Raw genomic sequence first — 89,433 nt, 5'->3', positions numbered from 1 at the left:
GTTTACGGAATGCTTACTTTATAACAATTAGGTTTACACTCGTTTATTTTGACGGTGCAAAGTTACTCATGCTATCTGGCTCCCACAACGGGCAATAGTGCACATTTTCAAGAAAATGACGTTTTCAAGAAAAAAAATATCCCTACAAACTTAGACTATGCCAAGTTTCGTAGGGATTTTGGAGGGTATAAACATTAGATTACTTCGTCCAGTGGTAGTGACTGTCGAGCATCAGGAAGATAGCCAAGCCGAAAATAACGAGTCCAAGGACAAAGAAGAACCAGAAGAAATACTGCACATAGTGTCCGAGGTAGGTTCCATCGTACTCCTTGTACCTTTCCTGAACCCTTCTACGTTCTTCATAAAACATTTGATTGACCTCACGGATATGCTTCTGCATCTGAGTGGTCATCCATTCATGTTGTTTGTCGAACATGTCCTGAATCTTCTTCCAGTCAACATCATCGACTCTGACTGAAACCTTCAACTTGGTTGGGGCATCCTTCAGAACATTGTCAATGTGGGTATTGATGGTGTCAACCTTACCACTGATAGTGTCAACGGCATTGCCAAGAGCAGTCTGAGCTGAATTGTACTTACGGATGGCAGACTCCAGTTGAAGAGTTGCATTGATCCAAGTGTTGGTCGCTTTGTCAATGTTCTCACTCAACTGCCTGAGTTCAGGCGCACGACTGACAACAGCATCCTCGGCATCATGCTCTTCAATCTCTTCCTGGACTTCGTTCATCATGTCATCGAAGTCAGGCTTCTGCTCGTCATCTTCGATGAGTTCTTCTACATGTTTTGTTCTTCTCATTGATATGTAGGATTTGTCTAACGGTGGAATGAACGTCTTTTCTGCGGTGGCTTGCACATGGCATGAGCCATCTGGAGGCAACGGCGAGCCCGCTCACGCTCGTCTTCGTCATCATCCTTACCCCAACCAGAGGAAGGAGCAAAACCCCCACCGCCACAAGATTCGGACACGGTTGTTGCTGCATCAATCATATCAAGGAAGAGAAGCATACCTACATGAGAAATGTCCTCTCTTGATGCAGTCATATCAGAATCAGGAACCTGAACCTCATTGAGGAAGATGTCCTTGACCGTGTTCGGAATATAGATTCTCTTCATTTCACCGCTAACATTGACATTGAAGGCAGTCTTGGTAGCAACTGGCAATGGCTTAGAATTGGACTGGGTAGGTTTCGTTGTCTGAGCAACATGGCGAGCAGGGCGAGCCGGTGAAACGGAAGGTGAAGCAGGTCGCATCTTGACCTGAGTAGGCTTAGGATGCATCTTCTTCCATGTGGCTTCAAGCTGTGATACCATGAACTTTCGACCGATGGCAGAAGCCTTGAACACTGAGGCATTCTTGCCGATGGTGTAGCCCACAAGTTTGCAGTTAGTAGTGTCATACCTTGGATTGACCTCATAGCCTCTCATGCGAAGCATATCAAAGTAACGGTCAATGTCGAAACTATCCATCTTCTGAAGGGTATATTCGCAAAACTCCGCTATATCTTGTTGGCGCATTTCACGAACCTCCTGAGGTTGCTCCCAACCATGCCTTGCGTTGATAATTTCCGCAGCCCTTATTGCTCTGATGTGAACATCGTGAACATCGTTGGTCTTGCCGTCATTATCCACACGGCAACAGTCAAGATGCAGGTGAAGGGTTCCAGACTTGGAATCCCGATGCAAGGCAGCAACACTCATAGAATTGCGGAAATTGGTCTTGACCTTCTCCTTAAAGCCTTTGGGTAAAAGTCCGACTGAATCCAAAGCTTCCAATCCTTCATCAGCGAGGTTTGCCCAGTCATCCAAGGTATAGTTCTCTGACTCTTCCTTGGATGGGGAGAGTACAAACGTGGTCATGAAGCGTTCCAACTTTCGCCCAACAGTCCTGTCCTGTTGATGCAACTGGCAGTGATGCTTCATCCGATACCAGATTTCGGTGGCATCGAGATAGTCAGGCATGTGGTTCACCTTGACCACGGTTGCATCCTCCTTCTCCATTGCGTACCTTGCGGCATTGCCGCCATAGGCTACTGGTCTTGCGAGTATAATCATTCGTCTTCTTGAACTTTGGTCAGTACAGGAGAAGTAAGGTTGTCTTCAATGCTATACCAGTGTTTGATGAGTCGTTCAACGGCTTCAATCCACCACTTCATGAACTTTGGAGATCTGAACATCTTCTGCTTTTCCTCGGGTGAAGCATCGTGCAACTTACTGCGGACTTTTATCAAGTCGGTACGTGCCTCAGTCAGAGAGTTCAGGGCTTTGCTTTCCTCTGGAGTGAGTCGCTGACGTGGGTGATGCTTCTTGCCAGTCTCAACGAGATACTTGCCTATGCTCATACCACATTCCTTAGCGAGTTTTTTCAGTTCCTTCCAGTCCTTATCGGTACAGCGGAAGGAATGCACCCTTGTGGGTGTCTTCTTGATAATCTTCTTTTTCTTAGCCATATCTTTGAATATGATTAAAGGGATGAATATAAATCAGTAAAAAAGAAGGACATAGGTCTGCGAGCCTGCGAGTAGCCCGAGAAACTTTTAGGACTGCATAAATTTGGTCACAAATAATGTAGTACAAAAGGATTTCTCGAAAAGTACCTCTTAAAAATCGGTCCTTTTACCTGCTAAGTTCCCGTCAGGGCTTAGAAAGTCGTTTCGGCTTGCCGTGTTGTCCTGTATCGGTAAACGTCCTTTGGGATGGTTTGGCGGTGCAGGTCGCATTCCTGAGTCCTCAGACGGCTATTTGTTGCCGTTCTGGTTGTAGTAGCCGTTAGGCTTCTGATAGCCGTTGAAAGGCGGTCTTTGATTGCCGTTAGGCTGTTGTGGCTGCTGTCCTCCTTGCTGAGAAGGTATCTGCTCATGCTGCTTCCCTTCATTCTGCTTGCCATCGGCTTCACCTTGGGGAGAAGGGCTGTCAGCAGACTGCGGGGAATTGTTTTCAGGAGGTGATGGTGACTTGTTGCCATCTGCTCCAGACTTACCCACATTGCCACTATCATTAGATTGTGGTGATTGGTGCGACACATTGCCAGTTGTCTGAGGATTGTTGCCCTCGGCAGAGTCATTGGATTTGTCATCGGCAGAAGCAGAACCTTCCTTGTCCTTCTTCTTGTCATCAGGATCCTCAGTGATGATGACCTTGGAGGCAGGAACTTCCGCATGGATGATTGCCGTACTGTCGTTATTGCGCTTTAAGGCAAAGGCATTCGACACGAACTTGGCATCAACATACCAGCCTGAGAGACAATGAAGGGTGTAGATGCGGTTATCTTCCACTTCCTGAGAAGAGAAAATGCCCACAGCCTCCATAGCATCCAACAGCTTTGGAACCGTCTTGCGGTCTTTGTCCCAGAGTTTGGCAAGTTGGGTATTGTCAACCATAACTTGACCTGCCAAGATTTCTACTTGCTTGGTCTTGCTGATTTGCACAAGTTTTGGAACTGGCTCGGCAAGATCCACAAGCGACATGAAGCATTCCATACGGTCAATCTTGTACTTCTTGCTTCGAAGATGCTTCAACTGCTCTTCAGAGAAAGTGAAGCAACGATGTAATTTTTTATCGTCCATAGTCTATGATATTATTGAAATGTAACCGAATAAAGGGAAAAGGAATATGCCATCAAAAAGAAGAGAATCACTGGATAAGTTCAACCAGGGATTTCTTCATGTCATCATCAATGACTCGGTATCGGGCAAAAGCAACGCTGCCTTTGGCATGACCAGACATAGAAGCAACCAAATCAGGGTCTTTGACCATGCGGTAAAGATTACCGATAAAAGTCCTTCGTGCAAGATGAGAGGTAGCCACATCTGAGATTGGCTTCTTCTCTTCAAGCCGTGTCTTAGGGTTAATCACAGTGACAACACGATTTACCTTGGCACGCTTCAAGATTCTACGGATAGCATCGTTGAACTTGAAGTTATAATGCTTGGGGAAGATTGGTTCATCATCACCATGGTCATGGCCATCAAGGATAGCCATAGCCTTGGGGATAAGAGGAACCCTTACAACGTCACCTAACTTGCCCTTGGTCTTGATGGGGATATATTCCAGAACACCGTCAATAATGTTCTTGGGGGTGAAGGTCACAAGATCACTATGACGGCATCCGACCATACACTGAAACACGAACATATCACGATACTCAGCAAGTTCTGCATCATCCGTTAGGTCTGCATCCAGAACTTGGTCACGCTCCTGAATGGTCAGGAAATATGGAGTGCCATAGAGTGCCTTGGGCATGTCATAGCCAAAGAAGGGGTCATTGTTTGTGACTCCCTGCTTTCGTACCCAGTTGCAGACGGTACGCATCAAGGTCATGTTAGTGACGATGGTATTCATAGATATGTCATAGTCAGAAGACAGGAAATCCGCAAACACAGATGTCACAGTGACAGGTCATTGACATCATGACTTTCAATCCTTACAGCTTACAGTATTACAGTTTTCGGAATGGAAAAATAGGTTTCGCGAGGACTGTTCCTGTTTCTTGGACAACGCCAATGTCAATTTCAAGCGTTACAGTTGACAGTTGACAGTTTCCATAAACGAATTTTTTGCGTTACAAATAACAAATAACAGATAACAGTTTCCATAAACCATATTTTGCGTTTCAAGCGTTACAGTTACAGTATTACAGTTTATGAAAGCAAACGTCAGGGGGCACGGATTTTTTATTGCCACGTAAATCTGTTAAAATCGTGATTCTTTCCACGAATTATCGAGATATTTTCGTAACTTTGCCATGATCTATTTGAACAATAACACATATTCTAAAAAACGTGACACCATGATAACGGAAGAACGACTAAAGGGTGCGTATAGTGAAGGAGAGGCATTGGCCATATATAATGAGGTGAAACAATCGGGAGACCTCATAGGCTTTTGTCGCACCTATATGAATCACGAAGACTATCAAGTGGCTCGCAATGCACTTTGGGGACTAACCAAGGCCAGCAAAGCGGAGCACACACAGCTGCAACCACTACTCCACCCGCTCATAGATTTAGCAATGCAGACCGACAACGCTTCTGTCCGTCGCCTGTCGCTCCATCATATTGAGCGCTTGAAACTGGAAGAAGATGATCTTCGCACCGACTTCCTTGACTTCTGCTTAGCCCACATGGTCAATCCTGATGAGTTTCCCGGTATTCAATCTCTCTGCATGAAAATTGCCTATCGGATGTGTAAGTTCTATCCAGAACTGATGGGAGAGTTTATGCGCACCATAAAGAGCATGGACATGACTTTCTACAAGCCAGCGGTGAAATGTGTCAGAAGCAGGCTTTTAGGCAGTAAGCGTTAGACTACGAATAGCGCTGTCATCAATCCAAAGCGTGACAATATAACAGTATAACAGTTTTTGAAAAGCATAACAACGAAAGTTGGGGAAATGCGTTCCAAACAGGAAACGGATAAGTAAAACGAGAAAACAATGCTCAAGATTGTAATGATTATGCTATGCGGAATAGGTACGGGTTACCTGCTCCGCAACCAGAAAATGAGTTTTATCGGCCGTATCATCACGGCACTTATTTGGGTACTCCTATTCCTCCTCGGCATCGAGGTAGGATCGAATCCAAGTATCGTCAATGGTCTCCAGACGCTGGGTCTCGAAGCCATCGTATTAACGCTGGGCGGCAGTATCGGCAGTGCAATCTTTGCTTGGGCATTATGGAGATATGTAACAGCCAAACAGAAAGGCAAGACATCGGTTGAACAGGAAGGAGGCAAGGCATGAAAGGCAGTCTGATTATCGTAGGCTTCTTTGTCCTCGGCATCATCGTGGGATTGTGTGACGTGATTCCCGACAGCTTTGTAAATAGCGACGTCAGCTATTATGCCCTTTGCTGCCTGATGTTCTGCGTAGGCATCAGCATCGGTTGCGACACTTCTGTACTGAAGAGTTTCAAAGAGGTCAATCCTCGTTTGATGATGCTTCCCATCATGACCATTCTGGGCACGTTGGCAGGATGCGCTGCAGTATCTATCCTATTGGGGCATCGTCAACTTACCGACTGTCTGGCGATAGGTTCTGGATTCGGCTACTACTCTCTGTCGAGCATCTTCATCACCCAATACCGTGGTGCAGAACTTGGTACCATCGCTTTGCTTGCCAACATCAGCAGAGAGATTCTCACCCTGTTGTGTGCCCCACTGTTGGCGAAGTATTTTGGAAGATTGGCACCTATCAGCGTAGGTGGTGCCACCACGATGGACACTACCCTCCCCATCATTACCCGTTATTCGGGTGAGAGTTTCATCATCGTGTCCATCTTCCATGGCTTCTGTGTAGATTTCTCCGTGCCATTCTTGGTAACATTCTTCTGTTCGTTCTAACTTCATAGAAATTGACAGTATGTCTGAGCTTGGGCAGTTTGTTCTCGGCCTACCAGTTCAGCACCCACCTTGCATCAGCGTATTTTCCTATCAGCTCAGCATCCTTGATGGCATCAAGCTGGCGAACATACTGGTGTCTCCGGCTGACATCTATAGCCTTACCATCCTTGTCATGGCTGTTGAATTCCAACAGGGTGACCGTAGGTTCAGCCACAGGTTCAAAGCCTATGGCAGGCACACCGTCCAACGTGCAGTTGAGCAACACACATTCAGAATGAGGATAGGGCTTTCCCTGGTTGTGTGGCAGACGAGCGATCACAGCATTCTCACCCAATCCCTTAAAGGTACAGTCGTTGAAGATGTTACCATGGTTTTCGGCCGTATTTCTTATCCACATGAAGGGGCCATGAGTGGAAATGGTACAATGATTGAAGTATGACGGACCTCTGCCTAAGACCGTATCTCCTCCTCCATCTATGATGCAGTTGAGCCAGTAGGCCGATCCGTTCGCTTGAAGAGCATCTCCGTCGCCAATAATATGTACGTTCTCAGAAAAGTTTCTCTCACCATTGAGCAGGAACCCCTCAGCCTGTCCCTTACAATCGGTCTTGAAGGTGATGTTCTTGAAAATCATATCAGCGCAATTGTCAGCAGCTACCGCAGCACGACGTGAGGGGAATGTTCCCTTCACCTCGTTGGTCTTGATGTCAACAGGATGAGGATTGAAAACCTCGTTATTGGGATAATGCACCACAACCCCATCCATAGATTCACCTTGAATGGTCACAAACCGCTTATTACGGAAATACACCAGTTCTTCATAGTCGCCATTCTTCACAAAAACAGTTTTCCTACTCGCTTCCGAGGGCAACGAGTCTGGCATCCAATCCATGGCACCCTGCAGAGTGGAGAAATCTCCGCTTCCATCAGCAGCCACCACCACTTGAGATTTATCTGTTGAAGGAGCCTTTGCCTTGGTAGTAAACTTCCATGATTTCTTGCCATTCCATCCCTCGATGACTTCCTTGCCTATCTTAATTTCATACTCATGTCCGTAATCCAACATATTGTTGTGTAGATAAACAGTAGCCTTATTACCATGACAGATAACAGGATAGAAGTGGAAGGCATCAGAGAATCCTCCGATAATCGTCTTCTGATACTTGCGCTTATCTTCTTTGGCAGCACCCGATGGAGTGCCCGGACGTGTGTTACGATTGGTAATATGCTCCGACTTATAAATATAAGGTACAGGAGTATATGTTGCATGAGGATTAACAGGCTGTCCTTCTGTTGGCCCTGCCGGAAGGGACATGTCGATTTTATCGACCACCTTGTTAGTGGTTTTGTCAAACACCGTGACAATCCCCTTTGTGCCCGCCTTTACCGGTTGGTCAAACTCAATAATGAGATGTGTGTCGATGTTGATGTTGTGAGCATTCTCCTTAGGATAAAAACCTACTGGAGACTGTGCCAGCAGTTTCATACATACGATGAAAGCTGCCATTGTAATAAAGATTCGTTTCGTAGTCATTGTTTTTAAGTTGTTTGGAGTTGCAATATTACAAAAAAATATTGAGAAATCCTATATTTTTAAAGGAATTATTATTGGATAGCAATAAAACACATTTTTCGCATGTGGGGAAGTTAGGGAAGTTAGAGAGAAGTTAGAGAGAAGTTAGAGAGAAGTTAGAGAGAAGTTAAGGGACAAATGTCCTACGTCTTACGGCAAAAGGCTATTGTCTCTTAACTTCCCGAACGACCGTAGGATATCATTCCCGTATTTCTTATGCTTTGATGTTGCACAATTCATAATAATTACTTATCTTTGCAAAGCAGAAAACAAGTTTCGGTCTGACGGAACATGCAAACGAACTTGATATACTTAATAGACAACAGACCCAAGATATGATGAAACCTAAGCACCTACTCTCCTGGATAGCCTTGCTGACCGCAATGGATATGAGCGGATCCCCCATGGATCAGGATGAACCTGCGTATAAAATCGTGAATCAGGATTCTATTTGCCAAATCTTTGTTTATTCTCCTGCAGCAAATCAAGGCTTACACCTGGCTTATCTCACCGATGATGACCGGTGGATAGACGTCGGGCAGCTGTGCACCAGCGATTTCGGTCCATGGGGTAGCGAGAAGAAGATGTATCGCCCGTTTGTGACAAAAGCAAACGATGGTACATGGCGTGCGCTATGGAGCGTAAACAACAGTTCGCCTCAGTTTGCCGTGGCTTATTCTGAAGATCTGGTAACATGGCGTCCTCAGGACTACCCCATCGTGAAAGAGAAGGGTATCAAGGATGTGGTTGCCTATCAGATGGACGATGATTCTTTCAACATCTATCTACAGACAGCCGAGGGCAAGCGATATGTACATGCAGACAAGGATTTCCGCACCTTTTCAGAGGATTCCATAGAAGCCGTTGCCGACAATATACTATGGCAACGCGACACAGTTACCATCAATGGCAAGGTGTTGGAAGGCAACGCCTTCAACATCCCCGCCATCCATCTCGATTATATTCGGGCATGGCATAAGGCACTTGCTGACGACAACAAGGAGAATGGCAGACCCTTGCCGCACACCGAGGCAGAACTTCAGGCCTACCTGAAGGAAAAGCATGTGAAGTTGGCAGCCGGTAATGAGATTACAGCCCAACTGCAAATCCAAACCCACAAGTCGCATCGCATCTCAGACAAACTCATCGGCATCTTCTTTGAGGATATCAGCCGTGCTGCCGATGGTGGTCTTTGTGCCGAGTTGTTGCAGAACGGCGACTTTGAGTATCATGGCGAGAGAAAAGGATGGAAGGCAACTACAGCATGGCAGGGACTGGAGACCGTATCTGCCATTTCAGTAGAAAATGGAGTCAGCAAGAACAATCCTCATTATGCTATTCTGACAGATAATCCTATTTATAATATCGGTTGGGAGGGCATCCACATCAAGCATGCCACCTATGATGTGAGTTTGTTTGCCCGTTGTATGGACGGGAAGAAGAAGCAACTCACCATAGCCTTGGTGGATGCAGAGAATAACATCGTGGCCAAGACCAAAGTGAAGATACAAGGTGACCAATGGAATGAATACAAGAGTCAACTGGTGGTTTCCGATAAATATAAGGACGAACCGGGCAAAGCCATCCGTTTCGCTGTCATCCCTAAAGGCAAAGAAAGAATGGCAGTGGATATGCTGAGTCTCATGCCTCGCGACACTTACAAGGGACATGGCCTGCGTAAGGATTTGGCCGAGGTGATTGCCGATTTGCACCCTCGCTTCGTCAGATTCCCCGGTGGTTGCATGCTGCATGGTCAAGGACTGGAGAACATCTACCATTGGAAAGAAAGCGTAGGACCGCAGAAGGACCGCAAGCCGGCATTCAACATTTGGAACTACCACCAGACCCGCAAACTGGGATTCTTTGAGTATTTCCAATGGTGCGAAGACATGGGTGCAGAGCCTCTGCCGGTGTTGGCAGCCGGAGTGCCTTGCCAAAATTCACAACCTAATGCCAAGGGCATCTGCGGTCAGCAAGGAGGCATCCCTATGGCCGACATGCCTCAGTATGTCCAAGATGTGCTCGACTTGGTAGAATGGGCAAATGGCGACCCTGCCACGTCAGCATGGGCGAAGATGCGGGCAGAGGCAGGCCATCCAGCTCCTTTCAACCTGAAGATGGTGGGCATTGGCAACGAAGACCTGATTTCTACCGATTTCAAACAGCGCTATCTGATGATTTGCAAAGCCTTGAAGGAGAAACATCCAGAGATAGAAGTAATAGGAACCGTAGGCCCGTTCCACTATCCATCTTCGGATTATATAGAGGGATGGAAAATTGCCAAGGAGCACAGGCAATGGATTGATGCCGTGGATGAACACTACTACGAACAACCGGGATGGTTTATCAATCATCAAGACTATTACGACAACTACGACCGCAAGGCACCGAAGGTTTTCTTGGGTGAATATGCTGCCAACGGAAATAACGAGCTCGACCGTGCCCTTGCAGAAGGAATTCATCTCTGCAACATAGAGCGTAATGGCGATGTGGTTGAAATGACATCCTATGCTCCCCTACTCTGCAAAGACGGTTATCACAACTGGAATCCTGATATGATCTACTTCGACAATAGCGAGAACATCCGCCTTACCGAGAGTTACAAGATTCAGAAGATGTTCGGACAGCATGCCGGCGATACGTATATCGCTTCGGAACTGGATCTGCCAGCAGCCTTGAAACGCTACGTCGGTACAAGCGTGGTGAAGGATTCAAAGACGGGCAAGACATGGCTCAAGGTGGTGAATGCATTACCTCGTGTGCTCAAACTCAATCTGAATGGTCTTGGCAACAAAACTGTAGAAATACAACCTCGCTCTTCGCAGGTCATCGAACTATAGGCGCCATTCTGCTGCAACAGGAATAGTCTGATCAAGCAAGTCATGACATGAGAAAGTGGTTATTTTCCCCACTTATTGAAATGCTGCCAAGTGAATTCAAACTTTTGATGTCAAGATGACGAAAGGAAAATCCCGAACACATCCCGACACGATCGGAAATAAAAACAAACGAAGATGATGACAGAAATGACAATAACAATAATCATAGGACTGCTGATTCCGCTATTAGGAACAATGGTCGGTTCGGCATTCGTATTCTTTATGAAAGACGAAATGTCTGAACAACTGCAAAAGTCGCTGTTGGGCTTTGCCTCTGGCGTAATGGTAGCTGCTTCCGTATGGTCTTTGCTCATCCCAGCTATGGATATGGAGGCAGGCTGTGGCAAATGGTCGGTAGTGCCTGCTGCCGTGGGATTTCTAATGGGTATCGGTTTCTTGCTACTTATCGACGAACTGACGCCACACCAACACCTCGGTACCGACAAGCCTGAGGGTATCAAGTCACACTTGTCAAAGACAATCATGCTTGCCCTTGCCGTAACCATCCATAACCTGCCTGAAGGAATGGCTGTGGGTGTGGTGTTTGCAGGTGCAGAAAACAGTTCCGCCCATATTTCCTTAGCTGGCGCTGTTTCCGTGGCAATAGGTATTGCCATTCAAAACATCCCTGAAGGCGCCATCATCTCTATGCCTATGCGAGCGGCAGGCAACAGCCGATGGAAGTCGTTTATGTTAGGTTCGCTTAGTGGAGTGGTCGAGCCGGTTGGAGCCGTTGCCGTTCTGTTGCTTGCCTCACTCATCATGCCTGCCCTACCCTATATGCTTGCTTTTGCAGCAGGAGCCATGGTCTATGTGGTAGTGGAAGAACTGATTCCAGAGGCGTCCCACGGCGAACACAGCAACCGCAGCACCATTGGCTTCGCCATCGGTTTCGTACTGATGATGGTGCTTGATGTTGTGATGGGATAGCAAAGAGTATATAAATCTCACAGCATTTTAGTTAAATATTCGCAATATTTGGCCACAGAAGCAATGTAATTATTGCAAAATACATAACTTTGTGTCGTAAATGACGCAGAGACTATTCATATATTACATGGCATTTCGTTTATAGTAAGTTGTCAAACCACTTTGTGACAGACAATTTATCAGAAACGAAACATACATTTAATGGGCTTAATCATTTTATATTTTTCAGGTGCTTTGGCACTATCCTTTTTATGTTCCGTCCTTGAGGCGGTACTCCTATCCACTCCCATGTCGTTCATCTCGATGAAGGAGAATCAAGGCAACCAGACAGCGTCCTTGATGAAACAATATAAGAACAATGTTGACCGTCCTGTGGGCGCTATTCTTTCGCTCAACACGATAGCACACACCATCGGATCTGCAGGCGTGGGAGCAGAATCTATCAAACTCTTTGGAGAAGAATACTTTGGAGTCATATCCGCCATTCTGACACTATTGATACTGGTACTCTCAGAAATCATTCCGAAGACCATCGGTGCGTCGTATTGGCGTTCACTCGCCATGCTTTCCACCAAGATTATCCGAGTACTCATCTTCATCACCTACCCACTGGTTCTGCTGTCAGAACTCATCACAAAGGTATTTACTCCAAAGGATCATCAGACTTCAATAAGTCGCGAAGAGGTGTCGGCTATGGTAGATGTCGGTACCACAGAGGGCATTTTTCGCGAGTCAGAAAGCAAGATCATAAAAAGCTGCATCCGACTGGCTGGTGTCAAGGCAAAAGAGGTAATGACTCCTTCCATCGTGGTGGAAACTGCCAACGCAAACTGGACCGTCAAGGAGTTTTACGAGCAACAAACATGGAATTTCTCGCGCATACCGGTATATGACAAAACCAAGGAGTATATGATTGGCTACGTACTTAAAGACATGGTGCTGAAATCGCTGTCGGAAGACAAATTCGACACCAAGCTTTCTGATATGGTGCGCCCTATTCTTTCATTCAACGAGGATGATTCCGTATATCAGATATGGGAAAAAATGTTGGAGAAGCGAGAACATATCTCCACCATCCTCGACGAATACGGCTGTTTGCGAGGCGTGGTCTCCATGGAAGACGTCATAGAGACGATGACGGGCGTGGAAATCGTCGATGAAGACGATGTAGCTGTAGATATGCAGGCTTTCGCCAAAGAAAAGTCGCGCAGGATGTTGCAAAAAGTAAAATAGCAGGACCGCATGCCGCTGATCAGCATCCAGTATTACAACTCGCCATGCGGTAAACTCGTCTTGGCATCCATGGCAGGCGAACTGTGCCTTTGCGACTGGAACGCGAATCCTTGTGCCGAGCGCAACCTGCATCGGCTAACAGAGAGCATGGGTGCCTCTTTCAAGACAGAAGCCACCTCGGTCTTGGAAGAGACCAAAAAGCAACTCGATGAATATTTTGCAGGCCGTCGCCAGACCTTCGACATCCCGTTGCGTCCCATAGGCACAGACTTTCAACATCGCGTATGGAGCGCATTACTCCGCATCCCCTACGGAGAAACAAGGAGTTACAAGGATATTGCGCAAACCGTCGGGCGTCCCCAAGCCGTCAGAGCCGTGGCAGGGGCTATTGGGGCAAACGGCATCAGCATCCTCATCCCCTGCCATCGCGTCATAGGCAGCAACCACAGCCTGACAGGATTTGCAGGAGGCCTGGAAGCAAAGCGCATGTTGTTGGAGATGGAGCACAGACGCCTGTCGTTTGATACCCCGTGATGCACGGTGCGCATGCTGTCCATACCATTTTTGGGTCACCATGCCGCAATCATGGTAATTTGCAACAATAAGACAACTAAATCATTAATTAATTGATACTATGTTACAAATTAACAACTTACACACGACGTTTTGTTACAGATTAAAAGAATTATCAACCTTTTTGTTTGTTATACAAACTTTTGGCATTAAAAAAGTAAAGCACAGCAAGCAAAAAGCCAAAACAATCCGTTCTACGCGCATAAACACGTAATATTTAATAATAATGTACGCGTGACGGACGCACCTTCCCAAGATTTACCGAGATTCAGGCTTAGCGCTCAGAAAACTAACCATAGAAGGCTAAAAAAAGCATGCGCCTGTGTCGAACTTGAAAAAAATACATTATCTTTGCAGAAAGTTTGCACAGTTCTCTGTTGCGACAGAAGAAACAAACGAAAATATGGAAACAGAAAACAAATCATTTCAAGAAGTTAACGAGGGCTACACCATGCTTGAGGCTATCAACGAGGCTAAACGCTGCCTGCATTGCAAAGTGCCTCAATGCAAGAAAGGATGTCCTATAAGTCATGATATTCCTGACTGGATTCACGAGTTGTCGATGGGTAACCTCGGCAATGCCATGAACATCATCAACAACAAGAGTAATCTGCCTTCCGTTTGCGGTCGGGTGTGTCCTCACGAAAAGCAATGTGAAGGACACTGTGTGCTCAACAAGAGGGGCGAAGGCATTCGCGTGGGCAAACTGGAGAGGTTTATTGCCGACTTCGACGGCAATATGAGTCTTATCCGCGAGAACCTATTGCCAAAGACGAGAGGTAAGATAGCCGTTATCGGTTCTGGCCCTGCCGGACTGACCATTGCCGGCGACATGGCCCGACAGGGCTTCAATGTTGAAATTTTTGAGATGGAACCAGAACCGGGAGGGGTACTGATGTTTGGCATTCCTGAATATCGCCTGCCCAAGGAAATCGTACGCCGTGAGATTAAGAAGATAGAAGAGCTGGGTGTGGTGTTCCATTGCAACACCACCGTAGGCAAGGGTGATCTGACCATCGAGAAACTCTTTGAAATGGGCTATGATGCCATTTTCATGGGCACAGGAACGGGCGTGCCTAAGAAACTCCACATCCCAGGCAGCAATCTTAAGGGCGTGCGCCAGGCTATATGGTTTTTGCGGCGCGTCAGCCTCTACAACGAGGGCAACCTTAGCCGAGATGAAGTGGTGGTGCATGAAGGCAACCGCGTATTTGTGATAGGTTGTGGAAATACTGCCATGGATGCTGCCAGAACGGCAGTACGCATAGGAGCGAGCCACGTGGAAGTGGTTTATCACCGTACCGTCAACGAGATGAGTGCACTCCGCTCGGAGTATGAGGATGCCGTGGCAGAAGGTGTAAAATTCAGTTGGCAATCGAGCATCGTGGAGATTCACGATGATAATGGAACGCTCAACGAGGTGGTTATCGAATCCAATGGCGAGCGCCGCACTGAGAAGGCCGATTTCGTCATCATGGCGGTTGGCTCTGCCCCTGCAAGTAGAATTGTATCTACCACGACGGGTATCGACGTAGATGAACGCGGCTACGTCCTGACTCGTGAAAAACCGTATGGCATGACTACCCGCAAAGGGGTGTTTGCCGGTGGCGACGTGGTAAACCGCCCTTCAACTGTTGTTCTCGCCATGCGCGATGCAAAACGTGTGGCTGAGGGCATGGCACAATATGTTGATGCTGTGAAACTCATAGAGGCTGTAAACGAAAAGGGCGAGATGAAGAAACCTGAAGTTTAGGATGCTTTTTCATCGTCAGCATAACGGTCATACTCCAAGAATCGCTGCTGTGGATTCTTGGAGTATTTTTTTTAGATCAGACTTTTTAATCACAGTCTTATACCATACTTCGCTAGTTTGATGAATTGGGGCAGGATATACGGGGCTATGGTAGGGCCTACAGCAAGAGCAAATCTTCCCCCTATCGTCCCCTTGTCTTCGTTGATGATTTCTCCTATGCGTTCAACTTCCATAAGTGCTTTTTCTGCCTGTTGGATAATCTTTGCACCGGCAGTTGTCGGAGCTACAGACTTGTTGGAACGTTGAAAGATGCGGATATCCAGTTCCTCTTCAAGTTTCTGAAGCATAGCACTTAGCGTAGGCTGCGACACATGACACGACTCAGCCGCCTTCGCAAAATTGCGAAAGCGGTTGAAGGCTATGATATATCTAAGCTGTTGTATGTTCATCGTTCTGTCATATAAAGAGGTTTACATTGGCTTGGTCGGCTCGTTCCATATAACTGGCAACGCCTCCTATGGTGACATTGTCGAGCAATTCCTCACGGTTCACCCCCATGACGTCCATCGACATCTGACAGGCAATAAACTCCACACCGTTGTCGATGGCTTGCTGCCGAAGCGACTCCAGCGAATCGACACCTTTCTTTTCCATCAGATAGCGCATCATCTTGGCACCTATGCCCATCATGTTCATTTTCGACAGCGCCAACTTGGAGGAGTCGTTAGGCAGCATCCAACCAAACATCCGTCCGAAGATGTCCTTCTTCACCCGAGGCTTATGGGCTTTTTTGATGGCGTTAAGTCCCCAAAAGGTAAAAAAGATACTCACCTTCTTTCCTGTAGCTGCTGCGCCATTGGCAAGTACAAACGTGGCGAGCGTTTTATCTAAGTCATCGCTAAACAGGATCAAGGTCTTGCCCATATCATGGGGATGCGGTCTGCTGGCTTCTATTGCACAGGGAGTGGTCTTTTCTATTATGGCTATATAGACACCGGATTCAGACCTCTTACCCAAAAATTTATTGCCTGTTGTACGACACCATGCCTCGGCATCACGTGGAAAGGCGGCGTCCGTGGCACGTACCTCCAACTGTTGACCGGCATTCAGCCCGTCCATCGCCTGCTTCATCTTCATGATGGGTCCCGGACATTGAATACCGCACGCGTCAACCTTGACGACGGAAGAACCGGCAGCGCACGATGAGTTCTCTGTTTGCCCTTCTGCTATTTCAGAGCTCATCTTGTCTGTTTCATCAAAGCCATCTGGCGTTTCGATTGTTGCTGTTGCTGCCTTATAGGTTTTCAGACCGCCTATCAGATTGCGAACAACCTTATAACCATTAGCCTTAAGGATATTGGAAGCCAGATAACCGCGTAATCCTACCCCACAGAACAACCATACAGGTCGGTCGTTAGGAATTTCAGAGAGTCTTTCTCTCATATCGTCCAAAGGAATATTGACGGCTCCGGAGATTGTTCCCAGCGCATACTCGTCTGGAGTACGCACGTCAACTAATGTCACCTTGGTGATGTCTGCCTCTTTCAACTCGCGCCAATAGAGCGGCGTCATTTTATCGGTCAGAATATTACCAGCTACATAGCCAGAAATGGCAACAGGATCTTTTGCCGACGAGAATGGCGGAGCGTAAGCATGCTCTAAGCGGGTGAGGTCTCTCACGGTCGCCCCATTCTTGATAGCCATTGCATATTCGTCGATGCGCTTATCCACGCCATCATACCCAACAATCTGAGCACCATAGAGTTTTCCATTTTCAGGAGAGAAGGTAATTTTGATATCCATCTGCAGACTGCCTGGATAATAACCGGCATGTGCACCATTATGAATGGTGGCAGAGAGATAGGGAATATCCATCTGTTTGAGTCGTTTGGCAGGAAGGCCGGTTAATGCGACGGTAAGATCGAATACTTTGGCGATGGCAGTTCCTATAGCCCCTTCATATTTCTCTTTATTACCCAAAACCATATTGTCTGCAACAATACGCGCCTGACGGTTGGCAGGTCCTGCAAGGAAGTTAAGCCATGGCTTACCGGTAATAGGATGTGGAAACTCTATGGCGTCACCCACGGCATAGATATTCTCGTCAGAAGTCTGAAGGTATTCATCTACCCAGATACCCCGCATTTCACCCAACCTCAATCCAGCAGCTTGAGCCAGACGTGTTTCTGCACGCACGCCGATGCTCAAGAGCACCATATCAGCCTTGAGGCGAATGCCAGACTTGAAATGGACCGTCAGTTCTTCACCCTCACGCGAGAATCCTTCAACGGCCTGTTTCAGATATAGTTTCACATTCTGTTGTTGTAAGTGATCATGTACCAGCGACGCCATGGAATAGTCAATAGGTGACATCACCTGATCAGCCATTTCCACTACCGCCACTTGGGCACCTGCATGGTTCAGGTTTTCCGCCATCTCCAGTCCGATAAATCCACCTCCTACAATAACAGCACGCTTCACTTGATGACTGTTCATATACGCCTTGATACGGTCGGTATCGTTGACATTTCTCAAAGTGAAGATGCCTTCACTGTCTATACCTTGCAAAGGTGGTACAACGGGCGACGCTCCAGGAGAGAGCAATAGTTTGTCGTATGTTTCGGTATAGTCTTTTCCATCCGCTGTATGTATGGTAACCTGCTTTGCAGCAGTATCAATAGCCGTTACCTCGCTCAGCGTACGTACGTCGATATTGAAACGTTTGCCGAACGCTTCGGGAGTCTGTACAAACAAACGGTCGCGCTCATCAATCACGCCTCCTATATAATAGGGCAGTCCACAGTTGGCATAGGAGATGTATGCCCCTTTGTCGAAAAGGATGATTTCTGCATCTTCCGTCATACGTCGGATGCGTGCTGCAGCAGTCGCGCCTCCTGCCACTCCTCCTACTATAATATATTTTTTCTTGTTTGCTGTCATCGTCAATAGTATTTTTTTATTGAAATTGTGCAATCACTCGTTTAAGTTCGCTTGATGACATGGCTCCACTCTGTCGCCATTTCATCTCTCCTTCTTTGAAGATCATAAGCGTAGGAACCGACTGTATGCGCATCTGCATGGCAACGGCTTCATTCTTATCCACATCTACTTTGACGATGCGAATGCTGTCGCCTAATTCTTTCTTGAGCTGTTCCAATACGGGGTGCATCATTCTGCAAGGACCGCACCATGTTGCGTAAAAATCCACCAGAGTCAACTGACTACTTTGGATGATGTCTGAAAGTTTTTCCATATCGTTATTGTTTTTATTTGTTTTCGATTTGATGTTGCAAAGATAGGCAATCTTTTATAGACAAACAAACTTATATATCTATATTACGATAGATAATAACTATCAATAATCAAAAAAATCCATAAATATGATTGGTCGTTATGAATAATATATTTATCTTTGCAGGCGAATGGCATTTGTATTACCATTGCCAAGAAATAACAATCTAAAAAAACATACCATTATGACTATCGGAGACAAAATACCAGAGGTGCTTGGTATAGACCAAGACGGACGTGAGATTAAGGCAAGTGACTATCGTGGCCGCAAAATTGTGCTTTACAGTTACCCCAAAGCCAATACCAGCGGATGTACCGCGGAAGCCTGTTCCTTGCAGTCGCACAAGGCGGAGCTGGCGGCAGCCGGTTACGAGATTATCGGCGTGAGCAAAGACAAACAAGCCTTGCAGAAAAAGTTTGCTGACACCCAAGGGTTACAGTTTCCACTTATTGCCGATACAGAGACCACCTTATTGCAGGAACTCGGTTGTTGGGGCGAGAAGGTTGCTTGTGGCAGAAAGACCATCGGCATTCTCCGCACCACTTACCTCGTAAATGAAGAAGGCGTTATCGAGAAAATCTTCACTCCAAAGGAAATCAAAACCAAAATCCATGCTGAGCAGATCTTGGACTACATCAACAAATAACAATTTGTATTCAAGTCCAACATAGTTAGGAAGAATAAAACCGAACACTCTCCATGGCTCGCATATTCATAGCAATACGTTTCGACGATGAGTTAAAAAAGACTCTTGTCGCCTTACAACAGACATTAAAGGCGAAAGGAGTTGCAGGAAACTATTGTTCGTATGGTAATCTCCACATGACGCTTGCATTCATAGGTGAAAGCGTTTTCGTTAAGCCAAAGGAGCAGAATAAAGCTTGCTTTGATTCTGCCAAAGAGAAATGCCAAAAGACAAAGTCCATGGATGTACTGCCTGAAATTCACAAAGCCGTGAGCGAAGTGGAGTTTGAACCTTTCACCATGACCTTAGGCAAACTTGGAACATTTTCTACAAAAAACGGGGTTATCTGGTGTGGGATAAAGGAGAGCGAACCAATCACAACTATTGCCAATAAGCTGCGCGAACGTCTCTCTGCAAATGGCATATCTTATAGTTCCCTGGCTTTTTCCCCACATATTTCCTTGGTTCAACATCCCACACAAATCATAACTGACATAGAGGTTCCCGAAGTCTCTATAAAGGTAGAAAGAATCTTCGTCATGAAATCCGAGCGTATCAATGGTGAACTCATATACTCGGAACTATGAGACGTCGAATCGTAAGTATTGCATAAGAAACTGTATCGGCTGCATGCGTTGTGTTTCCGTTTGTCCTGCCCATGCAAGAGGGATTGGCGAGCGTCTAAACCAATTGACTGCATTTCTTGCCCCGCTTTGTTGCGAAAGGAAGAAAAACGAATTGTTCATTTAATGACATTCAGCTTTCGTAAGATTTATATAAGGATTTTGTCGTCTTTTACCTTCGGGATGCGTTAATTCTACATCATCGATTTCTGTTTACAACCATTTTTTCGTAACTTTGCAACTTTGTTGATAACAAACTGTATCAGCACACGACCGCAAACAGACCCGATATTCTGTTTTTGCAGCGTTTTTCACTATAACCACAAGAAAGAAATATGATTACTGTTGATGGATTGACCGTCGAATTTGGCGGAAGCACCCTATTCAAAGACATCTCCTTCCAAATCAACGAGAAGGACCGTATTGCCCTGATGGGAAAAAATGGCGCAGGAAAGAGTACTCTGCTCAAAATTATTGCCGGGGTACGCACAGCAACAAGAGGTACCGTTTCGGCACCAAAAGACTGCGTCATTGCCTATCTACCACAGCATCTGATGACTGAAGACGGACGAACCGTGTTTGACGAAACCTGCCAGGCATTTGCTCATCTTCATGAGATTCAGGCGGAAATAGACCGCATCAATAACGAACTCACTACACGTACTGACTACGAGAGTGACGAATACATGCAACTCATCGAGAAGGTTTCGACACTATCAGAAAAGTTCTACGCCATAGATATGAGCCACTTTGAAGAGGATGTGGAGAAAACACTCCTCGGTCTTGGATTCGAGCGTTCTGACTTCAACCGCCCTACCAGCGAGTTCTCCGGAGGCTGGCGTATGCGCATCGAACTGGCAAAACTGTTGCTCAAATCACCAGACGTTCTTCTCCTTGACGAGCCTACCAACCACCTCGACATAGAATCTATCGGCTGGCTTGAGGACTTTATTTGCAATAGTTCTAAAGCAGTGATTGTCATCAGCCACGACCGCAAATTCGTGGACAACATCACCACCCGAACCATTGAGGTGACCATGGGACGCATCTATGACTACAAAGCTACTTACAGCCACTATCTGGAACTGCGTAAAGAGCGCCGCGAACAGCAAATGAAGAAATATGAGGAACAGCAGAAAATGATTGCCGAGACCAAAGACTTCATCGAACGTTTCAAAGGTACCTATTCCAAAACCTTCCAAGTGCAGAGTCGGGTAAAGATGCTTGAAAAACTGGAACTCATCGAAGTGGATGAAGAAGACACCAGCCATCTGCGCCTGAAATTCCCACCAAGTCCTCGAAGCGGCGCCTACCCTGTACAAATGAGCGATGTAGCCATGGCGTTCGACGACAAAAAGGTTTTCAGCGGAGTGAACCTTACCGTGGAACGTGGCGACAAGATTGCTTTCGTGGGGCGAAACGGAGAGGGTAAATCAACATTGGTGAAGTGCATCATGGGGCAACTGAAAAATGAAGGGAAACTTCAGCTCGGCCACAACGTACAGATTGGCTATTTCGCCCAAAACCAAGCATCGCTACTCGATGGTGAACTTACCGTTTTCCAGACTATTGACGATGTGGCTAAAGGTGAAATACGCAACAAGATACGAGACCTCCTCGGCGCCTTTATGTTTGGCGGAGAAGATTCTACCAAGAAAGTAAAAGTGCTCTCAGGTGGAGAACGCACACGTCTTGCCATCCTCAAACTCTTGTTGGAACCCGTCAACCTGCTAATCCTCGACGAGCCCACCAACCACCTTGACCTCAAGACCAAAGATGTGCTCAAGCAAGCACTTCAAGACTTTGATGGCACACTCATCGTTGTCAGCCACGACCGCGACTTCCTTGATGGCCTTGTCAGCAAAGTCTATGAATTCGGTCATGGTCGCGTACGCGAACACTTATGTGGCATCTACGAGTTCCTTGAGTCCAAAAAGATGGAAAGTTTGCAGGAATTGGAAAAGAAACAATAGTGCATTATGCGAAAATAGTTTGCCAACGCAGCACATCACAATCAATATTGTCACTTTTTCTTTACATATCAATATGATTTCATATTACACCGTTCCTCATACATCTTAATATATATAAGTCCGTGGCATTTCCCAAGTAAGTCTGATGCAACTCCCACGTAAGTCCCGATAAACATACGGACGACATGGGGGACAGAGAGGAAACAGATAAGAGAAACAAAAAAACTCCCTGTCGATTTCCGACAAGGAGAATATCATATTGCAAAGCAATAATCATTTATCGGGCAACGTCTTTACAAACCTCATTTCACGCAAAATGCGCCCCTGACGTTTTCGTAGATAAGGACCAGGATCAGCAGAATTGTATTTGCGCGGATTGGGTAACGAACCGGCAATAAGAGCACACTCCGACTTTGTCAAATCGGCAGCTGACTTATGGAAATGCCACTCTGCCACAGCACTCGCACCATAAATTCCATCACCCATTTCTATAGAGTTTAGATAGACCTCCATAATGCGCTCTTTAGACCATACCAACTCAATAAGCGCGGTAAAATAGACCTCAAAACCCTTACGTATCCACGAACGGCCAGGCCAAAGAAAAACATTCTTAGCGGTCTGTTGTGAGATAGTAGAGGCACCAAGTTTGCGCTTTTCGGGATGACTGATATTACGCATGGCAGCATACTCTATGGCTCGATAGTCAAAACCATGATGGTCAAGAAAACGAGCATCCTCACCTGCCATAACTGCCTTGGGAAGTGAAGGGGAAATATCCTCAAGAGGCACCCAACGATGGCGCAACACCAATTCATGCCCCTGTCCTGCCTGTTGGAAAAGACGGATAAACATGAGCGGAGTAAACCAAACAGGCACCCAACGCAATACGACAACAGAAAGAATAGTGGAAACGAAAAACGTTGCCACTATCCATAATAACACTTTTCTTATCTTCTGCAAAACAAGAGTTTTAGTCTGCGATACTGTAAGTTTGCCCATTTAGTTTGCCTGTTGTGCCTGCTGAATAGTCTTCTGACTGGCGTACATATATACCTCTACTCGACGATTGAGCTTACGACCTTCAGCAGTACTATTATCTGCTACAGGATTAGTAGAACCCTGGCCTTCAATACGCTTAATCTGAGCGGATTTTACACCACAAGACAGGAGATAACTATTAACACTCTGAGCACGACTGACAGACAACGGCTGGTTAATACCATCGTTACCCGTATTATCGGTATGACCAATGATGGCAATATCGAGGTCAGCATTATTATTAAGCACCTTAGAGAACTGTGCCAGCGAGTTTTTGGCACTCTGACTGAGTTCGGCCTTGTTGGTGGCAAAAAGAATAGCTGAGTCAAACGACACCTTGACAGCATCGAGTCCATTGGTATCTTTCACAGTTTCAACCTGAGCATTTTTTACCTGGGCAGCCTCAGCCTTCACCTTATCCATACGTTTGCCGATAATCGCTCCTGTTCCTGCACCTACTGCGGCTCCGATAGCTGCGCCAACAGCAGTATTTCCTGCAATTTTTCCGATTATACCTCCAAGCACAGCACCACCTCCAGCGCCAATACCTGCTCCTTTCTGCATGTTATTGCACCCTGTAAAGAGCATGCCAAAGCAGAGTGCAAGCGAAATAGCCTTGATTTTCATTCTTTTGTGTTTTTTGTTACGTGAATACTTATTAAATTGATGCAAAGGTAGAAAAAAATATCATTAATGAATTATGAATTATGAATTATTTAGTAACTTTGCACCAAATTTTAGATTTCTACAAGTATTTTTATGGCAAAAGAACTTAAAGAGCTGACAAAAAGAGCAGACAACTACAGCCAGTGGTACAACGACCTTGTGGTCAAGGCCGACCTGGCCGAGCAATCAGCCGTGCGTGGATGCATGGTGATCAAACCTTACGGCTATGCTATCTGGGAAAAGATGCAACAGCAACTGGACAAGATGTTTAAGGAAACTGGCGCACAGAACGCCTATTTCCCTCTGTTGATACCAAAATCATTCCTTAGCCGCGAAGCCGAACACGTAGAAGGCTTTGCCAAGGAATGCGCCGTGGTGACCCACTATCGCTTGCGCGCCAAAGAAGACAAAAGTGGCGTAGAAGTAGATCCAGCTGCAAAACTGGAGGAAGAACTCATCGTACGTCCTACCTCAGAAACCATCATTTGGAACACATACAAAAACTGGATTCACTCATGGCGCGACCTGCCTTTGATGTGCAACCAGTGGTGTAACGTAATGAGATGGGAAATGCGCACACGCCCATTCCTCCGTACCTCAGAATTTCTGTGGCAAGAAGGTCACACCGCCCATGCCACCAAAGAAGAAGCAGAACAAGAAGCACAGAAAATGCTGGCTGTTTATGCAAAATTTGCAGAAGAATGGATGGCTGTACCCGTATTGCAGGGTGTAAAGAGCGAAACAGAGCGCTTTGCAGGTGCACTCGACACCTATACCATCGAGGCCATGATGCAAGACGGAAAGGCACTGCAAAGCGGTACTTCACACTTCCTCGGGCAGAACTTCGCCAAGGCCTTCGACGTCACCTATCTTAATAAAGAGAACAAACCGGAATATGTCTGGGCCACCTCATGGGGCGTTTCTACCCGACTCATCGGTGCTCTCATCATGACTCACTCAGATGACAACGGTTTGGTATTACCTCCAAAACTGGCCCCTATCCAGGTGGTCATCGTACCCATCTCAAAGGGAGACGATTTGAAACACATCAGCGAACGTCTGCAACCCGTCATCGACGAACTGCGTTCAAAAGGCATCAGCGTGAAATATGATGACTCGGACAACAAGCGTCCCGGCTTCAAGTTTGCCGACTACGAACTTAAAGGTGTACCTGTACGCCTCGTAATGGGTGCTCGCGACTTAGAGAACGGCACCATCGAAGTGATGCGCCGCGATACTTTGGAGAAAGAAACACACTCCATCGACGGCATCGCTCAGCATGTAGAGCAGTTGTTGGAAGACATCCAGAAGAACATCTTCGAGAAAGCACGCTCATGGCGCGACTCACGCGTTTATGAATGCGACAACTACGAGGAGTTTAAGGAACGCGTGAAAGACGGAGGTTTCTTCCTCTGCCACTGGGACGGCACCGCCGAGACCGAGGCAAAGATCAAAGAAGAAACTCAGGCCACCATTCGCTGCGTACCTTTTGCCTACGAGCAGACTCCGGGCATAGATATGGTCAGCGGTAAGCCTTCAAAAGCACGCGTCATCATCGCCAGAAGCTACTAAGCAAAAAAAAACGAGAAAACCGCAATAAAAACCGCGCAGACTCACAAAGGAACCACGTAAATACGTGACAAAAAACATGAGCCAAGTCAGACTTAGTTTGACTTGGCTCATAACATAAATATAAAACAAAGAAAAATCATCGTTTTCGTTAAGCCAAATGAGCAGAACCGAACTCCTTCGAGTTATGCCATGGAGAAAAAACGAAGAACGAAGTTCAGGGTTTACGTTAAGCCCAATAAGCAGAATAAAGCTCGTTTTTATTATATCCCGGCGAGAAAACGAAGGATATTATACAACTTTCGGCAAAAAACTTTGGTAGGAAACTATTTTTTTTGTAATTTTGCAGCCGATTTGTGGGTATAGGCCTACAATCACAGTTCACATAAAGTCCAACTTTATTAAATTAACAAACAATTTTTTAAATTATGTCAGAATTAACAAAGAACGTACAGCCGCTGGCCGATTTCGACTGGAACCAGTTTGAAAACGGTACGACTGTCAATGTCAGCAAGGAAGACCTCGACAAGGCCTACGATGAGACTCTCAACAAAGTGAGCGAGCATCAGGTAGTAGAGGGAACCGTAATCAGTGCAGACAAGAAAGAAGTAGTCGTAAACATCGGCTACAAGAGCGACGGTATCATCCCCGCATCAGAATTTCGCTACAACCCCGACCTCAAAGTAGGTGACGTTGTAGAGGTTTACGTAGAAAATGCAGAGGACAAGAAAGGTCAGCTCATACTTTCTCACAAGAAAGCACGCCTCTCTAAGAGCTGGGAGCGTGTTAACGCAGCCCTCGAGAACGAGGAAATCATCCAGGGCTACATCAAGTGCCGCACTAAGGGCGGTATGATTGTTGACGTATTCGGCATCGAGGCTTTCTTGCCCGGTAGCCAGATCGACGTTCACCCCATACGCGACTACGACCAGTTCGTAGGCAAAACCATGGAATTCAAGGTTGTCAAGATCAATCAGGAGTTCCGCAACGTAGTAGTTTCACACAAGGCTCTCATCGAGGCCGAACTGGAAGCTCAGAAGAAAGAAATCATCAGCAAGCTCGAAAAGGGTCAGATTCTCGAAGGTACTGTCAAGAACATCACTTCTTACGGTGTATTCGTTGACCTCGGCGGTGTTGACGGACTCATCCACATTACAGACCTCTCTTGGGGTCGCGTAGACGATCCTCATAAGGTAGTAGAGCTCGATCAGAAAATCAATGTCGTTATCCTCGACTTCGATGACGAGAAGAAGCGCATTGCTCTCGGTCTGAAACAGCTCACTCCACATCCATGGGACGCTCTCGATGCAAACCTGAAGGTAGGCGATCACGTGAAGGGCAAGGTAGTCGTTATTGCCGACTACGGTGCATTCGTAGAGATCCAGCCTGGTGTAGAGGGTCTGATCCACGTATCAGAGATGTCATGGAGCCAACACCTGCGTTCAGCTCAGGAATTCCTGAAGGTTGGCGACGAGGTAGAGGCCGTAATCCTCACTCTCGACCGCGACGAGCGCAAGATGTCACTCGGTATCAAGCAGCTCAAGGAAGATCCATGGGAGGCTATCGAAGTGAAATATCCCGTTGGCAGCAAACACAGCGCCAAGGTTCGCAACTTCACCAACTTCGGTGTATTTGTTGAACTTGAAGAAGGTGTTGACGGCCTGATCCACATCAGCGACCTCTCATGGACTAAAAAGGTTAAACATCCTTCTGAATTCACACAGGTTGGTGCACAGATTGACGTTGTCGTTCTCGACATCGACAAGGAAAACCGCCGTCTCTCTCTCGGCCACAAGCAGCTTGAAGACAATCCTTGGGATGTATTCGAGGAGAAATACACCGTTGGTTCTATCCACGAGGGTAAGATCGTTGAACTCCTCGAGAAGGGTGCTGTTATCCAGCTCGACGAGAACGTAGAGGGCTTCGCTACTCCTAAGCACCTCGTTAAGGAAGATGGCTCACAGGCTACTCAGGGTGAGGTTCTGTCCTTCAAAGTTATTGAGTTCAACAAGGACTCTAAGCGCATCATCCTCTCTCACAGCCGCACTTTCGAGGATCCTCAGCGTGAGGAGAAGAAGGCTGCAGCCAAGAAGGCTCGTGCCGCTAAGAAGGAAGACGCTCCAAAGATTGAGAACATCGCAGCAAGCACCACTCTCGGTGACCTCGACGTTCTGGCCAATCTGAAGGCTCAGATGGAGAAGGGTGAATAATCCCTCCCACTCCACAATATAAGCAGAGGCTGCAATCGATAAGGTTGCAGCCTCTCTTTGTATTCATAAGTTATTCATAAGTTACTTGCTTTGTTTTCTTCTCTATCCTCTATGTCTTTTTAGTATTACATAGAAGACAACAGTTCACAATCTGCGAATTCAAATAAAAAAATCCATAGGCCCATGATTTCTGGATTTTATTATTCAGAGAATCTGTAGTTCCATGAGCCGATAGCTTTCCAAGAATCCCCATAACATACACGAAGGATACAAATGGAAAGACTGAAATCTTAACTCTAAACCACATACCCATAATGCCCTACTCTATTAACTCAAACTCATATATAAAAAAAGCAACCGACCCCAAAGTCAATTGCTCGAATATCTGTTTGAATGAACGACAGACTATTAGAAAGGCAGATCATCGCTACTTCCCTCAGCAGGTTCCTGAGTAGGAGGGAATGGAGATGTAGCAGTCTGAGGAGCAGCACCAGCCATAGGAGCACCCACAGGAGCAGCGGCAACACCACGGTTCACATTGTAAGCACGGATTTCATTGAACCAACGACCATTGTACTCGTGTGCATCAATGTCAAAACTAACAGTAAGATCCTCGCCCTGCTGGATATTGAACTGTTTTATACGATCCTCACCGAAAATGCGGAATACACACTTTTTGGGATATTGACCCGGTACCTCAATGACATATTCCTGAGACATCCAAGGGTTTCCTGTACGTGCAGACACGCCACTGTTTGCCGGCAATACGGCAATGATTTTTCCTGTTAATTCCATAATGTAATATTAGTCTTATTTATTGAATTTATGTTTCAGATTGCGAAATTACGAAAAATAGTTCTAAAAAGAACACTTTTCTCCAAATATTTTTGCAAGTCAACAACTATTTTTGTATTTTTGTACTCGGTAAAAATGCTAAAAACATATAAACAACAATATTCATGAGATTTACAGTATCAAGCACTGCGCTCAGCAGCAAACTCAATGCTCTCGCAAAAGTCATCAACAGCAAGAACTCACTGCCTATCTTGGCCGACTTCCTGTTCGACATCCAAGACAATGTGCTCTATCTGACAGCCTCTGACAGCGAGAATGTCATCAACACACAGATGGAACTGACCGAAAGCGATGCAAACGGTCGTTTCGCCATCAACAACCATGACTTGCTCGAAGCCATCAAGGGATTCTCAGAGCAGCCGATCACATTCGATGTCAACCTTCAGGATAACATCGCAAAGATCAGTTACCAAAACGGCCTTTTCTCGCTGCCTGTGGAGAATGCAGACGAATACCCACAGAGCCAACCTATCACAGAAGGAATAAACACCATCGTGATGCCAAGCAACGTGCTTGCCGACAACATCAACCGTTCTCTCTTCGCAACAGCTCAAGACGAACTCAGACCGGTAATGAACGGAATATACTTTGATCTCACTCCTGAACATCTCGCTGTGGTGGCTTCAGACGGTCACAAACTCGTTCGCAACAAAGTATTCACCGTACAAAGCGAACAGCCTGCATCATTTATTCTCCCCAAAAAACCTGCTGGCCTGCTGAAAAACCTGTTGCAGAAGGATGGAGGTGACGTAGAAATCAAATTCAACGAACGCAATGCGGAAATCAACTACGGTGATGGAAGACTCTCATGCCGACTGATTGAAGGACGTTATCCAAACTACAATTCTGTAATTCCACAGAACAACACCAACACGCTAACCGTTGACAGGCTGGCTCTACTCGCAGCTCTTCGCCGCGTACAACCTTTTGCCAACGACTCAAGCAACCTTATCCGATTCCATGTAGAAGGAAGCACCCTACAGCTCGACGCAGAAGATTTCGACTTCTCAAAGACAGCTACCGAACGCATGATTTGCGACTACAACGGACAGCCCATGAGCATTGGATTCAAAGGATCAGCATTCATCGAAATACTTACCAACTTCGATTGCGAAGAGGTTATCATACAATTGGCTGACCCAAGCCGTGCAGGACTCGTCATTCCATCAGAACAGCCAGAAGGGCAAGACGTGCTCATGCTGATGATGCCTATGCTCCTCAACGACTGATAAGACACAACGGACGATTGGTAATCGTAGCGCAATAGTATAGCACGCTCGGAATTACGAGTAGCAAGCGCGCGGTTATCAATCGCCTTTTTTATATCTATTAAAAACAACCATCATGAAACTCAACTTACAGAAACCACTTGTCATCTTTGATCTTGAAACAACAGGATTAGACATCGTCAAAGACCGAATCATACAGATATCCTACATCAAGGTATTCCCTGACGGACGAGAAGAAAGAGGAAACTATCTCGTCAACCCAGAGAAACCCATTCCTGACGTCGTCGTACAACTCACAGGCATCAGCAACGAAGATGTACAAGGACAACCCACTTTCAAGGAAATAGCCCAGACCATCAATAAAATTTTCGCTGACAGCGACATCGCTGGTTACAACTCCAATCACTTCGACGTACCTCTTCTTGCAGAAGAATTTCTGCGCGCCAATATCGACTTCGACTTTTCAAAACGAAACATGATTGACGTACAAACCATTTACCACAAAATGGAGCGTAGAAACTTGGCTGCAGCCTATAAATTCTATTGCGGAAGAAAAATGGAAGAAGACTTCACCGCACACCGCGCCGACGAAGACACAGAGGCAACATACAGAGTGTTACAAGGCGAACTCGACATGTACACCGCAGAGCGACAGGAAGAGCCAGAGCGCATACTACAGAACGACATGAAGTTTCTCGCAGAATTCTCACGTATGAACAACAACGTGGATTTTGCCGGACGAATTGTTTGGGGAGAACTGAAAGACCGAGCAGGAAAAAACATACTCGATAAAGACGGTAACCCCATTATGACTGAAATGTTCAACTTCGGTAAATACAAAGGAACCCCCGTAACTACCGTACTCAATATCGATCCGGGCTACTATAGCTGGATTATGCAAGGAGACTTCACCAACAATACCAAACAAGTGCTGACACGCATCAGATTGCGCGAAGCTTCCAATTTAACACGATAATAAATGCTTAAAGGGAAAAAAATAGTATTAGGCATCACAGGATCTATCGCAGCCTACAAAGCATGTCTCATCATAAGAGGACTGATTAAAAGAGGCGCTGAAGTACAAGTGGTCATTACCACTGCTGGAAAAGAATTTATCACTCCCATCACACTATCGGCACTCACTCAAAAACCAGTCATCAGCGAATTCTTCTCGCAACGTGACGGAACATGGAACTCGCACGTTACACTCGGACTCTGGGCTGATGCTATGCTCATAGCTCCCTGTACCGCTTCAACCCTGGGGAAAATGGCAAATGGAGTGGCAGACAATATGCTCATTACCACCTATCTGTCAATGAAAGCCCCTGTGTTTATTGCTCCTGCCATGGATCTCGACATGTACAAACATCCTACCACACAGGACAATATGAAACGCCTACAATCCTTCGGCAATACCATTATCGAACCCAAAAGCGGATTTTTGGCATCAGGCTTGGAAGGAAAAGGACGCATGGAAGAGCCTGAACGCATCGTGGATTTCCTCGACAGCGCACTTAACACACAGAGCTCCATGCAAAACAAAAACATTCTCATCACCGCAGGTCCCACATTCGAAAAGATAGACCCCGTGAGGTTTATCGGCAACTATTCAAGCGGAAAAATGGGATTTGCACTCGCTAGAGAATGTGCATTAAGAGGAGCGAATGTCACACTCGTTGCCGGCCCTGTTTCACTGGAAACACCACATTCCGCAATCAATCGTATTGACGTGGAAAGCTGCGAAGAAATGTATGAAGCTACTGTCGAACATTTTAAACAGGCAAATGCTGCAATTCTATGTGCAGCAGTGGCAGACTTCAAGCCAGAAAACATGGCCCAAGAGAAAATAAAGCGAGAAAAAGATGACCTCGTCATTAGGCTCAAGCCTACCCATGATATCGCTGCCCAACTCGGAAAAATGAAAAAAGAAGGGCAAAGACTTGTGGGCTTTGCACTTGAGACAAACAACGAAATGGCTCATGCACAAGATAAGCTCGTGCGCAAGAACCTCGATTTCATCGTGCTCAACTCATTGAGAAATGAAGGTACTTGTTTCAAATCTGACCAGAACAAAATCTGCATCGTCACAAGAGAGGAACAAAAGGAGTTCGGGAAGAAAAACAAACAAGAAGTTGCCATCGATATCGTCAACGAACTGGAGGAGATTATATGAAACACTGGCGCATAATGGTCATACTGATTGTCGCTGCTTGCTGGGGAGAAATCAAAGCCCAAGAACTACAAGCACGCGTCAGTATAAACCATGCGCAGGTGCAAGGAACTGATGAACGTGTATTCAAACAACTGGAACAATCACTCCAGCAATTTGTCAACGACAGGCAATGGACTGACCTCCAGTTTGATAAGAAAGAGCGCATCAACTGTGTATTTAACATCACCGTCGGCAAATACGACAAAAGCACAGGAAGGATGGAAGCAACAGCCAATATACAGGCAATAAGACCGGTTTATGGATCAACATACACCACAACCATCTACAGCAATCAAGATACTGACTTCAACTTTGATTATGCAGAATACGATCAACTCAATTTTCACCCCGAAACAATAGACCATCAACTCACAGCGCTCATGGCCTATTACGCCTACCTCATCATAGGAATAGATCTCGACACCTTCTCACCAATGGGGGGAACAGATGTGTTGCAACAATGTTACCTGTTGGTCAACAACGCTCAGTCATTGGGATTTGCAGGATGGAAAGCATTCGACAACGACAGAAACAGATACAGCATCATTAGCGACTATCTCGATGAACCTATGCGCCCCATTCGCCAACTGCAATACGAATACTATCGAAAAGGACTCGATCAGATGGTTACCAATACTGAAAGGGCAAGAAAAACCATCAGCAGCGCACTACAACTCCTCAAACAAGCACACCAAAACAAAATGATGAGCAGAATGCCACAAATATGGACCGACTACAAGCGCGACGAACTGACCAACATCTTCCAAGGAAAAGGTACGGCAAAAGAGCGCGAAGAGATATACAATCTGCTCACAGATATCAATGCTTCGCAAAACAATGCATGGGAGAAAATAAAAGAGTAAAAATGAAAATGTAATGCATCATGCTTAAACGATTATACATCAAAAACTTTACACTCATTGACCTGCTTGACATGGAGTTCGAAACAGGTTTTTCTGTCATCACAGGAGAAACTGGCGCGGGAAAAAGCATTATACTCGGAGCCATAGGATTACTCTTGGGACAAAGGGCGGACACAAAATCCATCAAGCAAGGTACAGACAGATGCGTCATAGAGGCTCATTTCAACTTGGAAAAATACAAGATGAAAGAGTTTTTCGAACGAAATGATATTGACTACGATGCTCAAGATTGCATCGTCAGAAGGGAACTGACTGCTGCCGGAAAAAGCAGAGCATTCATCAACGACACACCTGTTTCACTCTCGCTACTCAAAGAACTCGGAGAACAATTAGTAGATGTGCACTCACAACATCAGAATCTGCTGCTCGGAAAACAGGACTTCCAAATCGAGGTGGTAGATATTCTTGCAGAAAACCAAACTCTGCTCGGAGACTATGCTGCCCAATATGAACGCTTGCAGAAAAAACAGCACGAACTCCACGAATTGGAAGAACAAATCAGACAGAACAGACAAAATCAAGACTTCATACAATTCCAATATAACGAACTGCAAGATGCTCAACTACAGGAAGGTGAACTTGAAGAACTTGAGCAGCAACGCGATATGATGGCACACAGCGAAGACATCAAGACATCACTCTTCACCGCCAACAATTGTCTAACCGCAGAAGAATATGGTACAGAGCCACAGTTGAGAAAAGCTCTAAGCGCACTCAACTCCATCTGCAACATCCTGCCCGAAGCCACAGCATGGACAGAACGCATACAAGCATGTTATATTGAAGTCAAAGACTTGGCACAGGACATGGAATACCAATTGTCAAATGTGGAATTCGACCCTGCAGAACAAGAACAGATAGAAAAAAGACTCGATACACTCTACTCGTTGCAAAACAAACATCATGTAGATACTGTAGCAGAACTCATAGAGTTGCGAAACAAATATGCCGCACAACTGCAAGATATGGAGAACGGAGACGAAGCACTCGACACGTTGAGAAATGAAATCAAGCAACTTCATGACAACTGCGAGAAACTAGCATCAAAGCTCTCACAGAAACGACAAAAGGCTTCAACAATTATAGAGAAGCAAATGCACGAACGACTCACAGCACTTGGAATGCCAAAACTCCAATTCAAAATCAGCATCAATACCACTACACTCAGACGTGACGGACACGATGAAGTAGCTTTTCTATTCAGCGCCAACACATCAAGTCCGCTCCAACCCATTGCTCACGTAGCATCGGGAGGAGAAATAGCACGCATCATGCTCTCGCTGAAAGCCATGATTAGCGGAGCTGTCAAACTACCAACCATCATCTTCGATGAAATAGATACTGGAGTAAGTGGAAAAATTGCAGAACGCATGGCTGAAATCATGCAGGAAATGGGAGACAAGGACCGACAAGTCATATCCATCACACACCTACCGCAGATTGCAGCACTCGGAACTGTACACTATAAAGTATCGAAACAGGAAAGTACCCAAGGAACCATCAGCAAAATGCAACGACTCAACGAAGAAGAAAGAGTTAATGAAATTGCACAGATGCTAAGCGGTAGCGACGTTTCTGAAGCCGCCATCGCTAATGCAAGACAACTGTTGAAACACTCATAACCAAAGCATAAAAAAACAAGAATATGAAGAAAATACTGATATCATACAAAAGGAAAACTATAGCTTTCATCCTTGCCTTCATGGCATTGACTACAACAAATGCACAAACACCATCATGGGCGGCAAAAGCAACAAAAAGTGTATTCACGCTCAAAACCTTCGCAACAGACGGTAGTCTTCTTGCAAGCACTACAGGTGTGTTTATTACAGAAGATGGAGAGGCAATCAGCAGTTACACACCATTCAGAGGTGCACAAAAAGCTGTGGTTATCGACGCCACAGGAAAGGAATGGACCGTTGAGAATCTCATGGGTGCAAACGAAATGTACGATGTGGCAAAATTCAGAGTACAGACCAAAAAAGCCAACGCCATAAACATTGCAGAATCTCAAGCCACAGACGGATCAGAAGTATGGATTCTACCCTACTCTGCCAACAAAAAACCAGGAACTATCAAAGCCTCTGTTAAAAGTGGGGAAACATTCATGGAATCGTACCGTTACTACAATATCCAGACAACAGCATCTAATATTGAAAACGGTTCACCAGTAATGAACGATAAAGGAGAACTCATAGGACTCATCCAACCATCTTCAAATACCAAACAGGCCGATGTCTATGCTGTTTCTGCACCATTTGCGGCAAACCTGAAACTTAACGGATTAAGTTTCAATGATCCTGCAATACAAGCTACAAACATCGATATTGCCATTCCCTCAGACATCAACGATGCACTACTGACACTATTCGTTGCACGCAACGCTTTCAAGACGCAAAAATACACAGATTACGTCAGACGTTTCGTGAAACAGTTTCCTGAATCAGCCGACGGCTACGTCAATCTAGCAAGAATTGCCATCAGCAACGAAAGCTATGAAGAGGCCGACAAATACCTTCAACAAGCTGTGAAGATGGGAAGCAACAAAGCTGATGCACACTATCAGTATGCACAAACGGTATTACAATACTGCCTCCAGAGCAACGATAAAAAAACTTTTGCCCCATGGACTCTCGACAAGGCACTTGCAGAAGCACGCGAAGCCTACAAGACAGAACCACAAAGCGTTTATATGCAACAGGAAGCTCAAATTCTATATACACAAGGGAAATACGACGAAGCCGGTGACCTCTATATGAAGTTGACAAACAGCGACCTCAGAAGTGCAGACATCTTCTATGCCGCCTCACTATGCAAAGCTCAGAAGAAAGATACCGTACAGCAACTTGCACTCCTCGATAGTGCAGTAGCTCTATACAACAAACCGTATTTGAAAGAAGCTGCACCATTTCTTCTAGCACGCGCACAAGCCAGACATGACGCAGGAAAATACCGTTTGGCTGTTGCCGACTATAACGAATATGGCACTCTAATGGTTGCCCAACTCGACGCACCATTCTATTATATGAGAGAACAGTCGGAAGTGGCAGGACGCCTTTACCAACAAGCTCTCAGCGACATAGACAAGGCAGTAGAACTAGCTCCTCAAGCCACACTATACCTAGCAGAAAAAGCAGCACTTCTGGTAAGAGTTGCCATGTACAAAGAAGCTATTGAAGCCTCACAACAACTCATCACATTGGCACCAGACGAAAGCGACGGCTATTATTTCCTTGGCGCAGCACAATGGCTGTCAGATAATAAAAAAGATGGAATGGCCAATCTACAGAAGGCCAAACAAATGGGCAATACTGCCGTACAAATCTTCATGGATCGACACACTAAATAACAATAAATAATAACTTTCAAAAACGAGGCATACTGTAATCAAGTATGCCTCGTTTTTCTATCCTATTACAGTCCGTATTATATCATCAAAGGATTACTCCAATACACAAAAGAAGTCATTTTATTTACATTTTCAAAATTTACAGTTATTACAGTATTACAGTTTTCAAGGAGCAAATACGATGAGTTAATAGTAAATTTGCCATCTTAAAGATATCAAAATCGCATTCAAACTGGTAAAAATTCCGTTTTCAAAAACTGTAATACTGTAATACTATAATGCGTAAGAGAATTTTTTATTCTCGACGCTACGAGTTTAATCGAATATTTCTTTGACAATTACCTTATCGTCCATCATCACACAACATATTCCTTTCACATACAAAGACAGTAATTCCTAACAAAATCCCAAGTGAGTCCCAATTAAGTCCCATAACCATACAGAAACAAAGGGAACTTGATAGGAGAAGTAAAAGACTACTAAGGTAAATATCGACAAGGCGTCAAATCACTTTTATTATTTCAGTTTCAGAATTGACTTCTCAACGAAGCCCCTTCACCCTATTATATGTTTCTACTAATACATTATCATTAATCTACACTTCGCCCATTAACCAATTCCCATGCCGCGTATACCTACCAAAGACGAGGCATGCTATGGTTAGCAAGCCTCGTCTTTCCATAAATGTTTTCAAACTATAAGGATTACTATTATCCCAATCTTTGAAGTTCTGATCAACTACTAATACCTAAAAGATCTGATCTGGTTATCAATCATGCATCAAGTGGTCAATTTCCTCAAACTGCTTCCCCATATTGAGGTTGAGATAAATACGGTAAAGTGCAGGAGCCCATTTCTTTTTCTCATTAGGTGCAAGTTTGCGATAAGCCTCCATATAAGGCCGCGCTTTGATATAAAATTCACGAATCTTCGTTTTGTTGTCGCGTGCCTTCACTCCCGTTTCCATTGTCAAAGCCTGATTTAGATAAGCAGACCCTATCGTATAGTATGGTTCCGGCATCGTATCACAATCGGCAATAAGCCGCTCGCTGATCCGCACACTCTCATCATAACGTTCAAGATTAAGCAGAGACGTGGCTTTGGCCAATTGGAAGATAGTGTTCTGTGGATTTACCTCAAGAGCACGTTCTGCATATTTCAGCGCCATCTCAAAATTACCATTCCCCGTATAATAGTCTTCCAAATGTGGAAAAAAATAAGGATGTTCTGGGAAACGCACGAACCCCTCGTCAAGAGTTGCGAGATAAGCCGAATCATTCCGTTGCCATTCGTAAGCCTCAGCCACATGCAACAGCGTATAGGCGGTCTTTGCAGTGTCAGCCATCGCCATAGGAGCATAGCGCAACACCTTGTCGGCATCATTCAATTTGTAAGCCGAATAGACAGCCCAATAGGCCGCCTGTGGCATTCTGGAATCTTTTGAAGAATAATTATATCCTTGGAAAAGTGGTTGGTTGTCGGCTTCCAAATAGGTTTCAAAGAAGCGTATTGCCTCTTTATAATTACCCTTACCTACATGATAGGTTCCGCCGAAATAGAGGTTGGGACGAAGCTGGTTGAGCAAACGCGCATGACCCTCCCGATACTTCAAACGCGGTTTCTTTCCACCATGTTCTGCCACATCTATTGAATCGAGCGACTCAGCAATGGCATATAGACGGTGAGTCAATCCGAAGAAGGCCGCTGTATCGTATTTCTGTTTAAGATACAATTTTTCGTTGGCCGCTTCGTATTGTTTCAAAACAGAAGTAAACCACATCAGATAGACTTTTTCATTCGTATGACACGTAGAGTCTTTCTGAAGCAGGTCTGTCATGAGTTTTTCCGCCTTGTCATAATCTTTGCCACTCTTGATATAAGACCGTGCCTGACCAAGCTCTTTCTTCTGAGCCTGCAGGCACGGTATAAAGGAGAGCAGCAAGAGAAACAAGGCAAGCAAGCGTTGCTTCTTCATCTGCTATAGTATTGTCTAATTATTTTGCTTCTGCTTCTGCAGCCTTTGTTTTGGGATCGTCTGCACCATAAAGGCCGTAATATGCTTGGTAACGGTTGTAGCCCCAACGTACCTGCGCCTTGTCTGGATCAATTTCCTTGGCAGCATCAAGTGCCTTTACAGCCTCCTGGAAGAGTGCCTTGCGAGCATTCGTATCTTCAGTATTTCCAGCTTGAACAATCAAACAAGTTCCAAGATAGTACTGTACCACAGCATTTTTGTCGTTTACAGCAATTGCCTTACGCAGCCATTCTGCACCAGCTTTAGGATCGTTGTCGTCAATAGCGAGAAGCATACCTTTGTCTGCAAGAGCTGTGAAATCGTTAGGATATTTAGCCAAGTGATTGTCGAGCAAAGCATCCTGAGCTTTTCTGTCTTTCATCTCACCATACATGATATAAAGACCATCAAGTACGACAGCATTTTCCGGGTTCTTCACATAAAGATCCTTCAAGGTTTCAATATACTGAAGAGAGTCCTGCTTGGTCTTCAGTTCGCTACGACCAAGATACAGTTTCAGATTCAGAGCTTCAGTCTTCTGTTCGGGATCTTCCATAGCCATATCGAGGTATTTATTTGCACGAGTCATATCCTTTGCCTGGGCAGCATAGCGACCGGCGAAGAATGCAACCTGTCCGAAATAAGCCTTCTGTGACTCATGTTCCTGTGAAGCGAAAAGGGGATCAGCTGATGAATCGAGGAATGCGCCCCAATATTTCAGCACAGCAGCATCGTTTCCTGAACGTGAAACATCCTGACCGATATTTACAAGATGAGTACGTACAGACCATATACGCTGAGCATTCTTCTCTGCAAACTTAGGAGCTACTTTGCCTTTGGCGTTGGGCTCTTGATCGTATTTGTTACACTCGATAGCGTCGTTGATTGCATTGCAGATAGCATCAGCAAGTCCGAGTGTATCGTATTGCTCCACTTTACCGGTCTTCATCTGCTCTGCCAACTGGTTCTCTGCAATAGTACCAGTTTCCTTGGTAACCTTCGACATGGCCAAATCTACCAATTTGTTGTAAGCCTTAGCTTTCTCTTCTGCATTAGGCAGATTAGCAGCTTTGACAAGACTTGCAGCCTCATCGTAAGTCTTAGCCTTCAGGATAGCCTTCAATTCGGGGCTGTCCCCAGCAAATGCAGCACCGCTTGCGATGCACATCATTGCCATTACAAATAATTTTTTCATAAGCTTTAATTATTAATTAAACTGTTATTTTATACTTTTTCCTTTTTTCAAGCTATTATGCCTCATCGTCATTCACATCCACCTCTTCGGTTTCGATATCTTCATCGGCATTGCTATCAACCTTACATACGGAAGCGATTGTATCGTTTTTCTTGGTAAGGTTGATAAGACGTACACCTTGGGTAGCACGTCCCATGATTCGTACATCGGCAACTTTAAGACGAATAAGAATACCGCTTTTATTGATAATCATCAGATCATTCTCGTCGGTTACCACCTTGATGGCTACAAGGCGACCAGTTTTTTCGGTCACGGCAAGAGTCTTCACACCCTTAGCTCCACGTGAAGTCTTTCTATAGTCTTCTACATCGGAACGTTTTCCATAACCGTTTTCTGACACAACCATGATAGACTCTGTCTGTGGATCGTTGACGCATACCATTCCTACGAGTTCGTCATCTCCTTCGTCAAGTCGCATACCGATAACACCGGTAGAGACACGTCCCATTGTGCGTACCTGATCTTCATTGAAACGTACAGCACGTCCGTTTCGGTTAGCCAGCAGCAACTCGTTATGACCATTGGTCAGACGTACTGCAACCACTTCATCATCATCGTTGATATTGATAGCCTTCACACCGATAGCACGCTGATGGCGATATGCTTCAAGACAAGTCTTCTTGATGATACCCTTCTTGGTGGCAAACACCACAAAGTGTGTTTTGAGGAATTCCTCATCGTTGAAGTTTTTCACGCGGAGTACAGCATTAATAGCGTCGTCAGACTCGATGTTGAGCATGTTCTGGATGGCACGTCCCTTCGAGTTCTTGTCGCCCTCGGGCACTTCATAGCATTTCTGCCAATAGCAACGTCCCTTACGAGTAAAGAAGAGAAGCGTGTTGTGCATAGTGGCAGGATAAATATACTCTGTGAAATCGTTGTCACGATGTCGGGCAGCCTTGGCTCCCACTCCACCACGTCCTTGCTCGTGGAATTCGTCAAGTTTCGTGCGCTTGATGTACCCCATGTGCGAAATGGTAATCACCACAGGATCGTCTGGATAGAAGTCTTCTGCATTAAACTCATGATCAAATGGAATGATTACGGTACGACGCTCGTCTCCATATTTTTCCTTCACTTCCTGGAGTTCCTCTTTCATCACTTCCTTACAACGCTCAGGATTGTTCAGGATTTCCTCCAAGTCGGCAATGAGTTTCATAATATCATCATACTCCTGATGGAGCTGATCCACGCGCAATCCTGTGAGTTGTGCCAAACGCATGTCAACGATTGCTTTCGACTGCATTTCATCAAGTTCAAAACGCTGTTCCAAAGCGCGTTGCGCATCGCTTGGCGTTTTGCTCTGACGAATCAGATGAATGACCTCATCGATATTGTTGACTGCAATAATCAATCCTTCAAGAATATGTGCGCGCTCCTGTGCTTTCTTCAAATCGTATTTGGTGCGACGTATGGTCACATCGTGACGATGTTCTACGAAGTACTTCACGCAATCCTTGAGTGTCAGCAGGCGAGGACGACCATTGACAAGCGCGATGGTATTGACAGAGAAACTGCTCTGCAGAGCAGTCATCTTGAACAGTTTGTTGAGCAGTACATTGGCATTAGCGTCACGCTTGCAATCTACCACGATACGCATACCCTGTCGGCCAGACTCGTCGTTAACATTGGCAACACCTTCTATCTTGTGTTCATTGGCCAAGTCGGCAATATATTTAACAAGGTCAGCCTTATTGACACCATAAGGAATTTCTGTTACCACAATTTTATCATGGGTTTCACCGGTCTCAATTTCAGCCTTTGCACGCATTACAATACGTCCGCGACCAGTTGCATATGCATCTTTCACGCCCTGCAGACCATAGATGTATGCTCCTGTTGGGAAATCGGGTCCAGGGATGTATTCCATAAGTCCATCCACATCAATGTCTGGATTATCAATATATGCACAGCATCCGTCAATCACCTCATTCAGGTTATGGGTAGGCATATTGGTGGCCATACCCACGGCAATACCGTTACCGCCATTAACCAACAGATTAGGAATCTTGGTAGGCATTACGGTAGGCTCTTGGAGGGAGTCGTCGAAGTTGTTGGTCATATCTACGGTGTCCTTATCAAGGTCATCCATGATGTGCTCACCCATTTTCGAAAGTCGGCACTCTGTGTAACGCATGGCAGCAGGTGAGTCTCCATCCACCGAACCAAAGTTACCCTGACCGTCAACCAACGTATAACGAAGGTTCCAATCTTGCGCCATGCGCACAAGTGCGCCATAGATAGAAGAGTCTCCGTGGGGGTGGTATTTACCAAGCACCTCACCAACGATACGTGCACATTTCTTATAAGGTTGAGTTGATACGTTGTTTACATTCATCATACCATAAAGGATACGGCGATGAACAGGTTTGAATCCGTCTCTAACATCTGGAAGGGCTCGTGCTACAATAACCGACATGGAGTAGTCAATGTATGACGACTTCATCTCTTCTTCGATGTTAATTTTAAGGATTCTGTCGTTGTCGATAGTTTGATCCATTATTTAATTGTTTTTTGTTTTCGTCATTTTTGTGCAAAATCGCGTTTAAGGCCGTTTTCGTGGCCTCTGACGCATTTCGCCACTTCAATTTCAATGTACAAAGGTATAAAAAAGTGAGCAGAACACAAAATATTTTAATGATTATTGGGAACAAAATACTGTTCTTTTTGGCTAATTCGCAGTTCACGATGCCATTTACAAGCGGATTACATGACGTCGACGGTGTTTGCGTGAAAGTCTACGGTGCTTGTTGTGTTCATATTTGCGTATGACCACAACAACTGTAAGTATGGCAACAGCAGTCAGAAGGAATACCGCAAGTCCCCCTCCAAGATTATCTCCTTTTACTTTTGACCACATGTCGAGCACCTCTGCCGTATGTTCGCCTGCATCATGAATCATAGCGCATCGGGATACCACCTGACTGTCTGGATACATAATAGGATTGAGGTGCGCCTTATGTGCGTCTTTTCCAAAGAAATAACCTAAATTGACTGTTTCCGGATATTCCACACTATCACTCATTTGCGCCAGAATTTCTGGAGTTGCCACACTACTGACATACCCCGTTGTCTCCATATTTGCAAGAGCCACCTTGGGTTGACATAGGTAGTTGATAAAATAAGCTGCGGCTTTCGGATTACGTGCATATTTGGGAATAACCCATCCGTCAAACCAAACATTACTTCCTTCGCGAGGAACTTCGTACCCCAGAGCGACTCCCACTTTACCCGCCTCTTCAATAGCCCAGACAGCATCTCCGCTCCACGTCATATTCAGCCATGCCTTTCCTTTGGTCATCGTTTCCTTGCCAAAATCAGACTCCCATCCTTCAATATTAGGTTTTATAGCCTTCAATTCCCGTTCCGCAGTTTTGATGGCTTCTGGAGAATAATCATTCATCAGTTGGGTTACGCTCAATTTTCCTGAAGCAATTTCCTTGTGATGTGCCCAAATGAGTGCTGTTCCGTAGGAATCACGATAGGAGTCTTTCATAAGTAAACGGTTGCGATAATTGCTATTCCACAACGTCCCCCACGTTTGGGCGTCTTTTCTATCTACATACGCTTTATTATACAAGATGCCACAAGTTCCCCACATATAAGGCACGGCATAATGGTGAGCCACACGCCCGTTATTACTTGTTGCATCAATCTGCCGAATGATATAGGGGGAAATATTCCGTATATAATTGGGAGTTTTTCCAAAACAAGTATCTATCGGCAAGAGCAGATTCTTGCGCAACATACGTTCAATAATATATTCTGACGGACACACCACATCATAGTCTTCATGCCCCCGCTCGATTTTGGTAAGCATGACCTCGTTGATATCAAATGTCTGAAAGATGATTCGCACCTTTCTTCCCGTTTGCTCTTCATACCATTTTGGGAAATCAGTCAAAACGTTCTCATCGATATAATCTGCCCAATTATAGACCTTGAGTATTTCCTCTCTGTTTTCGCTATTATAGCAAGATGTCAGCAACAGCAACGAGAGCATCAACGAACATATTATCGAGTTTATTTTCTTCATTGTCAACAGTACAGTCTCTTATATTCAGGTATTTGATTCACTCTTCACTTTTCTTCGATTAAGCGCTACAAGCATGAGCAGCACAACAACAAAGATAATAGTACTAAGCGGACGCAACTCTGGAGTCAGGCCTCCTTTTCTTGCATCGGCATAAATGTAGGTGGAAAGAGTTTCAAGACCTTCATTACCAATGGTAAAGATAGTAACGGCAAAATCATCAATACTCATCGTAACGGCAAGCATGAAGCCCGACACCATTCCTGGTAAGACTTCAGGGATAATGATTTTGCGGAGTGCCTGCATGGGCGATGCTCCCAAATCGAGTGCTGCCTCATAAAGATTCGGATTCATCTGCTTCAAACGTGGCAAGACACACAGGATGACATAAGGCAGACAAAAGGTGATATGCGACAGAACAACAGTAGTATAGCCTTGCGGGATGCCCAACGTAATAAAGAGTAAAAAGAGCGAAATACCAATAATCACATCACCATTAAGGATGGGGATGGTGTTGACAAAAGAAATAGCTCGCCGAATGCGCCTATTGCGCAGATTATGGATACCTATGGCTGTGATGGTACCGAAAACTGTTGATACGGTTGCGGTGATGAGTGCGATGCTTACCGTGTTAATAAATGCAGCCGTTAAGGAGTGATGTACATTATCCGAAAAAAGATTCCGGTACAGCTGAGTGGAAAATCCCGTCCAGTTTCCCATAACCTTAGCCTCGGTAAACGAGAATACTACTATGATGATAATTGGGGCATAGAGGAGCAAGAGCAACAGCCACAGGTAGCCCTGGCAAAGTATGCGTTTAATCATCTGATGCCTCCTTCCTGGCTGGCATCGTCACCAGCAATAAATGTAGATGCTCCTATGAGGAAGAGCATGATAAGCGAAAGCGCGGCACCATAATTCCACATAGAGTTGTTGATATTCTCTTGAATTGTTGTTCCAAACAATTTTATATTGTTCATGGTCAACAGTTCGGAGATGGCAAAGGTGGAGATCGTTGGCATGAAAACCATCAGTATTCCACTTGCCACACCAGGCATGGAAAGTGGCAAAACCACTTTGTAGAAACGTTGGAAGGGCGAGGCGCCCAAATCTTCCGCAGCCTCAAGATAGCTACGGTCCATCTTTTGCAACGTATTATAAATGGGATAAATCATGAACGGTATGAAATTATAGACCATACCAAAAAGTAATGCTGTTTCACCCAGGGGAATATCAACAAAGTCGAATAAAGCAACCGTTGCCAACGTACGTACCAGCACATTCACCCACATGGGAAGAATAAAGAGCATCACTATCGTAGAAGAATATTTCATCTTGGTCTGCGCCAAAATATAGGCTGCCGGATATCCAAGCGCTATACAGATCAGCGTATTGACAAAGGCTATTCCGATAGAATAGACAAAGGTATTAATGGCTTCCGGATGGGCCAAGAACTTCTGAAAATTATAAAGTGTGAAACACCCTTCTTCATCGGTAAAAGCAAAGGCTACAATAAGCAGCAAAGGCAGTACGACAAAAATGGCTGCAAAAATAGCATAGGGCATCGTCCAACTCTGCCTGGAAACCATTAGCTTTATCCTTCTTTTCTCCATTGTCTTTCTGGTATTGTTGTCAGGGAACTGCTTCATACTTCATCTCGCCACATTCCACTTTCTGTATGGTAATGCCAACATGATCGCCCAAATCCCACACGTCTTGTGTGTCAACATAGAGTTTTTCGCCCCAATCGGTATCTATGGTAAGATGGTAGTGATTTCCTTTATAGAGTATAAAACAAATATCGCCCGTAAATGTGCCGTCTTGCTCGTTATCAAACAATTCAACGGCATCAAACGCAACTTTCACATCAATTGCGTATGCGTTCTGCAGCCGTTCTGGAAGTGACAACCGGAATTCCTGTCCGAGAAATTCCACCACGTCCGGAGCATTCACCTTCGCCCGATAAATATTGGCGGTACAATCCTTCCGCATAATATGAATATTGTCTGGAGTGATATTCATACCCACAGTCTGCCCCACTTCGAAGTGTTTGTAATTCTGAACCAGCAGTTCGTATCCGTTGTCGGTTACCACCAACATCTCATAATGTACGCCTTTGAATATGGACGAGGTAACCTGTCCAACGAACTGGGCTTCAGCCGTATTGGTTGTCATCTCAACATCTTCAGGTCGTATCACCACATCCACTTGTTCATCAATCAAGAATCCCTTATCCACACAAGCGATGTCTTTTTCTGCCACAGTAACAAGACAATCATGGCGCATCGTTCCGTCAAGAATATTACTCTCTCCTATAAAATCTGCCACGAAGGCATTGGCCGGTTCGTTATAAATATCTGTAGGAGTTCCTATCTGCTGAACCTCTCCTTCACTCATCACCACGATACGGTCGCTCAGCGTAAGGGCTTCTTCTTGGTCGTGGGTAACGTAAACGAAAGTAATCCCTAACCGTTCATGCATCTCTTTCAGTTCGAGTTGCATATCCTTCCGCATTTTCAGATCAAGAGCCGCCAACGGTTCATCCAACAGAAGCACCTCTGGTTCGTTGACAATAGCTCTGGCGATAGCAATACGTTGTTGCTGTCCTCCCGACAAGGAGTTGACATCACGATATTCATAATCGCTCATGTTTACCATCTTCAACGCAGCTTTTATTTTCGGCATGATTTCGGCTTTAGGCGTATTTTTCAACTTCAATCCGAAAGCTATATTATCATAGACGTTAAGATGTGGAAATAATGCATATTTCTGAAATACCGTATTGACATTGCGTTTATAAGGTGGTGTGTTGGTAATGTCAGTACCGTCAAAAGAGATAACTCCCTCTGTAGCTGTATCGAATCCTGCCAACAGGCGAAGCAAGGTGGTTTTACCACATCCTGACGGTCCCAAAATGGTCATAAACTCACCTTTACGGACGTAGAGATTGATGTCGGCAAGTGCCACCTTCTCGCCAAACCTTTTGGTGACGTGTTGTATATTTATAATATTCTGAGTTGTTTCTTTCATTAGTATGTTATTAAAATTGCCAACAAAAGTACATCTTATTTTTCTGTTTGCACTCCTTTCGCGACATGATTCACCTTCACTTTTATCATGTTTAGCCCTTGTTTGCCCATGATCAGCCCATTTGTTAGTTTGAAATCACTTCTCTGCCATCAACGTCAGCAACTTTCAATCACAAGCCAACAGTTCTATCTCAAATATCAGAGTAGAACCGGCAGGAATCCCTGGTTGGGAAAATTTCCCATATCCCATTTCTGCAGGGATATACACTTCCCATTTGTCCCCAACATGCATCTGTTGCATAGCAACAATCCATCCCTGGATAAGATCGCATAGCCGACAAGCCAACGGCACACCACCACGACTAGTGTCAAAGACCCGATTGTCTATGGTCCGTCCTGTATAATGGGCCGTAACAATACTTCTCACAGTAGGCATAAGACCAGATGGACTCCCCGTTTCCAAAACTTTATAATATATGCCATTGGATAGAGGCAAAACATCTTTCTCCTTCGCTTTATTATTCAACCAATCCTTGTTGGCCTGAATATATGCACGCTTTGATGCCATTTTTAAACGAATTTTATTGAACATGAACATCTGTAAGGCGACCTGCAGCAATAGTGGCTGTAAAACGTAAAGTCTGACTATGGGACGCATCACGTTGCACAGCCTGCATAGTTACGCTTACGTGATAATCCATTTCGCCCGTAGACTCATTTTCTACCTTTTTCACTTCCCAGTCGTCCGCAAAAGTAATATCTGCATTCGTCAGGTCAACACCACGAGAGGCAAGCAGTTCGCAGTTGGCGCTATTGGCACAATAGGCTCGTACAAGCCCGCTAACCATTTCGATGTCGGCAGAAGACACTTGCATGCTGGAGCATTTTTCAAAATTCGTCTTCGCATCATCAATATATTCGCCATCGGCATGCTTTTCAATATATTTCTTATACGATTCCAAAGTATTCTGAGTAACAGCAGAAACCCAATCAAGTGAATCGATCTTAATACGTGCCTCTGTTGCATGAACGCTCTCTGGATGTTCTTGAATGTATCGTTCAAGGGCATAGGCAGACTGACTGGCAAGAGCATTATACCAATCGTTGTCTATCTGTTTCAGAATATCTATGTGGGCCATGATGGAGTCGCGACGTTCCTGTGGTGCTTCGGGATACATATCAAGATAATTCTGAAGCACAGCAAGTTCATTACTCTCCATGGCATTTTCATAAGCGGCTGTCTCGTTATCCTGTTGCGTCTTATTATAAAAATACCAACCAACAAAGATTATTGAAAGGGCAATAAGGAAAGAGGCCAAAAACAACTTCCAGGATTTAGAATGATTGGGCTGCTCTTCTGCGGCATTATCTGATGCAGGAGCTCCAGTCTGATTTCCTTGCTTGCCTACTGTTGATTGTACGGAAGGTTGCCCGACCGAAACCCGATGACTGCCCGAAGGATTCTTTGCAGCAATAGGATCTTGCTGACTTTTGAGCGCAATATTCGTATGACAGTTCGGACATACATTCTGATTCGCTAATACTATTTCTCCACAATGGGGACACTTTACAATATTACCAGCAATAGCTACCCCACAACTGGGACAAGTGGCGGCCAAACTGCTAACCTGACGGCCACACTCAGGACATTTGATAATTGGCATATCTGATTCTTATTTCTTTATTACTTGGTTTTTCTACAAAAAGACTATTTCCGATGATGAAAGCGTATCTCACGCAACTTATGATGTCCCATAAATCTGCTTTTATCAACATAACCGCTAATACCCACGATACGCCCCTTACCGGTATATTGCCATAAATGAATGTCTCGCTCGTCAGCTAAAACAGGTTCTTCATCGGTGTACATGGCTATCATGAGTTTATACCCGTCGAGTTTTCCTAAAAGATGCTTATTGTAGAAGTTGCGATAAGTATAAACCAAAGGCTTCTGCCCATATTCTTCTTCCACCAAGTCGAGAAACCGGAACAGAGAGTCGCAAAACTCATCGGTCGGCAACCCACTTGTGGTCTCCACATCAATCATAGGGATAAGATCCTGCTGGTCAGGCAGACATTGAGAACGGAAATTCTGCAACTGCAACTTTTGCTCCACCTTTGGGCGATAGAAATGATAGCTACCCACTTTCAATCCATAACGCTGGGCCATTTCTATATTGCGCTCAAACATCTCATCGATACGGGTTCCCCCTTCCGTCGCCTTGAGATAGACATAAGCCATCTTGGTATTGTCGCCAATAGTCTCCCAAAAGACATTACCCTGATAATGACTCAAATCTATTCCATGAATATGACTACAGGTGTCCTCACATTGCAAAAAAGGGTCTTGTGCCATGACGTCTAAAGTGGTGACAACAAGGAATATAAGTGTAGATATAAACGTTTTTCCCATTATCTTTCCAAATTTTAGATGCAAAGTTACTAATTTATTCACAAATATACTTATCTTTGCATTCGAAATAGCACAAATTTAAACTTATGAAATATCTATTAACGACAATTCTTGCTGTATTAGCGTTCACAGCATGCTCACATGATAACTCATCAGAATCAAATGGACAGGGACGAACGGTCATCGTTTATATGGCTGCTGAGAATAATCTCTCATCCATCGCACAAGTCAATATCAACGATATGATCATCGGAGCAAAAAAGCTGGGAAGCAAAGACAGACTTCTCGTGTTTGTTGACAGACAGAACCCACAGGAGAAACCTTTTATCATCAGACTGACCGGCAACGCCAAACAACCTGTTGATACCGTTTATCAATTCAACAACGATTTCTACAGTTCTGATTCAGAAGAAATGAAACAAATATTGGGATGGTGCATGAAAGAATACCCCAACGATTCGTATGGCCTCGTTCTATGGGGACATGCAGACGGATGGCTGTTTCACAACACAACAACACCCAAAGCCTCAACGCCAAGTATCAAAAAAGCCTTTGGACAAGATTCAGGTAAAGACCTCAACAAAGAAGAAATGAAATGGATGGAGATAACAGAAATGCGTGACGCGCTTGCAGCCTTGCCACACACCTTCAAATTCATCTTCGCAGACTGTTGTGCTTTCCAGAACGTAGAAGTGGCTTACGAGCTCCGTAACACTACAGATTACATCATCGCATCACCAGCAGAAATACCAGGAGCAGGAGCCCCCTATGCCAACATAATACCGGCGATGTTCAACAAGACAGACGCCACTATGTATCAACAAATATGCGATCGCTACAATGAAGCTGGAGGAACAGGAAACAGGGTTCCCATATCAACGGTAAATACCGCAAAATTATCAGATCTTGCCAGCGCCACACACGATATCATCAGCAACGAACTCAACGGTAAGACCTTCAATATGGATGGACTGGTGTATTATTACAACAACGTCAACTATGTTTACCGGGCAGAGCGCATCATGTACGACATAATGGATTTCCTGCGCCAAAACACGGGCAACGAAGCTTACCTGAAATGGAGACAAACCTACGATGCCGCCGTTGTTTACAAAAAGAAAAGCAGCAAATGGGATACCAACGGATTGGTTGACTTCGATGACTTCACCGTAACAGATGACAACTTCGGCGGAATGAGTATGTTCGTACCATTGAACCGTTACAACAGCACACAGAAAAACTATAACGAACTTATCAAACAAATGGAATGGTATAATGCAGCAGGATGGTCATCTATAGGATGGTGACCATCCTTGTTGCATTACCGTTATTGCTTGTCCACAGACGGTTCTACTGTTGACTGATGAACCACAACCTTTACTTTTGAAATACGGCGCTCTTCAAGTTCCAATATCTCAAAGGTAAAATGACGATAGTCTATCCGCTCATGTAACTGTGGGAAATCTCCTTTGATTTCAAGCAGCAAACCTGCAACAGTATCTGCATCTCCCTCAACATCAACGAAGAAATCATCATCAATCTTGAGAATACGGTAAAAGTCACTCAACAGCGTCTTTCCTTCAAAGACAAAGGTATTGCTGTTGATACGCACATAATTATGTTCATCCTCATCGTATTCGTCATTAATCTCACCCACAATTTCCTCCAATACATCTTCCAATGTGACAATACCGCTCGTACCACCAAATTCATCAACAACAATGGCGATATGAACGCGATTCGACTGGAACTCACGCAGCAAATCGTCTATTTTCTTAGTCTCTGGAACGAAATATGGAGGACGGATAAGAGATTGCCAACGGAATGTGGCAGGTTTACCCAGATGTGGCAACAAATCCTTGATATAGAGAATGCCTCGTATGTTATCACTATTATCTTGATAGACAGGTATGCGAGAATAGTTATTATCTACTATACATTTCAGCACCTCACTAAATGAAGAACGAAAATCCAAATCTACAACATCCTGACGACTCGTCATAATCTCTTTAGCTGTCTCATCACCAAACCGAACGATACCTTCAAGCATATGCTGTTCTTCCTTGATATCATTCTTATCTGTCAGTTCAAGAGCCTGTTCCAAGTCATCAACGCTCAACACATGATTATCCTTCTGTACCACCTTTCCTGCCAACACACCAGACTTGATGAGAATGGTTGCAAAAGGATAGAACAGTTTACGGCAAAACATAATGCCAGACACCACACGACGACAAAAGCGAAGTGGTTGTTGACGGGTGTAAATCTTCGGAATAATTTCTCCAAAGAGCAACAACAAAAATGTCAAAAGAACCGTAATACACAAGAACTGCAACCATACCGCATTACCAAAATCAACTACACGTGCAAAGAAATAGTTCAGCAGCATGATAATGGTTACATTCACCAAATTGTTGGTAATCAGAATGGTTGCCAACGTACGTTCAGAATCGTTACGAAGCGCTATGATCTTGCCGTCTGATGCCAACTTTTCCTCTTCCAATTCATTCTCGTCATTTGGTGTCAAAGAGAAAAAAGCAATCTCGCTTCCAGAAGCGAAACCAGAGACAAAGAGTAAGGCAAATGCCAAAACCAATGCAACAACGGCCCCATAATCTGGAGTCATCAACTGCACTTCCGATAAAATATGTTGGATATCCATTGTCGCTTAGAAAGGAAGAGCTTCTGCATCATTATTATCCACAGAAGTCATTGATGCATTCTGCCCATTGACAGAACTTTGAGTATTATCATTGGAATTTACCATGGTCGGGTTCTCTGAAACAGAAGAAGAACTTGATGCATACTGAGAAGTTTCTGTTGCAGGATTGTTTTGCATCTTAGGAGAAAGCAACTCTATGTTATCAGCCCATATCTCTGTTTTGAAACGACGCTGACCCTGACGATCATCATACGAAGAATAGCGAATGCGTCCTTCTACATACAGTTTATCACCTTTATGCACATATTGTTCCACAATTTCTGCCAAACGTCTCCACAGAATTACGTTGTGCCAATCGGTATGATCAGGAACCTGCGTACCGTTCTGTAAGGTATATCCACGTTCGGTTGTTGCAAGCCGTACCCGTGCAACTGCCACACCTTGGTCAACATATCTAACCTCTGGGTCGGCACCAACATTTCCTATCAGCATCACTTTGTTCATAATATCTCTATAATGATAAAATTCAAACCGCCATGTTTGGCAACATGTTATTTACACAGTCCCAAGAACTGGAAATGGAAATTCTTTCCTTTTGCAGATGGGAACTGACTTCTTTCGTCAACCCGTTCACGCAAGTGGTCAATAATACGATTATAACAATCCATTCCTGATACCGCCTTACATTGTGCTACAAAATGGGTATCTCGGTATTGGAATTTACCCGTACCAGGAACTATTTGCACACGCTTAAAATCAAGCGAGCCTTCATACCAGCCAAACTTTTCTTCGTTCAGTCTTGCCAATGCCGATACATTTTTTTTCTCATGAACCTCTTGCACAGGATGCAACGCACGCTTCTCCTTAAAGTCAAGCATCGTCTTGGCTTCAGTCTTGATGATGATAAAATAGATTCGTGGGCGAACTTTATAACGCTTAGGATAATACATATCGCTGTTATAGTAGTTGCGAATGTCTTTCTCAAGAATAGGATTCATTCCAATCTCGTCGATATCTGCAAGAAACTGAATAGCATCATCAACGTTATCAACAAGAACCTCTTTATCAAAATAGCGTATATATAAATTCATCGGTAAATATTTATCTTTTTAAAATAAAAAAATAGATTTCGGTTTTCCTTAGGATAAATAAAAAAAAGAGCGGAAAACGGGACTCGGACCCGCGACCCCAACCTTGGCAAGGTTGTGCTCTACCAACTGAGCTATTTCCGCAACAAAAAAAATAAAAATCTTTATGGTGAAGAGGAGGAGACTCGAACTCCCACGTCGCAATTGACACTACCCCCTCAAAGTAGCGCGTCTACCAATTCCGCCACCTCTCCAACATAAAATATTTAGTGAATAAAAAAGAGTGCCCAGAACAGGACTCGAACCTGCACGCCTCGCGGCACACGCACCTGAAACGTGCGCGTCTACCAATTCCGCCACCTGGGCTTTTAATCGCTAAGACCTATCCTAACGCTCTTTTCTGTTCAATAAATGAGCGGAAAACGGGACTCGGACCCGCGACCCCAACCTTGGCAAGGTTGTGCTCTACCAACTGAGCTATTTCCGCTTATTTCCTCTCTCAAGGAGCATCTCTCTCGATTGCGGATGCAAAGGTACGCTATTTTTCTGAATTACCAAAATTTTCTCGCATTTTTTTCTAAAAAAAGTATCAATCCATGCGATTTCGATAGTCTTCATAGCCAAAATGGCGCAATATTTCCAATTTCCCGTCCATATGGAGCATTCCAATGGACGGGTGAGAAATACCATTAAACATGTTTGTCTTGACCGTTGTATAATGAATCATATCCTCAAAAATAATCTCCTGACCGATCACCAATGGATTTTTAAAGCGCCAAGACCCCATAAAATCTCCAGACAGGCAACTATTACCACCCAATCTATAGGTATTTTCTTTCGTTGCCTCCTCCAAATCGACCAATTCTGCCCCACGCACCTCTGGATGATATGGCATTTCAAGACAATCAGGCATGTGGCATGTGAAGCTGACATCAAGGATGGCAGTCTTGATTCCTCGATCATTCACAATATCCACAACATGGGCCACAAGCGGTCCAGTCTGCCAGGCAAAGGCGCTTCCTGGTTCAAATATCACCTTCAGATGGGGATAACGCTGGTGGAAACCTTTCATTATACGTTCCAACAACTCTATATCGTAACCTTTGCGAGTCACCAAATGGCCTCCTCCGAAATTGATCCATTTTATCTGCGAGAACCAAGGAGAGAATTTTTCTTCTATATGCCGTAGTGTCCGTTCAAACACATCTGCCCCACTCTCACAATGGCAATGGCAATGGAATCCGTCAATATCCGACGGCAGTTCTTTCGGCAACTTATCTGCCGTAATACCAAAGCGTGTACCTGGAGCGCAGGGATTATAGAGCATAGTACCCACTTCCGAATATTCAGGATTGACACGCAATCCTATCGAACATGATGATGCACGATGGTGAAAGCGCTCGTATTGCGACAACGAATTAAACGTGATATGCGATGAGCAAGCTACAATATCATCAAACTCTCCATCTGTATAAGCTGGCGAAAAGGTATGGGCTTTCTTTCCAAACTCATGATAAGCGAGCATAGCCTCAGACAGCGAACTAGCGGTAGTAGATTGAATATACTCCCGAAAAATAGGAAATGTTTTCCATAATGCGAATGCCTTGAAGGCAAGAATAAACTCCGAACCGGTTCGTTCAGCCACGTCTTTTATCAAAGCGAGATTACGTCGCAATTTCGCCTCCTCTATAATATATATAGGTGTACTATTTTCCATTTTTTTGATATAAATCTTGATTTCGACTGCAAAGTTAGCTTTTTATTGTCATTAAATTGCATTATTCCATATAAAATGATTACTTTTGCATTTGATTCTAGATTATTGCAATGAAACTCATAGTAATGACCAAGCCCACGTATTTCGTGGAAGAAGACAAAATATTGGCAACACTTTTCGACGAGGGACTCGACTGCCTGCATTTATGCAAGCCTGGTTCTTCGCCAATGTATGCAGAGCGCCTGCTGACTCTACTGCCTGAAGACTACTGTTCAAAGATTGTAGTACATGACCACTTCTACCTCAAGGAGGAATACAATCTGAGAGGCATCCATATTGACGAGGCAGGACAACCAGCCCCGCAAGGCTATCGTGGACGCCTGAGTCGCACCTGTCAGAAGCTCGACGAGCTCAAAGTGACTAAACGCAACGCAGACTACGTGTTTCTCAAACACATCTTCGACAGTCAGACGGGTAATGAGAAAGCCTCATTTACTCCCAACGAACTGGAACAGGCTTCTAAGTTGGGACTTATCGACCGGCACGTGTATGCATTAGGAGGCATGAACATAGACAATATTCGCATGGCCAAAGAACTCGGCTTTGGCGGAGTTGTCATTTGTGGTGACCTGTGGAACCGCTTCAACATCCATCAGGGATTAGACTACAAAGAACTTATTGCCCACTTCGAAAAGCTCAGAAAGGCCATTGGATAGAAAAAGAAACAACTAACAACAATATTTACTACAAAATGAGAGAATCGAACTCTTACATGGTATTTTCAGGCACTGCCACAAAGTATCTGGCAGAGAAAATCTGCCTTAGTTTAGGATGTCCGCTCGGTGAACTGCAAATCACAAAGTTCTCCGACGGCGAGTTTGCTGTCTCTTTCGAGGAGTCTATTCGCGGTCGCGATATCTTCCTCGTACAGAGCACATTCCCCAATAGTGACAACCTGATGGAGCTGTTGCTGATGATCGATGCTGCCAAGCGCGCCTCTGCACGCACCATCAATGCCGTTATCCCCTATTTCGGATGGGCACGTCAGGATCGCAAAGACAAGCCCCGTGTCAGCATTGGTGCCAAACTGGTAGCCGACTTGCTTTCCGTAGCCGGTGTTGATCGTGTCATCACCATGGACTTGCATGCCGACCAGATACAAGGTTTCTTTGATGTTCCCGTTGACCACCTCTATGCTTCCGGCGTCATCCTCCCCTATCTTCAGAGTCTCAATTTAGACGACCTCGTTATTGCATCACCTGATGTCGGCGGTTCTAAGCGCGCCAACACCTATGCTAAATATCTGGGGTGCCCGCTGGTTCTCTGCAACAAGACCCGCGCTCGCGCCAACGTTGTAGCCACCATGCAGATTATCGGTGACGTCAAAGACAAGAATGTGGTGATTATCGACGACATGGTAGATACTGCTGGAACCATCACCAAGGCTGCCGACATCATGAAAGAAGCAGGTGCTAAGACTGTTCGCGCATGTGCATCCCATTGTGTGATGAGTGGTCCTGCAAGCGAACGCGTACAAGAATCGGCCCTTGAGGAAATTGTCTTCACAGACTCTATCCCCTACACACAACGCTGTGCTAAGGTGAAGCAGCTCTCTGTGGCAGATATGTTTGCAGAAACCATCCGCCGCGTGCTCAACAACGAGAGTATCTCAAGTCAATACCTTGTATAACATCCATCCTTCAGATGAACATCAAGACATTATTTATAGTGACAGCAGCAGGCATTACGCTTGCTGCTTGTCATTCAAACACGTACCATATCAAAGGTTCTGCCGAAAACATGCAAGACGGAGACACACTCTTTCTCACGACCGACATGGTAACCGGCATTCCCTGCGACACCTTAGTAGTAAAAAACGGAAAGTTCAGTCTTTCGGGAAGTGCAGATTCTACATGCTTCTGCATGCTTTATAGTGCGAAAGCCCACCAGATCAACGCCACATTCTTCAGGGAGAATGGCAATATCGACATCCGGCTTTCCGCAGAACCTTCCGCATCAAGGGTTGGCGGTACGCCTTGCAACAACGAGTGGCAACGTCTCAACGACTCGTTGATGGTTGTAGGCAAAGCCATCAATCTTATTGCAGAACGCATCTATGCCCATCCCGTCAGTCCGGCAGAACGAGAAAAGGGTATGAAGGAAATAGAAGAACTCAACAAACAGTTCAGCAACAAGGTAGAAGTTGCCGCCGAACGCAATATCGACAACGAATTCGGCTATTTTCTCATCCTCAACTTTTCCAAGGATATATTCTCTGCCACAACGACCAAGCATCTCATCAGTCAGATGCCGAAGGAATTGCGTCAGCGTACCGCCATCCAGCAAATGGAACAGGAATTGGCCAAGCAAGCCAATACAGCGGAAGGAACCGTCATGCCCGACTTCACGCTTCCTGATGCAGAGGGTAATCCTGTGAGCGCTTTGGCAGAGATAAAGAAGCACAAATTGACCGTTATAGATTTCTGGGCATCTTGGTGTGGCCCATGCCGTAGAGAAATGCCTTCCGTGATTTCCCTCTACGAGAGTTACAAGGATAAGGGTCTGGGCATTCTCGGTGTTTCTCTTGACAACAACAAAGACGCTTGGACAAATGCCATCAAGCAATGGGGAACGAGTTGGACACAGGTTAGCGACCTGAAAGGCTGGGAATCGTCTGCTGCTACATTATTTAATGTAAAAAGCATCCCTTGTACCGTTATTGTAGATCAAGAAGGCAAAATCCTGCGTCGCGATCTCCGCGATGAACAACTCAGAAACTTTGTTGCTGATTACCTGAAATAACAATCGCAACATCCACCTTTAACCCCCAATCGGTCATCAGACGGATTGGGGGTTTATCATCAAGGCGGTTGTATAGAAAAGAAAGAGAGTGGCTGTTCTTCCACACGAGGAAGACAAGCCACTCTCCTTATCTCATCTGAATGTCCAACAGATTACTGGTTGTTGGGCAGTTCAAGCCATTTCACGTAGCAGAAGTCCTGACGGTGAGGCAGGTTCTTGTTCTTCGGATACATGCGGACAGCTGATTTATAGGTACCGGCCTGCTGAGGAGTCAGCTCAACTTCGAAGGTATAGTTGTTACCCTCATGACCAACCATCTTCAGAGGCTCTACATTGAAGATACGCTCCTGTCCTTCCTTGTTAACATAGAGATTCACCTTCTCCAATCCTACTGCATCTTCAAGACCTTGCTCGTTGATGACGTAAGTCAGCTTGTACTTACCACCGGTTTCAGCACCACTTGCAGGGAAGTCCCATGATGCAGAAACGACGTTGATGGCATCCCAACGCTCAGCAACAACTTCCTTCCACTGTGCAATTTCCTTAGCCAGACGGCAGTTGTCCTTGCTGATTTCCTTGAAGCGTTTAGCCTCTTTGGTGTAGAACTTGTCATAGTAGTCGTCGAGCTGACGCTTCATGGTATAGTGAGGAGCAATCTGAGCGATAGAGTTCTTGATAACCTTGATCCATCCCTCGCTGAAGCCCTTCTTGTTCTTCTTATAGTAAAGAGGAATAATCTCGTTTTCGAGTAGCGAGTAGATTGTAGCCGCATCGAGCTGGTCCTGATGACCCTGGTTCTGATAGGTACGCTTTTCGGTAAGTGCCCATCCTGCACCTTCACGATAGCCTTCAAGCCACCATCCATCAAGTACAGAGAGGTTGACAACGCCATTCATCTCAGCCTTTTCACCAGATGTACCAGAAGCCTCAAGCGGACGAGTTGGAGTATTCATCCAAATATCAACACCGCTGACAAGGCGACGAGCCAAGAGGAAGTCGTAGTCCTCAAGGAAGATGATCTTACCGAGGAACTCAGGACGCTGGCTAATCTCATAAATCTTCTTGATGAGTCCCTGTCCTGCGCCATCTGCGGGGTGAGCCTTACCGGCGAAGAGGAACTGTACGGGATGCTCTGGGTCGTTGACGATCTTGGCCAGACGGTCGAGGTCGGTAAACAACAGGTGAGCGCGTTTATAGGTAGCGAAGCGACGGCAGAAACCGATAATCAACGCATTAGGATTGATGCGCTCAAGCAGGTTGAGCACGCGTGAGGGATCACCCTGATTGCGCAACCATGTGTCACGGAACTGTTCGCGGATATATGACACCAATTTGTTTTTCAGCGCCATACGAGTTTCCCAGATTTCTTCATCGGGCACATTATAGATAGCCTCCCAGATGCTCTGGTTCGACTGATCGTACATGTGGTTCTCGTTGAAATACTTGCCATAAACTTTACGCCATTCTGTAGCACACCATGTTGGGAAGTGTACACCGTTGGTAACATATCCCACGTGGTTTTCCTCTGGATAGTATCCGTTCCAGATAGGAGCAAACATCTGCTGGCTAACCCATCCGTGGAGTTTAGATACACCGTTTACTTCCTGACAAGTGTTGCAAGCGAAGGTTGACATGCAGAAGCGCTCGTTATGGTCTTCTGGGTTGATACGTCCCATACCGATGAACTCATCCCAAGAGATACCGAGTCTTGCAGGATAGCCTCCCATATACTTACCGAAGAGTCCTTCGTCGAAGTAGTCGTGACCAGCAGGTACTGGAGTATGAACGGTATAGAGTGAAGAAGCGCGAACGAGTTCGAGTGCTTCGTTGAAGGTCATTCCACCATCGATATAGTCGCAGAGGCGCTGCAGGTTGCAAAGTGCTGCATGGCCTTCGTTGCAATGGTAAACATCCTTCTTAATGCCGAGTTTCTTCAGCAGCAGCATACCACCGATACCGAGCAGAATTTCCTGCTTCAGGCGGTTTTCCCAGTCGCCACCATAGAGTGAGTGAGTGATTGGTCTGTCGAATTCTGAGTTCAGTTCGTTGTCTGTGTCGAGCAGATAGAGCTTTACACGACCCACATTCACACGCCAAACATAAGCATGAACCTGATAGTTGGTGTAAGGAACATCTATTACGAGAGGATTGCCGTTCTCGTCGAGTTCGCGCTCGATGGGGAGTGAACCGAAGTTCTGAGACTCATAGTTGGCAATCTGCTGTCCGTCCATAGAAAGACTCTGTGTGAAATAGCCGAAACGATAGAGGAAACCCACGGCACACATATCAACATTAGAGTCAGAAGCCTCTTTCACATAGTCACCAGCCAACATACCGAGACCGCCTGAGTAGATTTTCAGGGCAGAATGGATACCATACTCCATGCAGAAATAAGCTACAGAAGGACGGGTTTGGTCGGGCTTAACATCCATATATTCACGGAAGAGTGCATAAACACTCTGGATGCGCTTCATCAGAGCCTTGTCCTTGAGGATTTCCTCTTTACGGGTAAAGCTCAGACGCTCAAGAAGCATTACGGGATTGTGCTTGGCATCATGATAAAGCTCAGGGTCAAGGTCACGGAACAAGTCGCGTGCCTCATAGTTCCACACCCACCACATGTTGTGGGCAATCTCATTCAAACATTTCAACTGCTCAGGAAGGGTCGATTTTACAGTCAATTCCTTCCACTGAGGAGCATTTGCGTAATCTGCTTTGATTTTCATACTTTTCTATATATATACGTTGATACTCTATTTATTATTTGTTCATACGGTTCTGAGCCTTACGCAAAGCGATGTCGTAAGCCTCATAATAGTATTCGATAAACTCGCTCCAAAGTGCTTTTTTCGAAAGTGCATCGGCTTTGCGTCGGCAACTTTCAACATCATTTTTCGGCATAGCCGAATATTTCGCCACCGTATCCTTGATGGCATCTGCTACTTCAGAATAATTATAATCTGTGCGATGAATGACCTTCACGCCATCCTCTATCTCACCTGCATGACCGAACACGCCGTTAGCCCAAAGTCCGAAGCCTGCCAGATCTGTTGTGATACAAGGCACTTTGAAGGCAACGGCCTCCAGCGGAGTATATCCCCACGGTTCGTAATACGATGGATAAATGCACAGGTCATTACCCAATACCACATCATAATATGACATATTGACTATTCCGTCACGTCCATCGAGATAGCAGGGCAGGAAGATGACCTTCACCTTATCGTCCTTACGGTTGTGCATATCGTAGTATTTCATCATGCCCAACACGTTATCGTGACTCATATTATGCAGCCAATGGGTCAGCTGTGGAACATCCAATGGTGTTTCATATTTTTCGTTCTTCGCCAAACGTTCCTGCAAATCCTTACGTGGCTCGCCTACCCATCCCGGCACTTCAATAAATGCCAAGACCTTTTTCTTCAGTTCTCTGTCGCGAAGCAGACGATTCATGGCCTCCACAAACACGTCAATACCCTTATTACGGAATTCGTAACGTCCTGATGTTGAAACGATAAGTGTATCGTCGTCGAGCGATTCGCCCAATAAGGCATTAGCCACATCAAGAAGGCGCTTGCGAGCTGCCTTGCGCTTTTTGGTGAATGTGGCGGCTTTAGGCACGAAACTGTTGTCGAAACCATTTGGCAATACCACATCAACGGGCTTGTCAAGGAGTTCACGACATTCATTGGCGGTAATATCACTTACCGTAGTAAAACAATCTACATAATGAGCGGTTTGCTTCTCTATAGAGTGCTTGCTCTGCATATTAAGCTCTTCTGCCATCTGGTCGCCATTATAGGCAAAGAGATAGTCATAGAGTGGCTTCTGGTTGCCTGCGATTGAACGACCGATACTGGTGGCGTGAGTGGTGAAAACGGTACCGATCTGCGGCAACACATTATTTATATATAATGCTCCGAGTCCACACATCCATTCGTTGGCATGGTAAATCACATGTTTTCCCTCAACTTCCTTGCCCAGCCAACGGTAGATGCTTTCTACCACGAGTGCTGCGGCATAAGAGAACATAGATGCTTCATCATAATCGCCATAGGCATGAAGCGAATCCACCTGATAGTGTTCCCATAACCAGCCATAGATTTCATTTTTCTTCTCAAAAAAAGGTTGGAAATCCACCAAAATAGCAATAGGTTTTCCAGGAACAGCCCAACGGCCTACCTTTACTTTCAGCCCCTCTTCTTTCGCCTGCCATTGCCATTCTGCCAATAGCGACTTTTCCTCTTGAAAATAAGGACTCTCGTTATCATGCCACACATCTGGACCGATGAAGATAATCCGGTCGCACATGGCATCTTGAAGTGTTTTAGCTCGGCTGGAAAGCACGGTATATATACCTCCTACTTTATTACAAACTTCCCAGCTCGATTCAAAGACATAATCTGGCTTAATCAATTCTTTTCCCATATATACATGTATAACGGCCACAAAGTTACTTAAAAATATTAAAATCATGCGAGTTTAGGCAATTATTTTTCACCAAAAAACATATTTATTGATATAGATTTACTATCTTTGCGGCAAATTAATACGTAGATGAAAAGAAAACTATTCATAATAATATTTACAGCCATTTTCGCAACAGTCGGTGCCCAACAGTCACAGGGCACTTTCAGTGGATATCTCACCAATGAGGAATACGACGTTTATCTGCGAATCGATTTTCAAAACCAGAATGTCATCATCCCCGGACAAGAGATCTATGGTGAACTTCCTGGCTATCTCGGAAAGAAACACAATTCTTTCTGCTGGCCGATCACATCGGTCAAGAAAAAAGGAAGCCGAGAGATTGTCATGACGATGGTCAACGATTTTGGCAGCGAAGATCTCACCGCTACCCTCACCTTGCAAAACGACTCCACCTATCTGCTGAAACAAACAAGTGGCAGTACGCTGAAAATTCCCAAAAACGGGAAATGGCAGAAGTTGCCAAAAATGCTAATCTTCACAAAAGGACATTAAATTGCCTTTATTCCCCCCTTGATATATTTTCAAAAAATCGGCCCTCTTAGTAAAAAAAATAACGCAAAACTATAGAAAGTTTAGATTTTTTACGTATCTTTGCGGTTAAAAATAATATAGATTTTAAGAAAAGCTATGAATCTACTCAACTCTATTCTGAATTGGTACTTCAAGAAAGAAGCACTGCCATACTGGTGCATGTTCTTGATTGATACTGCTACTATTTTCTTCTCCGGTCTCTTTACCTATTGGATTTTCAACAAGACAGGAGCATTCATAGACCATCGGTTTGAACTGCTATATACCCTCTTGCTCTACGTACTTCTCACTTGCGTAGGCTTCAGAATATTTCACACCTATTCTGGAATTCTTCGCTACTCATCATTTGTCGATTTATGGCATGTGGCGATGAGTAATGCCGTCGGCTTGGCATTGTCGCTGATAGCCCATTTCACCATGGAGTATCTGCATGTTGACAAAATAGGCATACTCACATTGACCGAGACATGCACCATGTTCCTCATTGCCACATTAGCCATGTGGACCATTCGCGTGCTGGTAAAGATGCTATACGACGTAATATTGGCGGATAAGAAGGCTGTACGCGTACTCATCTATGGTACAATGGAAGGAGCGGTGGGACTTGCCAAGTACATTCGTTCCCAGCAACCTGCCAAGTTTGTGTTGATGGGATTCATTGCCCATGAAAAGAGCAACGAGAACCGACTTCACCATGTCCGACTGATGGGCAAGAAAGTATATAACACCCAAGACAATATTGCACATATCATCAAGAAATACGGCATCAAAGGTGTACTCATCTCCCCTACTCGCACTAAAGACTTCCAAAACGACCGTGAGATGCAGAACACGCTGATTTCCACCGGTGTCAAAATCTATATGACAATCAGCGCCCATGAGATGCAGGTTGAAAACGGAAAACTGACTGACAGCAGTCTTGCCAACATCAAACTGAAGGAAGTTAGCGTTGAAGACCTCCTGCCACGCGATGAGATACAGGTTGACATGAATAGCGTCGGGGCCCTGTTGAGAGGCAAGAAAGTGCTCATCACAGGATCTGCCGGTTCTATCGGATCGGAAATGGTTCGCCAGATTGCCATCTACAAGCCCGCAGAAATGATGCTCATCGACCAGGCTGAGACTCCACAACACGACATCAGACTGATGATGAGCAACGAATATCCTGACATCGTGGCACATACCGTAGTGACCTCTATCTGCAAAGAGAAACGCATGGAGGAGATTTTCAGCACATTCCAGCCTGATTACGTTTTCCATGCTGCTGCCTACAAACACGTGCCGATGATGGAAGACAACCCCAGCGAAAGCATTCAAAACAACGTATGGGGCACCAAAATCATTGCAGACCTCAGCGTGAAATACAATATCAAGAAGTTTGTGATGATCTCTACCGACAAAGCGGTCAATCCCACAAACGTAATGGGTTGTTCGAAGCGTATCTGCGAAATCTATGTGCAAAGCCTTGACAAGGCCATCAAAGACGGTAAAATCAATGGCATCACGCAGTTTGTCACCACACGCTTCGGAAACGTGCTCGGTTCCAACGGATCTGTCATACCGCTATTCCGTAAACAACTGGAGGCTGGCGGTCCATTGACCGTCACACACCCAAAGATCATCCGCTATTTCATGCTTATACCAGAGGCTTGCAAACTGGTGCTCGAAGCTGGAACACATGGTAAGGGTGGCGAGATATTCGTGTTCGACATGGGAGAACCTGTACTTATTGCCGACTTGGCAAAGCGCATGATACAGTTGAGCGGAGCCAAAAACGTAGAAATCAAATACACGGGACTCCGCGAAGGCGAGAAACTCTATGAGGAAGTGCTCAACGAGAAAGAAAACACCAAGCCTTCGTTCCACGAAAAAATACGTATTGCCGAGGTTCGTAGCTACGAATACGAAGAGGCACAGCAGAGCATTACCGAACTATACCAGATTTCCGCTGCTTACGACGACATGAACACCGTAAGGAAGATGAAGGAAATCGTACCGGAATACATCAGCAAACATTCACGCTACGAAGCTCTCGACCAAAAATAGCGCAACAAGCATTTACTCCATACTAAGAAGACCCTTCTATCATACGCAGGAAGGGGCTTCTTTTTGTTTTATCCCACCCTTTGCATACACCATGAATGGCTTTGGAGAGGAAGAAGTTATGGACCAGAAATTGGACATATCAGAAAAGGCAAATCTTCCAATATTCCAGTTCTTCCAAATTCCAATAAAGGGTATGAAAACGCAAACCCTCATTTTAGAGTCTTATAACTTATTAATAATTAAATAGTTATAAATATAATAAGAGAAAAAAGCACCCTCGAAAAATTAATTGGAAGAACTGGAATTGGAAGATTTACGCAATCAAGAATCCATCTAAGAGCCATATTATCAATAATTTACGTAATAAGAGAATGCAGGAATATCCCAGCGCTACCAGCAAAATCAGCATTCCAAAGCCGCAAAATCCTGGTAAAAACCCCATTTTTGGGCTATTTTATTCATGAAATCCTCAAAAATCGAGTTCGCCCCCCTTGTTCCGATGATTTCCACCTTCCATGCAAAACATAGAAAACGAACTCATTCATGCGTTCTGGATACCATTGAAATGGATTTTGGGATGTACTGGACACATTTTATAACCCAGTCAGACTGCAAAAAATGGTGTTTTTTCAACTATAACTGAAACCATCTACTACGACTTTCAAACGCCTATTACACCCAATCGCTCATTAGGATTTTGGAGAGAATGTGTAATCTGCGGATTTCCATCTCCTTGGTGTCAAAGCCGTATAAACAGGTTTCCGCCTTGTGAAACAAGGTTATTCATGGGCATGCAAACATTTCATAATAAAAATGTCCTCGAATCGCAAGAAACGTATAGAAACGTATGATTGGTTGGGGGGGATGTTGTATCTTTGCACCGTGGTTCAAGAGAGAATCACTTTCGCACAAAACATTCCGTCCGCACACAGACATGGCCAACTCCTCAGTAAGTCACAAGTGACTCCACACTAAGTCCCAATATTGAGCGGACAATGATGGGACAAAGTTGGGAGAAACAAGGAACAGAACAGGAGAATACCACGATGTGGGAATGTGGAGAGCGAGAAAATATCACATCATGAAACAGCAAAACCCGAACATATCCCGATGATAACCCGAACGCACAAGGAAGCATCCTGCGTTAATCCAGATGGCCGAACAATACCACTTCCGAGAAATCAGAATGGATATCCGATAGCAAAATGGAGGGTCTGATTCTTTTTGAAACCATCAACATTGTAGATGCCACCCTTGCCCGTATCGTAAGGCACATGAATACCGATACCCCAGTCGAGACGCAACACAAGAAAGTCGAGGTCGTAGCGCAAACCAAGACCCGTGCCGACAGCCATCTCACGAAGCACATTCTGAATCTTGAACTTGGTGGATGCATAAGGAACTGAAGTGCCATAGTTGTCGCGGACATTCCAAACATTACCTGCATCAAGGAATACAGCACCATAGAGGCTACCGAAAAGATTACGGCGATACTCAAGATTGCACACCAATTTGATATCACCATTCTGCATCAGATAGGACATGGCTTTATCCTCGATGCCAGGGAAGCTGCCAGGACCTATACCACGCACAGAAAAGGCACGGATGCTATTGGCACCACCCACATAAAACAGTTCGGTATTGGGCGCCCAGTCGGTATTTCCGAAGCAATAGAGCACACCCGCGTTGACATGTCCCAACAACTGCGAAGAAGCATCAAGCGTCCAGATTTTGGTAAAATCCGTTTCGATCTTGACAAACTGCGAATAAGGGTTCTTGAAAAGTTTCTTCTCTCTCTCGTTCCATTTCTTACCAAAGGCAAGAAGCGCCAACGAAGTGAAGTTGCCCGACTCAGACACCGTGGCGGTCCATCTCACAGGATGACGCAACGTAGAAGGACTGGTATAGGTATAGCTATAGCGCATCTCTGGCACGAAATAGTCTTGCATGGTGGCACGGAGATAGGGATTCTCTTCCATCACCTTGTCAAACTCGGCGGTATGGCTATTCATAAACTGGTATTTCACCGTAAGCGGCGAGAACTCATGTTTGCTGGTGGCAGAGGTCTGCCAGTTGTATGCCCACTTACCACTCACAATATGCATCTTGTAATAGCCAGGCCGACGGATGGTATTGCTCGACACCTTGGCAACGGTAGAGGGTGTTGCGTAGAACCGGCGAGGAAGGCGCACCGTGCGACCGTCGGGCAGCGTATAGCGTTGCGTGCTATTACCGCCAAAATATGGTGCAATAAGGCGTGGAAACTCTATGCTCGCATCAAAGCCATACTCGTAGTTGCTCATGCTGGAACTGCTGTTGGTAGCCCACTCATAGGATCCATGAACCGACAGATCTATCTTCTCGCCACCATGGAAGGCATTGCGACGCACCAGTCCAAGTTTGACCTCTGGTCCCACGCGACCTATCGCACTACCATTGAAATTGGTTTCGATATACGAATCCCACGGTTTGTCGAAGGTGCAATTGAGTGTCAAGTCCAGCGTATCGCAAGAAGGCGAATTGTCACGCGGCGTAAACTGAAACTCGGTAGAGGAAAACAATCCCATCGCATTGATTTTCTGGGCACTCTGCAAGTAATCGTCATAGCTATAGAGCTGGCGCGGACGAATTTTCATATCGGCTATAATGACACGCGGACGAACCGGTGGGCGCCGACCGGCATAACGGATGGTCAAATAGCGGTAAACCATAGAATCGGTAAATGCCTCATTATACGTTTTGCGCATATTGATATTCACACGACCGATATACCACTTGTGACGGGCCTGAGCTGGTGTCTCCTCTGCCAACTGGAAGCGCAACTGCACCTTACCGTCCACAGCAAAGGTATCAGCCAGATAAGAGGCGTAGCTGGGCTGGTAATAATAGTAGCCATTATTGCGGAGCAGATTGCTGATTCGGCTACGCTCCCCATCGAGATTAGCCACCACGAAGGGATCACCCTTGCGCACGATAGCAGAGGCTGATGTGGCATGGATCAGGCTGTCTGCCTCACGGTTAAATCCCACATAACGCACACTATCTAAGGTGAAGAGATGACCGAACGACACATCATAGCCGATCTTGGCTGTTTTCATGTTGTTTTGCAGAACCACTTCTGCGTCAACATTTCCATGGAAATAACCATGATTGCGCAACACACTTTTGGCAACCTGTGCACGCAACTGAGGATTGACCCACGACATGAGGACAGGCTGTTTGCCAAACGTCTTATTCATCCAATGACCAAGACCAGAACTGTCGGCAGAAAAAGCATTCCATACCGAAAGACCGAAGGAGAAAGGAAGGCGATGATAGCTGCTACCCAATATCGCACCATTAGGAGCTGTTGCCAGGGCTGCGTCTATCTCTTCTCTTGTAGCAGAATAATTATCGTTCTCTTCATAGTCGGTATAGTTGATTTTCGTTAATCCGATGAAGAGCTGGTCGTCGTCAGGCACACCCTTGGTCATACTACAGGCACTAATCACCACAGCACCTGTCAGCAGATAAATGTATCGTTTGATTGTTGAATGCATCATAATCGAGAATTATTTGTTAAGGTTCACCACCCTCACGCTATCACGCTTCAGGCTATCGGTACGCATAGGCGTTGGTGGAACATATAGGGGCGTATTGCCACTACGGAACCGGATGATATCGCTGAAGGTCTGCAAGGTGCGCCTCCATACGAATCCTGCGCCATACTTCTGGGTGTAACCGTCAAGCCAGTCATAGGCATTATTATCATAGAAGAAGGTCACGTATTTATTGGCGCTGTCGTCCAACCGATATTCCAACGTCACATTGTCAAATACTGACTCTGTACCATTCTGATACTCACTACCCGACGACACCTTGCCGCCCACTACCACTTTGAGGCGGTTGTTCCAGAAGCGCTTGGCAAACTTAAACGAGTAGTCTGTATGCATATTTCCTGCGGCATCTGTAGAATTATCAAGACCGAAGGAGAGATCAAGGGTGCGCAAGGCATTACCCGTAATCTGGTTGATTTCGGAATTGAGGAACGAGCTGAGGGCTGAGTTCATCGAGAAAGCATTTGTATTACCTTCAGAGAGATACATACCCGTGGTGAGCATGGAAACGGCAAGTTTGCCACGACGTTCCACACTCATGGCCTGCAACTCACTATGAAGCTGCATGTCTTCAGGCGCATCAAGGGTAAACTCAAGACCCATATCGTTGAGCGTACGGGTGATGATAACACCACAAGTGAAGTCCACGCTCCTACCCACTCCATTACTTCCCGTCACGGTAGCCTTGGTTGCTTCTGTTGCCGTGATATGAAGAGTGGGATTCATCATGTCGCCCGTAAACTCAATATACGATCCATCCTGGATAACAAAAGTCTTGAGCGGAATAACGGGCAACGAGTATTTCATCTCACCATTACTCAAGGTGTATTTACCCGTCAGTTGCAGATTGTCGGCTGGATTATAGGTCATGCGCAACGTGCCGCCACCCATCAAGTCAACATAGTTGGAATGGTCGGCATTAAGATAGGCTATCACGTGTGCGCCTTTCGATACTTCCATCGTCAGATTCATATTGAAGCCTGCCAGGTCTGGGCGATTCACCACGGTCTGCGTTGTATCGCTAAAGTCTGTAAACTTCACCAGTTCGTCAAGTTGGTTGTCGGTAGAGAGTGGCGAGTCACGCAGAATGTAACGCATATCTGTAGAACCAAGTACGTCAAGTTTTCCACGCATCGTGAGATTGGAGAGTTCGCCATTCATGCGACCCATGAAATTGACAAAGGCTTTACCATACGCCTCACTCTTACTATTCTCCTTGGCATCAATAATCTGATAGTTGGCGGCTCTCATACGCATATCAACCGTGATATGGTCAAGGTCTGAGAAATTGACGTTTCCCATGATGGTCAACGGATTGTCGTTATGGGCATAGACGTTAAAATTCTCAAGCAACAGGTTGGAGCCTACGATACGCACAGGGTCGTCGTCGAAGCGCAATTTCATGCCGTAGGGCACGCTGACAAGATAGGAGTTCTCAAGCATCAACTCTCCATTCACCTGGGGTTTGTTGAGAGGACCCTTTATCGTCAGTTCCCCTTCTGCGAAACCCTCAAGACCGGCAATCTGGTTGGGTACGAAACCATTAACCAGTTCGAGTGGCAGACGTTGCAACTGCAATACAGCATCGAGCGAACCTTCACCGGCATTATAATAGGTTCCTGACAATACGCCGATCTCCTCGTCGTCTTTCATCAGACGCGCCTCAACGGCATGGGCATCGTCTTCTTTCTGCAGATATATGATTTCGGAACTTATATCGCCCCATTTACAACCCTCATAAGCCATGTCGCTAACAGCCACACTTCCCACGACAGAGAAACGACCGGAAGAGTGTTGCACCACATGATAGTCGCCTTCCATCAAACCGCCCAAACGAGGAACATAGGGAAGAACGGCTGTGATGCTGGCAAGGTTGAAGCGGTTCATGCTGACCGTAATGTCTTGCAACGCATCAGGATCACTCTCTGTAGAATAGACCTTCACACCCGTGCCATCATCGGCAACAAGATTGATATCGGCCTTCACCTTATTGTTGGCTCCAAGGAATATATAGTTGTCTTTATTCAGCGAAAACTCCTTATATCCCAAAGTAGGACGATCGGGCAAGAGATGGATACTAATGCCGCTATCCACCATCTCTGCCTTGGCTCCAAGACGCAAGCCCAACTGGTTTTTGTCGTCATAGAAACGCAGACCTACCGAGGCACCACGCTCCTGAACAACACCATTAAACAAGGTATTGAATACAAACTGCGGGTTGCGCTTATTATTGCGAACCTGTCCATGGAATGCCAACTGGTCTTTATACTGTAGGAGTTTCAAATTGATGGTATCCAGACGCGTACCATCATAGACTAACGAATGGATATAACCATCGCCGTTGATGCCTTTTTGAGGCGAAGTCTCCAAATCTAAATGCAAATTCTTGTAGTCGATATGTTGACCTGTACGCAACAGATTGGCTATGGGGTTGTCGCTCTGACTCTCCACATGAAGACGCATAACAGGCAACAGACTGCGTATGGCAGACTGATCGATAACCTTATGCTCCATCTGCGATATAATCGAATCGGAAACCTGTGTCAGCGAGGCTATCAAGTGTTCATAACTACCTGAAGCGTTAAGTTTTAAGTTGAGGTCGCCACATTCCAAACGGGCTTCTGTAGTATCGGGATTGAGATTGGCAAAAAGGGTGATGTCGCGAGGACGATAGACACGAGAGGAGTCGCGGATGGTAAGGTCGTTGAAAATACCATTCACATAATGCGTGGTTTGCAGATTACTGCTGGCATCAATATGTCCACAGAGTCCTACCACAAGAGGATTATCGACCATGCGCAAATGGAAAAGGTCCAGACGCTGCAGGTCGGTTGTCAGAGTGGCTTGAAGACGTTTTTTATTCATCAACGCATCGAGCGTGACAATACCCGTAGCCAACTGGTTTCGGCTGTCCACCTCAACATGGGCTACGCCATGGCGCAAGTCAAGCGTGGCCTGTGCCTTATCGAGAGTCCAAGAACCATATCCCAGGCTATGCAACAGCACCTCTGCCTGCGCCATAGTGCGTGGTGAGAAGAAATCGGTACCATGACCTTTCACCTGGACATCGGCTGACAACGTATAAATGGAGTCATGAGGCATGAAGTGGTGAAGGTTGAGTTGGCGCACCTGCAGATTTGCCGAATAGGACATATTATTGGCATTCAACGCACCTTTCGCCTTGACAGTTCCCCGACCCTCACGGAGGGTGACATCGGCTGCATAACGGGCTGCATCTGCCTCTAACAAGCCGTTGGCTCTAATACCATTGGGGATGCGGTAATTGCGTTGGATTGCCTTAGGCAACAAACCGGTAATAAAGCCTATATTTCCCGTCTCTGCCTGGAAACGGATTTTGGAGCGTAGCTGAGCGGGAGTGTTGAGATTTGCTACAAAACCTGTTGCCTTGGCATGGAAGGCGGTCGGAAGCGATACGTCAATACCGGAAAAATCCATGTACATCATATTACCCGAAAGCACTCCTTTTACAGTAAGCGGACTGTTGGGCCATTGTCGCTGGAAACTCTGAGGCATCATGCCCATGAAGCGCATCAGGTCTTGTTTTCCCAACTGAGCATTCAGACGCAAGCGAAGTTTCTCCGTCGAACCGACATCCATGATTGAGAACGGAAGGTCGAGGGCTACATCAAGATCTGAATCGGGAGTCTTCAAACGGAATGATGGCAACCGCAACATGCCATTGGCCATCACCATCCTGCCATTCATCTCTGTAATGGCGAGGCCACATTTTTCCTTGACTTTCAACTCGCGGAAGGTCATTCGCAACGTTGGATCATGATAGTAAATGCTGTCTATCCCGATATGTATCTGGTCGAGGGCCAAATGGTTGTAATCAAGTCCATCGACAACAGGTTCGAAATTCTGGTCGTAATGCAGATTTCCCTTCGTCCAGTCAACCGATTGCACCATATAGGTTTGTGTGCCCAGATCGATATCTGCCTGACGCACACAAAGATGTCCAAGGTGGGCATCCACACTCATAGTATCTCCGGGCATATGAAAGGCTACCGAGGTCTGGTGGACAACAATACTGTCTGCCATGATTTTCCAACGGTTTTCAGAGGTCGTCGTATCCTCTGGAACACTATCGTTAAGAGCGATATCCAACCGGCCGTCTTCCAGTCTGGCGCCATTCAGTTCCATAGTCTCATCATCAAGGTCTATACCCCGACTGGTGACGGAGAATCGCCCAATTTCGCCCTTCACACGGGCTGCGGCTATCATTCCCAAGGTATTGACTTGCGCACGATTGATTTCCAATTGACTGATCACCACACGGTTGTCTATCAACGGCAAAAGTTGCACATCCACCACCGTGCGATCAACACGCATCAACGTGTCTGGACGTCCGGTAACAGAATCTATTTGAACCACCTGCATGCCATCAACTCCGAGATCAAGGGGGAAGGAAAGGTTCACGTGGTCAATAGTAATGGTGAGGCCCGTCTTTTCCGAAGCAACCTGCGCAACCTTGTCCACCACCCAATTTTGAACAGGCGGCAGATAAATCAATACGGTCAAGATAAGAAACAACAGGATGGGGCTCAATAGAATGCCCATGATCCACCAAAGTGCTTTCTTCATATATGGTTCTTTACAAAATGTAGTGCAAAAATAAGCGAAATATTCTGAACTACAAGGCTATTTGTCGAAAAATGCAATATTATGCCAGATTTTATCGTCTGGTAATGGAGAGTCGAGGACTATTTTCTGTTTTGACACAGGATGGATAAATTCCACATGATGAGACAACAACGAGATGCTTCCATCTGGATTACTACGCTTTGCACCATATTTCAAGTCTCCACGAATGGGCATCCCCAAGGTGGACAACTGGCAGCGTATCTGATGATGACGTCCTGTCAGCAACTCCACTTCTACCAGCTGATAACGTTCGGTCTGACCGATGGTACGGTAGCGTAAGACAGCCTTCTTCGAACCGGTTACCTCACGATCGTAGGCATACGATTTGTTTTGCTTCTCATTGCGAGTCAGCCAATGGGTGGCGGTAACAAAAGTGTTGGAAGTCACAGGATTGCCTGAAGGTTGAACCAAAGCCCAATAGGTTTTATGAACCTCACCCTTGCGAAACATTTCGTTAAGTCGTGATAGCGCTTTAGAAGTACGGGCAAACACCACCAATCCGCTAACAGGACGGTCAAGACGATGGACCACGCCAAGAAATACGGCTCCTGGCTTCTGGTATTTCTCCTTGATATAGGCTTTTACGGTTTCTGACAATGGAGTATCACCCGTTTTGTCACCTTGAACGATCTCGCCGCTTTCCTTATAAACGACAATAATATGGTTGTCTTCGTAAACTACTTGCATGGGAATGTGGGATTAGTCTTCTGCTATTATTTCCATTGGATGATTGACAAACGTAGTAGCACCATGTTCTATGAGGAAATCACGATCGCGGAATCCCCACAGCACACTAATACAAGGCAAACCGCTATTGCGAGCGGTTGCAAGATCCACATCACTATCACCTACATACACAGCATCGTCTTTGCCGACACCCAGCAGGCGGAGTGCTTCTTCTACCGTATCAGGAGCTGGTTTCTTACGAATGCCTTCTGCCTCATGTTCTCCTACAGCCACAGGAATCTCTGGAAAGAAATGAGCCACCAACTCACGGGTAGCAGCATAGAACTTATTGCTCACCACAGCCATGTTATTGCCTCGTTGGCTAAGCGCATGGATAAGAGCGGATATTCCCTCGTAAGGTACTGTGGTGTCGAGTGAATGTTCCATATAATGCTTGCGGAATGTGGCAAAACATTCCTCAAACTGTGGATTGCGGGCTCCATCTGGTATGGCACGCTCCATCAACAAACGGACACCATTACCTACGAAGCGGCGAATGGAATCTATGTCGTGTTCGGGCATAGCGAACTGTCGGAGTGCATAATTGGTAGAGGCGGCAAGATCATTCAACGTGTTGAGCAAAGTGCCGTCAAGGTCGAAAATATATGTTTTATACTGTTTCATATTCTTTGATTATTCAGGGATATAACGATATTATTCAGGATTGTAACGATGGCTACGTTTCACCATGGTCAGGATTTTATCATTCAGCCTATCGGCTTGAAGCAACTGATCGATGGTGATGTGCATACGATAGTTCCAACAATGAGACGGATCTGATAGTGTATTGATGCGCTCATCCTGCGGACGCGAACGACGGAGTTCGCCATCCATAGCAAGCCAATCCTGTAGTTGCAAGATGCAAAGCATCGAAGGACAATAAAGGTGGCGGGCTATAATCTCTTCTGCCAAGAAGGCTGGCAACTGTTCGGGAGCCCTACCCTCTTTCTGCAACATGGTGATATAGTAGCGTTGGCGACGTTCGGGATTGTCCTGCCACCATAGTCGTAACGGAGCCATGTCGGGAGTAGAAATGGTGGCTACCGAACGATAGGGATTGGCTTCGAGATGGGCAAACTCCAGCCCATGCTGTTTGGGCATCTGTTGCACTTCAAGCGAGAGAAAGCGCAAGGTGTCGAGTACTGACGACACGCTTTCGGGCTGTTGACCAAGATCATCACCACATACCAACATCCGGCAATGGTCAGACAGTTCAGCAAGTCGGCGAGTTGCCAATTGTCCCCAATAGAAGGAATGGCGTTGACGAAAATAATTGTAATAGAGTCGCAGATAGGCTTCTTTCTCATCGGCATTAAGGGCATCGAAAACGGGTTCTTCTACGGCCTGCATCCGAGGATGATACATTTCTTTCTGATCATGGTCCTCGACAAAAAGCACATTGGCGATCAAGCGCAACAGTCCGTCACGAATCCATAGGCTGTTCTCATCGTTTCTGCCACAGAATGCCTGCACAACTTTACGTTGGGTATTAAACTCTGGCTTGAGTTCATAGAGTTGATAGGCCAAAGCGTTCAAGTAATGTTCGCGAACATAGTCTGCATGAATACCAAACGTTTGACCGATAATATGATCGTTGATGAAAGGACGGGTAAAAAGATCGTGACGGAAATGAAGTCCAAAATATTCTATCTCATCAACAGTCAGAGGCAACGAGGGAATATAATGTCCTAATCGGGCGTCAACGGCATCATCTGGCAATTCCCATTGGCAGAAATAGCCTACGATATGGTCTAACTTGATGGCTCCGAAATATTGCGTCAGGTGACGGAGGCGCTTCTGCAACCATTCTTCAATATGATGTTGACGCGAATCTCCGTCTGTGGTCCATTGATAAGTAGGCGACTGCCAGTTCTGCCCCTTCGTAGTAGAATGGTCTGGCGACACTCCCATTTGTCCGTCCAAACGAAACAGCTCTGGATATTGTCTGACATCTACACTCTCACGATACATACCGAGAGGAAGGTCTCCTTTCAAGACAACACCTTTGGCACGGCCATAATCGGCTGCTGCTTTCAATTGGCTATGCAACAGATACTGCACATAGCAAACATAATCGTAAGGTTCACCACGATAGTCGGCATAGGGCTTGAGCCACTCACTCGCACTTGCCACAAATGCCTGACAAGAGGCTGTAGAAAGCGTTCGCTTGCCTTGCTCTGCAAAGAGTTGACGGAGATAGTCTGTCTTTACACAATCCACGGCTTCGTAATCAACTGTGGCTTGCGCATTAAGTTCCTGGCGGCGGCGCATAAACTGCGTCATGGCGGTTTTTGAACGGAGCGTTCCTGCGGCATCAAGATCTATATAATGTGGATGAAGGGCAAAACCGCTAATCGGTTTATACGGGCAGGCGTCTGGAGCATGATGATTGGTTGTAGTATCAAATATTGGCAACAGTTGTACAACATTCATTCCGGTACGTGCCACCCAATCCATAAAATGTTTCAAATCGCCAAAATCACCCACGCCATAAGAGTGTTCGCTACGCAAGGCGGCAACAGGTATGGCAACTCCTGCGGCACGCCATAGTTTTTCGGGCAACCGCAACTGTTCACCATACATCACATAGACTTGACCATCCACCAACTCCGTCTGCTCTACCTGGCGGTTATCTCCTTCTTCCCAACTAACGATACTATTGGTGGCATCATCTACCACGATATATTTGTATTCCAAAGGCAGAAACATGCCGACAGCATTGATGGTCAACATCCATTCATGCTGACCCACATATTCCATACGCAGGAAACGACTGGGATTCCAGCTTCCCATGGAAGGGTGGCTGCCACAAAGTGCTACCGACTGCCCTAAACGCAACTGGGGAGCAGAGACACGAAACATCAAGGTCTTACGATACAAAGGGAATACACGAGCCTCAACCTCTTGACACAAGGGTTCGTGCCGCGTTACCGCACAAGCATCGGTATAAAGATGATAAAGCAACGGACGGTCACGCCATTGGTCGCAGAACTCATAGTCTTTGGCAGTATCGAAATGGTAGCAACGGGCTACAAGATTCCATTCCCGACGCTGTACACAACCTTTGGAGTCTTCCACATGATAGACATATACGATATGAGAAAGAGGATGTTGGCGCGACTCCAAGACTGAAGTCTCCAACAACCACCATTCACCATCATCTGTCTTCATTTCAAGGTGATGCTGCCGCACAGTTCCGTCTTTGCTGCAACAGTTTAAAACTACACAGAGACGTTCACCCCATGATGTCGCATATTTGATTCTGAACTTGAGTTTCATCTTTACTATCGGTTTTCTGGGCAAAGTTACAAAATAAATTCGGATTACTTCTCACGATTATATTTTTATTTGTACCTTTGCAGTTGAAAAAAACAGCTTATTATGATGAAGATTCAAAACAATAAGAAATTTCTCTACCCCGCTTTTGCAGGTATGGTGATTATCGTGGCCCTTGTAGCCTACTTCTTTTTTGCCTCCGTATCGGCACAAAAGGATACATATTATATATACATCGACAAAGACGATACGCAAGATTCTGTTTTTGCCAAGATACAACCTCAGGCTTCGCCTATGGCGATGGCAGGACTCAAGACTCTGCTGCGCCACACCAGCTACAGCAAACATGTACGGACAGGACGATATGCTATCACGCCAGGAGAAGGCGCACTGAAATTGTTCCGCAAACTGAGAAACGGACAGCAAGCCAGCCTGCGACTGACCATTCCTGAAGCAAGAACAATGGACAGACTGGCAGCACAGCTCTCCAAGAAACTGATGCTTGACTCTACCACTATTGCACAAGCTCTTCTGTCTGAAAAGACCTGCAACAAATACGGCTATGATACATGCACCATCAGCGCCATGTTTGTACCCGACACCTACGAAGTGTATTGGGACATCAGTATCGATGCCCTGCTCCAACGTATGCAACGCGAACACGACCATTTCTGGAAAGGCGAACGAACCGTTAAGGCTGAAGCCAGAAACCTCACGCCAGTACAAGTGGCTACCTTGGCAAGCATCATCGACGAGGAAACAGCTAACACAGCAGAAAAGCCTATGATAGCAGGTATGTATCTGAACCGACTCAAGAGCCACATGCCCTTGCAGGCTGACCCTACTGTGAAATTTGCACTCAAGCAGTTTGAGTTGAAACGAATATACAACAAACTGACTCGTTTTCAAAGTCCCTACAATACTTACATCAACGAAGGTCTGCCCCCTGGTCCCATCAAGATAGCATCGATTAAAGGTATAGATGCCGTACTTAATGCGGTCAACCATGACTATCTCTATATGTGCGCAAAAGAGGACTTCTCAGGTACCCACAACTTTGCGAAGACCTATGCTGAACATCTCAAGAATGCAGCACGCTATTCAAAAGCACTCAACGAAAACGGCATCAAATAAAACCAATGCCCATACCTACGGATGAACAGCGGCTGGAACGCAGACTGAAAAGTCAGTTTCAGAAAGCTATGACACAATATCACCTCATCGAAGATGGCGATAAAATTCTCGTAGCCCTGTCAGGAGGAAAAGATTCTTTGTTCCTATTGGAAATGTTGGGAAAACGAGCAAAAATACAACGTCCACACTTCGAAGTGGAGGCGATACACGTGAGAATGGAAAATATTGCCTACGAGAGCGATACCAAATATCTGGAAGACTTCGCACAATCGGTAGGAGTTCCACTCCATGTCGTGACAACAGCATTCGATCCTACAGTCAATCCTCGCAAACCAGCTTGCTTCCTGTGCTCATGGAACAGACGTAAGCAGATTTTCAATCTCGCACAACAAATAGGATGTAACAAAATAGCATTAGGACACCATCAGGATGATATTATTCATACTGCACTCATGAACCTATCGTTTCAAGGACATTTCTCCACTATGCCAGCCTTGCTACGCATGAAAAAAATGCCACTCGCCCTGATCAGACCGCTATGTCTCTGTCGGGAAGCTGATATCAAAACCTATGCAGAACAACACAACTATCAGAAACAAAGGAAGTTGTGCCCATACGAGAAAGACACCAAACGGGCTGAAATAGCAGACCTCTACAAACAAATGGAAAGCATCAACCCAGAAGCACGCTACTCCATCTGGAACGCCCTTGAAGCCGAAGAAAAACTCACAGAGTATTAAATCCGAATCAACAGATTGATACCGAAGAAGAATACCGCAGAATGACAAAACTCTGATTTCGGTTAAAATATATTAATATCCGTGACGACATTCGCCTTTCATCAAGGAATTTCGTAATTTTGTTATTCATTATTATTTAGAAATTAATTAGAAAAAGCCACATATGAAACTACGCAGCCTGACTATCATCCTGATGCTCATGATAACAATCATTGGAGCAGCACAGAAACGTAAGCAGACACCCCGCCACAAGACACAGGTGTCTCCTGAGGTGGCAGCATGGCAAGAACGGCTTGACAGAATGACCATGGCGACACAACGCATCATGGTCATCGATAGTATTGTGGTCGATAAAAACGACTTCCTACAACACTATTATCTCAATCCAGAAGAGGGACACATCGACTCCTACAGTCATTTCTTCAACACCCAGCAACAACCTAATGCCTATGTCTATCTTAATGCCATTGGTAACCAATGCATCCTGTCACAAGAAGACGAAGATGGAATTATCAATCTCTATGAAAGCGACAAAGAAGGCAATAAATGGACTAAACCAAGATTGCTGCAAGGCATCAACGATGCAAAACAATTCTTCCACGTCAACTATCCCTTTATGATGCCTGACGGCGTTACCCTATACTTCGCAGCAGAAGGTGACGAAAGCTTAGGAGGTTATGATATCTTCGTGACAACATACGATACGGAAGAAGACAGATTTCTGACACCAGAGAATATCGGAATGCCTTTCAATTCTGAAGCAAACGACTATATGATGGTTATCGACGAATATGATCGTATCGGTTGGTTTGCCACAGACCGAGGACAGGAAGATGGCAAAGTGTGTATCTATACTTTCGTACCATCAGACGTCAGACAGACCTACGACCCAGAAACCTATTCCAAAGAACAGATCACAAACTTCGCACGAATTACCGACATCACAGAAACATGGGTGTCGCCTGATATAGACCAAGCGCTCGAACGACTTGAAAAAGCCAAGGCAAGACAAAAGAAAAATACAGATAATGAAGAATTCACCTTCGTCATCAACGATGATGTGGATTATCACAAACTTTCTGATTTCAAAGCGAAAGGTAATGCACAACGCTACCTACAACTGGTAAAATTGCGGTCTCAACAGACTGCACTCCAGCAAGCCATCGAACGGGTTAGAGCGTATTATAGTGGTGCAACGGCTGATGAGAAACGAGAAATGGCGCCCGAAATCATTGCTACAGAACAACAACAGCATCAAATACATATAGAGATCCACAACCTCGAAAAAATAATCAGAAACGAAGAAAACATTACTCTTAGAAATACTCAAAAATAAGAAGAAAGGAGAAAACCTATGAAAAGGAAATTCCCAGAATCAGAACTGATTATCAACAACGATGGATCATGCTTCCATCTACATCTACGCCCCGAACAACTGGCAGATAAGGTCATCCTTGTGGGTGACCCCGGAAGAGTAAATACTGTGGCTAACCACTTCGATACTAAAGAATGTGAAGTGAGCAGCAGAGAGTTTCATACCATCACAGGCAACTATAAAGGAAAACGCATCACAGTACAATCAACAGGTATTGGATGCGATAACATAGACATCGTGGTTAACGAACTCGACTCGTTGGCTAATATCGACTACCAAACACGAGAAGAGAGAGAAGAACATCGCACCCTGACACTCGTACGCATCGGAACCTGTGGAGGTCTGCAACCCTTCACACCTACAGGCACATTTGTTGCATCGGTAAAGAGCATCGGTTTCGATGGACTGCTCAACTTCTATGGCGGACGAAACAATGTGTGTGACCTTAAAATGGAAGAAGCGTTCAAACAACACATGAACTGGAATCCACTATTGGGCGCACCATACGTGGCACAAGCCGATGAAGAACTTATCGACCGTATCGCACAAGATGACATGGTACGCGGATATACTATCGCCTGTGGAGGATTCTACGGACCACAAGGCAGACAACTACGCATCCCCTTGGCAGATCCCACTCAAAACGAGAAAGTTGAAGCCTTCGAATACGATGGCAGGAAAATATGTAACTTCGAGATGGAGTCGAGTGCATTAGCAGGACTATCGTCGTTGCTCGGACATAAAGCCATGACCTGTTGCATGGTCATCGCCAACCGCTATGCACAGAAGATGAATACTGAATACAAAAACTCCATCGACACACTTATCGAAAAAGTACTCGACAGAATATAAATGCAAAACGACACAATCTGCGCGCTCGCCACTAAGACGGGAGGCGCTTTAGGAATAATCAGAATCTCAGGAGCACAAACTCTTGAGATTCTTTCCCATATTTTCACCCATGACCTTACAAAGGCGCAGGCTAACTCTATCGTCTATGGACATATCGTCAACCATGATGAAGTCATAGATGAAGTCCTCGTTTCCGTATTCCGAGCACCTCACTCTTACACAGGAGAGGAAAGTGCAGAAATATCATGCCACGGAAGCCAGTATATCATCAACAAAGTCATAGAACTGCTTGTTGCGCAAGGATGCCGCATAGCACAACCGGGCGAATATACACAACGAGCCTACCTTAACGGAAAACTCGACCTCTCACAAGCAGAAGCTGTAGCTGACCTTATCGCGGCAAACAACAAAGCAACACACCACTTGGCCATGAGCCAACTGCGGGGAGGTATCTCCAATGAATTGTCAAAGCTGCGCGAACAACTGCTACGACTGACTTCACTACTGGAACTCGAACTCGATTTCTCTGACCACGAAGACTTGGAATTTGCCGACCGTACCGAATTACTGCAACTCGCCCAATATATTGAGAGTCATATTCAAAAGTTGGCAACATCGTTTCAAATGGGACAGGCCATCAAACAAGGCATACCGGTGGCCATTGTCGGAAAAACCAATGTAGGAAAATCCACATTACTCAATAAACTGTTGAAAGAAGAACGTGCTATCGTTTCCGATATCCACGGAACAACACGCGATACCATTGAAGACGTGATGACCATCAATGGAGTACAGTTTCGTTTTATTGATACTGCTGGCATCCGCCAAACCAACGATGCTGTTGAACAGATAGGTATCGAGCGCACCTATCAAACCATAGACAAAGCTCGTATTGTACTCTGGCTCATCGACGCCACACCCTCCCAAGAAGAGTTCGAAGACATGATGAACCACATCAACAACAAGGCCTTGATTCTCGTCTGCAATAAGTCCGACCAACAAGCCATTACCTTGTCAGAAGATGCCTCACGCTTCCCGCATATAGCCGTTAGCGCCAAGTTCGGCATTAACATAGAAGCGCTGGAAAGCCTCATCTATGAAGCAGCCCAGATTCCCGAAATAAAAGAGTCGGATATCATCATCACCAATGCACGACACTATGAGGCATTACTCCATGCCCAAAACAATCTGAGCCGCGTCATCGCAGGACTTAACAACCAACTGTCTGGTGACCTCATTGCTGAAGACCTCCGCCTCGTCCTTTCCGACTTGGCAGAAATCACCGGACAAGGCCAAATCACTCCCAACGAAATACTCGGCAATATCTTCCAGCACTTCTGCATCGGCAAGTAGCCCTGTTTGAACAAACTTGAACATTACGGAACATTTATGAATAAGTGCCTCATTTTGAGGCACTTTTGTTTTTTAACACTTTGAACAAACAATTTGCTATTCCGAAATATTCCAACTAATTTTGTATCGTCTTTGCGAGCCGTAAGGCGATCCATAACAAAGTCCTTCCCAGAAGCGAGGAACTCGAGCGCATTTTGGTTAGGGATTTTTGTTAAAGATTTTGTTTACTACCTCCCTGAATTACAGATTATTTCTTGCGAAGCAACATCTCATTAAAGATTTCCACCAAAGATTTACCTATGGTTTGTTTTGTCGTGACTCAGCATAGTGAAAGCGCGCTCTCACTCTGTCTTCGCTACTCCAAAACATCTAGCCTTCAGGCTACCCAAAAAATACCGTTTCCAAAAACTGTTATCTGTTATCTGTTATTTGTAACGCAAAAATGGTTTTTGGAAACTGTCAACTGTCAACTGTAACGCAAAAAATCGTTTTTGGAAACTGTTATATTGTTATATTGTAACGCTTGGTGTGAATTAGCGTTGTCCAAGAAACAGAAACCAGTCCTCGTGTTTCAAGAATCCGAAACCTATTTTTCCCTTTCAATAACTGTAATACTGTAAGCTGTAAGAATTGAAAGTCATGATGTCAATGACCTGTCCCTGTGACACCCGGATATTTGTGAAAATAGTCTCCGCTGAATGTTCTGCCCTCACGCATGATGTTTGGGTTGATTTTGGTTTGTAGGGCTGCAATGCGTTTATTGTGAGCATCGTCATAACCAATTATATGTTGTTCAATGCAAACAACATCCGGGTTAGTGACGTACAAATCAATGTAAACTGGTTTATTTATTGCATCTACAGTTGAGTTCTCATACTGAGGATCAATCCAGACGCAATCCCAACTATTGCTAAATCCTACGACCTTACAACCGTAGTATTTCTGCAATATCATTCCTGATAACATGCCATCAATATCTGAATTGATGACGATATTCTTATTCTTTGCAAAAAGTTCTCTTAGAGTCATATGTTATTGCATATCAATGGTAAAACTAAAGTTCTGATTTCCTAGGACTCCATACTCGTCTGGACAAAAGATGAAGGCATAAGAGAAAATCTGATGGTTCATAAATATGTAATCCGCGGAGAAGTCGGGAAACATATCTAGCCACGTTGTACGGCAATATTTGCCCTTATGAGCAATATAATGAGTCGGAATTACCAGGTTTTGGATGCCGAGCAGGGATGCTATCGTATTGATATAGGTCGAAACATTTGGTAGTATGTTACCGTTTTCATCAACCACTTTGTTAAATCCGCCATCTCCTGACCTGCATCCGAAATTGTCTTTGAAATATTCTTTTGTCCTTGCCTTTATCTTAGCAACGTCATCCTTCATCTGGGTTTCATACTCATTCGCTGTATGATTTCTCTTCCTGCCCTGCAATGGTTTCGCATCGACAACAGCTTTGGATTCTGCATACAAGTTGTCGAGGTATGTCTTCAAGTTGAGTATGTTACCGGCAGGAGCCAACCTGAGAAGCCAGTTCCACCAGTACAATGCATTTTCACGATACGCATATATTGTCGTTTGCATTGCATCGTCAGGACGATTAAACAAGTCACCATACGTAATATTAGAATTGGGGAGGTTGTCTATCAAATTTGGCAATTGAACATCAATTCCTTCATTCTCTAACCTAGCAAGAATGTACTGGAAGGTACCAAACGGATATTTGTTTGCGAATCCGTCTTTGGTAAATATCCTCAGGTTATTTTCGTCATCACTCTGGGGGCTGAAAATGCGTCCGCTCTCTCTAATCCTACTCATATGTTGATCGTTAAGAGCGACGACATGCTGATCGATACAAGTCGCCCTCGGATCGGTCACAAACATATCAACATATATATTTGCATATAGGTCATTATGTGCATCGGCAAGCCATACGGTCTCCTTGCTGTTTGTAAAACCAACGATATTGCAATTGCAATACTTTACCAACAAAAGGCCGGACAGAATGCCATCAATATCTGTATTGATGACGATGTTGGGGTTCTGTTCAAATAGTTCTCGCAGCATGGTAGTATTATTGAATGACTATTTTTCTACACTAAAATTCCATGAAGAAAAAGGCTGACCATAAGCAATTTCCACACCTTGGCAAACAACATCTGGGTTAAGTTTCTTGCATTTCTCCACAAAGCCATTATTAAACTTAACCTGCATGTGACCTACCATAATGCCATCCAGATAGAAAGCAACATAGGAAGTCTGATACTTGCCAACCGTTACATCATTGGCACGGCTCATGTCGATAGTTTGTGGTTTAGTTTTCAAAGTGTAACCATAATTGCCGTAGGTAACAACCCAGAACTCTATTGGTGAATCGCTATGGAATAATGCACTCAAAAGTGTTGTCTTATTCCTTACGTTGCGCCAGTTTGCTATGACTGCATCACGAATCAGGTCAATGTACTGGTCAGTTGTATTACTTGGCTTTCTTTTGCGAAACCAGTTGTTTACATTTCCATATGCATTTGTCATTTCCCTAATATACATATCCGTATATCGAGGTAACTGACCTCTGAGTTGAGCAATTTGAGCATCAGTTATAAAGTTTCTTCCTGTTACGTTCAAAGTACAGGTATTTGCATATTTTACCGACAAACCAATCTTCTTTTTCTGCCCAGATCTATTTGTGACGTGCATGACAATATCTGCAGGTCCCACTTCATCGTTCTGAGTTTCAAAGGATGCATCAACCAGTACAAAACCAGCCGCTGACAAGGCACGTTCAATACTAGAAGTATCAGTTTCAGCAATGATCGATTTGACTTTTGCCACGTCATAGCGTCTATTGATAGCGTTCATCACTTGAGTTTGTTCATTTGGTTGATTCTTCAATAACTTGTAGAACAACGCAATCTCATATTCAACACCAGTGTTGATGTTGTTTGAGACTTCTGACAATGTACTAGTGTATAACATGATTCATTGATTTAAGCACGAAAAAACCTACAATAAGTATCATTAAAAAAGGCACCGCTTATTGCGATGCCTTCTAATGCCTTTATGTAAGTTTTATCCGTCATGGTTCAATTAACTGGTTTACAGGAATGCCTAGCCCCGCTGCAATTTTCTGCAGGGAGAGATAGGAAGGATTTCTTTCGCCCCTTTCTAACATTCCTATGTAATTTCTATCTACATTGGATTTCTCTGCCAATTCAAATTGTGTAAGCCCTTGACTCTCACGCTTTGAACGAATCAGTTGACCCAATTTTATCAATTCTTCTTCACGCATAAATACCTACAATAAGTATCATGTAAAAAAAAGCACCGCTTTCGCAGTGCTTAATCTTCATCCCATTCAGGAAATTCTAGTCGAGGTTGACCATCATCGCCTAACGGGAATTGTACGTTCTTGGAATATTTCTCTTGAAGTTCTTTGTCACCGAACATATAACGAGCAAAGAAACTGACCAGACCTACATTGATACTATTGCCAAATTGCTTGTATGCCTGTGTTCTCTTAACATCGTATTGGAATGTGTCAGGAAAACTTTGCAGACGAGCGCACTCTCTTGGAGTCAAGAAACGTTTTCTTTTACCTACAATGCTAGTTTGAGTAATAGCAACCAAAGCAGGGAAATATGTTCCCGGCTTTACTCGCAGACCTGAAGGTCTAATTTGCATTATATGTTCCCAGATGTTTGGATTCTCTACATCGCCAACCTGCCATTCCAACTTTGCTTTTGAACCAAAGAAATTCTTATTCTTCTTAGCTTTAGGAAGCCATTCAGCAAGAAACTCTTTGTTCTTTGACCATAATTCATTATTCTTAATGACAAAGTTCTGAAGCCATTTTGGTTGTTGATCAAGTGTTTCAAAGAAAGGACTCTCTTCAATAGGACAAAGACAGTCTGCCCATATAGGGAAGCCTGGCAGTTTATCACACTTTATGTTCTGAATGAACTCATTCCAATTGTCAATCCATTCTATTTGGTCATCACGCAATTGGAACTTATCTAAATCAGGTATTTCGTTGTCATCCAACAAAATATCATCAATTGAGCACTTTGGTATCTTGTTGATGTTGAAATAGAACGGAGGCAATTTGCCAATATCCTTTCTAACACACATAATGAACACACGCTCACGATGTTGTGGTACACCAATATAATGCGGACTAAATATAACTGGTTCATCAATTACATTGTAGCCTAATTCATCCAAGTTATCATGAATAACCTTCCAAGTGTTACCATGGTCATGGCTAGCCAGATTTCTTACATTTTCAAGAAGAGCATATTTTGGTTGATGATGTTTCAAAATACGGCAAATGTCAAAAAACAGTGTACCCTTTGTCTCATCTGCAAATCCCAATCGCTTACCAGCTTTTGAGAATGCTTGACAAGGGAATCCACCGCAAAGAACATCATGTTCTGGAATGTCGGCAGCTTCAACCTTTGTGATGTCACCATCAGGCTTTATGCCATAGTTATGTTCATAAGTCTTACGACAATCTGCATCAATATCACTGGCATAAACGCATTCACCACCTAAATCAGCCATGGCTTGGTGGAAACCGCCTATACCGCAGAATAAGTCAATAAACTTAAATCCTTTTTCTATGTTCATTTTAATTGTATATTATTATTTTACATTTATCATCCAATCAGGCCACTCTTCCTGCATATACTCTTCGTATGAGATTGCCATCATATATGGATCATCCGTTTCTTCCTCAAAAGCAATAAAATGACCATCTTCTGCACTCAAAAATCCAGTGTTTCCATTGTGTTCTACGACAATGAAATCAGAAGACTTGTCCCACTCTATGGAGTCATAGATTGGAGGTACTATTATGTCGTTTTCTGGATGGTGAAGCCCATACTTACCATCAATTGTATATACTTCTATGCCGTTCCATTCTTGAACAACTTGTGAAGGATTATACTGTGGAGTTTGCACGATGAAATACGATTTTAGGAGTGAGTTGCCTCATTTCACATATCTAATGATATATAATTAGGTGCAAAGGTACGCATTTATCATGAAAAAACGCTATTTTTGAACCCTAAAATAATACTTTTTGTATGTATTTTAACACTTTCAAGGCTGTCTGATACCCTATATTTGCAAAATAACGGTCAGAATGTTCAAAACTGTGCATAAAGTCTTACCAATTTTGTAACGTTTCTCGTTCTTTCCCTTCTATTGTATTTTACCACCATTTTTTATCGCCTATAACACCCATCCAAATGACAGAAAATGAAAATTTCCGTTCTTTTCCGTGTTAAGATATGTTAAGCAGGTATTTTCATTTTGGGGTTTTTGAAATTTTTGTTTCCAGTTTGTTTCTTTTGGTTGTTTTTGCTTTCGGAGAGTATTGACATTCAGTACTTTACAATTTGGAAGCAGATTCTCAAGAAGAAGATAATGAGTAGGTACAATCACAGAATCTTCCCTGTTTTTTTCTTTTCCAAAACTGTTATCTGTTATCTGTTATCTGTTATTTGTAACGCAAAAAATTCGTTTTTGGAAACTGTCAACTGTCAAATCCGTGAACGCCATTGATATGTATGTGCATTTTGCTTTTCAAAAACTGTAAAACTGTAAAACTGTAAAAACTCAAAATTGCATAAATAAAGGTATTTATAGGTTTGCTAATTAGTTATTTCTTCGTATATTTGCAACGTGAATATGCCTATGCATACAAAATAACCTTTTTAGCCACTAAAACGATAAATATATGAAAAAGGGATTGACTATTCTAATGCTTGCAGTAATGCTGCTGTCGTGTGAAAATGAAACCTCGTATGAGGCGTATCCAGAGATGGGTGAGTTCTACACAGAATCTTGCGGATTGAAGGCTGTCAGTACCGATAGCGTGAAAAACTTTGCCGTGAAGGTTGATAACTTTGTTGTGAAGAATCCAGAAGCGAAGCAACACTCTTTGTACCCAAAGATTGTGGAGAATATCAAGGCTTCTTCGTTGAATTTTACCTTCACCATTGACACTACCGATGGTGCAACAATAGATTTCCAGTTTTGAAAAGCTGAAAATATAGTTCTATTTACAAAAAAAGTCCGACAGCACGAAGTTGTCGGACTCTTTGTGTTACGCTATCTTTGTAGGATAGGTTGTTTGGAAATCAAAGTCATCACCCGATGGTGAAACCAAGGGCCGAGAGAACGGCGGTGATGGTGGTCAAAGCAATGTTGATGATGACGCTCCACTTGTTTTTAGAATCTTGAGTCATAGTTTTCTGTTGATGATGTTGTGATAGTCTTTAATGCCGAGGAAGGTGGCACACAGTATCAAGAGCTGGGCAACGAGGATGAGGACGGATCCCGAAATCTCACCTTGCGGAGGCATCATCATGCCAGCTGCAGCGAAGAGGATAGCACAGACGAAACTGGCTAATGAGAGTATTCGTTTCATACGCTAAAAGTGAGGGTTAAAGAGTCCCGCGGACGTTCCGCAGGACTCTGTGGTTCAGCCTTCCAGTCCACCACCACCACCGGGCTGCTCAGTACCCTGGTCGTTCTCCGACTGGAAGTAGGCAGTGAGGGCGGTGTTTGAACTGAGCGTGATGCTGCGTGAGGCATTGGTGTCGCCATCGCTCCATCGGTTGAACTGGTAGCCTTCGGCAGGCGAGGCACTAATCTCCACCGACTGACCCGCAGGGTAGCGACCTGCACCGGTCACCGTGCCACCGGCAGAGGGATTGGCGAGGAGCTTGACCTCAAACTTCCCATCGGTAGGAGTCACATCGGGGACAGCGGGAGTGACGGGAGCTACCGAACCGTTGCCGTCGGGAGTGAGGAACACATCGGCGCTGCTGCCGTAGCTCTTGCACGCCTTGGTGAACGCATCGTCCGTCTTGTACGCCTGCAACATGCTGTTGTTGTCGATGAGGAATTGGGTCGATACCTTGGTCTTGCCGTAGTCGTTGCGACTGTGTACCCAGGCAAACACACCGTCGCCCTCGTCCGCGCCATGGGCGAGGAAGCCCTCCTTGGCAGCGAATCCCACCTTGTCAACGAGATCCCAGAGCTTCGCAGTCGATTCCTTGTCGAGCACTACGTAGCTTGCACTGAAGGCGCAGTAGGGAATCTGAGTTTCCGCGTTCAGACGCTGCAACACCTTGTAGAAGCTGATCTGGTCGCCGTAGTCGAACTCCGGATTGTTGGTCACCACCGCCTTGGCGAAGTCCTTCACCGTGGTATTCTCGTCGATGGCGAGATCTCCGAGGTTGATGCTGGTCACCGCCTTGTCGCCAGTACCCTTCACCGAGATAGAGGGCAGCGTGCCTTGGGTGATCTGATAGGGAGCTGCGATGCATGCACCGCCATCCGATTCAGCCTTGGTGAGATAGACAGGAGCTGCCACGCTGTTCGCACGGACGAACATGTTGTAGTCGGTGTGGTACTGCGCTTTCCTCTCGAAGGCATTTTTAAGCAGCGGAACGAGTCCTGCATACATGCGGACGATGTTCACCCATTTCATGCGCTGACGCTGTTGTCCCTTGGTGCGGGTGTTGCGTACCTTGGTCACTTTCTCCGATACTACGGTACGTCCATTGACAGTCTTGAAAGTCAACTGACCAGCCGATCCACTCATTTTTTTGATAAGTCCATTTAGAATAGCCATTTTGTTTCCCCCGTTTGTTAGACCAGTGGGGGTTCTGGGGAATAGTTGTTAGT

Annotated in this window: 74 protein-coding genes and 4 tRNA genes; 32 read left to right on the top strand and 46 right to left on the bottom strand. The window is 45.1% G+C overall.

The window, feature by feature from the left end; translation table 11 throughout:
- Window positions 1–199 precede the first annotated feature (199 nt).
- The 5 genes from CIK93_RS03025 to CIK93_RS03005 all read right to left on the bottom strand — a co-directional run bounded on the left by CIK93_RS03025 (window position 200) and on the right by CIK93_RS03005 (window position 4,359).
- Window positions 200–817: a hypothetical protein gene (locus CIK93_RS03025; RefSeq protein WP_005812828.1), complete on the bottom strand. Its 618-nt coding sequence runs from the start codon at window positions 815–817 to the stop codon at window positions 200–202.
- A gap of 17 nt (window positions 818–834) precedes the next feature.
- A complete protein-coding gene (locus tag CIK93_RS03020; protein ID WP_094446536.1) occupies window positions 835–2,073 on the bottom strand; it encodes a hypothetical protein in 1,239 nt (412 codons plus the stop codon).
- Window positions 2,070–2,468: a hypothetical protein gene (locus CIK93_RS03015; RefSeq protein WP_005812832.1), complete on the bottom strand. Its 399-nt coding sequence runs from the start codon at window positions 2,466–2,468 to the stop codon at window positions 2,070–2,072. Before CIK93_RS03015 ends, CIK93_RS03020 begins: the two co-directional genes overlap by 4 nt.
- Window positions 2,469–2,756: 288 nt before the next feature.
- On the bottom strand, window positions 2,757–3,584 hold the full coding sequence (locus CIK93_RS03010) for a hypothetical protein (protein WP_005812835.1): 828 nt from the start codon (window positions 3,582–3,584) through the stop codon (window positions 2,757–2,759).
- A 67-nt stretch (window positions 3,585–3,651) separates the two neighbouring features.
- Window positions 3,652–4,359 (bottom strand): site-specific integrase, encoded by a 708-nt coding sequence (locus CIK93_RS03005; protein WP_254046717.1) that lies wholly within the window; start codon window positions 4,357–4,359, stop codon window positions 3,652–3,654.
- Between the two features lie 448 nt (window positions 4,360–4,807).
- Between CIK93_RS03005 and CIK93_RS03000 the strand changes: the two genes are divergently transcribed.
- The 3 genes from CIK93_RS03000 (at window position 4,808) to CIK93_RS02990 (ending at window position 6,357) form a co-directional block, all read left to right on the top strand.
- Window positions 4,808–5,323 carry a hypothetical protein gene (locus CIK93_RS03000; protein ID WP_094446541.1) on the top strand — a complete coding sequence of 172 codons (516 nt, stop codon included), beginning with the start codon at window positions 4,808–4,810 and terminating at the stop codon, window positions 5,321–5,323.
- A 129-nt stretch (window positions 5,324–5,452) separates the two neighbouring features.
- Window positions 5,453–5,758, top strand: coding sequence for a LysO family transporter (locus CIK93_RS02995; protein WP_094390061.1), 306 nt, complete (start codon window positions 5,453–5,455; stop codon window positions 5,756–5,758).
- Window positions 5,755–6,357 (top strand): lysine exporter LysO family protein, encoded by a 603-nt coding sequence (locus tag CIK93_RS02990; RefSeq protein WP_094446535.1) that lies wholly within the window; start codon window positions 5,755–5,757, stop codon window positions 6,355–6,357. The genes CIK93_RS02995 and CIK93_RS02990 overlap by 4 nt, the downstream gene beginning before the upstream one ends.
- A gap of 49 nt (window positions 6,358–6,406) precedes the next feature.
- Here CIK93_RS02990 and CIK93_RS02985 read toward each other — a convergent pair whose 3' ends face one another.
- Entirely contained in the window at window positions 6,407–7,891 is a 1,485-nt protein-coding gene (locus CIK93_RS02985) for a pectinesterase family protein (RefSeq protein WP_094446534.1), read from the bottom strand.
- Between the two features lie 374 nt (window positions 7,892–8,265).
- Here CIK93_RS02985 and CIK93_RS02980 point away from each other — a divergent pair, with 374 nt between their 5' ends.
- The 5 genes from CIK93_RS02980 (at window position 8,266) to CIK93_RS02960 (ending at window position 15,298) form a co-directional block, all read left to right on the top strand.
- Window positions 8,266–10,770 carry an alpha-L-arabinofuranosidase C-terminal domain-containing protein gene (locus tag CIK93_RS02980; protein ID WP_094446533.1) on the top strand — a complete coding sequence of 835 codons (2,505 nt, stop codon included), beginning with the start codon at window positions 8,266–8,268 and terminating at the stop codon, window positions 10,768–10,770.
- 186 nt (window positions 10,771–10,956) lie between these two features.
- Window positions 10,957–11,739 (top strand): ZIP family metal transporter, encoded by a 783-nt coding sequence (locus tag CIK93_RS02975; RefSeq protein ID WP_094446540.1) that lies wholly within the window; start codon window positions 10,957–10,959, stop codon window positions 11,737–11,739.
- A 201-nt stretch (window positions 11,740–11,940) separates the two neighbouring features.
- Entirely contained in the window at window positions 11,941–12,972 is a 1,032-nt protein-coding gene (locus CIK93_RS02970; RefSeq protein WP_094446532.1) for a CNNM domain-containing protein, read from the top strand.
- Window positions 12,973–12,981: 9 nt separating this feature from the next.
- On the top strand, window positions 12,982–13,506 hold the full coding sequence (locus CIK93_RS02965) for a methylated-DNA--[protein]-cysteine S-methyltransferase (protein WP_094446531.1): 525 nt from the start codon (window positions 12,982–12,984) through the stop codon (window positions 13,504–13,506).
- A 442-nt stretch (window positions 13,507–13,948) separates the two neighbouring features.
- Window positions 13,949–15,298, top strand: a complete 1,350-nt coding sequence (locus CIK93_RS02960) for an NAD(P)-dependent oxidoreductase (RefSeq protein ID WP_094446530.1) — start codon at window positions 13,949–13,951, stop codon at window positions 15,296–15,298.
- 89 nt (window positions 15,299–15,387) lie between these two features.
- Here CIK93_RS02960 and CIK93_RS02955 read toward each other — a convergent pair whose 3' ends face one another.
- Genes CIK93_RS02955 through trxA form a run of 3 tightly spaced genes read right to left on the bottom strand, consistent with a single transcriptional unit; the run spans window position 15,388 to window position 18,551 of the window.
- Complete coding sequence (locus CIK93_RS02955) at window positions 15,388–15,747, bottom strand: LysR family transcriptional regulator (protein WP_094446529.1); 360 nt, start codon at window positions 15,745–15,747, stop codon at window positions 15,388–15,390.
- A gap of 7 nt (window positions 15,748–15,754) precedes the next feature.
- Window positions 15,755–18,238, bottom strand: coding sequence for an FAD-dependent oxidoreductase (locus CIK93_RS02950; protein ID WP_094446528.1), 2,484 nt, complete (start codon window positions 18,236–18,238; stop codon window positions 15,755–15,757).
- A 16-nt stretch (window positions 18,239–18,254) separates the two neighbouring features.
- Window positions 18,255–18,551 carry a thioredoxin gene (gene trxA, locus CIK93_RS02945; RefSeq protein WP_094446527.1) on the bottom strand — a complete coding sequence of 99 codons (297 nt, stop codon included), beginning with the start codon at window positions 18,549–18,551 and terminating at the stop codon, window positions 18,255–18,257.
- Window positions 18,552–18,774: 223 nt separating this feature from the next.
- Between trxA and CIK93_RS02940 the strand changes: the two genes are divergently transcribed.
- The 4 genes from CIK93_RS02940 (at window position 18,775) to CIK93_RS02930 (ending at window position 21,871) form a co-directional block, all read left to right on the top strand.
- The gene (locus CIK93_RS02940) at window positions 18,775–19,236 is read left to right on the top strand and encodes a peroxiredoxin (protein ID WP_094390070.1); all 462 of its coding nucleotides are present in this window, start codon (window positions 18,775–18,777) and stop codon (window positions 19,234–19,236) included.
- A 53-nt stretch (window positions 19,237–19,289) separates the two neighbouring features.
- Window positions 19,290–19,862, top strand: a complete 573-nt coding sequence (locus CIK93_RS02935) for a 2'-5' RNA ligase family protein (RefSeq protein ID WP_094440612.1) — start codon at window positions 19,290–19,292, stop codon at window positions 19,860–19,862.
- Window positions 19,834–20,025 (top strand): 4Fe-4S binding protein, encoded by a 192-nt coding sequence (locus CIK93_RS14075; RefSeq protein WP_144007183.1) that lies wholly within the window; start codon window positions 19,834–19,836, stop codon window positions 20,023–20,025. The genes CIK93_RS02935 and CIK93_RS14075 overlap by 29 nt, the downstream gene beginning before the upstream one ends.
- Window positions 20,026–20,233: 208 nt before the next feature.
- Window positions 20,234–21,871, top strand: coding sequence for an ABC-F family ATP-binding cassette domain-containing protein (locus CIK93_RS02930; RefSeq protein ID WP_094446526.1), 1,638 nt, complete (start codon window positions 20,234–20,236; stop codon window positions 21,869–21,871).
- Window positions 21,872–22,144: 273 nt separating this feature from the next.
- Here the strand turns inward: CIK93_RS02930 and mtgA are convergent, their stop codons facing one another.
- Both mtgA and CIK93_RS02920 read right to left on the bottom strand, forming a co-directional pair.
- Complete coding sequence (gene mtgA, locus CIK93_RS02925) at window positions 22,145–22,870, bottom strand: monofunctional biosynthetic peptidoglycan transglycosylase (protein WP_094436126.1); 726 nt, start codon at window positions 22,868–22,870, stop codon at window positions 22,145–22,147.
- Window positions 22,871–23,536 (bottom strand): OmpA family protein, encoded by a 666-nt coding sequence (locus CIK93_RS02920; RefSeq protein WP_094390046.1) that lies wholly within the window; start codon window positions 23,534–23,536, stop codon window positions 22,871–22,873. It lies immediately after the preceding gene.
- Window positions 23,537–23,668: 132 nt separating this feature from the next.
- On the opposite strand from CIK93_RS02920, the gene proS reads away from it, so the two are divergent.
- Both proS and rpsA read left to right on the top strand, forming a co-directional pair.
- Entirely contained in the window at window positions 23,669–25,147 is a 1,479-nt protein-coding gene (gene proS / locus CIK93_RS02915; RefSeq protein ID WP_094390045.1) for a proline--tRNA ligase, read from the top strand.
- A gap of 425 nt (window positions 25,148–25,572) precedes the next feature.
- Window positions 25,573–27,354 (top strand): 30S ribosomal protein S1, encoded by a 1,782-nt coding sequence (rpsA, locus tag CIK93_RS02910; RefSeq protein WP_094446525.1) that lies wholly within the window; start codon window positions 25,573–25,575, stop codon window positions 27,352–27,354.
- Between the two features lie 408 nt (window positions 27,355–27,762).
- On the opposite strand, the gene CIK93_RS02905 is transcribed toward rpsA, so the two are convergent.
- Window positions 27,763–28,149: a DUF3127 domain-containing protein gene (locus tag CIK93_RS02905; protein WP_094390043.1), complete on the bottom strand. Its 387-nt coding sequence runs from the start codon at window positions 28,147–28,149 to the stop codon at window positions 27,763–27,765.
- 164 nt (window positions 28,150–28,313) lie between these two features.
- On the opposite strand from CIK93_RS02905, the gene dnaN reads away from it, so the two are divergent.
- The 6 genes from dnaN (at window position 28,314) to CIK93_RS02875 (ending at window position 35,922) form a co-directional block, all read left to right on the top strand.
- Window positions 28,314–29,438: a DNA polymerase III subunit beta gene (gene dnaN, locus CIK93_RS02900; RefSeq protein WP_094390042.1), complete on the top strand. Its 1,125-nt coding sequence runs from the start codon at window positions 28,314–28,316 to the stop codon at window positions 29,436–29,438.
- Window positions 29,439–29,553: 115 nt separating this feature from the next.
- Window positions 29,554–30,414 (top strand): 3'-5' exonuclease, encoded by an 861-nt coding sequence (locus CIK93_RS02895; RefSeq protein WP_094390041.1) that lies wholly within the window; start codon window positions 29,554–29,556, stop codon window positions 30,412–30,414.
- Window positions 30,415–30,417: 3 nt separating this feature from the next.
- Window positions 30,418–31,611, top strand: coding sequence for a bifunctional phosphopantothenoylcysteine decarboxylase/phosphopantothenate--cysteine ligase CoaBC (gene coaBC / locus CIK93_RS02890; RefSeq protein ID WP_094446524.1), 1,194 nt, complete (start codon window positions 30,418–30,420; stop codon window positions 31,609–31,611).
- 14 nt (window positions 31,612–31,625) lie between these two features.
- Window positions 31,626–32,513 carry a DUF4835 family protein gene (locus tag CIK93_RS02885; protein WP_254046238.1) on the top strand — a complete coding sequence of 296 codons (888 nt, stop codon included), beginning with the start codon at window positions 31,626–31,628 and terminating at the stop codon, window positions 32,511–32,513.
- 20 nt (window positions 32,514–32,533) lie between these two features.
- Window positions 32,534–34,195 carry a DNA repair protein RecN gene (recN, locus tag CIK93_RS02880; protein ID WP_094446523.1) on the top strand — a complete coding sequence of 554 codons (1,662 nt, stop codon included), beginning with the start codon at window positions 32,534–32,536 and terminating at the stop codon, window positions 34,193–34,195.
- Window positions 34,196–34,218: 23 nt separating this feature from the next.
- A complete protein-coding gene (locus tag CIK93_RS02875; RefSeq protein ID WP_094446522.1) occupies window positions 34,219–35,922 on the top strand; it encodes a serine protease in 1,704 nt (567 codons plus the stop codon).
- A gap of 769 nt (window positions 35,923–36,691) precedes the next feature.
- Here CIK93_RS02875 and CIK93_RS02870 read toward each other — a convergent pair.
- From CIK93_RS02870 to CIK93_RS02825, 10 genes are all read right to left on the bottom strand, one after another.
- Complete coding sequence (locus tag CIK93_RS02870; RefSeq protein ID WP_094390036.1) at window positions 36,692–37,897, bottom strand: tetratricopeptide repeat protein; 1,206 nt, start codon at window positions 37,895–37,897, stop codon at window positions 36,692–36,694.
- A gap of 19 nt (window positions 37,898–37,916) precedes the next feature.
- The gene (locus CIK93_RS02865; protein WP_094390035.1) at window positions 37,917–39,131 is read right to left on the bottom strand and encodes a hypothetical protein; all 1,215 of its coding nucleotides are present in this window, start codon (window positions 39,129–39,131) and stop codon (window positions 37,917–37,919) included.
- A gap of 55 nt (window positions 39,132–39,186) precedes the next feature.
- A complete protein-coding gene (gene gyrA, locus CIK93_RS02860; protein WP_094390034.1) occupies window positions 39,187–41,691 on the bottom strand; it encodes a DNA gyrase subunit A in 2,505 nt (834 codons plus the stop codon).
- Window positions 41,692–41,886: 195 nt separating this feature from the next.
- On the bottom strand, window positions 41,887–43,227 hold the full coding sequence (locus CIK93_RS02855) for an ABC transporter substrate-binding protein (RefSeq protein WP_094446521.1): 1,341 nt from the start codon (window positions 43,225–43,227) through the stop codon (window positions 41,887–41,889).
- Window positions 43,228–43,251: 24 nt separating this feature from the next.
- Entirely contained in the window at window positions 43,252–44,049 is a 798-nt protein-coding gene (locus CIK93_RS02850; RefSeq protein ID WP_094390032.1) for an ABC transporter permease, read from the bottom strand.
- The gene (locus tag CIK93_RS02845; protein WP_173815110.1) at window positions 44,046–44,837 is read right to left on the bottom strand and encodes an ABC transporter permease; all 792 of its coding nucleotides are present in this window, start codon (window positions 44,835–44,837) and stop codon (window positions 44,046–44,048) included. The genes CIK93_RS02850 and CIK93_RS02845 overlap by 4 nt, the downstream gene beginning before the upstream one ends.
- Before the next feature lie 19 nt (window positions 44,838–44,856).
- Window positions 44,857–46,254: an ABC transporter ATP-binding protein gene (locus tag CIK93_RS02840; protein ID WP_094446520.1), complete on the bottom strand. Its 1,398-nt coding sequence runs from the start codon at window positions 46,252–46,254 to the stop codon at window positions 44,857–44,859.
- 165 nt (window positions 46,255–46,419) lie between these two features.
- Window positions 46,420–46,821: an FKBP-type peptidyl-prolyl cis-trans isomerase gene (locus tag CIK93_RS02835; RefSeq protein ID WP_094446539.1), complete on the bottom strand. Its 402-nt coding sequence runs from the start codon at window positions 46,819–46,821 to the stop codon at window positions 46,420–46,422.
- Between the two features lie 13 nt (window positions 46,822–46,834).
- Window positions 46,835–47,917 carry a zinc ribbon domain-containing protein gene (locus CIK93_RS02830; RefSeq protein ID WP_094446519.1) on the bottom strand — a complete coding sequence of 361 codons (1,083 nt, stop codon included), beginning with the start codon at window positions 47,915–47,917 and terminating at the stop codon, window positions 46,835–46,837.
- A gap of 44 nt (window positions 47,918–47,961) precedes the next feature.
- Window positions 47,962–48,666 (bottom strand): glycoside hydrolase family 25 protein, encoded by a 705-nt coding sequence (locus CIK93_RS02825; protein WP_094436110.1) that lies wholly within the window; start codon window positions 48,664–48,666, stop codon window positions 47,962–47,964.
- An 86-nt stretch (window positions 48,667–48,752) separates the two neighbouring features.
- Between CIK93_RS02825 and CIK93_RS02820 the strand changes: the two genes are divergently transcribed.
- The gene (locus tag CIK93_RS02820) at window positions 48,753–49,973 is read left to right on the top strand and encodes a clostripain-related cysteine peptidase (protein ID WP_094446518.1); all 1,221 of its coding nucleotides are present in this window, start codon (window positions 48,753–48,755) and stop codon (window positions 49,971–49,973) included.
- A gap of 20 nt (window positions 49,974–49,993) precedes the next feature.
- Here CIK93_RS02820 and gldE read toward each other — a convergent pair whose 3' ends face one another.
- From gldE to nspC, 8 genes are all read right to left on the bottom strand, one after another.
- Complete coding sequence (gldE, locus tag CIK93_RS02815) at window positions 49,994–51,292, bottom strand: gliding motility-associated protein GldE (RefSeq protein WP_371327189.1); 1,299 nt, start codon at window positions 51,290–51,292, stop codon at window positions 49,994–49,996.
- Between the two features lie 42 nt (window positions 51,293–51,334).
- Window positions 51,335–51,832 (bottom strand): single-stranded DNA-binding protein, encoded by a 498-nt coding sequence (locus CIK93_RS02810; protein WP_094390026.1) that lies wholly within the window; start codon window positions 51,830–51,832, stop codon window positions 51,335–51,337.
- A 47-nt stretch (window positions 51,833–51,879) separates the two neighbouring features.
- Window positions 51,880–52,419 carry a hypothetical protein gene (locus tag CIK93_RS02805; RefSeq protein ID WP_094446516.1) on the bottom strand — a complete coding sequence of 180 codons (540 nt, stop codon included), beginning with the start codon at window positions 52,417–52,419 and terminating at the stop codon, window positions 51,880–51,882.
- Window positions 52,420–52,487: 68 nt separating this feature from the next.
- Window positions 52,488–52,560 (bottom strand) — tRNA-Gly (locus tag CIK93_RS02800).
- Between the two features lie 23 nt (window positions 52,561–52,583).
- Window positions 52,584–52,670, bottom strand: a tRNA-Leu gene (locus tag CIK93_RS02795).
- 30 nt (window positions 52,671–52,700) lie between these two features.
- Window positions 52,701–52,782 (bottom strand) — tRNA-Leu (locus CIK93_RS02790).
- 48 nt (window positions 52,783–52,830) lie between these two features.
- Window positions 52,831–52,903 (bottom strand) — tRNA-Gly (locus CIK93_RS02785).
- A 102-nt stretch (window positions 52,904–53,005) separates the two neighbouring features.
- Entirely contained in the window at window positions 53,006–54,133 is a 1,128-nt protein-coding gene (nspC, locus tag CIK93_RS02780) for a carboxynorspermidine decarboxylase (protein WP_094436102.1), read from the bottom strand.
- Between the two features lie 110 nt (window positions 54,134–54,243).
- Here nspC and CIK93_RS02775 point away from each other — a divergent pair, with 110 nt between their 5' ends.
- The 3 genes from CIK93_RS02775 to CIK93_RS02765 are packed head-to-tail and all read left to right on the top strand — an operon-like array spanning window position 54,244 to window position 56,935.
- On the top strand, window positions 54,244–54,849 hold the full coding sequence (locus CIK93_RS02775) for a thiamine phosphate synthase (protein WP_094390023.1): 606 nt from the start codon (window positions 54,244–54,246) through the stop codon (window positions 54,847–54,849).
- Between the two features lie 35 nt (window positions 54,850–54,884).
- Complete coding sequence (locus CIK93_RS02770) at window positions 54,885–55,823, top strand: ribose-phosphate pyrophosphokinase (RefSeq protein WP_094390022.1); 939 nt, start codon at window positions 54,885–54,887, stop codon at window positions 55,821–55,823.
- Window positions 55,824–55,837: 14 nt separating this feature from the next.
- On the top strand, window positions 55,838–56,935 hold the full coding sequence (locus CIK93_RS02765) for a TlpA disulfide reductase family protein (RefSeq protein WP_094446515.1): 1,098 nt from the start codon (window positions 55,838–55,840) through the stop codon (window positions 56,933–56,935).
- A gap of 152 nt (window positions 56,936–57,087) precedes the next feature.
- Here CIK93_RS02765 and glgP read toward each other — a convergent pair whose 3' ends face one another.
- On the bottom strand, window positions 57,088–59,661 hold the full coding sequence (gene glgP, locus CIK93_RS02760) for an alpha-glucan family phosphorylase (protein ID WP_094446514.1): 2,574 nt from the start codon (window positions 59,659–59,661) through the stop codon (window positions 57,088–57,090).
- Between the two features lie 34 nt (window positions 59,662–59,695).
- Window positions 59,696–61,363: a glycogen/starch synthase gene (locus CIK93_RS02755; protein ID WP_094436098.1), complete on the bottom strand. Its 1,668-nt coding sequence runs from the start codon at window positions 61,361–61,363 to the stop codon at window positions 59,696–59,698.
- Window positions 61,364–61,492: 129 nt separating this feature from the next.
- Between CIK93_RS02755 and CIK93_RS02750 the strand changes: the two genes are divergently transcribed.
- Both CIK93_RS02750 and CIK93_RS02745 read left to right on the top strand, forming a co-directional pair.
- The gene (locus CIK93_RS02750) at window positions 61,493–61,918 is read left to right on the top strand and encodes a hypothetical protein (protein WP_094439272.1); all 426 of its coding nucleotides are present in this window, start codon (window positions 61,493–61,495) and stop codon (window positions 61,916–61,918) included.
- Window positions 61,919–62,053: 135 nt separating this feature from the next.
- Window positions 62,054–64,003, top strand: a complete 1,950-nt coding sequence (locus tag CIK93_RS02745) for a nucleoside-diphosphate sugar epimerase/dehydratase (RefSeq protein ID WP_094446513.1) — start codon at window positions 62,054–62,056, stop codon at window positions 64,001–64,003.
- A gap of 1,181 nt (window positions 64,004–65,184) precedes the next feature.
- Here CIK93_RS02745 and CIK93_RS02740 read toward each other — a convergent pair.
- From CIK93_RS02740 to CIK93_RS02720, 5 genes are read right to left on the bottom strand one after another with little or no spacing between them, the layout of a single operon-like run.
- Window positions 65,185–67,545 (bottom strand): BamA/TamA family outer membrane protein, encoded by a 2,361-nt coding sequence (locus tag CIK93_RS02740; protein WP_371327188.1) that lies wholly within the window; start codon window positions 67,543–67,545, stop codon window positions 65,185–65,187.
- Window positions 67,546–67,554: 9 nt separating this feature from the next.
- On the bottom strand, window positions 67,555–72,204 hold the full coding sequence (locus CIK93_RS02735) for a translocation/assembly module TamB domain-containing protein (protein ID WP_094446512.1): 4,650 nt from the start codon (window positions 72,202–72,204) through the stop codon (window positions 67,555–67,557).
- 57 nt (window positions 72,205–72,261) lie between these two features.
- The gene (locus tag CIK93_RS02730) at window positions 72,262–72,951 is read right to left on the bottom strand and encodes an RluA family pseudouridine synthase (protein WP_094446511.1); all 690 of its coding nucleotides are present in this window, start codon (window positions 72,949–72,951) and stop codon (window positions 72,262–72,264) included.
- Window positions 72,952–72,963: 12 nt separating this feature from the next.
- Window positions 72,964–73,614 carry an HAD family hydrolase gene (locus CIK93_RS02725; RefSeq protein WP_094436088.1) on the bottom strand — a complete coding sequence of 217 codons (651 nt, stop codon included), beginning with the start codon at window positions 73,612–73,614 and terminating at the stop codon, window positions 72,964–72,966.
- Window positions 73,615–73,644: 30 nt separating this feature from the next.
- Window positions 73,645–76,269, bottom strand: a complete 2,625-nt coding sequence (locus CIK93_RS02720; protein ID WP_094446510.1) for a 4-alpha-glucanotransferase — start codon at window positions 76,267–76,269, stop codon at window positions 73,645–73,647.
- A gap of 105 nt (window positions 76,270–76,374) precedes the next feature.
- Here CIK93_RS02720 and mltG point away from each other — a divergent pair, with 105 nt between their 5' ends.
- The 5 genes from mltG (at window position 76,375) to mnmE (ending at window position 81,720) form a co-directional block, all read left to right on the top strand.
- A complete protein-coding gene (mltG, locus tag CIK93_RS02715; protein ID WP_094390066.1) occupies window positions 76,375–77,400 on the top strand; it encodes an endolytic transglycosylase MltG in 1,026 nt (341 codons plus the stop codon).
- 5 nt (window positions 77,401–77,405) lie between these two features.
- Window positions 77,406–78,140: a tRNA 2-thiocytidine biosynthesis TtcA family protein gene (locus tag CIK93_RS02710; RefSeq protein ID WP_094390012.1), complete on the top strand. Its 735-nt coding sequence runs from the start codon at window positions 77,406–77,408 to the stop codon at window positions 78,138–78,140.
- Window positions 78,141–78,303: 163 nt separating this feature from the next.
- Entirely contained in the window at window positions 78,304–79,476 is a 1,173-nt protein-coding gene (locus CIK93_RS02705) for a hypothetical protein (RefSeq protein WP_094446509.1), read from the top strand.
- Between the two features lie 18 nt (window positions 79,477–79,494).
- Window positions 79,495–80,367 carry a nucleoside phosphorylase gene (locus CIK93_RS02700; RefSeq protein ID WP_094446508.1) on the top strand — a complete coding sequence of 291 codons (873 nt, stop codon included), beginning with the start codon at window positions 79,495–79,497 and terminating at the stop codon, window positions 80,365–80,367.
- Window positions 80,368–81,720 (top strand): tRNA uridine-5-carboxymethylaminomethyl(34) synthesis GTPase MnmE, encoded by a 1,353-nt coding sequence (gene mnmE, locus CIK93_RS02695; protein WP_094446507.1) that lies wholly within the window; start codon window positions 80,368–80,370, stop codon window positions 81,718–81,720.
- Window positions 81,721–82,365: 645 nt separating this feature from the next.
- On the opposite strand, the gene CIK93_RS02690 is transcribed toward mnmE, so the two are convergent.
- From CIK93_RS02690 to CIK93_RS02665, 6 genes are all read right to left on the bottom strand, one after another.
- The gene (locus tag CIK93_RS02690) at window positions 82,366–82,749 is read right to left on the bottom strand and encodes a hypothetical protein (RefSeq protein WP_094446506.1); all 384 of its coding nucleotides are present in this window, start codon (window positions 82,747–82,749) and stop codon (window positions 82,366–82,368) included.
- Window positions 82,750–82,752: 3 nt separating this feature from the next.
- The gene (locus CIK93_RS02685) at window positions 82,753–83,802 is read right to left on the bottom strand and encodes a hypothetical protein (RefSeq protein ID WP_144269526.1); all 1,050 of its coding nucleotides are present in this window, start codon (window positions 83,800–83,802) and stop codon (window positions 82,753–82,755) included.
- An 18-nt stretch (window positions 83,803–83,820) separates the two neighbouring features.
- Entirely contained in the window at window positions 83,821–84,693 is an 873-nt protein-coding gene (locus tag CIK93_RS02680; protein WP_158215460.1) for a hypothetical protein, read from the bottom strand.
- Window positions 84,694–84,811: 118 nt separating this feature from the next.
- Window positions 84,812–85,024 carry a helix-turn-helix domain-containing protein gene (locus CIK93_RS02675; protein ID WP_094436239.1) on the bottom strand — a complete coding sequence of 71 codons (213 nt, stop codon included), beginning with the start codon at window positions 85,022–85,024 and terminating at the stop codon, window positions 84,812–84,814.
- Between the two features lie 50 nt (window positions 85,025–85,074).
- Complete coding sequence (locus CIK93_RS02670; protein ID WP_216820886.1) at window positions 85,075–86,361, bottom strand: DNA cytosine methyltransferase; 1,287 nt, start codon at window positions 86,359–86,361, stop codon at window positions 85,075–85,077.
- A 15-nt stretch (window positions 86,362–86,376) separates the two neighbouring features.
- Window positions 86,377–86,694 carry a hypothetical protein gene (locus CIK93_RS02665; RefSeq protein WP_094436241.1) on the bottom strand — a complete coding sequence of 106 codons (318 nt, stop codon included), beginning with the start codon at window positions 86,692–86,694 and terminating at the stop codon, window positions 86,377–86,379.
- A 781-nt stretch (window positions 86,695–87,475) separates the two neighbouring features.
- Between CIK93_RS02665 and CIK93_RS02660 the strand changes: the two genes are divergently transcribed.
- The gene (locus CIK93_RS02660) at window positions 87,476–87,778 is read left to right on the top strand and encodes a hypothetical protein (protein ID WP_094446503.1); all 303 of its coding nucleotides are present in this window, start codon (window positions 87,476–87,478) and stop codon (window positions 87,776–87,778) included.
- A 109-nt stretch (window positions 87,779–87,887) separates the two neighbouring features.
- Here CIK93_RS02660 and CIK93_RS13575 read toward each other — a convergent pair whose 3' ends face one another.
- From CIK93_RS13575 to CIK93_RS02650, 3 genes are read right to left on the bottom strand one after another with little or no spacing between them, the layout of a single operon-like run.
- Window positions 87,888–87,986: a smalltalk protein gene (locus tag CIK93_RS13575; RefSeq protein WP_158214619.1), complete on the bottom strand. Its 99-nt coding sequence runs from the start codon at window positions 87,984–87,986 to the stop codon at window positions 87,888–87,890.
- On the bottom strand, window positions 87,983–88,168 hold the full coding sequence (locus tag CIK93_RS02655) for a hypothetical protein (protein WP_094390209.1): 186 nt from the start codon (window positions 88,166–88,168) through the stop codon (window positions 87,983–87,985). Before CIK93_RS02655 ends, CIK93_RS13575 begins: the two co-directional genes overlap by 4 nt.
- A 54-nt stretch (window positions 88,169–88,222) precedes the next feature.
- Window positions 88,223–89,380 carry a hypothetical protein gene (locus CIK93_RS02650; RefSeq protein ID WP_144269525.1) on the bottom strand — a complete coding sequence of 386 codons (1,158 nt, stop codon included), beginning with the start codon at window positions 89,378–89,380 and terminating at the stop codon, window positions 88,223–88,225.
- Window positions 89,381–89,433 lie beyond the last annotated feature (53 nt).

Origin of the sequence: Prevotella sp. P3-92 (assembly GCF_002251205.1) — a bacterium.
Lineage (GTDB): Bacteria > Bacteroidota > Bacteroidia > Bacteroidales > Bacteroidaceae > Prevotella.
This window is presented reverse-complemented; position numbering and strand designations above follow the sequence as displayed.

Bases quoted from the DNA above. Each gene is read 5' to 3' on its own strand.
- CIK93_RS03025 (WP_005812828.1), bottom strand. From the start codon at position 817: ATGAGAAGAACAAAACATGTAGAAGAACTCATCGAAGATGACGAGCAG.
- CIK93_RS03020 (WP_094446536.1), bottom strand. From the start codon at position 2,073: ATGATTATACTCGCAAGACCAGTAGCCTATGGCGGCAATGCCGCAAGG.
- CIK93_RS03015 (WP_005812832.1), bottom strand. From the start codon at position 2,468: ATGGCTAAGAAAAAGAAGATTATCAAGAAGACACCCACAAGGGTGCAT.
- CIK93_RS03010 (WP_005812835.1), bottom strand. From the start codon at position 3,584: ATGGACGATAAAAAATTACATCGTTGCTTCACTTTCTCTGAAGAGCAG.
- CIK93_RS03005 (WP_254046717.1), bottom strand. From the start codon at position 4,359: ATGAATACCATCGTCACTAACATGACCTTGATGCGTACCGTCTGCAAC.
- CIK93_RS03000 (WP_094446541.1), top strand. From the start codon at position 4,808: ATGATAACGGAAGAACGACTAAAGGGTGCGTATAGTGAAGGAGAGGCA.
- CIK93_RS02995 (WP_094390061.1), top strand. From the start codon at position 5,453: ATGCTCAAGATTGTAATGATTATGCTATGCGGAATAGGTACGGGTTAC.
- CIK93_RS02990 (WP_094446535.1), top strand. From the start codon at position 5,755: ATGAAAGGCAGTCTGATTATCGTAGGCTTCTTTGTCCTCGGCATCATC.
- CIK93_RS02985 (WP_094446534.1), bottom strand. From the start codon at position 7,891: ATGACTACGAAACGAATCTTTATTACAATGGCAGCTTTCATCGTATGT.
- CIK93_RS02980 (WP_094446533.1), top strand. From the start codon at position 8,266: ATGATGAAACCTAAGCACCTACTCTCCTGGATAGCCTTGCTGACCGCA.
- CIK93_RS02975 (WP_094446540.1), top strand. From the start codon at position 10,957: ATGACAATAACAATAATCATAGGACTGCTGATTCCGCTATTAGGAACA.
- CIK93_RS02970 (WP_094446532.1), top strand. From the start codon at position 11,941: ATGGGCTTAATCATTTTATATTTTTCAGGTGCTTTGGCACTATCCTTT.
- CIK93_RS02965 (WP_094446531.1), top strand. From the start codon at position 12,982: ATGCCGCTGATCAGCATCCAGTATTACAACTCGCCATGCGGTAAACTC.
- CIK93_RS02960 (WP_094446530.1), top strand. From the start codon at position 13,949: ATGGAAACAGAAAACAAATCATTTCAAGAAGTTAACGAGGGCTACACC.
- CIK93_RS02955 (WP_094446529.1), bottom strand. From the start codon at position 15,747: ATGAACATACAACAGCTTAGATATATCATAGCCTTCAACCGCTTTCGC.
- CIK93_RS02950 (WP_094446528.1), bottom strand. From the start codon at position 18,238: ATGACAGCAAACAAGAAAAAATATATTATAGTAGGAGGAGTGGCAGGA.
- trxA (WP_094446527.1), bottom strand. From the start codon at position 18,551: ATGGAAAAACTTTCAGACATCATCCAAAGTAGTCAGTTGACTCTGGTG.
- CIK93_RS02940 (WP_094390070.1), top strand. From the start codon at position 18,775: ATGACTATCGGAGACAAAATACCAGAGGTGCTTGGTATAGACCAAGAC.
- CIK93_RS02935 (WP_094440612.1), top strand. From the start codon at position 19,290: ATGGCTCGCATATTCATAGCAATACGTTTCGACGATGAGTTAAAAAAG.
- CIK93_RS14075 (WP_144007183.1), top strand. From the start codon at position 19,834: ATGGTGAACTCATATACTCGGAACTATGAGACGTCGAATCGTAAGTAT.
- CIK93_RS02930 (WP_094446526.1), top strand. From the start codon at position 20,234: ATGATTACTGTTGATGGATTGACCGTCGAATTTGGCGGAAGCACCCTA.
- mtgA (WP_094436126.1), bottom strand. From the start codon at position 22,870: ATGGGCAAACTTACAGTATCGCAGACTAAAACTCTTGTTTTGCAGAAG.
- CIK93_RS02920 (WP_094390046.1), bottom strand. From the start codon at position 23,536: ATGAAAATCAAGGCTATTTCGCTTGCACTCTGCTTTGGCATGCTCTTT.
- proS (WP_094390045.1), top strand. From the start codon at position 23,669: ATGGCAAAAGAACTTAAAGAGCTGACAAAAAGAGCAGACAACTACAGC.
- rpsA (WP_094446525.1), top strand. From the start codon at position 25,573: ATGTCAGAATTAACAAAGAACGTACAGCCGCTGGCCGATTTCGACTGG.
- CIK93_RS02905 (WP_094390043.1), bottom strand. From the start codon at position 28,149: ATGGAATTAACAGGAAAAATCATTGCCGTATTGCCGGCAAACAGTGGC.
- dnaN (WP_094390042.1), top strand. From the start codon at position 28,314: ATGAGATTTACAGTATCAAGCACTGCGCTCAGCAGCAAACTCAATGCT.
- CIK93_RS02895 (WP_094390041.1), top strand. From the start codon at position 29,554: ATGAAACTCAACTTACAGAAACCACTTGTCATCTTTGATCTTGAAACA.
- coaBC (WP_094446524.1), top strand. From the start codon at position 30,418: ATGCTTAAAGGGAAAAAAATAGTATTAGGCATCACAGGATCTATCGCA.
- CIK93_RS02885 (WP_254046238.1), top strand. From the start codon at position 31,626: ATGGTCATACTGATTGTCGCTGCTTGCTGGGGAGAAATCAAAGCCCAA.
- recN (WP_094446523.1), top strand. From the start codon at position 32,534: ATGCTTAAACGATTATACATCAAAAACTTTACACTCATTGACCTGCTT.
- CIK93_RS02875 (WP_094446522.1), top strand. From the start codon at position 34,219: ATGAAGAAAATACTGATATCATACAAAAGGAAAACTATAGCTTTCATC.
- CIK93_RS02870 (WP_094390036.1), bottom strand. From the start codon at position 37,897: ATGAAGAAGCAACGCTTGCTTGCCTTGTTTCTCTTGCTGCTCTCCTTT.
- CIK93_RS02865 (WP_094390035.1), bottom strand. From the start codon at position 39,131: ATGAAAAAATTATTTGTAATGGCAATGATGTGCATCGCAAGCGGTGCT.
- gyrA (WP_094390034.1), bottom strand. From the start codon at position 41,691: ATGGATCAAACTATCGACAACGACAGAATCCTTAAAATTAACATCGAA.
- CIK93_RS02855 (WP_094446521.1), bottom strand. From the start codon at position 43,227: ATGAAGAAAATAAACTCGATAATATGTTCGTTGATGCTCTCGTTGCTG.
- CIK93_RS02850 (WP_094390032.1), bottom strand. From the start codon at position 44,049: ATGATTAAACGCATACTTTGCCAGGGCTACCTGTGGCTGTTGCTCTTG.
- CIK93_RS02845 (WP_173815110.1), bottom strand. From the start codon at position 44,837: ATGGAGAAAAGAAGGATAAAGCTAATGGTTTCCAGGCAGAGTTGGACG.
- CIK93_RS02840 (WP_094446520.1), bottom strand. From the start codon at position 46,254: ATGAAAGAAACAACTCAGAATATTATAAATATACAACACGTCACCAAA.
- CIK93_RS02835 (WP_094446539.1), bottom strand. From the start codon at position 46,821: ATGGCATCAAAGCGTGCATATATTCAGGCCAACAAGGATTGGTTGAAT.
- CIK93_RS02830 (WP_094446519.1), bottom strand. From the start codon at position 47,917: ATGCCAATTATCAAATGTCCTGAGTGTGGCCGTCAGGTTAGCAGTTTG.
- CIK93_RS02825 (WP_094436110.1), bottom strand. From the start codon at position 48,666: ATGGGAAAAACGTTTATATCTACACTTATATTCCTTGTTGTCACCACT.
- CIK93_RS02820 (WP_094446518.1), top strand. From the start codon at position 48,753: ATGAAATATCTATTAACGACAATTCTTGCTGTATTAGCGTTCACAGCA.
- gldE (WP_371327189.1), bottom strand. From the start codon at position 51,292: ATGACTCCAGATTATGGGGCCGTTGTTGCATTGGTTTTGGCATTTGCC.
- CIK93_RS02810 (WP_094390026.1), bottom strand. From the start codon at position 51,832: ATGAACAAAGTGATGCTGATAGGAAATGTTGGTGCCGACCCAGAGGTT.
- CIK93_RS02805 (WP_094446516.1), bottom strand. From the start codon at position 52,419: ATGAATTTATATATACGCTATTTTGATAAAGAGGTTCTTGTTGATAAC.
- nspC (WP_094436102.1), bottom strand. From the start codon at position 54,133: ATGGAAAATAGTACACCTATATATATTATAGAGGAGGCGAAATTGCGA.
- CIK93_RS02775 (WP_094390023.1), top strand. From the start codon at position 54,244: ATGAAACTCATAGTAATGACCAAGCCCACGTATTTCGTGGAAGAAGAC.
- CIK93_RS02770 (WP_094390022.1), top strand. From the start codon at position 54,885: ATGAGAGAATCGAACTCTTACATGGTATTTTCAGGCACTGCCACAAAG.
- CIK93_RS02765 (WP_094446515.1), top strand. From the start codon at position 55,838: ATGAACATCAAGACATTATTTATAGTGACAGCAGCAGGCATTACGCTT.
- glgP (WP_094446514.1), bottom strand. From the start codon at position 59,661: ATGAAAATCAAAGCAGATTACGCAAATGCTCCTCAGTGGAAGGAATTG.
- CIK93_RS02755 (WP_094436098.1), bottom strand. From the start codon at position 61,363: ATGGGAAAAGAATTGATTAAGCCAGATTATGTCTTTGAATCGAGCTGG.
- CIK93_RS02750 (WP_094439272.1), top strand. From the start codon at position 61,493: ATGAAAAGAAAACTATTCATAATAATATTTACAGCCATTTTCGCAACA.
- CIK93_RS02745 (WP_094446513.1), top strand. From the start codon at position 62,054: ATGAATCTACTCAACTCTATTCTGAATTGGTACTTCAAGAAAGAAGCA.
- CIK93_RS02740 (WP_371327188.1), bottom strand. From the start codon at position 67,545: ATGATGCATTCAACAATCAAACGATACATTTATCTGCTGACAGGTGCT.
- CIK93_RS02735 (WP_094446512.1), bottom strand. From the start codon at position 72,204: ATGAAGAAAGCACTTTGGTGGATCATGGGCATTCTATTGAGCCCCATC.
- CIK93_RS02730 (WP_094446511.1), bottom strand. From the start codon at position 72,951: ATGCAAGTAGTTTACGAAGACAACCATATTATTGTCGTTTATAAGGAA.
- CIK93_RS02725 (WP_094436088.1), bottom strand. From the start codon at position 73,614: ATGAAACAGTATAAAACATATATTTTCGACCTTGACGGCACTTTGCTC.
- CIK93_RS02720 (WP_094446510.1), bottom strand. From the start codon at position 76,269: ATGAAACTCAAGTTCAGAATCAAATATGCGACATCATGGGGTGAACGT.
- mltG (WP_094390066.1), top strand. From the start codon at position 76,375: ATGAAGATTCAAAACAATAAGAAATTTCTCTACCCCGCTTTTGCAGGT.
- CIK93_RS02710 (WP_094390012.1), top strand. From the start codon at position 77,406: ATGCCCATACCTACGGATGAACAGCGGCTGGAACGCAGACTGAAAAGT.
- CIK93_RS02705 (WP_094446509.1), top strand. From the start codon at position 78,304: ATGAAACTACGCAGCCTGACTATCATCCTGATGCTCATGATAACAATC.
- CIK93_RS02700 (WP_094446508.1), top strand. From the start codon at position 79,495: ATGAAAAGGAAATTCCCAGAATCAGAACTGATTATCAACAACGATGGA.
- mnmE (WP_094446507.1), top strand. From the start codon at position 80,368: ATGCAAAACGACACAATCTGCGCGCTCGCCACTAAGACGGGAGGCGCT.
- CIK93_RS02690 (WP_094446506.1), bottom strand. From the start codon at position 82,749: ATGACTCTAAGAGAACTTTTTGCAAAGAATAAGAATATCGTCATCAAT.
- CIK93_RS02685 (WP_144269526.1), bottom strand. From the start codon at position 83,802: ATGCTGCGAGAACTATTTGAACAGAACCCCAACATCGTCATCAATACA.
- CIK93_RS02675 (WP_094436239.1), bottom strand. From the start codon at position 85,024: ATGCGTGAAGAAGAATTGATAAAATTGGGTCAACTGATTCGTTCAAAG.
- CIK93_RS02670 (WP_216820886.1), bottom strand. From the start codon at position 86,361: ATGAACATAGAAAAAGGATTTAAGTTTATTGACTTATTCTGCGGTATA.
- CIK93_RS02660 (WP_094446503.1), top strand. From the start codon at position 87,476: ATGAAAAAGGGATTGACTATTCTAATGCTTGCAGTAATGCTGCTGTCG.
- CIK93_RS13575 (WP_158214619.1), bottom strand. From the start codon at position 87,986: ATGACTCAAGATTCTAAAAACAAGTGGAGCGTCATCATCAACATTGCT.
- CIK93_RS02655 (WP_094390209.1), bottom strand. From the start codon at position 88,168: ATGAAACGAATACTCTCATTAGCCAGTTTCGTCTGTGCTATCCTCTTC.
- CIK93_RS02650 (WP_144269525.1), bottom strand. From the start codon at position 89,380: ATGGCTATTCTAAATGGACTTATCAAAAAAATGAGTGGATCGGCTGGT.